General features: G+C 51.6%; 108 protein-coding genes and 1 tRNA gene (2 of these 109 running past the window's edge). 71 read left to right on the top strand and 38 right to left on the bottom strand.

Annotated elements, in window-relative coordinates:
- From TGAM_RS05030 to TGAM_RS04920, 23 genes are all read left to right on the top strand, one after another.
- A protein-coding gene (locus TGAM_RS05030) for a hypothetical protein (RefSeq protein ID WP_048811157.1) crosses the window boundary here: on the top strand, positions 1–392 show its 3' portion. It extends 124 nt beyond the left edge of the window; 392 of the gene's 516 nt are visible here — the last part of the coding sequence; the start codon falls outside the window, past its left edge; the stop codon is at positions 390–392.
- Between the two features lies 1 nt (position 393).
- Positions 394–2,220 (top strand): hypothetical protein, encoded by a 1,827-nt coding sequence (locus tag TGAM_RS05025; protein ID WP_048811156.1) that lies wholly within the window; start codon positions 394–396, stop codon positions 2,218–2,220.
- A gap of 10 nt (positions 2,221–2,230) precedes the next feature.
- Positions 2,231–2,653, top strand: coding sequence for a type VII toxin-antitoxin system HepT family RNase toxin (hepT, locus tag TGAM_RS05020; RefSeq protein WP_015858602.1), 423 nt, complete (start codon positions 2,231–2,233; stop codon positions 2,651–2,653).
- Positions 2,637–3,026 (top strand): type VII toxin-antitoxin system MntA family adenylyltransferase antitoxin, encoded by a 390-nt coding sequence (gene mntA, locus TGAM_RS05015; RefSeq protein WP_015858601.1) that lies wholly within the window; start codon positions 2,637–2,639, stop codon positions 3,024–3,026. The genes hepT and mntA overlap by 17 nt, the downstream gene beginning before the upstream one ends.
- A 42-nt stretch (positions 3,027–3,068) precedes the next feature.
- A complete protein-coding gene (locus TGAM_RS05010) occupies positions 3,069–3,665 on the top strand; it encodes a hypothetical protein (protein ID WP_048811155.1) in 597 nt (198 codons plus the stop codon).
- Positions 3,662–4,279, top strand: a complete 618-nt coding sequence (locus tag TGAM_RS05005) for a hypothetical protein (RefSeq protein ID WP_015858599.1) — start codon at positions 3,662–3,664, stop codon at positions 4,277–4,279. The genes TGAM_RS05010 and TGAM_RS05005 overlap by 4 nt, the downstream gene beginning before the upstream one ends.
- A 79-nt stretch (positions 4,280–4,358) precedes the next feature.
- Positions 4,359–8,456: a DUF2341 domain-containing protein gene (locus TGAM_RS05000; protein WP_015858598.1), complete on the top strand. Its 4,098-nt coding sequence runs from the start codon at positions 4,359–4,361 to the stop codon at positions 8,454–8,456.
- Between the two features lie 21 nt (positions 8,457–8,477).
- Entirely contained in the window at positions 8,478–10,445 is a 1,968-nt protein-coding gene (locus TGAM_RS04995) for a serine/threonine protein kinase (RefSeq protein WP_015858597.1), read from the top strand.
- A gap of 1 nt (position 10,446) precedes the next feature.
- Positions 10,447–13,041: a Stp1/IreP family PP2C-type Ser/Thr phosphatase gene (locus TGAM_RS04990; RefSeq protein WP_015858596.1), complete on the top strand. Its 2,595-nt coding sequence runs from the start codon at positions 10,447–10,449 to the stop codon at positions 13,039–13,041.
- A 66-nt stretch (positions 13,042–13,107) separates the two neighbouring features.
- Positions 13,108–14,733 carry a serine/threonine protein kinase gene (locus tag TGAM_RS04985; RefSeq protein ID WP_015858595.1) on the top strand — a complete coding sequence of 542 codons (1,626 nt, stop codon included), beginning with the start codon at positions 13,108–13,110 and terminating at the stop codon, positions 14,731–14,733.
- 54 nt (positions 14,734–14,787) lie between these two features.
- A complete protein-coding gene (locus tag TGAM_RS04980; RefSeq protein WP_048811154.1) occupies positions 14,788–16,272 on the top strand; it encodes an ATP-binding protein in 1,485 nt (494 codons plus the stop codon).
- A 44-nt stretch (positions 16,273–16,316) separates the two neighbouring features.
- Entirely contained in the window at positions 16,317–17,642 is a 1,326-nt protein-coding gene (locus TGAM_RS04975) for an ATP-binding protein (RefSeq protein ID WP_048811153.1), read from the top strand.
- A 4-nt stretch (positions 17,643–17,646) separates the two neighbouring features.
- Positions 17,647–18,426, top strand: a complete 780-nt coding sequence (locus TGAM_RS04970; RefSeq protein ID WP_015858592.1) for a toll/interleukin-1 receptor domain-containing protein — start codon at positions 17,647–17,649, stop codon at positions 18,424–18,426.
- Positions 18,423–19,919, top strand: a complete 1,497-nt coding sequence (locus TGAM_RS10970) for an ATP-binding protein (RefSeq protein ID WP_015858591.1) — start codon at positions 18,423–18,425, stop codon at positions 19,917–19,919. The genes TGAM_RS04970 and TGAM_RS10970 overlap by 4 nt, the downstream gene beginning before the upstream one ends.
- Positions 19,920–19,966: 47 nt before the next feature.
- Complete coding sequence (locus tag TGAM_RS10965; RefSeq protein ID WP_015858590.1) at positions 19,967–22,840, top strand: protein kinase domain-containing protein; 2,874 nt, start codon at positions 19,967–19,969, stop codon at positions 22,838–22,840.
- Between the two features lie 2 nt (positions 22,841–22,842).
- Positions 22,843–23,970 (top strand): pentapeptide repeat-containing protein, encoded by a 1,128-nt coding sequence (locus TGAM_RS04955; RefSeq protein ID WP_015858589.1) that lies wholly within the window; start codon positions 22,843–22,845, stop codon positions 23,968–23,970.
- Between the two features lie 12 nt (positions 23,971–23,982).
- A complete protein-coding gene (locus tag TGAM_RS04950; RefSeq protein WP_015858588.1) occupies positions 23,983–25,185 on the top strand; it encodes an ATP-binding protein in 1,203 nt (400 codons plus the stop codon).
- 26 nt (positions 25,186–25,211) lie between these two features.
- The gene (locus TGAM_RS04945) at positions 25,212–26,003 is read left to right on the top strand and encodes a hypothetical protein (protein ID WP_148206269.1); all 792 of its coding nucleotides are present in this window, start codon (positions 25,212–25,214) and stop codon (positions 26,001–26,003) included.
- Between the two features lie 172 nt (positions 26,004–26,175).
- Positions 26,176–35,289: a DUF2341 domain-containing protein gene (locus TGAM_RS10960; RefSeq protein ID WP_015858586.1), complete on the top strand. Its 9,114-nt coding sequence runs from the start codon at positions 26,176–26,178 to the stop codon at positions 35,287–35,289.
- Between the two features lie 55 nt (positions 35,290–35,344).
- A complete protein-coding gene (locus tag TGAM_RS04935; protein ID WP_015858585.1) occupies positions 35,345–36,901 on the top strand; it encodes a PEGA domain-containing protein in 1,557 nt (518 codons plus the stop codon).
- Positions 36,876–39,692 carry a PEGA domain-containing protein gene (locus tag TGAM_RS11030; protein WP_169302025.1) on the top strand — a complete coding sequence of 939 codons (2,817 nt, stop codon included), beginning with the start codon at positions 36,876–36,878 and terminating at the stop codon, positions 39,690–39,692. The genes TGAM_RS04935 and TGAM_RS11030 overlap by 26 nt, the downstream gene beginning before the upstream one ends.
- A gap of 4 nt (positions 39,693–39,696) precedes the next feature.
- Entirely contained in the window at positions 39,697–40,263 is a 567-nt protein-coding gene (locus TGAM_RS04925; RefSeq protein WP_015858583.1) for a hypothetical protein, read from the top strand.
- Position 40,264: 1 nt separating this feature from the next.
- Positions 40,265–41,416 carry an ATP-binding protein gene (locus TGAM_RS04920; RefSeq protein WP_015858582.1) on the top strand — a complete coding sequence of 384 codons (1,152 nt, stop codon included), beginning with the start codon at positions 40,265–40,267 and terminating at the stop codon, positions 41,414–41,416.
- Here TGAM_RS04920 and TGAM_RS04915 read toward each other — a convergent pair.
- The gene (locus tag TGAM_RS04915) at positions 41,413–41,895 is read right to left on the bottom strand and encodes a hypothetical protein (RefSeq protein ID WP_015858581.1); all 483 of its coding nucleotides are present in this window, start codon (positions 41,893–41,895) and stop codon (positions 41,413–41,415) included. The two genes, TGAM_RS04920 and TGAM_RS04915, sit on opposite strands and share 4 nt — an antisense overlap.
- Positions 41,896–42,044: 149 nt before the next feature.
- On the opposite strand from TGAM_RS04915, the gene TGAM_RS11245 reads away from it, so the two are divergent.
- The 5 genes from TGAM_RS11245 (at position 42,045) to TGAM_RS04895 (ending at position 47,372) form a co-directional block, all read left to right on the top strand.
- Positions 42,045–42,218: a hypothetical protein gene (locus TGAM_RS11245; RefSeq protein ID WP_015858580.1), complete on the top strand. Its 174-nt coding sequence runs from the start codon at positions 42,045–42,047 to the stop codon at positions 42,216–42,218.
- Positions 42,215–43,831, top strand: coding sequence for a sodium/proline symporter (locus tag TGAM_RS04910; RefSeq protein WP_015858579.1), 1,617 nt, complete (start codon positions 42,215–42,217; stop codon positions 43,829–43,831). Before TGAM_RS11245 ends, TGAM_RS04910 begins: the two co-directional genes overlap by 4 nt.
- 90 nt (positions 43,832–43,921) lie before the next feature.
- Entirely contained in the window at positions 43,922–45,400 is a 1,479-nt protein-coding gene (locus TGAM_RS04905; protein WP_015858578.1) for an FAD-dependent oxidoreductase, read from the top strand.
- A gap of 2 nt (positions 45,401–45,402) precedes the next feature.
- Positions 45,403–46,563 carry an NAD(P)/FAD-dependent oxidoreductase gene (locus TGAM_RS04900; protein ID WP_015858577.1) on the top strand — a complete coding sequence of 387 codons (1,161 nt, stop codon included), beginning with the start codon at positions 45,403–45,405 and terminating at the stop codon, positions 46,561–46,563.
- A 38-nt stretch (positions 46,564–46,601) separates the two neighbouring features.
- Positions 46,602–47,372, top strand: a complete 771-nt coding sequence (locus tag TGAM_RS04895) for a class I SAM-dependent methyltransferase (RefSeq protein ID WP_015858576.1) — start codon at positions 46,602–46,604, stop codon at positions 47,370–47,372.
- Here TGAM_RS04895 and TGAM_RS04890 read toward each other — a convergent pair.
- Positions 47,360–48,151: a nitrilase gene (locus TGAM_RS04890; RefSeq protein WP_015858575.1), complete on the bottom strand. Its 792-nt coding sequence runs from the start codon at positions 48,149–48,151 to the stop codon at positions 47,360–47,362. The genes TGAM_RS04895 and TGAM_RS04890 overlap by 13 nt on opposite strands.
- A gap of 326 nt (positions 48,152–48,477) precedes the next feature.
- On the opposite strand from TGAM_RS04890, the gene TGAM_RS11405 reads away from it, so the two are divergent.
- Together TGAM_RS11405 and TGAM_RS04880 are read left to right on the top strand one after the other, a co-directional pair.
- Complete coding sequence (locus tag TGAM_RS11405) at positions 48,478–48,600, top strand: hypothetical protein (protein ID WP_015858574.1); 123 nt, start codon at positions 48,478–48,480, stop codon at positions 48,598–48,600.
- Positions 48,601–48,623: 23 nt separating this feature from the next.
- Positions 48,624–49,280, top strand: a complete 657-nt coding sequence (locus TGAM_RS04880; RefSeq protein WP_015858573.1) for a metallophosphoesterase — start codon at positions 48,624–48,626, stop codon at positions 49,278–49,280.
- Between the two features lie 353 nt (positions 49,281–49,633).
- On the opposite strand, the gene pfdA is transcribed toward TGAM_RS04880, so the two are convergent.
- Positions 49,634–50,056, bottom strand: a complete 423-nt coding sequence (pfdA, locus tag TGAM_RS04875; RefSeq protein WP_048811151.1) for a prefoldin subunit alpha — start codon at positions 50,054–50,056, stop codon at positions 49,634–49,636.
- A 32-nt stretch (positions 50,057–50,088) separates the two neighbouring features.
- Positions 50,089–50,676: a CBS domain-containing protein gene (locus tag TGAM_RS04870; RefSeq protein ID WP_015858571.1), complete on the bottom strand. Its 588-nt coding sequence runs from the start codon at positions 50,674–50,676 to the stop codon at positions 50,089–50,091.
- Positions 50,677–50,780: 104 nt separating this feature from the next.
- On the opposite strand from TGAM_RS04870, the gene TGAM_RS04865 reads away from it, so the two are divergent.
- Entirely contained in the window at positions 50,781–52,190 is a 1,410-nt protein-coding gene (locus TGAM_RS04865; RefSeq protein ID WP_238516259.1) for a DUF2341 domain-containing protein, read from the top strand.
- A 3-nt stretch (positions 52,191–52,193) separates the two neighbouring features.
- Here the strand turns inward: TGAM_RS04865 and TGAM_RS04860 are convergent, their stop codons facing one another.
- Positions 52,194–53,126 carry an SDR family oxidoreductase gene (locus TGAM_RS04860; RefSeq protein ID WP_015858569.1) on the bottom strand — a complete coding sequence of 311 codons (933 nt, stop codon included), beginning with the start codon at positions 53,124–53,126 and terminating at the stop codon, positions 52,194–52,196.
- A gap of 133 nt (positions 53,127–53,259) precedes the next feature.
- Between TGAM_RS04860 and TGAM_RS04855 the strand changes: the two genes are divergently transcribed.
- Positions 53,260–54,279 carry an adenylosuccinate synthetase gene (locus tag TGAM_RS04855; protein WP_015858568.1) on the top strand — a complete coding sequence of 340 codons (1,020 nt, stop codon included), beginning with the start codon at positions 53,260–53,262 and terminating at the stop codon, positions 54,277–54,279.
- Here TGAM_RS04855 and TGAM_RS04850 read toward each other — a convergent pair.
- From TGAM_RS04850 to TGAM_RS04800, 11 genes are all read right to left on the bottom strand, one after another.
- Complete coding sequence (locus TGAM_RS04850; RefSeq protein WP_015858567.1) at positions 54,272–55,216, bottom strand: hypothetical protein; 945 nt, start codon at positions 55,214–55,216, stop codon at positions 54,272–54,274. The genes TGAM_RS04855 and TGAM_RS04850 overlap by 8 nt on opposite strands.
- Positions 55,217–55,228: 12 nt before the next feature.
- Positions 55,229–56,017 carry an alpha/beta hydrolase gene (locus tag TGAM_RS04845; protein WP_048811149.1) on the bottom strand — a complete coding sequence of 263 codons (789 nt, stop codon included), beginning with the start codon at positions 56,015–56,017 and terminating at the stop codon, positions 55,229–55,231.
- A gap of 1 nt (position 56,018) precedes the next feature.
- On the bottom strand, positions 56,019–56,426 hold the full coding sequence (locus tag TGAM_RS04840) for a type II toxin-antitoxin system VapC family toxin (RefSeq protein ID WP_015858565.1): 408 nt from the start codon (positions 56,424–56,426) through the stop codon (positions 56,019–56,021).
- Positions 56,423–56,710, bottom strand: a complete 288-nt coding sequence (locus TGAM_RS04835) for an AbrB/MazE/SpoVT family DNA-binding domain-containing protein (RefSeq protein ID WP_238516258.1) — start codon at positions 56,708–56,710, stop codon at positions 56,423–56,425. Before TGAM_RS04835 ends, TGAM_RS04840 begins: the two co-directional genes overlap by 4 nt.
- A gap of 52 nt (positions 56,711–56,762) precedes the next feature.
- On the bottom strand, positions 56,763–57,416 hold the full coding sequence (locus tag TGAM_RS04830) for a hypothetical protein (RefSeq protein ID WP_015858563.1): 654 nt from the start codon (positions 57,414–57,416) through the stop codon (positions 56,763–56,765).
- A gap of 18 nt (positions 57,417–57,434) precedes the next feature.
- Positions 57,435–57,737, bottom strand: coding sequence for an iron-sulfur cluster assembly protein (locus TGAM_RS04825; RefSeq protein ID WP_015858562.1), 303 nt, complete (start codon positions 57,735–57,737; stop codon positions 57,435–57,437).
- Positions 57,715–58,725 (bottom strand): ArsA family ATPase, encoded by a 1,011-nt coding sequence (locus TGAM_RS04820; RefSeq protein ID WP_015858561.1) that lies wholly within the window; start codon positions 58,723–58,725, stop codon positions 57,715–57,717. Before TGAM_RS04820 ends, TGAM_RS04825 begins: the two co-directional genes overlap by 23 nt.
- 10 nt (positions 58,726–58,735) lie before the next feature.
- Positions 58,736–59,017, bottom strand: coding sequence for a hypothetical protein (locus TGAM_RS04815; RefSeq protein WP_015858560.1), 282 nt, complete (start codon positions 59,015–59,017; stop codon positions 58,736–58,738).
- A 9-nt stretch (positions 59,018–59,026) separates the two neighbouring features.
- A complete protein-coding gene (locus TGAM_RS04810; protein ID WP_015858559.1) occupies positions 59,027–59,308 on the bottom strand; it encodes a hypothetical protein in 282 nt (93 codons plus the stop codon).
- A gap of 40 nt (positions 59,309–59,348) precedes the next feature.
- Complete coding sequence (locus TGAM_RS04805; RefSeq protein ID WP_015858558.1) at positions 59,349–61,082, bottom strand: carbon starvation CstA family protein; 1,734 nt, start codon at positions 61,080–61,082, stop codon at positions 59,349–59,351.
- Between the two features lie 208 nt (positions 61,083–61,290).
- Positions 61,291–61,737: a single- stranded DNA-binding family protein gene (locus tag TGAM_RS04800; protein WP_048811148.1), complete on the bottom strand. Its 447-nt coding sequence runs from the start codon at positions 61,735–61,737 to the stop codon at positions 61,291–61,293.
- 57 nt (positions 61,738–61,794) lie between these two features.
- Between TGAM_RS04800 and TGAM_RS04795 the strand changes: the two genes are divergently transcribed.
- The 3 genes from TGAM_RS04795 to TGAM_RS04785 are packed head-to-tail and all read left to right on the top strand — an operon-like array spanning position 61,795 to position 63,428.
- On the top strand, positions 61,795–62,469 hold the full coding sequence (locus TGAM_RS04795) for an adenylate kinase (protein WP_015858556.1): 675 nt from the start codon (positions 61,795–61,797) through the stop codon (positions 62,467–62,469).
- 5 nt (positions 62,470–62,474) lie between these two features.
- Positions 62,475–62,756 carry an MTH1187 family thiamine-binding protein gene (locus TGAM_RS04790; protein WP_015858555.1) on the top strand — a complete coding sequence of 94 codons (282 nt, stop codon included), beginning with the start codon at positions 62,475–62,477 and terminating at the stop codon, positions 62,754–62,756.
- The gene (locus tag TGAM_RS04785) at positions 62,757–63,428 is read left to right on the top strand and encodes a class I SAM-dependent methyltransferase (protein ID WP_015858554.1); all 672 of its coding nucleotides are present in this window, start codon (positions 62,757–62,759) and stop codon (positions 63,426–63,428) included.
- On the opposite strand, the gene TGAM_RS04780 is transcribed toward TGAM_RS04785, so the two are convergent.
- From TGAM_RS04780 to TGAM_RS04765, 4 genes are read right to left on the bottom strand one after another with little or no spacing between them, the layout of a single operon-like run.
- Entirely contained in the window at positions 63,425–66,388 is a 2,964-nt protein-coding gene (locus TGAM_RS04780) for an STT3 domain-containing protein (RefSeq protein ID WP_048811147.1), read from the bottom strand. The two genes, TGAM_RS04785 and TGAM_RS04780, sit on opposite strands and share 4 nt — an antisense overlap.
- A gap of 10 nt (positions 66,389–66,398) precedes the next feature.
- Positions 66,399–68,207 (bottom strand): glutamine--fructose-6-phosphate transaminase (isomerizing), encoded by a 1,809-nt coding sequence (glmS, locus tag TGAM_RS04775; RefSeq protein WP_015858552.1) that lies wholly within the window; start codon positions 68,205–68,207, stop codon positions 66,399–66,401.
- A 60-nt stretch (positions 68,208–68,267) separates the two neighbouring features.
- Positions 68,268–70,160, bottom strand: coding sequence for a PEGA domain-containing protein (locus TGAM_RS04770; protein ID WP_015858551.1), 1,893 nt, complete (start codon positions 70,158–70,160; stop codon positions 68,268–68,270).
- Between the two features lie 40 nt (positions 70,161–70,200).
- Positions 70,201–70,791 carry a molybdopterin-guanine dinucleotide biosynthesis protein A (mobA) gene (locus tag TGAM_RS04765; RefSeq protein WP_015858550.1) on the bottom strand — a complete coding sequence of 197 codons (591 nt, stop codon included), beginning with the start codon at positions 70,789–70,791 and terminating at the stop codon, positions 70,201–70,203.
- 102 nt (positions 70,792–70,893) lie between these two features.
- Between TGAM_RS04765 and TGAM_RS04760 the strand changes: the two genes are divergently transcribed.
- From TGAM_RS04760 to TGAM_RS04750, 3 genes are all read left to right on the top strand, one after another.
- Complete coding sequence (locus TGAM_RS04760; protein ID WP_015858549.1) at positions 70,894–71,355, top strand: DUF1931 family protein; 462 nt, start codon at positions 70,894–70,896, stop codon at positions 71,353–71,355.
- Positions 71,356–71,444: 89 nt separating this feature from the next.
- Positions 71,445–72,608 carry a hypothetical protein gene (locus TGAM_RS04755; protein ID WP_015858548.1) on the top strand — a complete coding sequence of 388 codons (1,164 nt, stop codon included), beginning with the start codon at positions 71,445–71,447 and terminating at the stop codon, positions 72,606–72,608.
- A gap of 11 nt (positions 72,609–72,619) precedes the next feature.
- Positions 72,620–73,720, top strand: a complete 1,101-nt coding sequence (locus TGAM_RS04750; protein WP_015858547.1) for a hypothetical protein — start codon at positions 72,620–72,622, stop codon at positions 73,718–73,720.
- Here TGAM_RS04750 and TGAM_RS11025 read toward each other — a convergent pair.
- The 4 genes from TGAM_RS11025 to TGAM_RS04735 form a co-directional block, all read right to left on the bottom strand.
- On the bottom strand, positions 73,717–73,866 hold the full coding sequence (locus tag TGAM_RS11025) for a hypothetical protein (RefSeq protein WP_193777129.1): 150 nt from the start codon (positions 73,864–73,866) through the stop codon (positions 73,717–73,719). The genes TGAM_RS04750 and TGAM_RS11025 overlap by 4 nt on opposite strands.
- A gap of 34 nt (positions 73,867–73,900) precedes the next feature.
- On the bottom strand, positions 73,901–74,035 hold the full coding sequence (locus TGAM_RS11400) for a hypothetical protein (RefSeq protein WP_015858546.1): 135 nt from the start codon (positions 74,033–74,035) through the stop codon (positions 73,901–73,903).
- Positions 74,036–74,109: 74 nt separating this feature from the next.
- A complete protein-coding gene (locus TGAM_RS04740; RefSeq protein WP_048811146.1) occupies positions 74,110–76,008 on the bottom strand; it encodes a dipeptidyl-peptidase 5 in 1,899 nt (632 codons plus the stop codon).
- Between the two features lie 162 nt (positions 76,009–76,170).
- Positions 76,171–76,824 carry a CGP-CTERM sorting domain-containing protein gene (locus tag TGAM_RS04735; protein WP_148206268.1) on the bottom strand — a complete coding sequence of 218 codons (654 nt, stop codon included), beginning with the start codon at positions 76,822–76,824 and terminating at the stop codon, positions 76,171–76,173.
- Positions 76,825–76,974: 150 nt separating this feature from the next.
- On the opposite strand from TGAM_RS04735, the gene TGAM_RS04730 reads away from it, so the two are divergent.
- Both TGAM_RS04730 and TGAM_RS04725 read left to right on the top strand, forming a co-directional pair.
- Positions 76,975–78,342 (top strand): TldD/PmbA family protein, encoded by a 1,368-nt coding sequence (locus tag TGAM_RS04730; protein ID WP_048811145.1) that lies wholly within the window; start codon positions 76,975–76,977, stop codon positions 78,340–78,342.
- A 10-nt stretch (positions 78,343–78,352) separates the two neighbouring features.
- Positions 78,353–79,678 (top strand): TldD/PmbA family protein, encoded by a 1,326-nt coding sequence (locus tag TGAM_RS04725; protein WP_048811144.1) that lies wholly within the window; start codon positions 78,353–78,355, stop codon positions 79,676–79,678.
- Positions 79,679–79,779: 101 nt separating this feature from the next.
- Here TGAM_RS04725 and trm5b read toward each other — a convergent pair whose 3' ends face one another.
- Positions 79,780–80,775, bottom strand: a complete 996-nt coding sequence (gene trm5b, locus TGAM_RS04720) for a tRNA (guanine(37)-N1)-methyltransferase Trm5b (RefSeq protein WP_015858541.1) — start codon at positions 80,773–80,775, stop codon at positions 79,780–79,782.
- An 85-nt stretch (positions 80,776–80,860) separates the two neighbouring features.
- Here trm5b and TGAM_RS04715 point away from each other — a divergent pair.
- The 3 genes from TGAM_RS04715 to TGAM_RS04705 all read left to right on the top strand — a co-directional run bounded on the left by TGAM_RS04715 (position 80,861) and on the right by TGAM_RS04705 (position 83,998).
- Positions 80,861–80,938: transfer RNA gene (locus TGAM_RS04715), tRNA-Val, on the top strand.
- A 141-nt stretch (positions 80,939–81,079) separates the two neighbouring features.
- Positions 81,080–83,467: a CGP-CTERM sorting domain-containing protein gene (locus TGAM_RS04710; RefSeq protein ID WP_238516267.1), complete on the top strand. Its 2,388-nt coding sequence runs from the start codon at positions 81,080–81,082 to the stop codon at positions 83,465–83,467.
- Between the two features lie 33 nt (positions 83,468–83,500).
- On the top strand, positions 83,501–83,998 hold the full coding sequence (locus TGAM_RS04705) for an HIT family protein (protein ID WP_015858539.1): 498 nt from the start codon (positions 83,501–83,503) through the stop codon (positions 83,996–83,998).
- Here the strand turns inward: TGAM_RS04705 and TGAM_RS04700 are convergent.
- The 6 genes from TGAM_RS04700 to gatD form a co-directional block, all read right to left on the bottom strand.
- The gene (locus tag TGAM_RS04700) at positions 83,995–84,672 is read right to left on the bottom strand and encodes a hypothetical protein (RefSeq protein ID WP_015858538.1); all 678 of its coding nucleotides are present in this window, start codon (positions 84,670–84,672) and stop codon (positions 83,995–83,997) included. The two genes, TGAM_RS04705 and TGAM_RS04700, sit on opposite strands and share 4 nt — an antisense overlap.
- Positions 84,673–84,747: 75 nt before the next feature.
- Complete coding sequence (locus TGAM_RS04695) at positions 84,748–85,812, bottom strand: glycosyltransferase (protein WP_015858537.1); 1,065 nt, start codon at positions 85,810–85,812, stop codon at positions 84,748–84,750.
- 235 nt (positions 85,813–86,047) lie between these two features.
- On the bottom strand, positions 86,048–87,934 hold the full coding sequence (gatE, locus tag TGAM_RS04690) for a Glu-tRNA(Gln) amidotransferase subunit GatE (protein ID WP_015858536.1): 1,887 nt from the start codon (positions 87,932–87,934) through the stop codon (positions 86,048–86,050).
- Positions 87,931–88,425, bottom strand: a complete 495-nt coding sequence (locus TGAM_RS04685; protein WP_238516257.1) for a type II toxin-antitoxin system VapC family toxin — start codon at positions 88,423–88,425, stop codon at positions 87,931–87,933. Before TGAM_RS04685 ends, gatE begins: the two co-directional genes overlap by 4 nt.
- Complete coding sequence (locus TGAM_RS04680) at positions 88,370–88,576, bottom strand: antitoxin family protein (RefSeq protein WP_048811142.1); 207 nt, start codon at positions 88,574–88,576, stop codon at positions 88,370–88,372. Before TGAM_RS04680 ends, TGAM_RS04685 begins: the two co-directional genes overlap by 56 nt.
- On the bottom strand, positions 88,576–89,895 hold the full coding sequence (gatD, locus tag TGAM_RS04675) for a Glu-tRNA(Gln) amidotransferase subunit GatD (RefSeq protein ID WP_015858533.1): 1,320 nt from the start codon (positions 89,893–89,895) through the stop codon (positions 88,576–88,578). Before gatD ends, TGAM_RS04680 begins: the two co-directional genes overlap by 1 nt.
- Positions 89,896–89,987: 92 nt before the next feature.
- On the opposite strand from gatD, the gene TGAM_RS04670 reads away from it, so the two are divergent.
- The 5 genes from TGAM_RS04670 to TGAM_RS04650 are packed head-to-tail and all read left to right on the top strand — an operon-like array spanning position 89,988 to position 92,565.
- Complete coding sequence (locus TGAM_RS04670) at positions 89,988–90,608, top strand: translin family protein (protein WP_015858532.1); 621 nt, start codon at positions 89,988–89,990, stop codon at positions 90,606–90,608.
- Positions 90,601–91,188, top strand: a complete 588-nt coding sequence (locus tag TGAM_RS04665) for an endonuclease V (RefSeq protein WP_048811141.1) — start codon at positions 90,601–90,603, stop codon at positions 91,186–91,188. The genes TGAM_RS04670 and TGAM_RS04665 overlap by 8 nt, the downstream gene beginning before the upstream one ends.
- Complete coding sequence (locus tag TGAM_RS04660) at positions 91,160–91,804, top strand: DUF120 domain-containing protein (RefSeq protein WP_015858530.1); 645 nt, start codon at positions 91,160–91,162, stop codon at positions 91,802–91,804. Before TGAM_RS04665 ends, TGAM_RS04660 begins: the two co-directional genes overlap by 29 nt.
- A complete protein-coding gene (locus tag TGAM_RS04655; RefSeq protein WP_015858529.1) occupies positions 91,801–92,319 on the top strand; it encodes a hypothetical protein in 519 nt (172 codons plus the stop codon). Before TGAM_RS04660 ends, TGAM_RS04655 begins: the two co-directional genes overlap by 4 nt.
- A gap of 36 nt (positions 92,320–92,355) precedes the next feature.
- Positions 92,356–92,565, top strand: a complete 210-nt coding sequence (locus TGAM_RS04650) for a PRC-barrel domain-containing protein (protein WP_014121397.1) — start codon at positions 92,356–92,358, stop codon at positions 92,563–92,565.
- 19 nt (positions 92,566–92,584) lie between these two features.
- Here the strand turns inward: TGAM_RS04650 and TGAM_RS04645 are convergent, their stop codons facing one another.
- Positions 92,585–93,934, bottom strand: coding sequence for a hypothetical protein (locus tag TGAM_RS04645; protein ID WP_015858528.1), 1,350 nt, complete (start codon positions 93,932–93,934; stop codon positions 92,585–92,587).
- Positions 93,935–93,989: 55 nt separating this feature from the next.
- Positions 93,990–94,289, bottom strand: a complete 300-nt coding sequence (locus TGAM_RS04640) for a transcriptional regulator (protein ID WP_048811140.1) — start codon at positions 94,287–94,289, stop codon at positions 93,990–93,992.
- A gap of 44 nt (positions 94,290–94,333) precedes the next feature.
- Here TGAM_RS04640 and TGAM_RS04635 point away from each other — a divergent pair, with 44 nt between their 5' ends.
- The 8 genes from TGAM_RS04635 to TGAM_RS04600 all read left to right on the top strand — a co-directional run bounded on the left by TGAM_RS04635 (position 94,334) and on the right by TGAM_RS04600 (position 100,287).
- Positions 94,334–95,494, top strand: coding sequence for a tRNA pseudouridine(54/55) synthase Pus10 (locus TGAM_RS04635; RefSeq protein WP_015858526.1), 1,161 nt, complete (start codon positions 94,334–94,336; stop codon positions 95,492–95,494).
- 59 nt (positions 95,495–95,553) lie between these two features.
- Positions 95,554–97,074, top strand: a complete 1,521-nt coding sequence (locus tag TGAM_RS04630; RefSeq protein ID WP_048811139.1) for a CGP-CTERM sorting domain-containing protein — start codon at positions 95,554–95,556, stop codon at positions 97,072–97,074.
- 183 nt (positions 97,075–97,257) lie between these two features.
- Positions 97,258–97,554, top strand: a complete 297-nt coding sequence (locus tag TGAM_RS04625; RefSeq protein ID WP_015858524.1) for a 50S ribosomal protein L21e — start codon at positions 97,258–97,260, stop codon at positions 97,552–97,554.
- Between the two features lie 2 nt (positions 97,555–97,556).
- Positions 97,557–97,925: an RNA polymerase Rpb4 family protein gene (locus TGAM_RS04620; RefSeq protein WP_015858523.1), complete on the top strand. Its 369-nt coding sequence runs from the start codon at positions 97,557–97,559 to the stop codon at positions 97,923–97,925.
- Positions 97,926–97,988: 63 nt separating this feature from the next.
- Positions 97,989–98,609 (top strand): DUF655 domain-containing protein, encoded by a 621-nt coding sequence (locus TGAM_RS04615; RefSeq protein WP_015858522.1) that lies wholly within the window; start codon positions 97,989–97,991, stop codon positions 98,607–98,609.
- Complete coding sequence (rsmA, locus tag TGAM_RS04610) at positions 98,606–99,442, top strand: 16S rRNA (adenine(1518)-N(6)/adenine(1519)-N(6))-dimethyltransferase RsmA (protein WP_015858521.1); 837 nt, start codon at positions 98,606–98,608, stop codon at positions 99,440–99,442. Before TGAM_RS04615 ends, rsmA begins: the two co-directional genes overlap by 4 nt.
- Before the next feature lie 28 nt (positions 99,443–99,470).
- Positions 99,471–99,875 (top strand): glycine cleavage system protein GcvH, encoded by a 405-nt coding sequence (gene gcvH / locus TGAM_RS04605; RefSeq protein WP_015858520.1) that lies wholly within the window; start codon positions 99,471–99,473, stop codon positions 99,873–99,875.
- A gap of 70 nt (positions 99,876–99,945) precedes the next feature.
- Positions 99,946–100,287: a DUF7132 family protein gene (locus TGAM_RS04600; protein ID WP_048811138.1), complete on the top strand. Its 342-nt coding sequence runs from the start codon at positions 99,946–99,948 to the stop codon at positions 100,285–100,287.
- A 185-nt stretch (positions 100,288–100,472) separates the two neighbouring features.
- On the opposite strand, the gene TGAM_RS04595 is transcribed toward TGAM_RS04600, so the two are convergent.
- Genes TGAM_RS04595 through TGAM_RS04585 form a run of 3 tightly spaced genes read right to left on the bottom strand, consistent with a single transcriptional unit; the run spans position 100,473 to position 103,344 of the window.
- Complete coding sequence (locus tag TGAM_RS04595; RefSeq protein ID WP_048811137.1) at positions 100,473–101,645, bottom strand: glycosyltransferase family 4 protein; 1,173 nt, start codon at positions 101,643–101,645, stop codon at positions 100,473–100,475.
- On the bottom strand, positions 101,642–102,538 hold the full coding sequence (locus tag TGAM_RS04590) for a lysylphosphatidylglycerol synthase transmembrane domain-containing protein (RefSeq protein ID WP_015858517.1): 897 nt from the start codon (positions 102,536–102,538) through the stop codon (positions 101,642–101,644). Before TGAM_RS04590 ends, TGAM_RS04595 begins: the two co-directional genes overlap by 4 nt.
- Positions 102,535–103,344 (bottom strand): UbiA prenyltransferase family protein, encoded by an 810-nt coding sequence (locus TGAM_RS04585; RefSeq protein ID WP_048811136.1) that lies wholly within the window; start codon positions 103,342–103,344, stop codon positions 102,535–102,537. The genes TGAM_RS04590 and TGAM_RS04585 overlap by 4 nt, the downstream gene beginning before the upstream one ends.
- Before the next feature lie 90 nt (positions 103,345–103,434).
- Between TGAM_RS04585 and TGAM_RS04580 the strand changes: the two genes are divergently transcribed.
- Positions 103,435–103,764, top strand: coding sequence for a helix-turn-helix domain-containing protein (locus TGAM_RS04580; RefSeq protein ID WP_015858515.1), 330 nt, complete (start codon positions 103,435–103,437; stop codon positions 103,762–103,764).
- 77 nt (positions 103,765–103,841) lie between these two features.
- Entirely contained in the window at positions 103,842–104,939 is a 1,098-nt protein-coding gene (locus tag TGAM_RS04575) for an AAA family ATPase (RefSeq protein ID WP_015858514.1), read from the top strand.
- Between the two features lie 27 nt (positions 104,940–104,966).
- Here the strand turns inward: TGAM_RS04575 and gltA are convergent, their stop codons facing one another.
- Positions 104,967–106,415 (bottom strand): NADPH-dependent glutamate synthase, encoded by a 1,449-nt coding sequence (gene gltA / locus TGAM_RS04570; RefSeq protein WP_015858513.1) that lies wholly within the window; start codon positions 106,413–106,415, stop codon positions 104,967–104,969.
- Position 106,416: 1 nt separating this feature from the next.
- The gene (locus tag TGAM_RS04565) at positions 106,417–107,277 is read right to left on the bottom strand and encodes a sulfide/dihydroorotate dehydrogenase-like FAD/NAD-binding protein (RefSeq protein ID WP_193777121.1); all 861 of its coding nucleotides are present in this window, start codon (positions 107,275–107,277) and stop codon (positions 106,417–106,419) included.
- A gap of 235 nt (positions 107,278–107,512) precedes the next feature.
- On the opposite strand from TGAM_RS04565, the gene TGAM_RS11340 reads away from it, so the two are divergent.
- The 13 genes from TGAM_RS11340 to TGAM_RS10955 form a co-directional block, all read left to right on the top strand.
- Complete coding sequence (locus TGAM_RS11340; RefSeq protein ID WP_238516255.1) at positions 107,513–108,217, top strand: hypothetical protein; 705 nt, start codon at positions 107,513–107,515, stop codon at positions 108,215–108,217.
- Positions 108,218–108,227: 10 nt separating this feature from the next.
- Entirely contained in the window at positions 108,228–108,845 is a 618-nt protein-coding gene (locus TGAM_RS04555; protein WP_048811135.1) for a hypothetical protein, read from the top strand.
- Entirely contained in the window at positions 108,772–109,176 is a 405-nt protein-coding gene (locus TGAM_RS04550; protein ID WP_015858509.1) for a hypothetical protein, read from the top strand. The genes TGAM_RS04555 and TGAM_RS04550 overlap by 74 nt, the downstream gene beginning before the upstream one ends.
- Before the next feature lie 5 nt (positions 109,177–109,181).
- The gene (locus TGAM_RS04545) at positions 109,182–109,787 is read left to right on the top strand and encodes a hypothetical protein (RefSeq protein ID WP_148206266.1); all 606 of its coding nucleotides are present in this window, start codon (positions 109,182–109,184) and stop codon (positions 109,785–109,787) included.
- 33 nt (positions 109,788–109,820) lie between these two features.
- Positions 109,821–110,057 carry a hypothetical protein gene (locus tag TGAM_RS04540; protein WP_048811134.1) on the top strand — a complete coding sequence of 79 codons (237 nt, stop codon included), beginning with the start codon at positions 109,821–109,823 and terminating at the stop codon, positions 110,055–110,057.
- Positions 110,058–110,172: 115 nt separating this feature from the next.
- Positions 110,173–110,814: a hypothetical protein gene (locus TGAM_RS04535; RefSeq protein ID WP_015858506.1), complete on the top strand. Its 642-nt coding sequence runs from the start codon at positions 110,173–110,175 to the stop codon at positions 110,812–110,814.
- A gap of 90 nt (positions 110,815–110,904) precedes the next feature.
- Positions 110,905–111,546 carry a hypothetical protein gene (locus TGAM_RS04530; RefSeq protein WP_015858505.1) on the top strand — a complete coding sequence of 214 codons (642 nt, stop codon included), beginning with the start codon at positions 110,905–110,907 and terminating at the stop codon, positions 111,544–111,546.
- The gene (locus TGAM_RS04525) at positions 111,500–111,838 is read left to right on the top strand and encodes a hypothetical protein (RefSeq protein WP_015858504.1); all 339 of its coding nucleotides are present in this window, start codon (positions 111,500–111,502) and stop codon (positions 111,836–111,838) included. The genes TGAM_RS04530 and TGAM_RS04525 overlap by 47 nt, the downstream gene beginning before the upstream one ends.
- A gap of 2 nt (positions 111,839–111,840) precedes the next feature.
- Positions 111,841–112,419: a hypothetical protein gene (locus tag TGAM_RS11320; protein ID WP_015858503.1), complete on the top strand. Its 579-nt coding sequence runs from the start codon at positions 111,841–111,843 to the stop codon at positions 112,417–112,419.
- 40 nt (positions 112,420–112,459) lie between these two features.
- Positions 112,460–113,119, top strand: coding sequence for a hypothetical protein (locus TGAM_RS04515; RefSeq protein ID WP_148206265.1), 660 nt, complete (start codon positions 112,460–112,462; stop codon positions 113,117–113,119).
- 76 nt (positions 113,120–113,195) lie between these two features.
- Positions 113,196–113,501 carry a hypothetical protein gene (locus TGAM_RS04510; RefSeq protein WP_169302017.1) on the top strand — a complete coding sequence of 102 codons (306 nt, stop codon included), beginning with the start codon at positions 113,196–113,198 and terminating at the stop codon, positions 113,499–113,501.
- 345 nt (positions 113,502–113,846) lie between these two features.
- Complete coding sequence (locus TGAM_RS04505; RefSeq protein WP_048811132.1) at positions 113,847–114,140, top strand: hypothetical protein; 294 nt, start codon at positions 113,847–113,849, stop codon at positions 114,138–114,140.
- A gap of 188 nt (positions 114,141–114,328) precedes the next feature.
- A protein-coding gene (locus tag TGAM_RS10955; RefSeq protein ID WP_015858499.1) for a hypothetical protein crosses the window boundary here: on the top strand, positions 114,329–114,835 show its 5' portion. 165 nt of this gene lie beyond the right edge of the window; only the first 507 of its 672 coding nucleotides appear in the window; the start codon lies at positions 114,329–114,331; its stop codon lies beyond the right edge, outside the window.

The raw sequence follows: 114,835 nt of genomic DNA, 5'->3' as shown, positions 1-114,835 counted from the left end.
AAACTGACGATGCCCAGGGGTTCCTTGAGGAGCTCTTCTCAAGGCTCGAAGGGAACGCCGAGGAGAAAGTCGAGGTCTACGAGGCGAGGGAGGTAAGAAAGACCGTGAAGGCGAGGAGAAGAAGGCTCGAATACACCATCGACGAGGAGGCAAAGGTCGTTGAGCGCTTCATAGACTACCTGCTCTCCAAGATGAACGCAACCCAGGTGGAATCGAGCGGGGAAGAGAAAACCTACAGCGTCTACACCAGAAAAGGAAGGGGGACAATACGGCTCAGGGTCAGAAATGGGGGGCGAACCTTTGTGTTTTTCGAAATCGAAGGTTATGGGGAGGTTGTTGATCTTCTGGCGGATAGGATAGATGAGGAGATGAAACTGTTCGCAGGTGGTTGAGATGGGGCTGTTCGACGAAGGAAGAACGGACTGCGTTAAGGAACTGCTCCGTCCGGCAGAGCGTGTCCTCAAGGAAGGCCTCGACGTGGCGGCGGAAGACTTTGAGAGGAGGGAAAGGCTCTGGAGGCAGATAAAGGAGAACTACGACCGCTACCTTGATGGGGAGTGCGGCGGGTTCCTAAGGGACCTGGACGCCCATTTCCGCGCCAAGTTCGAGGGGGCCCTGGCAATACTCGCCTGGAGCTTTAAACAGAACGGCGAGCTTTACCAGCCGGCCAGCAGGAGGTACAGCGATCGGGAACTTGAGGCCCTCGAGAGGGTCCTCAGCTACAACGTCTTCGAGATCTACACCAAGGACGACGTCATGAGGATGATAATGCACAGGGACACCAACATCCTGAACCTTCTGAGGGACTACTACCGGGGCGTGGATAAGTGGATAGATGACTTCCTCAAGGATCCGACGGTAAAGCTCGCCCTCAGGGGCTTCCTCAAGACAAAATGGGACTCCTACAAGGGCAAGGTGAACGCGGCCCTCAGTGAGGCGATCGCCCGCTTTGACTGGATGAGGGACTACCTTCTGATGGAAGACGAGAGGACGGAGGCCGTTGAAAAGGCCTACAGGCATCAGGTGGAGAACCTGAGGAAACAGATGGAAGAGATGCGGAGGAACTTCGAACGGGAGAGGGAGGAGCTTGAGAGAAGACTCAGAACGGCCAGAGACGAAGAGATCGAGAGGCTGAAGAGGGAGAAAGAAGAACTCAGAAGACAGTTCGAAGAGGAGAAGGCAAGGCTCATCGAGGAGATCAGCAGAATGAAGGACGAGGAAGCGAGGAGAATGCTGGAGGAAGAGCTCAGCAGGATGCAGGAGGAGATGACAGCAAGCGTAAGGGCGATGGAGGAGGAGATACACCGGAAGGAGCTCGAACTCAGACAGAAAGAGATGGAGCTCCGCAGGAAGGAGCTCGAACTGAAGGCGAAGGAAGACGAGATTTCGAGACGGATCAGAGAAGTAATGGAGCTAGCTGGAAAGGTCGAGAAGGGCTCGCGCTTTGTGAAGGTTGACGAGGCCAAGATGATGGAGATGAACTTCGCGGGCAGAATGCTTGCCAAGTTCAAGGACGAGGTTAAGCTCCTCGGGAGGACGTTCAAAGTCGAGGCCGTTGAGGAGAGGGCGACCTTCGACAAGGAGCGCTACGAAGGAAAGCTGAGCGAGAGGGACATCAAGAACCTCCCGGACAACACCGAAGTTGTTGTCAGGCTGAGGGAGAAGAAGCTCCTCGGCAAGAAGGAGGAAATAATCGTCAGGGCACGCTTTTACGGAAGGCCCGAGCGCTACGCCGATGTCGGCTTCGACACCGATCCGCTCGAGCTGGCCGATATCAACGCACTCCTCGTGGACGCGAAGAGAGAAGCGAAGAACGGCCGCATCGTCCTCCTCGTTGCATCCCCTACGGGCTTCGAGAGGAGGATAACGAACTACATCAACTCGAACGAGTTCCACAGGAACTTCATATCCGAGAACGTCTCCTTAGCTTTGCTCGACCTTGAGAGCGGGGAGCTGATCTACAACCCGCACGATGAGTACGCGAGGGCCTTTGAGCCGATGCTTCGCCTTGAGAGGGACGAAGAGCTTCTCGCCCGGGTTAAGGAGTTTCTCGAAGGCAGGATTCTGGAGAGGGGCTACGTAAGGCTCGAAGAAGCGGTTGAGCACTTCGCCGAGGATCTGGTAAAGAGGGCCTTTCATGAGCTCAGGAACGAGAAGGGCTACCTCACGAAGTTCATCGAGGGTGTCGGCTACGTCCTCGTGAAGGAGGGGTTCCTCTGAGGTGAAGGGCGTGGAGATAGACCGGGAACTCGTCGAAAGAAGGCTCGCCGAGATAAAAGGGGCCCTCGTGGAGCTCGGTGAGATAGTCCGTGCTGGAAAGGAAGAGTTCCTCTCAAACAGCCTGCTGAGGAACGCGGCCAAGTATCTGCTGATAACCGCCATAGAAGGTGCCTTCTCAGTCTGCAATCACATATCGGTCAGAATGGGCAGAGTTCCAAAGAGCTACGCGGATTGCTTCAAAACACTTGCGGAGCTTGGAGTCGTGGAAAAGGATCTCGCCGAAAGGCTCGCAAGGATGGCAAGGTTCAGGAACGTGCTTGTCCACAGGTACTGGCGGATAGACGATGAGCTCGTCTTCGAGATAATGAAAAAAGACACGAGAGACCTTGAGGAGTTCGTGAGGGCGGTGGGGGAATATGTTAAACGTCAGTGAAATTAAGGAGAAGCTCAAGAAGGCACTCGAAAAGCACCCGGAGGTGGTCTTTGCCTACCTCCACGGCAGCATCCTCGAAACTGAACATCCAAGGGACGTTGACGTGGCGGTTTACGTGGAGGGAGTTGGGAACCCGCTCGAATACGAGCTTTCCCTCTCCGTTGAGCTCGAAAGGTTAGTTGGAAAGGAAGTGGACGTCAGGATACTGAACGACGCGCCGCCCGCCTTCCGGTACAGGGTTGTGAGCAGAGGAGAGGTGATCCTGAGCAGGGACGAGGAGAGGAGGCTGAACTTCGTCGAGAGAACTGTTGAAGAGTACCTCGACTTCGAGCCCCTCGAAAGGGCCGCAAGGAGGGAACTCCTCGCCGGGTGAAGCTTTCGTTTTTCCGCCCTAACGCTCATGGAGGTGTTTGAAATGGGAATCCGGGACATATTCGGAAGGAAGAACACAGTTGAAAAGCTTTCCCTCAGGGAACTTCAGGCCGAGGAGATAAGACTGAAGAACAGGCTTGAGAGGCTTAAGAAGGACCTCAACCAGATCGAGAAGAAAAAGAAGCAGCTCTTTCAGGAGGGCATCGGGGCGGACAAGCTCAAGAAGAAGATGCTCGCCCAGGAGATAAAGAGCCTCGACATGGAGCAGAAGCTCAAGCTCAAGGACTTCACCATGGCCCAGAAGCAGTATACCCTCGTGAAGAACCTCATCATTGTCAAAAAGTACGAGAAGGAACTCAGGAAGGTCGGGCTATGGGAGAAGCTCAGCAAGGTGGAACCCGAGCAGCTTGAGCAGGCGCTGATAAAGATAAACCTCGACGGCAAGGAGTTCGACGAGATGGTGGAGGGACTCAACAGGGTCTTCGAGATGGAGATAGCGGAGTTCGAGGAGGGCGAAGACGAGACCGAGAGGGAGCTCATGAAGGCCTGGAGCCAGGTCGAGGCGGGAGAAGCCGACGTTGAGGAGGTCGCGGAAAAAGTTGTCTCGCTCGACAAAGATACCGAGGAGGAGGAGCTATGAGCTTCTTCTCAAGATTTTTCGGGAGAAAGAACCCCCTCGACATACCCCTCAACAAGCTCAACGAGAGCAGGATAAAGCTTGAAGTCCAGATACAGAAGATTGAGAACGAAATTGCAAGTATTGACAGGGAGATAGCCCGGCTTTTCGAACAGGCAAAGAAAGCCAGAACCAAGAGCGAGGAACTCACGATAGCGACGAAGATCAAGACCCTCAACAAACGCAAACAGAACCTCCAGAAGACGCACATGCAGCTCAACAAGCAGCTCATGCTGGTCAGCAACCTCGCGATAATCAAGGAGAACGAGGCCCTCCTTAAGGGAACGCCGACCTGGGATTTGCTCAGGAACATGTCGCCGGAGGAACTTGAAAGGCACCTCGCGGAGATGCAGCTCGATGCCCAGAACTTCAACGAGAACCTCAACCAAATGCTCGGCATGACAGACCAGACGATCGGAGCCGGAGTGGAATTCGAGGAGGACGAGGAGCTGGCCGAGATCATGAGGACCATCCATGCGGTCAAGGAAGGTGAACTTGAGCCCGAGATCGCGGCGGAGAAGGTAACGGGAGAGGAGCGCGAGAAGAAAAAAGAGGGGGAGTGGCTTGAGGAGCTTTGATCTTTATTTCTCTTGAAGGGGAGATTTGAAATAAGCCCTATTAAATCAGCTAAACATCTTCGGAGTTGGTGGTGGGAGCATGAGAAAAATTATCGTGGTAGTTTGGTTGTTGCTCCTGATTACCTCAATGCTCGGAATACAGACGGACTTTGTAAACGCTGGTAATTCAGAGAAAACAATCTTCTTTGACGACTTTGAAAGTTACTCTTTGGGAAGTTATCCTTCCTCAAACTGGATCCTGGACTACGATGGGGCGGGGGAAGAATACCAGAAAATAGTTTCAAATCCCGTGAAGTCAGGCTCTAAGGCGTTTCAAATGCTCTCGGCACAAGGTTGTTGGGCGGCAGTTTCAGAGCATAAGTTTAATTCCGACGCGGAGGTAATTGGTTTCGAAGCTGACGTATGGGCTGAGAGCTACGGAACTGAGGGCTGCGGTGGGGATAAGACCAGTGTTATCAGAGTTGCCTTCTGGAATGGTGGTTTGGACTCGTGGGGCAGATACTACGCGGATGTAATATTTAGACACAATGGAATCGCCTACGCATACTCAGAGGGAGAGGAACACCAACTAACCTCTTGGGAGCCTAAAAGGTGGTATCATGTAAAAGTCATTTTAAACAGAAAAACAAACACATACGATGTTTACATAGATGGGAAGCTCGTTGCTGATGATATACCCGTGGAGCACAGCGATACCGAGAATATTAACGCAATAGTCCTGACGGCGGGACATGCAAACACCAAGGTTGTCTTTGATAACATAAGAGTTTTTGAGGTAACATCCGAGCCTTCAGAACCTTCAAGCTCCGGAACCGTTGACCTCTCCCGCGGCTTGGTGGCTTACTACTCCTTTGACCACTGTGACGCTCGTGACGACAGTGGCAACGGGCACGATGGCGAGATTTACGGGAACCCAAAGTGCATCGATGGAGTTCTGGGGAAGGCGTTTGAGTTCGATGGAGGCTCGTATGTACGTATAACTCCATCAAATGAATTAGACGATCTAAGTGAGTTCACGATTTCTATGCTTATTCGCATCAATGAATGGTGGAATGACGTACATTTTGGACTCATTGATTTTTACAACAAGAACTACGATGGTGGATGGGGACTTGAGATATTTAGTTCAGGAGAGAGGATTCAAATCTATGACTATGTGCCATATCGGGGTTTTGTAAGAGTTCCGGAGGAATACACTTTCAAAACTGGGACATGGTACTTTGTCACAGCAACATATGACGGTCAAAACGTTACATTTTATGTTAATGGAAAGCAAATTGGCACAGCCAAGCTGACTGAAAAGCTAACAACACCCTCTGATATTTACATTGGATACAACCCATCAGGGGGAAACGAATATAATTATGGAGACTTTGATGAAGTCCGCATCTATAACCGTGCCCTGAGCGAGGAGGAGGTTAAGGCTCTGTACGAGCAGGGTGTTGGCAAGGTTGTTGAGTACCTCACTCCTGAGGACCTTTCCCTGTGGAAGTACTACCGTGAAGTTACTATAAAAGAGCAGTCAGGACAAACACTCGAAAACTTCCAGGTTTCGATTGAACTCAACTCCAGCAACTTTGACTTCTCCAAGGCTAAGCCAGACGGTAGTGACGTCAGAATCGTTGACGAGAGTGACAACTTTCTGCCCTACTGGATTGAAGAGTGGAATTTAACGGCGAAAAGAGCAAAGATCTGGACTATAATTCCAAAAATCCCAGCGAATGGAGAGGTTAAGCTGAGACTCTACTACGGGAATCCAAACGCCCAGAGCAGAAGCGATGGGGAGAAAGTGTTTGAGTTCTTTGACGACTTTACAGTGTGGTCAGGGTGGCTGGATTATGAAAATGGAAGTGTTAAGTGGGACATATCTAAATTTGGATTTTCTGTCTTAAAAAAGCAAAAAGAGGGATATTGTGGAATAAATGGTGGCTACAAAGACATTGGGAGAACCCTAAACTATCCCACAATATTGGTAGCAAAAATATACCGTGATTATATTGAATGTGGTGACGCAGATAGGATTGGACTCCTAAACGAAAATTATGAAGGTTATGGAATAGCATTCTCACATGCATGGGATGCTCTCCTATGGGACAAACTTTCCCTCAATTCGAAAGTTAAAACAGTGCAAGAGATACTTGCAGATTCGCCAGAACTTTGGAGTAAGTGGTACTTAGCAGAGATCTCTTGGAACTACGGCAAATTAAACTTTAAGATTCTTGATCCAGAGTCATACCAAGTAATTGCTTCAGGGACAGTTAATGATAATGAGTACTCCGGTTTTTCAAAGATATATGTATATGGCGGAGAACCATTCTACATAGACTGGATCTTCGTCCGCAAATACGCCCCCAAAGATCCCGTGGCTATAGTTGGAAATGAGAAGAGTACCACCAGCGAAACGTCAGCGAGCCTGACGGTGACTTCTAATCCTTCCGGCGCGAAGGTTTATGTTAACGGAACATATCGCGGCACCACACCTGTAGGCCTAGTACTACCACCCGGAAAGTATTCCATTCGTATATCGAAAGATGGGTACCGAGAATATACTACGACCGTAACCCTCTCCCCGGGTGAGCACAGAATGATCTCAGCAACATTGACCTCTGCACAGGGCTACCTCACGGTTCATACCTCCCCCTCAGGAGCTAAGGTCTACGTGGATGGCAAGTACATAGGAACAACACCCATAGAAAACTACCAGCTTTCAATCGGACATCACGTGGTGAAGCTGTCCAAGGACGGATACATTTCACAGGAAGTTGGCGTTCTGATAAACCCCGAGGAAACCACGAAGATTAATAGGGCACTTGTTCCCGAGCATGCAACTCTAACCATTGAGTCGGAACCTTCTGGAGCTAGGGTATACATAAACAGCGTAAACAGGGGAAAGACCCCGCTCTCCCTGAACTTGTCACCCGGGACTTACTCCGTGGAAGTGGCTCTGGAAGGGTATAAACCGTACAAAACAAGCGTTAGCCTGAATGGAGGTGACAAAAGGACGATCTCCGCAACGCTAACGCCCCTTCCTGCTTCTCTGACCATTGTATCCTCCCCCGCGGAGGCAAAGGTGTACATAGACGGTTCATACGTTGGGACTACCCCCATTGAGAATCACAACCTCTCCTCCGGAGAGCACAGCATCAAAGTTGAGAAAGAAAACTACGAGGGGTACAGCATCACAGTAACGCTTAAGCCCGGTCAAAAGAAAACCCTTAACGTGACTCTCATACCTGAGGAGGGGCTTCTGAACGTTAAATCTGATACTCCCAATGCGGATGTTTACGTAAACGGCTCATACATTGCCACGACTCCCCTGAGCCTCAGACTGGCACCGGGTAAGTACCTCGTTGAGGTGTCCAAGGAAGGTTACAGGAACTACTCCAAAGTCGTTGTACTAGGTCCCAATGGAGTTGTAAACCTGTCGGCCATACTGGTTCCAGAGTTCGGATACGTGACTATAAACTCGGATCCCTCCGGAGCAACCGTTATCATAGACGGCCAAAATGTTGGAAGAACTCCCCTTGAGAAGTACAGAATGCCAGTGGGAACTCACACGATAGTACTGAGGATGGATGGATACCAAGATAAGGAGTACAGCGTGTCCATTAAAGGGGGAGAGGAAACCACCCTCAAATTTAACTTGATCCCTGTTCAGAGAACCAAATCCGAGAGTACCAGTGAGAGCTTAACTCGGAGCATGGAAAGCTCCACTCCAACTCCCTCAAGTACGGACGAGCCCTCTGCCCGAGCATACGGCGGAATTATACCCTTCCACTCGGGGTTCCCATTGATAGCAATAGTACTGCTACTTCTCGGAATCGGTGGAATTGGGTTGAAGTTCAACCAGAGGCGAGCTTTAAAAGCCAGCTATCTCGAATCTATAAACCTCATTGAGGAGGCCGAAAAATCCTCCTTCATAGATGAAACTAGGGACATTCTAGTAAAACTGCAGGAACTCCGGGCTGAGCTCGACGATGCATACAAGAAAGGTAACAGAGAAAAACTATCCCGGATTCGGGAGGAAATTTCCCAATATGCCTCCACGGTAAAGGAGATATATTCCAAATACAGTACAACAAAGGAAGAGGTTATTAACCAGATCACCAACATACTCACCATGGGCTCCTCCCCTGGAGCGGGAGCATCGATGGGGGGTAAAGACCGTGAAGGGTGATTTTTGATGGAGGGGATGTGAATGGCAAGTTTGGGACAGCTTAAAGAGGTGGAGAAATACCTCCCCAGAATAGCCCGCTACATGCGGCTTGACCTTCCAGGTTCCGACCCGGAGACCTCGAAAAGATATTTAGAGGATATAAAAGCCGCCCTCCAGCTTGATGACACGGAACGCGCGCTTAAACTCGCCAAGGAGGCTTTCTACCACGTTGCTCCGGATCCGGAGTTCATACTCAGCAATGCCCTGAAGTTAAGGCACGATGGTGAAAAACTGCTCAGATCGAAGAAGTTCAAAGACGCGATCGCAAAATTTGATGAAGCAATAAATAGATACTCAGAAGCAATTGAAATTGTATACATTAGAGAAGAGGAAGACGGTGAAAGGGCCAGAAAACTCCGGAACACTCTTGAAACAACGAGAAATCTCCGTAACATAGCCAACTTCAGAATGATATTCAAAAAGATAAAGGATGCAAAGACGGAGAAGGAGCTCTGGGATGCCCTCAAAGAACTTGAAAAGGCAGAAGTCCCCATGGAGGACGACAGGTTTGATGCAATTCTAACGGCACACAAGAAGATAATCCGCCTCCAGCTTCAAGGTGTTGTTGACCTCATGACCGACGCCGCATCGAAGTTCAAGGAGGAAAACTGGTATTCAGCCAAGAAAGCCTTTGAAAAGGCCAAGCAGATACTTGAGAATCTACTCAACACCGCCAAAAAATACCAGCTTGAAGAAGAAGTCGGCATGATCGGTGAGCTCCTAAAGGCATGCAATGAGAACCTCCGTGGAATTGAGGAACTTCTGTACAGCGGTGAAGCTCCTAAAGGCTGGAAACTACGTATTCCAAGCAAAGAGAGCTTCAAGATAACGGAAGAAACCATCGAGGAGGAGTTCTTCGATCATTCCATAAACTTCGAGACCCGCCTGGAGCAGATCAAAGAGAAGTACGTGATCACCCGGCTCATCGGTGAGGGGGCGTTCTCCTACGTCTACGAAGCCAAGAACCCGAGAGGTCAGAAGATAGCCCTCAAGGTGTTGAAGTATCTCGACAAGGAATCAACTTCATCGTTTATGCGTGAGTTCGCGGCAGCACAGAAACTCAACCACGAGAACATTGTCAAGGTATACAGGGCCGACCCGAGACTGGGCTACCTTGAAATGGAACTCGCGAGTGGTAACATAGACGATGTGCGGAAGCCCTTGGAACCGATAGTCGCGGGTAAGGTAATATTCGAGGTCAGCAGGGCCCTGCACCATGCCCACTCTAACGGCATAATCCACAGGGATATAAAGCCAAGCAACATGCTGTTCTTTGGCTCCATTGAGCGGGTAAAGCTGGGTGACTGGGGACTCGCGAGACTTGCCTCCCGGGCCACGAGAAAGTCCTCTCTTGTCAGACACAAGACGATACTCTACTCATCCCCCGAGCAAATAGTCAATCCAGAAAATCTGGACGCAAGAAGCGATATTTTCCAGCTGGGCATAGTCTTCTACGAACTCCTGACCGGGATTCATCCGTTCAGCGCTGACTATGAAGGTACGATCATGCACAAGATACTCACCGAGAATCCTGCTCCCCCATCCCATCACAATCCCAAGGCACTTCCCTTTGATGATATTGTCATGAAAATGCTCGAAAAGGATCCAGAAAAACGCTATCAAACTGTTAAAGAGCTCCAGAATGACATAAAGGACGTTCTCATCCGGATGGGAGTGAGGATAAAAGCAAGTCTGGGGACGAGAGAGCGCGCCAGGATTATCGCCGAGAACGTTCTTCTCAGACTTACAACAGTGATTGAAGGGTCTGTAATGAACGTCACAGAGGAATTCGCCGAGATAGTGAGAGATCTGGAAGAGTTACACCTTGAGACGGGTGATCCCTCGATCAAAAACCTGATGGAGCAGTTGAAGACGATGGCAGAAATGGGGGCCAAGCCTTCAGAGGAGACCCTAAAGGAAGCTAAGCTGATACTCAAGAGGTGGGTATGAAATGGAGGTGTTGAGGGTGCTGAAAAAAGACCCGAAAGCGTTTAAACGGAATTGGGCACAGTTTTTCATCTTTTTGATTATCTCCAGTCTACTGCCCATCGCGCCGGCAACTGCAGTCCCCACCCCCCCTGGAAACGCTGTTCTGGACGTGAATCAAAGCATCTCGGAGGCAAACCAGAGCCTAATACTGCTCGGAAACTATTCATCTTTACTTGGATTCAACATGACCGAAATTGAAAAGCTTCAAAACGAAACTCGCCAGGCCAAGATATTCTTAGACGAGGGAAACCTTACCTGTGCCAATGAGACAATTTCCGCGGTTTGGCATAACATAACCAGCATCATAAATTCAAAAGTAGGAGAACTCAACGAAAGCCTCTCAGGCCTCAAAGAGAGGGCATCGAATTATTCCACGGAATGCTCAAGGGTTATAGATAAGATCAACAACGAGACAGAAAAACTTGAAAGTTTACCCGGAGAGTTCCACAATGCCACTGCGGTCAACGAGACACTGAAACAGCTCGCCTTGATCAAGTCAGAGATCCCGAAAATTAAAAATGAATTGGATTCCTGCATTCAAAGAGTCAACAAGATTAGAATTATAAAAACCAAGGAAACTTTCATAAGGAATGTATTAAACGCAAGTTCCTGGCTTCTGCCGGAGAACGAGAGTAAGGGGTTCAAGGATCTGCTAAATGAGGTTGATAAACGCATCAAGTCCGGAGATCCAGGAAACGTAACCAAAGCTTTCAATGAGGTATCCACAGGGCAGAGACGGTTACTCGAGTTTATCAATGAAAAGATAAAGGATGTCAACGCCGATGTACGCAAGGTACAGTCATTCTGTCCCTACATCAAGCTCATTCCCGGAATTGACATCAAAGAAGTCATGAAAAGCCACGACTGGAGCTCAGTAATCGACAGGATAAAGACGATTAACGAGACCAAGGATAAAATTGAGCAATGTGTCTCGCTAAAGAAAGATCTAGACTCAGCCAATACAACCATTTCAATTCTCAAAAAATACGAGAGCAATCTCACACTCGATCTGACCGCCTTGGAAGATACCATTACAAACGCCAGCCAGGGAATGAGGAATGGCAACTTAACCTTAAGCCAGCGGATGTTAGATAATTTCTGGGAGAGCTTGGAGGATTACTTACGCAACCTCGCCAATAAAACAGAGAACCAGACAATCAAGAACGAACTACAACGGCTATCACAGGCCATAACGGATAAAAACTACTCCTCCGTTACAGGAGGACTCGATAATGTGCTGAAAATTATCTTCTCAAGCCCCTCTGTACCGTCACCGGGAAGCACGACGACCACAACAACCACTACAACTACTACGGCTACAACCCCAAAACCGCCCACGAACTCAACGACAACGAACTCAACAACCGGGAACATGACGGGGTCGACAACATCCTCCAAGAGCTCGGGGGGAACCAACTGGGGATCAATCTTGAAGAAGGTACTTTTAGGCATACTGGGGATCCTTGCGCTCCTTGCGGCGATATGGTTTTTGCCGGGGATATACTACGATTACAAGCAAAAGAAACAAGAGAGAACCAGAATAAAGGCTGCGGAAGAAGCTGTAAAAATCATGAGAGAAATTCTAAGCGATTTAGAGAAAAAAGTAAAACGCCTAGGGATCTCGGACTCCCCAACAGTAAGGAACCTGCTAACTGAGATGCAACAGATTTATTCGAGGGCCGCAACCAGCCTTAAAAGGAAAAACTACGTGGATCCAGTTAGGTTACAGGACAAGTTCAGTACATTGGCCATCAAATTGAACTCGATTATCGAGCCCTATGAAACAACGTTCAATCTGAGAGACGACGAATTCAAGCGGCACGTAGCCACCAAGAGCTACATAGGGAGAAGGGACAACAACGAAGACTATTACACCGCCAAGAAAATTGGAGGCAACATCCTTCTTGCGGTAGCGGATGGGATGGGCGGTCACCTTGCCGGGGAGGTCGCCAGCAGAAAGGCCATTGAGATCTTGGAGAAAACTCTGGAGCGTGATAAGGCAGAGGATCCAGAAAAGATACTGAGAGAGGCAATCAAAAAGGCCAACGACGAGATTTATCTGATGGGCCACGACCCCGACCACCCGGAGAGGTACAACATGGGAACAACGCTAACTGCCGCGATCATCAGAGGAAACAACGCCACGATTGGAAATATCGGTGACAGCAGAACATACCTCATCAGAGATGGCATGATCAAAAGGTTGACCAAAGATCATTCCTTCGTCCAAGAGCTAGTGGATAGAGGAGAGATCACTGAAGCCGAGGCCAGGGTACACCCCCAGAAGAACATCTTAACGAAAGCCCTAGGAATATCCCCAGAAATAAAAATTGACCCAGAGGATATAAAAACGATCCAGCTGAAGGAGGGGGATTACCTTCTCCTGTGTTCAGATGGTCTCAGCGATGCATTAACAGACGAAGAGATAGCGAAGACCGTCCTAGCTTCCCCATCGCTGGAAGAGGCCGTTGACGCACTGATTGAAAAGGCTTACAGCTTCGGTAGCACGGACAACATCACAGTCGTGCTCTACAAGCATCCAAAACTCAAGAAATGAGGGTATAAACGGCTGATACCATCAATTTTCTTTTTTTGCATATTTGCCGTTGATGGAGGAAGTGCTATGCCACGAAAAAAAAGTCTCGGAGAGGACTTCCTCGGCCGCCTCATCGTCTCAGTTTTCCTCGTGTACCTCCTTGGAGGATTTGGTTTACTCATCTCGATCTTCATATTCATGCCGCTTATCCGCGAGGTCGTCCGGGAGCTTGAGAGATCCGGCTTTCCCCGAGTTGGGGACGTTCTCACTTCCATTGCCCTCCCGACCCTGCTAAGGAGGGGTCTGATATTCGAGGCCCGCGAGCTCAGGGCCGGAAACGAGGGGAAGCTCAAGGTGGGTTTTAGAAACAGCTCCTCTCGGCTGATGGAGGTTGAGATCAACCTCGAACGCTTCAACAGGTACGGCGAGGTTTCTCCGGCCAGGCTGAGGTTCTCGCTGGGGCCGGGAGAGATGGAGTACTCGTTCGTCAGGTTCACCCCAAGGAGCGGGGGAACGCTCACGGTGAATCTCGAGGTGAGATCCGGAAGCACGAGGGTTAAGGTTCCAGTTGTGATGGAGGTTAAGGGAAGAAAAAGCAGGGAGGAAAAAGCTTACGAAGTCCCGATAACCGAGGAGGACAAAGGAGAGGACTACGGTGTTCCAAACCTCCGACTCCTCTTCTCCCGCTACACGGAGGTTGAGCCCATAGGGGCGGGAGGCTTCGCGAGGGTTTACAGGGCCAAAAGAAAGGACGGCAAAATCGTGGCCCTCAAAATTCCCCATTACCTAACCGAGCAGGCAGGTCGGACGTTTCTGCGTGAGGTGGCCGTTTGGAGCGGACTTAAGCACAGGAACATCGTTGAACTCTACGACGCCAACATAGTCCCGGTTCCGTACCTTGAGATGGAATACTGCGAGGGCTCCCTCGCTGGGTTGAAGAAGCCCCTCCACTGGGAGAAGGTCGCGGAAATTGCCTTTGGTATCTGCGATGGTCTTAAGTATGCCCATTCAAGGGAGATAATCCACCGCGATTTGAAGCCCTCAAACATCCTTATCAAGAACGGGACCCCAAAAATCTCCGATTGGGGACTGAGCAAAGTTTTAACGGAGAGCGGTTCCACAACGACGTCCTTCACACCCCTTTACGCCGCTCCGGAGCAGATAAGCCCGTCCCGCTTTGGAAAAACCGACGAGAGAACCGATATCTGGCAGCTCGGCGTTCTCATGTACGAACTCGTCACGGGGAAGGTTCCCTTTGAGGGTGAGGACTTCGTCGAGATAGCCGGGAAGATAGTAATGGACGAACCGACGCCGCCGAGCGAGCTTAATCCCGATTCAAAGCCCCTCGAACCTGTGATAATGAAGTGCCTTGCAAAGAGGAAGGAGGAGCGCTACCAGTCGGTTAAGGAGCTTCAGAGGGATCTAGCCAATCTGCTCGGCGGCAGATACCGCGAGGAACTCAGGAAGAGCGTTGATTTCTCGCGTTCGGCCTACTACGCCGGTCAGCTTCTCATCCTCCACATGAAGCTCGGCGACACAAAGGAGGCCCTCAAATATGCCATCGATATGAAAAGGTACGCAAGAGGAGATGCGAGGAAAGAACTCGAAAGGCTCATTGAAGAGCTGGAAGTCCGGCTCAGGGAGGGACTGCCGGTTCCAGAGGAGCTCGTTGAGCGCGCGGAGGTGCTCGTGCATGAGATTGGTAGAGCATAAAACAGCAATGCATAAAAGTGTAATGCATAAAACAATAATGCAAAGGTGGTTGATATGTTCGTGGACAGGAGAAAGGAGCTGGGAGTACTGGAGGGTGTGCTGAAATCCCTAATGAGGGGGGAGAAGCTCAACATAGCGGTGATAGGGCCGAGAAGGATAGGCAAGACCGAACTGCTCCTGAAGTTCAAGGAAATCCACGAAGGCAAAACTGGATGTATAATCCCCTACCTCAACGTCCAGAGGACTGGAAGCGTTGAATCGTTTAAGTTTGCCTACCTACGGGAGTTGCTTTACGAAGCGGCGAAAAAGAAGGGAGTTAACGTCGAAAGGAGCAGGCTGGTGGACTGGGACGGCCTGCTCGTTCTCGGGGCGAAGCTCGGGGTTGAGGAGGAAGTGGCGGCGGTAAAGAGGGGTTCAGTCGGCGAGCTCTTCGAACTGCAGGAGGAAATCCTCAAAAAGCTCGATTTAAAAGCCATCTTTATCCTCGACGAGTTTCAGGATACCGTGAGGTTCTCAAACTTCCTTGAAATCATGCGCTCCACCGTCGAAAAGCAGAGGGCGATTGCCTACGTTATCTCGGGCTCCGCCGTGAGGATGATGGAGGAGATACTCTCGCCGGAGAAGCCCTTTTTCGGACAGTTCAGGCGGCTCTACCTTGGCGGTCTGCCGAAGGAGGATTCAATCGAACTGGCAAAGGCGATGCTGGGCGATGTTAAGGCGAGCAATGCCGCCCTTGAGCTGATACACCGGCTTACAGGTGGGAACCCCTTCTACATCTCGGCGGTCTGCAGGCGGCTCGCGGAGGAGGGGTTTGAGAGGGCTGGGAGCAGGAAGGTTTATACGGCATTCCTCACCGAGCTGCTGAGCGAGAGCGGCGACATCTACAGCCACCTCGACTACGTCTTCAACGAGTCGCTCTCCAGGGCATACAAGGGAGCCGTCCACAGGGAGATACTGCTCATACTCGCCAGGGAGGAAGGGCTCACCCTCTCGGAGATATCGAAGAGGCTTGGAAAGCCGAGCGGGGAGATTTCAAACTACATGAAGTTCCTCCTGAGAACGGACTTGATAACGAAGGAGAACAACCGCTACTACTTCACCGATAAGCTCATGCGCTTCTGGCTCGCAAAAACGTACCTCGGCATAACCGAGCTTGAGCTGAGGAGGGAGAAGCTGCTCAAGGAGCTGGTGGCGGAGCTTGAGGAGAAGTACCTCAAAGCCAAGACGGAACTCGGAAAGGCGGCCGAGTTCATGGTCAGGGAAGAGCTCGGGAAACGCTTTGGAGTGAAGTTCGAGCCCTACAGGAGGGGCGACGTTGAATTCGACGGCGTTGCCTTTGGCGGGAAGACCTACGTCCTCGAAATAAAGTGGAGGAACAGACCCGTTGGAGCGAAGGACGTGGAGAGGTTCGCCAGGAAGGCGAGGGCAGAGTTCAGGGAACCGGTTATGGTTATGTTCTCCCGCTCGGGCTTCACGGAAAAGGCCCAGAAGGTCGCAGAAAGACTGGGGGTGGTTCTGGTTGAGGATAAAATGCTGTAGGGAAAGTATTATACTTTGGCAACATCATTTTGTGTGGTGATACCGTGTTCGTGAACAGGAAGCGGGAGCTTGAGTTCCTCGAAAGGAAGTGGGGGGAAAATGGTGCACAGCTGATAATAATCTACGGGCGCAGAAGGGTAGGTAAGACGATGCTCCTCAAGGAGTTTCTGGAGGGTAAGAAGGGCGTTTACTTCCTCGCCACCGCCGATTCAATGGGCGAGAACGTTAAAGGACTTGCCGATAAGTTCGGGGAGCTGACCGGAAGAGGATACTTCAGGGAGGTTAAAGACTTTGGAAGGCTCTTCCTTTATCTTGGGGATGAAATAAAAAACCAGAGGATCGCCGTCGTTCTGGACGAGTTTCAATATTTGATGAGCCTTGAACCGGGAATTTTGAGCGTTCTCCAAAAGGTTTGGGATGAGCACCTTAAGGATACAGAGATATTTCTCGTGCTCTGTGGTTCTTCAATAGGATTGATGGAGCGGGTCATGGAGTACAAGAGTCCGCTCTACGGGAGAAGAACAGGGCAGTGGAAGGTTGAGCCCTTTGACATAAGAGGCATAGCTGAGATGCTTCCCGAGGGGAGCATGGAGGAGCTCGTAAAGGTCTATGCGGTCTTCGGCGGCGTTCCATTCTACCTCGACCTCGTGAAAGATTTGAGGGTTGAAGATGCCATAAGGGAGAAGGTTCTGAGGAAGGGCGAAGTCCTCTACGAGGAGCCCGAGTTTCTCCTGCGGGAGCAGCTGAGGGAGCCGAGGGTTTACAAGCTGATTCTCAAGGGACTTGCCCTCGGTTACGAAACGCTCGGGGAGCTCGTGAGCTTTACCGGTCTTGACAGGGGGAACCTTTCCAAATACCTTGACGTCCTTGAGAGGCTCGACATAGTTAGTTACGAGCTCCCATACGGGAAGAGGAAGAGGGGGCGCTACTACATCAAGGACAACTTCTTCAACTTCTGGTTCCGCTTCGTGTATCCCAACTTAGCTGATTTGGAGCTCGGCTTGCTTGATGAGGTCTGGGCGAAGATTGAGCGGGAGCTCAACGCCTACTACGGGAGGATGTTTGAGAGACTTATACGGGAGATGCTCCGCCAGAAAATAATTGACCTCGAGCAGAGAAGGGTCGCAAGATGGTGGCACAAGGGCAAAGAGGTGGATACTGTGGCGGAGCTTGATGATGGTCTGCTCTTCGCTGAGGTGAAGTGGAGTGAGCTGAAGAGGAAGGAGGCCAAGAGGATTCTTGAAGAGCTGAAGGAAAAGGCGGAGCGCTTTGAGGGCAAAAAGAGGTTTCTGCTCATCGCCAAGAGGATTGATGGCAAAACTGGAGAGATGATGGATTTGGATGATTTGGAAAGGCTGGTTAGGGGGTGAATGAATGGAGAAAGACTTCGAGATATTCCTCAGCTACTACACGAGAACGGGTTTAGATTATGCAGAAGAGCTCAAAAAGGCGTTGAGAGACAATGGATGGAAAGCATTCTTGGCACACCACAATATCCTTCCTGGGGAACACTGGAAGGACATAATTTTCAACTATGTTCTACCTCATATCAAATACTTCATCCTACTATACACTCCAGGTGCTGAAACAAGAAAATGGACCAGAGAAGAATACAAATACGCCAAGAGACTGGGAAAAACCATAATCGCATGTGTGTATATGCCAGTGGGGGAGAGTGTTGGGAATATCCTCACCCGTATTGAGCCAGCATTTCCCGGAATCTCTGAGAAACAGGTAATTGAATGGAGGGATAAATCTGAGTTGAACTCAAAAGTAATCTTGACGTTGGAGAGATATCAAAAAAGAAGACTAGTTATTGGACATTTGTCCCAAACTCGGGATGTAATACAACCAAAAGGCAATTCTCAAAATTACCATGTAGATCATCAAGATATAACCTTGCTCGTTGAGATGGCCATTCTTGAAGCCAAAGCGAACAAAAAAATGGAGCTTGTTAAAACCCTACAGAAACTACACCTTTACACAACAATCCATAGAACCAAGATGGAAGCTCTGATTGATTACCTGAAAATCTACATAAGAGAAGATCTCCAAATCAGTCCTGAATTCATTAGGGAGCTAGAGATTGTTCTTCACGAGGTAGTCTTAGAGCGGGAATCTTCTACCCAGAAACGTTCGGGGGTGAAAGAATGAAGCCCGTTACAATTTCGGAAACGTCTGATAAGAAGTACTGGATAAAAAGGTATGAGTTTAAAGGAATGGAAGCTGAAGCTAACGCTGTTGCCCTGATGCCGAATGGCGACATAGTAATTGCCGGGAGCATTGAGTCAAAGGGAAAGGACGCCAAATCAAGCGGGCTGGTTGCGAGGCTTGACAGGGAAGGGAACGTGAAGTGGGTTAGGATTCTTGGTGGGGGTAAAGGAGATCGGTTCAATGATGTGAAGGTTGCCCCGAATGGGGATATAGTTATTGTAGGAACTACTTGGAGTTTTGTATCTGGATGGAAGGACATCAAATCAAGAATCTGGGTTCTAAGATTAGACAGTAGTGGTAATATTAAGTGGCAGAAAACTTACGGAGGCTCTAAAGATGCCAAATTTGAGCGGGCTAATGCGGTTGCTTTAGCGTCAAACGGAGATATCATAGTAGCAGGCTACACTGAAAGCTTCAGTTCTGATGGTAAAGATGTTTGGATCCTCAAGCTAGATTCCAATGGCAATGTTATCTGGCAGAAGACTTACAGTGGAAGTGGCAGTGATTGGGCTTTCACGGTCGCTATAGCTCCGAACGGGGACATTATCGTGGCAGGCTGGACTAACAGCTTCGGAGTTAATGGCTGGAATGTTTGGATTCTAAAGGTTCTCAAAAAGCTCAGGCTGATTAGGAACGGAAAGGTTACGAGAGCCCTGATACTGCTCTTCGGCAAAGACCCTCAGGAGTTCTTCCCGCAGGCGAAGGTCAGGGTTGGGAGATTTAAGGGCAGTGAAATTCTTGATTCGGTTAACGTTGAAGGAAACCTCTTCGAGCAGGTCGAGGGAGCGGTGAATGCAATAAAGAAGCACATGAGCAGGAGGTACGTGATAAAGGGGCTGGTGAGGGAAGAGGTCTGGGACTACCCGCTTGAGGCCGTGAGGGAAGCGGTGGTAAACGCGGTGATGCACAAGGACTACAGGATGCCCGAGGAGGTGCAGATAAAGGTTCTCGACGACAGGATAATCTTCTGGAACCCGGGTGGTCTTCCGGTCGGTCTGACCGAGGAAGACCTCTACCGCGAGCACCCATCGAAGCCGAGGAACAGGCTTATCGCCGAGGTTTTCCACTTAGCGGGATACGTTGAGAAGTGGGGAAGCGGGACGCTGAGGATTCTGAGGGCATTTGAGGATGCCAAACTGCCGAGACCGGAATTTAAGGAGGCCTTCGGCGGCTTTCAGGTGGTTTTCTACAGGGACTGGCTGACCGAGGAGAGACTGAGGGAGCTCGGACTGAACGAGAGGCAGGTTAAAGCCGTTCTCTACGTCAAGGAGAAGGGAAGCATAACGAACAGGGAGTACAGGGAGATGTTTGGGGTTTCAAAGGAGACTGCCAAGCGGGATTTGAAAGAACTGGTTGATGCTGGGATATTTAAGAAAATAGGAGAAACTGGAAGGAGTGTTAGGTATATCCTAAAGGGGTCAAACGAGTCATAAAGGGGTCATAAACGGGCCAAAATGACCCCTTTATAGGAGGTGGTCTGATGCCGTACTGGGCCAAGACGTACGGGCCGGGCGTTGCTAAAGCCGTTGCGGTTGATAAGAACGGGGATATTATTGTGGCTGGGTATGTGGAGAAAGACGACAAGGACGACGGTTTCGTCGCCCGACTGGACAGGGACGGGAATGTGAAGTGGTTCAAAGTATACGATACTGGAAGTAAAAAAGAATATAAATGGGATAGATTCAAAGATGTTAAGATTGCGTCAAATGGGGACATTATTGTAGTGGGTGATACTGACAGCTTTGGTGCTGGAGGTGAAGATGTTTGGGTTCTCAGGCTTGATTCTAATGGCAAAGTGAAGTGGCAGAAAACTTATGGGGGTCCTGATCATGATTACGCCAATGCCGTTGCAATTGCAGAGAATGGAGATATTATCGTTGCAGGTGAAACCAGAAGCTTTGGAGTTGGAGAAATTAAACGGTGGGGATTTACTTCAAACGTTTGGGTTCTTCGGTTAGATAGCCAGGGTAATGTTAAGTGGCAGAAAATGTACGGTGGGAGCGACGACGATGAGGCTAACGCGGTTGCCGTTGCTCCAAACGGTGACATCATCGTGGCAGGCCACACTTCCAGCTTTGATGGAGCTTGGCTCTTGTGTCTTGATAAGCACGGCAACGTAAAATGGCAGAAGGTATACAAAGTGCCTCAAGAATGGGCAGGATTTTATTCCGTTAGCGTTCTACCGAATGGAGACATTGTAGTTGGGGGCCGAGTCACTTTGGAGGAAGAGAATGAAAAACTAGTACTGCCGTGGATTCTTAAATTGGATTCAAATGGAAACATTAAATGGCAGAAATCCTACAAAGGTGATAGTGAGGATCCAAGTGACAAAGTTAGCATTACCACTTTACCAGATGGAAGTATTGTTGTCGCTACTTGGACTTGGGAATTCAGTGCTGGCGTGCCTAATGTTTGGGTTCTGAGGCTTGATAAGAATGGAAACGTGAAATGGCAAAAAACATTCAGTAAAGGTGATGATGATAAGGCCAATGCGGTTGCAATAACTCCCAATGAGGACATTATCGTTGCAGGCAGGACTTACAGCACTGGCACTGGTGAGAATATTTGGCTTCTCCGCCTTCCACCAGACGGAAACCTGCCTGGCTGTGACTTCTGCAATGATTCAAACGCCCAAGTAATGGACACTAACGCTGAGGTTCATAACACTCACTGCGAAGTTCTGAGCGGTGTGAGAAAATACCAGGTTGAAGTGGAGGAAGGCTTAATCTTTAAGAAGAAACGAAAGGAGTGGCGCACAGAAAAAGCTCCCTTAGTGGTTATGAACTCAAAAGCGACAGTCAAATCACTAAAAATAACCCCAGAGGTTCAGTATTACTTTAATCCAGAAATAAAACAAAACATCCAGAACTCCATCTCCTTCAACATTCCCCAGCTCGTCGAAGGCGCCGACTCAATCATTAAGCTCACAGCCAAAAACGACTTCACGAACTCCCTCAAACTCTCCCTCGATTTAAGCTCCAACGACTTCCTTGACCTTGAAACCACAAACCTCGAATTCCCCGAGCTGAAGAAGGGCCAGAAGGTCTCAAAGAGCCTCGTGATAACACCGAAGTACGCCGGGAGCTTCGATTTCCGCGTCAAAATCAAAGCCATAGCCGACGGCATCGAGCTTGAGACCGAGAAGGTAATCCCGGTCGAAGTCGCCGAGAGGACGGCTCAGGCCTACGCCATGCCTCAAACTCCAGCAACACCACCAACACCCCAGCCAGTAACCCCAACTCCAACACCCTCCCCCGCTGGAGTTCAGCTCCCAGCAGATTTCCCGCCCCAGCTGGCATACAAATACGCCGACGTCGAGCTGATAGGCAAAGGTGGCTTCGCTCGCGTGTATAAGGCCAAACGCAAGGACGGCAAAGTTGTGGCAGTAAAAATCCCGCTCAGCCTCGACGAGAACACTGGCAAAGCCTTCCTCAGGGAAATAACCAACTGGCTCCACCTCAAGCATCCGAACATCGTCCGCCTGTACGATGCGAACATCCTCCCGATTCCCTTCCTTGAGATGGAGTACTGCGAATCCTCGCTCGAAAAGCTCCCCAAGCCTTTACCCGTTGAGGTTGCCTCATACATCGTCTTCAACATAGCGGAAGGCCTGAAGTACGCGCATTCAAAGGGCATAATCCACCGCGACCTGAAGCCCTCAAACATTCTCCTCAAAAATGGCACGCCAAAAATCTCCGACTGGGGACTGAGCAAGGTAATGACGGAAACCCATTCAACGACTTTAGCCAGCTTCACGCCCTTCTACGCCTCTCCCGAGCAGACTTCAAGGCGTTTCGGAAAGCCCGACCACAGGAGCGACATCTGGCAGCTCGGTGTCATCTTCTACCAGCTCGTCACTGGAAGGCTTCCCTTCGAAGGAGACGACCTGATTGAGGTCGTCTCAAGGATAGCCACCGACGAGCCGATTCCGCCGGGCGAGCTCAACCCCGAGGCAAAGGACGTCGAGCACATAATCCTCACCTGCCTGCGGAAGGACATGGAGGAGCGCTACCAGAGCGTTGCGGAGCTTCAGTTCGAGCTGGCTACCTATCTCGGCGTGCGCTATAAGAGAGAGCTGAAGCGCTCAATAACCGTAAACGACGCCCCGAGGGCGGCCTTCTACGCGGGCAAGCTGATGCTGATGTTCCTCAAGATGGGGGACCTCAAGGAGGCATACAAGTACGCAAGCGACCTGAAGTTCTACGCGCGCGGAGAGCTCACAAAGGACGTGGAAAGCTTGGCGGAGCAGATTAAGCTCAGACTTGAGGAAGGCCTGAGCTTCGCCGGTGAGGAGCTCTTAGCGAAGGCCGAGGTAATAGCACACAAGGTGAGCCTGGGGTTTGGGGAGGTGTAACGTTGAGGTGCGCCTATGAATACTCCCACTCGGTGAAGGAATGCCCGAGAGAGGCCGTGGGTGATCTGCCCTACTGCATCTTCCACCTCCCGGAGGGGGGAAAGGACTTCGAGGGAGCGATGCTGGAAGATGAAGACCTGGAGGAGGCCTACCTCAGCGAGGCGAACCTCAGGGGTGCCAGGCTCAGCGGTGCAAACCTTCGGTGGGCCGACCTGAGCGATGCGACACTCGACAACGCAGACCTCAGCTGGGCGTCCCTCGTTGGGGCGGATTTGAGCGGTGCGAGTGCCCGGGAAGCGGACTTCACCCGGGCGGATTTGAGGGACGCCGACCTCTCGGCGGCCGTTCTGGAGGGGGCCAACCTATCACTCGCGGATCTCAGGGGCACCAACCTGATCAGGGCGAACCTCAGGGGGGTTGACCTGTACGGGGCGATTCTCGACGAGACCAACGTTCTGGGTACGGACCTGAGGGGGGCGAGGCTCTATGGGGCTTCCCTGAAGAACGTCAGAAACCTCGAAAACGCCCTCATCGACGTTGAAGCCGTTGAGGAGAGGGAAGGTGACAGGCTGGTGGGGGAGGGCAACTTAGGGGAGGCCATTGCATCCTACAAAAAGGCCTTGTCGGTTTACCTTGTGCTGAAGGAGGCCTTCAGGCGGGGCGGACTCTACGACAAGGCGAGTGCATATTCCGTTGGGGAGTGGAGGGTTCGCGGAAAGCTCCAGAGGGTGGCCCATCTCTCCCCCGACCCGGAGGAGGTTCGGGATTTCGTTCCCCTCTCCTCCAGAACGGGAAAGAGGTGGCTGATTTTCATAGAGGGCAAGCTCAGATGGCTGGCAAACGTGCTCTACCGTCTCACGTCGAACTACGGGGAAAGTCCCTGGAGAATCTTCGTCTCCACGGTGTTCATCATCGCGCTCTACTCGTTCCTGTACTGGATAACCGGGGCGGTGGGGAGCTCATCGATGGTGGAGTGCCTTTACTTCAGCGTGGTGACCTTCACCACAGTCGGGTACGGAGACGTGACGCCGCTCCCCGGCTACAGACTGCTGGCCGGGAGCGAAGCCTTCATAGGAGCGTTCCTGATGGCGTTTTTCGTTGTTGTGATGAGCAGAAAGCTGATCCGTTAGGAGGTGTTTGAGATGCCCGTCGATCTGTCCGGACCCCTGATGTCGGCCTTTAGGAAGGCCAAGAAGGAGTTTGAGGAGGCAATAAAGAAGGGCGATAAGGAGACCGCCAAAAAGAAGGCCCTTGAGTGCGCAAGGATACTGAAGCAGCTCTCAAAGTACGACGAGTTCAACCGCGAGAGCTACCTGAAGAAGGCGAAGAAGTGGGAGGCCATAGCGAAGGAAGTCGAGGAGGGTCACTACGGCGTCAAAAGGAAGCAGAAACCGATAAAGGAGGGTGGAAAGAGTGGCAGGGGAGGAAGCGAAGCGGGCGCAGACGAGGGAGACCAGTTCAAGCGCTACGTGGAGAACCTCATTGCCAAGTCGAAGGTGAAGTGGAGCGACATCGGTGGGCTGGAGGAGGTGAAGAGGCTCATAATGGAGACAGTCGTCATCTCGGCCCTGCAGAGGCCCCAGTCCATCCAGCCCTGGAAGGGTATTCTGCTCTTCGGCCCGCCGGGAACTGGTAAGACTCTTCTTGCGAGCGCCGCCGCAGGAAGTTTGAACGCGACCTTCTTCAGCGTCAAGGCCAGCAACGTGCTGAGCAAGTACTTCGGTGAGTCCACCAAGATAATAACAGCCCTCTACGAGGTCGCCCGCGAGAGGGCCCCGAGCATAGTCTTCATGGATGAGATAGACGCCCTAACGACCAAGCGCTCCGGTGAGCAGAGCGAGGCGAGCAGGAGGATGCTCTCTACCCTTCTCACCGAACTCGACGGCTTTCAGGACAAGAAGAGCGATATTCTTGTCCTAACCTTAGCCGCCACGAATACTCCCTGGGACCTGGACGAGGCCGTCCTGTCGAGGTTCCCGAGGAGGATCTACGTGCCTTTACCCGACAAGAAGGCCACGAAGGAGATCATCAAAATCAACACGCGCGGGCTGGACATAAGCAGGCTCGACCTCGATGCAATAGCGGAGGAGAGCGTCAGAAGGCTTTACTCGGGCAGGGACATCAAGAACCTCTGCCAGGAGGCGGTGTGGAACATGATTCGCGAGGAGAACCCGGACCTCCACAAGCTGGCGGAACTGCCCTACGAGAAGCTCAGGAGGCGCTCGCTGCGGACGAGACCGCTTGAGATGAGGGACTTTGAGGAGGCGTTCAAGAAGATCAAGAGCCCGCTGACGCGGAAGGACATTGAAAGATATGAGAAGTGGGCGGAGGAGTTTGGGGGGTGATTTTATCTTTTTAACAAATTAGGGTGATGCTTGTGAGGGGTAAGGATATGATCTCTATTATGGTAGTTCTGTTAGTCATACTCTCTGCGAGTGGATGCTTGGGTAACACCAAGAGTGATCATGGATGGACACCAAGTACACCAAGCGATACCCCTATTCTAAAAACTCTCTTTGAATCCGTAGGACAAACTCACAAGGAATTTTATCTTGATTCGGATTCCACTATAATTATAACAATCAAGTCCAGTTTCAACATTGAGAACACTTCTTTCAGGTATATAGGCATAATACCCTCCAAGGAACTAATGAACTGGGAAAAACATGTCTTCAATCCAAGTCTTGTCAACTTTTCGTGGATCATTTGGAACGCAAAGGATGGAAGTTATAGAGTTCACCTCCAAAAGGGGGAATATTACTTTGTGTTCGGGGGAGTACTGCCCAAACAGAAGTATCTACTGGGGGATACCGTGGTAGTAAAGTCCTACAAATACCTCGCCAGCAAGATTCCCATGGAATGGCCGGATGATACCAACGTTAATCTTCATCTGAGCATACGGGAGGCAGGAACAGTTGAGGTATACTTCTTCAGCGAGTACGAGTTCAAAGTTTGGAAGGAAGGAGGCACTGCAAGGGCTTATTTCATCGAGAAAAGGGCCACCAGCGGTGTTTACCACATATCAAACTTTCTCAACCCGGGAACGTACTACCTAATCTTTGGAAATTCTAACAGCGGCGTCAAAACCATTGACTATGCAATATACGTTGATCATTATCCAAATTTTGCCGTAAGTCTGGAAATCAGGAGGGAACGACAATGAGGCAACATCCGGAAATATCAAATGTCCAAAACAGAGCCGTAAAGTCAACTGAACGATTCCCGTATGTATTGAGATATCCTAAAACACGAACGAAAGGTTTTTGGAATCCTATGTTCTCATTATTTTCAATCGGTTATATTGATGAGCATAACCAACACCTGAATGGGAGGAGATGAACATGAGGAAGTACCTTGTGGTGATATGGGTTGTGTTACTGATCTCAAGCTTGATCCCTCCAACCCAGAACCAGAGTGGACTCGTCTCCGCAGGGACGGTTGACTACAAGTACAAGTACGTGTTTCCTCTGGTTCATCTGAAATCGCTGTGGGGACCGAGCTGGTATGGGAGTGGGATCGTTGTATACGCCACTGATCCAGATACTGTTATTATAATTGACGGAAATTTCAATGGTCTAGATGACTCTGATACCGAAGTTCAGCTCACGGCTGGAGAGAGGGTTTACATAGGGGACTTTCCGGATGTTTCATCGGATTTCAAGAAGATATACTGGGATAGGGATCCCATTGCTCTGTATTCAAACAAGCCGATCCAGGTGGAATTCTATTACCTCTCTGCAGACTTTGGAGACTATGAAGATGGCGGCCTCGAATACTCTGTACCAATGCCAGGAACCAGACTGCTCGGAGCTAATGTAAGATGGCTGTACATCACTCCATTTTCTCAGGATGCTACTGTCTACATAAACGGAGAGTATGCGGGTAATGTAAAGTTCGGTGATGTCATGATTAGAAACTTCACAACGCCCCAGACCGTCGTGATAACCTCCGATGAACCTGTGGTCGCGGTAGCGGCCTATGGAGACGCGGACGACCGCAGCAGAACGTACGCATTTCCGCTGATGCCCCCGATGACCGGAAAGTTCCTGATACCCTGTTCCGAGAAGGAGTACGCAACTGATGCAAACGCCGTAGAAGTCAACGAGTACTACGTGGTGGTTAACTCGAACGGTCAGATCGTCAAGAACGAGAGCCTCCCAACTGATCCGGAGGTGCTCTCCCTCTCGGACTCCGCGGTTTTTGTGTTCAGGACATACTACTACAAAGACCCCTGGGGAAACGATGCACCGAGGTACGCAATGAGCGCAACGGCGGTGAAGCCAGCCGAGAACTCAACGCTCTTCGGCTTCATTTACCCCGTGGGAACTCATACTGTAAATCACGAGCTCGTATTCTACGCCGAGAGCGACGTAAAAATATACAAAGACTATGGAATAAACGGAACTATCGACTACGTGGGGACGTTACCGGGAGGCCACATATACCGTTTCTCCGACAGGGCCGACAACCCCAGCGAAGCAACCGCTATATACATCGTCGGCAACATTTCGGGAGACTACATCCGCATTGGCGGATGGGCGGGACAGATAGAGGGAGCCAGCGAGATAGGGAGTTCCCCCCTCCTAACACCGAGCTCTTTCCAGCAGGATCAGATTGATCTCAATCGTGGCCTGGTTGCGTACTACTCCTTTGACCACTGTGACGCTCGGGACGATAGCGGTAACGGGCACGATGGGACTATCTACGGGAATCCAGAGTGCATTGATGGAGTTATCGGGAAGGCGTTTGAGTTTCAAGAATACGGGGACAGGATTAAACTCCCACACGCAGATCTGGACGGATTAAAATATGTAACCGTAAACTTCTGGATCAAAACAACAAATGGGGTTCAAGGCATTCTCACAGGAGCAAATTATGACTGGGATAATGAATTTCTAATATTCATGGGCACTGTCCCCTCTGATCCCATGTACGAAGAATACATGGGTAGAATCAAATTCCATATCCATGGCAAATCCATAATGTACTCTCCACCCATTAACGATGACAATTGGAAGATGGTGACTGTTGTAGTAACTCCAACATCCTCCAAAATTTACATTAATGGAAACCTCGTAAACCAGAGCGACGAGGGTTCCGGAGACGGGATTAAAATAGCCGAGGATGGACTGTGGATAGGAAATGATCAAGACTGCGTTGGAGGATGCTGGGACTCCAGCCAACAACTCAAAGGTTTACTTGACGAAGTCCGCATCTACAACCGTGCTTTAAGTGAGGGGGAAGTTAAGGCTCTGTACGAGCAGGGTGTTGGCAAGGTTGTTGAGTACCTCACTCCTGAGGACCTTTCCCTGTGGAAGTACTACCGTGAAGTTACTATAAAAGAGCAGTCGGGCGAGACTTTAGAGAACTTCCAGGTTTTAATCGAACTCGATTCCACTAACTTCGACTTTTCTAAAGCCAAACCAGACGGTAGCGACATCAGAATCGTTGACGAGAACGGCAACTTTTTGCCTTATTGGATTGAGGAGTGGAACTTGACGGCAAAGAGGGCAAAGATCTGGACGATAATCCCAAGGATTCCCGCTAATGGAGAAGTTAAGCTGAGGCTCTACTACGGGAATCCAAACGCCCAGAGCAGAAGTGATGGGGACAAGGTGTTTGAGTTCTTTGACGACTTCATTACCCTAACCAAGAACAAGTGGAAAACTAGTTATGCAAAAGCAACTGTGACAACGTATGACGGAGACTCAGTCGTGAAAATTTCAGAAACTGACAATACAAAAAACAATATATTATACGCCCCAGTAGACCTCACAGTTCCATTTATAATAGAGATGAGAGGGATACAACCTCTACAGTATTACAGGAATGACCAAGAGGGTTTGGGAGTGTTCAGTGATGGTTTTGATGATGGAGGTCATCCATTCAATGGATATTTAGGAGAGAGTTCTCCATATCCAGATGGAACATGGACAATAACAAAATTCAAAGGTGACGGAAGTTATGTTAATCTAAAAGAGGGGGAAGGCTCACCAAATTTGGAAAATTGGAGAATTCTAAAACTAGCAATTAATAAGGAAGGCATTATCAAATACTGTGTAGATAACTGGTGCCAGAGTGCTCAAGATGGAGAATTCACGACATTCAAGTACATTATGATATGGACAGACAACGAAGACCCAAATAAGCCATTCTACGCAGACTGGATCTTCGTCCGCAAATACGCCCCCAAAGACCCCATCGCAACAGTCGGAGAGGAACTCAAGGTCAAAAAGCCTCCGTACTGGGTTAGGAGCTACGGTGGGAGTAATGAAGATGTCATAAACGATGTTAAGACCCTGCCAGACGGAAGCATTATTGCCGTGGGATACACAAAGTCAAGTGGAGCTGGAGGAAATGACGTCCTCGTAATGAGGCTTTCGTCTGATGGTAAAATAATATGGGCAAAGACCTATGGAAGCAGCGGATCCGAAGAGGCATACGCGGTTGCCGTTGCTCCAAACGGTGACATTATAGTGGCAGGCTACACCAACAGTTCCGGGGCTGGAGGTAAAGACATCTGGCTCCTACGCTTGGATGAGAACGGGGGCATAAGATGGCAGAAGACCTATGGGGGAAGCAATGATGAAGTTGCTAAGGACGTCTATGTATTGTCGTCAGGAGATATCTTGGTTGCAGGAGTAACAAACAGCTATGGTGCCGGGGACAACGACCTATGGATGCTAAAATTGAACTCGGATGGTGATATCCTTTGGCAGAAAAGCTATGGTGGAAGCAGTTCCGACAGCTCTACTAATGGGTTAGATTATGGCAGAGTTATAGTAGCCGGTTCCCCAGATGGATACACATACCTTATTGGAGATACTACCAGCTTTGGCGCTGGAGGGGGAGATGTCTGGGTTCTCAAGCTGGACAGCTCCGGGAATGTGTTGTGGCAGAAGACTTATGGGGGAAGTCAATGGGAGAGACCTCAGGATGTGGCAGTCACAGACACGGGAGATTTGATCATCGCCGCATGGAGTTATAGCTTCGGCGTTGGTAAAGATGATCTCTGGGTTCTCTACTTGGATGAAAACGGCAGTATAAAATGGCAAAAAACCTATGGCGGAAGCAACTATGACTACGCAAACGGTATCCACCTGACTTCCACAGGAGATATCATTGTTACGGGCGGAACTACCAGCTTTGGTAACGGGTATACCGACTTTTGGGCCCTTAATATTGACAAAAATGGAAACGTAAAATGGCAAAAAACATACGGGGGAAGTGACTGGGATGAGGCTACCGCGGTTGCCATTGCGGACAACGGGGACGTTATAGTGGCAGGCAGGACTGACAGCTTCGGCGCTGGTAGTTATGACGTTTGGGTTCTTCGCCTTCCACCAGACGGAAACCTACTCTACTGTGACCTCTGTAGTAACTCAAACGCAAGCATCAGCACCCCAAACGTTCAGGTGAGCGACTCCAGCGCGACTGTCCAGGACACCAACGCGAACGTGCAAACTACTTATGCCAGTCCCGGATCAGTGGATCTCACCGTGGAGACCCAGTACATCTCCATCGGAACCCTTAGCGTCACTACAAACCCCTCTGGAGCAGAGGTTTACATCAACGGAACCTACGCCGGAACAACTCCCCTCACCACAAACCTGTCAGTGGGAACCTACGAGGTAACGCTCAAAAAAGAAAACTACACGGATTATAAAACAACTGTAACGATAAAACCCGGAGGGAAAACGGCACTCAGCGTGAATTTAACACCCACAATATCGCACTTAACCATTAAATCCGATCCCTCGGGGGCAAGCGTTTACATCAATGGAACTTACAAGGGTGAAACACCTTTGACTCTTGATTTAATGGCCGGAACATACACGATAAAGCTCTCCAAGGAGGATTACAAGGATTACACGACGACGATAACCCTCTCACCCGGGGAAAACAAAACCTTAAACATCAAACTAACCCCCCTCCCGGCACATTTAACGATTAACTCAAATCCCTCCGGGGCGGGGGTCTACATTAACGGCACTTACCGGGGCGTAACCCCCCTGACGCTAACCCTCCAGCCCGGAACTTACAGTTTGAGGGTCAGCAAGGAAGGTTACGATGACTACACCACAACGATTACCCTCCAGCCAAACGAGACCAGGACGATCTCCGTTGACCTGACCGTAGCCCACGGTTACCTGACGGTAAAAACCGATCCGTCAGGAGCAGAGGTTTATATAAACGGAACCTACGCCGGTTTAACACCCATCGAGAACCTTGAACTCTCAATAGGCAAGTACCAGCTCCTCCTCAGGAAAGACGGCTACGAGGACTACTCCACAACCGTAACCATCGAGGCGGACAAAACCACGGTCGTATCGGCAACGTTAACGCCCTTACCGGGCACTCTGGACGTTTACTCCACTCCCTCAGGGGCCGATGTCTACATTAACGGGACGTGGGTCGGGCAGACACCCCTCCAGAACTACAAAATAAACGCGGGAGTGTACACGGTAAAGCTCACCAAATTCGGGTATGAAGAGTATACTCAAACCGTGGAAGTGTCACCCGGGGGAAAAGTTACAGTTAACGCCGTCCTCCAGCCCTTACCGGTGAGTTTGACGGTAAACTCCAATCCCTCCGGAGCAAAAGTCTACATCAACGGCTCATACAGGGGTGAAACCCCCCTAACCCTTAGCCTCTTCCCGGGCAAATACTCAATCCGGGTCAGCAAGGAGGGTTACACCGAGTACAGCACAACAATAACGCTGAATCCCGGAGAGAACAGAACCCTTAACGTCGATCTAACGCTAAAACCGGGCTACCTTGCTGTCCACACAACCCCCTCCGGGGCGGCGGTTTACCTCAACGGAACTTACATCGGGGACACGCCGATAGATGGATACCCTGTTTCACCGGGTGTGTACTCGCTCGGGATCGCAAAGAGAGGCTACGTAACCTACATAACCAAGATAACTGTGGAAGCCGATAAAACGACCGAGGTAACGGTTACGCTCACCCCATCCTCCGCGATCCATGAAGGTAGCGGAAACGTATCCTGGCAGTGGCCGAGTCCCTCATCAGTTTCGACCGTCGACACTACCCCTGACGGAAAGTACGTCGTGGTGGGCTCGGGAAACGATGTTTACCTTCTCGAGGGCAACGGATCGGCTCTGTGGAGCTTTAGGGCCGAGGACACAATAAGTGATGTCGCCATCACGCCCGACGGGTCGATGGTCGTCGCCGGTTCGGTGGATCACAACGTCTACGCCTTCAACAGGAACGGGGAGCTCCTCTGGATGGGCACCACCAAGTGGGAAGTGTGGAGCGTTGCGGTGTCGGACGATGGAAGGTACGTAGTCGTGGGCTCCCGTGATGCTTCGGTATACGTGTTTGACGGTAGAACGGGAGAGCTACTGTGGAGGTATCCGTCGAGCGGTGGTATCCCCTCGAATGCGGGCGTTCTCGACGTGGAGATATCAGGTAACTACATAGCTGCTGGAACGCAGGACGGAAAGCTCTACCTCTTGGGGACAGACGGAACCCTCCTGTGGTCACGTGTGCTACCGGGCGAGGTCAGGGACATCGCCCTCTCGGCCAATGCAGAGTACATAGCCGTGGGCTCGTATTCGGACTACGTGTATCTGTTCACGAAGTCTGGAGGCCTTCTCTGGACATACTATACCGGGAACGACGTTGGAACGGTGGCGATAACCTCTAACGGAAACGAGGTTTTTGCGGGGAACTGGAACGGACATGTTTATAAGTTAAGCAAGGGTGGAAAGCTGCTGTGGGAGAAAAATCTCAATAATGGCGGCGTTACCAAGGTGCTGCTGACTCCGGATGGAAAATATGCCATCGCCGGAACGCAGCGTGGACTCGTTGTCCTTTTTGATTCAGAAGGAAACGTAATCTGGGCCAATTCTCTCGGTTCAAGAGTATGGGACATGACCCTCGCCAGGGAAACCGGAAACGTCGTCATAGGTGCGGACAAAGTGTATTACATGAACCCGATCGAAGAGATCCAGATGAAAGCAGACGCCGAAAATGCAATCCAGCAGGCGGAGAACCTCATAAACTACGCCGTAAATCACGGAATAAACGTGAGTGACGCCGAGAATATGCTGAACATCGCAAAAAGTGAGTATTCTTCAGGACTGTACTCTGCCGCGAAGGAACACGCAGACCAGGCCTATAACTTAACCCAGGAAGCCATCTCCCAAGCGAAAGAGGACGCGTGGAGCGCAATTGAAGACGCCAACGAAACTATAAACCAAGCCAGAACCCTCGGTCTTAACACGTCGATGGCAGAGTCACTTCTATCAAAGGCCCTTGAGAACTATACAGGAGGATATTATCCGACGGCTGAGGAGATCGCGAGAAACGCAGAGAATGCGGCAATGAACCTCCTTAAGAGATACAACGCCTCAGTCGCCATAGAGAATGCAACAGAAATAATAAAAATGGCCAAGGACGCGGGGGCGAACACAACCTATGCCGAGGACCTCCTGAACCAGGCGAGGGAAGCCCTCAACAGCGGAGACTATACAAAGGCCCAAGAACTGGCTGAACAAGCCAAACTCGCGGCTATGAAGGCGGAGGCTGAGGCTGTAATTAAGGACGCTGAGACCACAATAAACGAAACCGTTGAGAAGGGGATAGATGTCTCCGAGGCCCAGTCGCTCCTGAACCAAGCGAAGGAGGCCCTTAACAACGGCGAATACAAGCAGGCAAAGGAGTACGCCCAGAAAGCCAAGGAAAGCTGTTTGAACACACTCGCCCAAGTCCGGACTCAGGCCACAGAGTCAATAAACGCTGCGAACCAGTCAATCGTCAAAGCTGAAGGCCTGATTACCTCAGCTGAGGACGCCGGCATTGATACCAAAACGTACGAGGACAAGCTCAATAAGGCCAGAGAAATGCTCAGCACGGCCGTGGATCTCTACAACGCTGGCAGGTACACCGACGCCATAACAAAGGCCGAAAGCGCGAGGACGAAGGCCGAGGCTGTGGTCTCATCACTCAACGATAAGCTCCAGTCGTACAGGGAAGAAGCCCTTAACAGAATAGCTGAGGCAAATGAGACCATAACCTGGGCGGTGAAGCACGGACTCGACGTTGGAAACGCAAAGAACGTCCTAAACGAGGCCGTCGAGAAGCTTAGGGGTGGCCTGTACCTGGAGGCCTCTACCCTGGCCACGCAGGCGCTGAGCATGGCCAATAAGACGGTAGAGAACTACAGAATCGAGGCTGAAAATGAAATCAAACTTGCCAATGAGACCATAGAAAACGTGTCAAAAACCCTGTCAACGCTCGAGAAGCTCGGCTTCCCCGTGGACGAGGAGAAAAACAAACTTCAGCTGGCGATGTCAGTGCTAGATTCAGCAAGAACCCTGTACAGCGAAGGGAAGTATCCCCATGCCACAACCAACGCACTAAAGGCAAGGAACTCCGCACTCTCGATACTGGGAGACCTCAAAGAAGTCGAGAAAACTTACTCGGAGAATGTCATCAACAAGGTTACCGCAAACCTCACATCCCTCCAGAACGAGGGGATCGGATGTCCATATGGAAACTCCACGTTAAGACTGGCGAGGGAGCGCTTCAATAAGGATGAGTACAGGGAGGCTCTCAACCTTGCGGTGGAGGCCCTTGGTGCGATCGATCAGTGCAGAGAGGAAGGCACCTCTCTAAAGAAAGACATAGAAAGCGTCCTCTCCGAGACAGAAGACATGAAGAAGAAGGGCTGTCCCGTTTCAGACATCGAGGAGAGCCTTAACAAGGCCCTTGAGTATCTCAAAGCGGGGAACTTCACCGCGTCAAGAGGAGAGCTCCAGAACGCTGGGAACACCCTCAACGAGAGAGAAAACAAGTGCAATGAGGTACTGGCTGACATTGACCAGGCAAGGAAGGCCATCGACTCCGCAAAATCCTTAGGGCTTGATCCCTCCGAAGCGGAAAATCTCCTGAATGAGGCAGTTGAAAAACTGAGGAACGGGGACTTTGAGAGCGCAAAGTCGTTCGCACTTAACGCGGCAGAGAAAGCCAGAGACGTTGACGGGGACGGTATTCTAAATGAGGAGGATCCGTTCCCATCGATTAACAACTACATCCTCTACGGTGCGGCTGGGATTGTTCTGCTGTTGCTGATAACCCTCGTGGCACTCCTCGTGAGGAGACAGCGCCTCAGGAGGCTATATGGAAGCATTGTGACAACTGTGAACGCAGCCCTCAACGGCCTCATTCCCGAGGAAGCCGAGGAGAACAGGAAAGCGCTTGAATCCCTCCTGGAGTCGGCAAACAGGGAGTACAGAAAGAAGAACAGAAGTGAACTTCAGCGCATTAAGGAAGAAGTCCTGACTCATATTCACGCCATCGAAGAGAAACGGAGAGAATATAGTGAACTCAAGGAGGCGATTATCAGAGAGATAGACTCCCTCTTAAACCCCGGGCAGACTACTGCCGAGACCGCAAATCCGGAAAATTCGGAGGAATGAGCATTTTCGTTTTTGCTTTATTATCCTCTATGACAGTAGTCAGTGGGGTGGTAGTATGAGGAAACTCCCAGTTGCGCTGATCCTGCTGATCGCGGTTGCCCTGTTGGGGGTCAGTGCCCCCGGGATTGAGGCCGATGGGAGTCAGGTTTACTGGGTTAAGAGCTATGGCGGTAGCGGTGATGAGGTTATCAATGACGTTAAGGTTCTGCCGGATGGAAGCATTATCGCTGTGGGTTCCACAGATTCAACCGGAGCTGGAGGTAAAGATGTCCTCGTCATGAAGTTTTCGCCAGAAGGAGAAGTAGAATGGGCAAAAACTTACGGAGGGAATAAAGATGATTATGGTAACGCGGTTGCAATAGCTGACAACGGGGATATCATAGTGGCTGGAGGAACTTCCAGCTTCGGCGCTGGAAAAAGTGACGTTTGGGTTCTCAGGCTTGATGCTAATGGGAACGTGAAATGGCAGAAGACCTACGGCGGAGGCTCCAATGATGTGGCTAATGCGGTTGCCGTTGCAGAGAACGGGGACGTTATTGTCGCAGGTTATACGGAAAGCTTCGGCGCTGACTGGAAAGACGTTTGGGTTCTCAGGCTTGATGGCCAGGGAAACGTGAAGTGGCAGAAGACTTACGGCGGGAGCTATTGGGAGAAGGCTTTCGCGGTTGCCGTTGCAGATAACGGGGACGTAATAGTGGCAGGCTACACTGATAGCTTCGGCGCTGGCTATTATGACTTTTGGGTTCTTCGCTTGGACGAGAATGGGAACGTGAAATGGCAAAAAACCTACGGCGGGAGCGGTCGGGATGAGGCTCACGCGGTTGCTCTCGCGCCAAACGGAGACATCATCATCACAGGCTCCTTCACAGTGCGACTTGATGCAAACGGAAACGTGATCTGGGCAAAAAACGTTGGCAGTAACGCTGTTGCTCTCGTACCAAACGGAGACATTATTGTAGCAGGCTACACTGAAAGCTTCGGCGCTTATGATGACGTTTGGATCCTCAGTCTTGATGAGAATGGTAATGTTAAATGGCAAAAAACATACGGCGGGAGTGACGAGGAGGAGGCTTATGCAGTTGCCGTTGCAGATAACGGGGACGTAATAGTGGCAGGCTACACTGATAGCTTCGGCGCTGGTGGCAAAGACGTTTGGGTTCTCAAGCTTCCGTCCAGTGGCGGAGTACCGGGGTGTGAAGTTTGTAAAGCGTCTAACGTTGAGACAGCGTTCCTCGGGATTACAATAGGCACAAGTGAAGCAACAATTTCACAACCATCGATTAAGGTAACGGAAAACATCTATGTTTACCCAACTCCATGGAATCCTCATATAGAAACACAATGCGCAGGACTCAGAGCGACCTTGAATGTTTATTCCACTCCTCCTGAATCAAATGTCTATATCAACGGGACTTACAAAGGAAAAACCCCACTAACTTTGAATTTAGATCCCGGTAGATACCTTGTGAAAATAGTTAAAGATGGATATCGGGAATATTTGGTCAACGTGACCCTAAGCAGGGGAGACGTGAAAAATATCTCGGTGACATTACAACAATTAAAAATAGAGAATGTCTGGCTCCATGTTGGGGGAAAAACGTCTAATAGTTAAGAACAATTCAGGTCTGTACTTAATAACGCTTCTGAATGTTGACATGGATATGGATAAAGTTACAGCACTGGTAGAAGTTTACAATATCGCAGAAAAGACTAACGAACATATCTTACTTCATGAAGGAGAGCGCGCCTACAACAGTACTCTTAAAGGATTTGACATGAGATTAGATTCAGTATTTGTGGGCATTGACGACAGTACAATTGCAAGGATTACATTCTATCTTGTCGACGATATGAACTTAACAACTCTTGGCACATTGACTTTTAAGTCCACTCCATCAGGAGCAAGTGTGTATTTAAACGGAGATTACAAAGGGACAACACCCTTAACATTGTCCCTTCTCCCCGGAAATTATTCGGTAAGGTTTTCAAAAAATGGCTATTATGACTATACAACAAAGGTAGCCATCTCCGCGGGTGAGAAGAAGACGATAACAGCAGTACTCACGCCAGAATTCGGATATCTAAAAATTACAACAGAACCTCCAGGGGCGAATGTATACATTAATGATGAATACATTGGTAGAACACCAATTAGCCATTATAAACTCTCAACCGGAGCCCATACGGTAATCCTCAGGATGAAAAATTATGAAAGTTACGTGACAAATGTAACAATACATCCCGGTGAAGAGACAAACTTAGCAATTACATTAACGCCTCTTCCATCACACTTGATAATAAACTCAGTTCCGTCTGGATCAGAAGTCTATGTCAATGGAACGTATAGAGGTAAAACCCCACTCCATCTGACTATTAAGCCTGGAACCTACAATCTAAGGGTATCGAAGGAAGATCACGGTGAGTACACCACGACTTTCATGCTCCAACCAAATGAAACTAAAACTCTTAACATTACTCTGACTCCAAACTACGCGCATTTGACTATTAAGTCTGATCCACCGGGAGCAAGCATTTATATAAACGAAACATACAAAGGGAAGACCCCATTGACTGTTGATCTAATGATGGGAACTTACTCAATAAAACTCTCCAAGGAGGGTTATCAGGATTACACGCTCAAGGTAACCCTCTCGCCCGGGGAGAGTAAGACACTTTCTCCGAGTCTGACACCAGCTTATGGATTCTTGAGCGTTACCTCAGAACCCGCTGGGGCTGATGTTTACATTGATGGTAATTACGTCGGAACAACCCCTCTAACGAATTACAAGCTTTCTCCGGGCGAGCATGAAGTGAAGATCAAAAAGGATGGTTACAAGGAGTACACGAAAACCGTGACCATCACAGCGGGAGAAAAGAAAACGTTGAGTACTTCCCTCGTACTCCTACTCCCACCAACCTCAAGCACCACAACAGCCTCAGGAATCACAACCACATCAACCACTACAACAACTACTACCACAACTCCTCCCGCCTTCACTTCAGAAACTCCTGCTCCAGCTCAAACCTCAGGCGGTTCAAACTTTAACCCAATCTACATCGCAGGAGCACTAATCGGACTCCTCTTGGTAGGTGGTGTTATGGCGAAAGCTAGAGGCGGAAAATCCAGAGAGAAGCCGAAGCCAGAGCCGGCACCGATAGAGGATAAAAGACCTGAAGAACTGGCGGTGCCAGCGAGGAAGCACGCCCACCAAGAAATCCCAGTCCCGGGCTTCCCGCCCGAGCTCTTGGATAAATACGAGCCCCTCGAATTCCTAGGCGAAGGTGGCTTCGCCAAAGTATTCAAGGCCAGGAGAAAGAAAGACGGAAAGATCGTCGCCCTGAAAATCCCGCGCATTGATGAGAGGACGAGCAAAACATTCCTCAAAGAAATCACGGCATGGTTGCAACTCGACCATCCGAACATCGTTCGCTTGTATGACGTTGACATCCTGCCAGTTCCCTACCTTGAGATGGAGTTCGTTGAGGGTGTTAACGTCGATGGAAAAACGGTCAGGGATCTGGGAGGATATCCGAAGCCCGTTGACGAGAAGACTGCTTTGAAACTCATCAAAGGCATCGCTGAGGGCCTCAAACACGCACATTCAAAAGGCATCTACCACCGCGATTTGAAACCGCTCAACATCCTCTTGAAGAGTGACTTAACGCCAAAGATTACCGACTGGGGACTGGCGAAGCTCGGGACGATGAGCTCTGGCAGGAGCGTCCTTGGATACACCCCTCTCTACGCTTCCCCCGAACACCTGATGCCGGGCAAGTACGGGCATACCGATTGGAGAACCGACATCTGGCAGTTAGGCGTTACCTTCTACGAGCTGTTAACCGGCAAACTACCTTTTGAAGGCTACACTTACGAAGAAGTCTTCGGCAAAATAACAGATGAGAGCTACCGCTTCACGCCACCCTCAAAGATTAATCCAGCGCTTGCCAAGTACGACGGCATCTTCGAGAAGCTCCTCGCGAAGAGGAAGGAGGAGCGGTACCAGAGTGTTGAGGAGTTTCTTAAAGACTTGGAGAAGCTTGATGAAGTGGAAAAAAAGAGGGCCGAGCTGGAAAAGGAAGTCGAAGAGCTCAAGAAGACCCTCTCAAAGAGCGTTCAGGCTCTCAAGAGGAGCACCACAGTTGAGGAGACCCTGAGGAACAGAAGGCTCGTGGTTGAGACGCTCGGCAGGCTGGCTCTGGCTTATGCCGAGCTCAACAGGAAGGCGGAGCTTTTGAACACCCTCAACGACCTCAAGTTCTACACGGTTCAGAACCTTGTCGATCTCACCAATGCGATAAACACGGTGGAGCTTCTCATCAAGGAGAACCTTCCGGTGAGTGACGACTTCATAGAAAGACTTAAGGTGTTGATTCACAACATAAAGAGGGAAAACGGGGCGTGATAGCGTGGTTCGGTTCTGGAAGTCCAAGGAGGAGAGGGATATCGAGCGCAAGGTCAGAATGAGGAAGGCGAAGATGGCCCTTAAGCAGTACATCAACAACCTCGAAAACCTGAAGAGAAAGGTCTTCCTCCAGGGAAAGGAGGCCGCAAAGCTCGGCGACGAGGCTCTCCTAAAACGGAGTGCCATGAAATACCTCGCCCTGGAAGAGAGGATAAAGCAGGCAAAGAGGCTTCTCCTCCTCATGGAGGAGGCCGAGATCCAGAGGGAACTCGTGAAAGTGTCGGCCAACTTCATCCAGTTCAGCAGGGACATCGTTGAGAGCATAGCCGAGGGGCCCGGGGCGGAGGATGTGGCCAAGATGCAGGTTGAGTTCGAGAAGGCAATGACAAAGGTCGAGGGGCTCGATGATGCTCTGAGCACGATGCTCGACCTGACGAGCGAGAGCATACTGACCGGAGACTTCGACGCCGAGACCATAGAGGAGGCAACTTCGCTGTTTGAGGCCTCAGCATCCTCAGACCTGGAACCGAAGAGCAGGTTGAAACAGATTGAAGACGCGATGAGGGGTTGATATGCAGTCCCTCCACCTCTCACTTTTTGAGGAATTCAAGAGGAAGTACGAGAGGGCCCTCGGCAGGGGTGATCCTGAAGCCGCGAGGGACTATGCTCTTAAATGCGCTCGAATCCTTAAGGCTCTCGCCGAGAAAGTCCCGGGGAAGAGGGAGTTCTACCTGGAAAAGGCGGAGAGCTGGGAGAAAGCTGCGCGGGAGCTTGAGGCAAGGCCTCCGAGCCCGGTGCCCCAAGGCAACACTCGGGGAGCGGGTTCAGAAGATGAGTACCGCACCTACGTGGAAGGGCTCATATCCACCTCAACAGTCACGTGGAATGACATAGGTGGGCTTCACGAGGTCAAAAAACTTCTGGCTCAGAACGTCGCACTAGCTTTCGCAAAGAAGCCCGAGGCAATAAAACCTTGGAGAGGAATCCTTCTTTTTGGGCCACCGGGGACAGGCAAAACGCTACTCGCAAGCGCCGCCGCTGGAAGCCTGAAGGCAACCTTCTTCAACGTCAAAGCCAGCGACGTTCTGAGTAAATACTATGGGGAGTCATCGAAACTGATAAGCGTCCTCTATGGAGTCGCAAAAGAAAAAGCACCGAGCATAATTTTCATCGATGAGGTTGATGCATTGAGCCTGAAAAGGGAGAATGTCCACGAGGCAACGAGAAGAACTCTCGCCACCCTTCTGGCTGAGATAGATGGTTTCAAAGGCGATGGAGAGAAATTCGTGCTCACACTGGTGGCAACTAACACCCCCTGGGACCTCGACGAGGCTCTGCTCAGCAGGTTCCCCGTAAGGATTTACGTGCCGTTACCGGACAAGGAAGCGGCCAGGGAAATAGTGAGGATACACACCCGGGGGCTGGACACGAGCAGGCTCGACCTTGAGGCAATAGCAGAAGAAAGCGTTAGACGGCTGTACTCAGGAAGGGAGATAGCCAACCTCTGCAGTATGGCCATTCATCACATGCTGGAGGACGTCAATCCAGAGCTGGCCGATTTAGAGAGACTCTCCAGTGCTGGAATCAAAGACCTTCAGCTGAAGGTCAGGCCGCTTGAGATGGAAGATTTTGAGATCGCGTTCAAGAAGATCAAGAGCCCGCTGACGAAGAAGGACATTGAACGCTATGAAAAGTGGGCGGAGGAATTTGGAGGACGAAATTAGCGGCAGAACGGCCCCTCGCAGGTTCTTCTTCCCTTCCCGGTCAGTACATCAAGGCTGTACTCACTTCCGTCGAGGCTGTCGAGGATTAACCTCTCACCATTCTTCTCATAGAGCCAGAAGACCTTGTAGGCGAGTTCTTCTCGAACAACCTCAATCCTTGGGAGCCACCACGAGATTACGCGCGAGTTTCCCCAGGTTATGGCGCTCTCAAAGGCCTTCATTCTGGCTTCCTCATCTCCAACGAGCGGGTTCATAACGACCTTTTCATCCACCTCCCACTCATAGAGTTCTATGAACCTGTCCCCTCTCTCCGCGCCGAGTCGGTAGAGGTCAACGTAGGCGAAGTAATCGAAGACCTTATCCCTCATTCCCAACCTCTTGTAGTAGAGCCTGAGGTGGTATATCCTGTATGGATACAAAACGAAGCCTGATTCTATCTCAGGACGGAATATAGGGCGCATGACTTTTACCCGGTTCATGCTCAACACCGTAACGGTTTGTACTAATTCAGCTTCCCAAATTTTCCCAAACTATTCAACATATAGTTTTGAACGGTAGGTTTATAACTTTTTGGCAATAATATACAGTGCTGGCCATTGGCCAGCATATATATGCAGGAGGGTTCAATATGGGGCTCAGTGCCGGTGGATGGGCATTGCTACTGGTTCCAACCCTTTTGGGAATAGCAACGATGCTCCTCTATGGTTTTTGGGACAGAATAACCGGCGAGGAGTACTACGTTGACGACGACATTTTAGCATACGACGAAGACCTAATTAAACAGCAGGAGGGAGCGGCATGAACACAGGGATACTGATCGGCTTCTTATTCTACCTCGCGTTGCTGGCCTACATCGGCTGGTGGGCCAACAAGTACACCAAGACCGAGGACCAGTACTTCGTGGGCGGAAGAAAGGTTCATGTCCTGGCCGCTACACTCTCCGATAAGGCGAGCGACTTCAGTGGCTGGCTGATGCTCGGTTATCCTGGAAGCGCCTTCAAAGCCGGTCTCGGTGCCTTTTGGGCTGCGGTGGGCTGTCTCTTTGGAACGCTCGCGGACTACGTTCTAATCGGCCCGAGGCTGAGAATCTACGCCGGTAAGTTCAGGGCGATAACAGTTCCGGACTACCTTGAGGCAAGGCTCAAAGACAACACCAAGCTGATAAGAATTCTCAGCGCGCTGATAATCCTCATATTCATGACCGCCTACGTTGCCGCCCAGTTCACGGCCGGTGGAAAGACGTTCGCTGAGGGTTTTGGGATCAGTGACAACGCGGGAATAATCCTCACAGTGATAATCCTAACGGCATACGTCATAACCGGCGGCTTCTTCGCGGTTGTCTGGACCGACGTCGTTCAGGCAATGTTCATGCTCCTGACTCTGATAATCGTCCCATTCCTTGCGCTTGCCAAAATAGGTGGTTTCGACAAGGCTACCCAGATAATAGCCCAAGCAGACCCGACCAAGCTCGACCCCTTCGGAGGGGCAACCGGCTGGGCCGCGATAATATTCGCCATCGGCTACGCCTCTTGGATAGTCGGTTACCTCGGCCAGCCACACATAGTTACGCGCTACATGAGCGTTGAGGATCCAAGGAAGCTCAGAAGGCCCGGAATCTTCATCAGCGGAACCTGGACAATAATCGTCCTCTGGGGTGCATTCTTCGCCGGATTCCTCGGTTTCGCGATGTACCAGGCTGGAATCCTCAATGTCAGCGACCCGGAGAAGGTAATCCCCGCGATGGCCGTTGAGCTCATGCCCGGCTGGTTAGCTGGCTTCGTCATAGCAGGTATAATTTCGGCAGTGATGAGCACCGCCGACTCACAGCTTCTCGTCGCTTCCTCCGCCATAGCGAGGGACTTCTACCACAAGGTTCTCGGCAAAGAGGTCGGCAAGAAACAGATGGTCAACATATCGAGGGTTGTCGTTGCAGTTGTCGCCCTCGTTGGCCTCTGGTTCGCGTTGACTGGGCCTAAGGTCATCTACCAGATGGTCGCAACCGCTTGGGGCGGTCTCGCAGTCGGCTTCGGCCCGATTCTCGTGCTGAGCCTCTGGTGGAAGCGCGTCACCAAAGAAGGCGCAATCGTCGGCATGGCCTACGGCCTTGTCAGCGAAGTCATTCTTGAGGCCAAGGTCTACGGCTGGGCCTTCAACCCGGATGCCCCAGGAATTTTCGGAACAATCGGCTCATGGTTCAACGGCGTTCCGGTGTTCTTCATCAACTTCTTCATTACCCTGTTCATCATAATCGTCGTCAGCCTCTTCACGAAGCCGCCGGAAGACATCGTCAAGCTCCACGAGGAGCTCTTCAGGAAGGTTCCCATCGAGACCGGAAAGAAAAGCATCACCGAGACCAGGGCCAAGAGCCAGGTCGAGAACGTCGCCGACTTCCTCATCGAGCGCGGTCTCGCCTGATTCCTTTTTTAACCATTTTTGGACAACCTAACGTTTATAAGCATTGGTGTATAAGGTCGAACGCGACCGGAAAATTTTCGGGGTGGGAGCATGAGACCGCTCGACCTAACTGAAAAGGACCCTTCTAAGAGAGTCACGATTTACTTTGAGGGGCAACCCCTTGAGGCATACGAGGGAGAGAAAGTTACCGTTGCCCTGCTCGCGAACGGCATATACTGGCTCACGACGAGCACGGGGGGAAGAAGGAGAGGTGCCTTCACCTTTGGCCCCGTCCCGATGGTCGTCAACGGCGTCAAGAACGTCAACGCGAGGAAAACCGCTGTAAAGGACGGTATGAGGCTCGAAAGGCAAGGCTACGACGATTTCCAGGAGAACGTGGAAATTGATGAAGGTAAGCCCGTTCTTCAGTACGTGGTTGACGTGGCCGTTATCGGCGCCGGTCCGGCTGGTCTCGGCGTCGTCAAGGAAATCGGCGGAAGGCTTACGACAGCGATAATCGAGGAGAGGGGCTGGCTCGGTGGGGACTTAAAGCTCAAGGGCGTCGAGCAGGAGGGCTTTGGAGACCCCAAAGAGGCCCTGAATGAGCTCTCTGATTTGCCTGAGAACACCCGCGTCTTCCTGAAGAGCGTCGCCATTGGAGTTTTTGACAAGGGTGAATACTTCCTCGTGCCGATAGTGAGGGGTGACCAGCTGATTGAAATTCTCGCCAAGCGCGTGGTTTTAGCTACCGGAGCGGTTGACAACATCATGCTCTTCGAGAACAACGACTACCCCGGCGTCTTCAGGAGGAGCGACGCGCTCGAGGTTATGAACGTCTGGGGAGTGGCTCCTGGAAGGAAGGTTGCCGTCGTTGGAGCGTTTCCCGAGGAGATAACGGCCGAGCTCGACCGCTGGGGGATTGAGTACGTCGTCGTGCCCAACCCGAAGCGCGTTGAAGGGAACGAGAAGGTCGAGAGGCTCATAGATGCAAACGGTATCGTTTACGACGTTGATGCCGTCATCATGTCCGACGGCAGGAGGCCCGATATAAACCCCATAACCCAGGCGGGGGGAAGGCTTTACTTCAAGCGCGGTTACTACAGGCCCGTAATTGACTCGAACCACAGAATCCGCGAGGGAATCTACGTTGCAGGCAGTGCGGTTTCAATAAAGCCCCACTACGCGAACTACCTCGAGGGAAGACTCGTCGGCGCTTACATCCTCAGGGAGTTCGGCTTTGAGGCCGAGCCGTGCGTCTACGAGGAGAGGCTCAAGAACTACGAGCCGATAGCCGTTCCAGTCCACAGGCTTCCATTGGATGAGTTTAACAGCCAAGACGTTCACATCTGCGGCTGCGACGTGACGCTGAGAAAGGTCGACGACGTGGTGAAGTCCGGCATCACCGACCTCCAGATAATCAAAAGGCTGACACACCTTGCGATGGGCTTCTGTCAGGGACGCTTCTGCCTCTTCAACGGTGCAGTGGTGGTCTCCCAGAGAACCGGAACGCCGATGGATAAACTTGACATTCCCGTCGCGAGACCGCCAATTAAGAACGTCAAGATGAAGGTTCCCGCGAGGAGGGATTGAAGATGCCGACGAAGGAACTCCCTGAGAGGAGCGAGATAACGATTATCGGTGGCGGAATAGTCGGCGTTACGATAGCGCACGAATTGGCCAAGCGCGGTGAGGAGGTTACGGTCATAGAGAAGCGTTTCATAGGTTCGGGCTCTACCTTCCGCTGCGGAACGGGCATAAGACAGCAGTTCAACGACGAGGCCAACGTCCAGGTTATGAAGCGCTCGGTCGAGCTGTGGAAGCGCTATAGTGAGGAGTACGACTTCCCCTTCGAGCAGACGGGCTACCTCTTCCTGCTCTACGACGATGAGGAAGTGGAAACCTTCAAGCGCAACATCGCGATACAGAACCGCTTCGGCGTTCCGACGAGGCTCATAACGCCCGAGGAAGCCAAGGAGATAGTCCCGCTCCTCGACATCAGCGAGGTTATTGCCGCGTCCTGGAACCCCACGGACGGAAAGGCGAGCCCCTTCACGTCAACGGCAAAGTTCGCCATAAAGGCCGAGGAGTTTGGGGCAAAGCTCGTCGAGTATACCGAGGTCAAGGACTTCATAATCGAGAACGGCGAGATTAAGGGGCTGAAGACGAGTAGAGGGGTCATAAAAACGGGGATAGTGGTCAACGCGACCAACGCCTGGGCCAAGCTCATCAATGCGATGGCAGGGATAAGCGTGAGGATTCCAATAGAGCCCTACAAGCACCAGGCGGTAATAACTCAACCAATAAAGAAGGGAACCATCAGGCCGATGGTCATCTCCTTCAAGTACGGGCATGCATACCTCACCCAGACCTCACACGGTGGCGTCGTCGGTGGGGTCGGCTACGAGCTCGGGCCAACCTACGACCTCAATCCAACCTACGAGTTCCTCCGCGAGGTGAGCTACTACTTCACCAAGATTATCCCCGCTTTGAGGGAGCTCCTAATATTGAGGACGTGGGCCGGCTACTACGCCAAAACTCCCGACAGCAACCCCGCGATAGGGAAAATTGAGGAGCTGAGCGACTACTACATTGCCGCCGGCTTCAGCGGGCACGGCTTCATGATGGCCCCAGCAGTGGCAGAGATGGTAGCGGACCTGATTACCAAGGGCAAGACCGACCTGCCGGTCGAGTGGTACGACCCGTACCGCTTCGAGCGCGGTGAACTCCGCGGGCAGGCTCTTCAGATGGGTTGAGTTTTTAACCCTTCTTTCCAAATTTACCCGGTGGTTTTATGGCTTCCCTCTACGATTACATGAGATTGCCTATGGATCCGTCCAGCGAGATTGCCCAGAAGAGGTACGTGGCGATAAGGAGTTTCTTTAACTGGGCCCTCAAAGAGAAACTCGTACCCAGAAAGAGGGAGCTCAGAGTTCTTGACCTGTGCGCTGGAACCGGGATAGCCGGGGCCGCTCTCTTGGAGACCCTCACCGAGTGGGGCATAGAGGCCTCGCTGACCCTTATTGAAAAAAGAAAGGAGGACCTCCTCCTGGTTGAGGAATGGCTGTCGGGTGAGAGGGAAGTCATTGGAATCGTCGGGGACTGCCTCACAGAGCTCCCAAAGCTGAGGGACTTCGATGTTGCCCTGCTTTGGGGGCACAGTATGGCTCACTTCAACCCGTTTCAGGCGGCGGAACTCTTTCGGAGGGTCGCGAAAGCTCTGGGCCATGATGGGGTGTTCCTGATAGAGGAAACAGACAACTTCGAGAGGCTATTCTACAGGGGAAGGTATCGCAGTCCCCACGTCGAGGCACGGGGCGATGACTGGACGCTGGTCTCCCTCGACGAAGGATACTCACGAAAGAACGGCACTATGCTCGTTGGATTTTACAAACTTCCCGGCTGGGAGCCCGTTGAGAGGGCCGAGATCAGACTCTGGGACCTAGCAGGAATTGCGGGAATGGTCTCGATGGCCTTTGAGAGGGTTGGTATCGTTTCAAAGAATGAACACGGAATCGTTGGGGTGGACGATGTTGTCTACGGTGCCTTCCCTCACCGGGCGTAATATTCGGGCCTCCTGTCCCTGAAAACGTCGTTGTAGTCGTTGAGCCTCTTGTTCCGGGCAAGACTCAGGTCTATCTCCGCTATTCCAACCTCCTCCCCGTCCTCGCTCCCCTCCACCAGGGTCTCGGCCAGAGGCGAATTTATCTGACTTCTACCGATGAACCTGAGGCCCCTTTCCTCACCCACACGATCCGCGGTTATCGTGTAGACCCTGTTCTCAAGGGCCCTTATCGGCATGGCCCTAGGAGCGTAGGGCATAACCAAGTTGGCTGGATGGGCTATTATCTCGGCCCCCTTTAGGGCAAGGGTTCTGGCACTCTCCGGGAAGAACCAGTCAAAGCATATCATAACCCCCACTCGGACAAAGCCGAGGTTAAAGACCTCAAACCCGAGGTTTCCCGGCTCGAAGAACTCCTTCTCCCGGGCAAAGAGGTGAACTTTTCGGTACCTTCCGATGTAGCCGGTCGGACCGACTATGACTGCGGAGTTGTAAAGCCTGCCGAAGCGATCTTTTTCTGCCGTTCCAGCAATTATGAATATCCTGTACCGCCTCGCAAGGCGTACGAGAAAGCGGGTCGTTTTACCATCAGGTATGGGGGAGGCAACTTCCTCAACCTCAGCCCTGTTTTTGAAATTATAGCCAGTATCAAAGAGCTCAGGAAGAACAATGAGCCGGACTTCGTTCTCGGCGGCTTCAGCTACCAGTCTCTCCGCCCTGGAGTAGTTGGCCTCTGGATCGAGCAGCACGGGTCTCATCTGGCCAAAAGCGACCTTTACCATTTCTCCCACCTTGAGCACCTATGTGATTGGAGTAAATAAAGTTGTCGTGGACAAGATGAGGTTTAGAAAATGGTTTTAATCTGGCAAATCACATTTTTAGATAATATCTCGGTCTTAAATCACCAATGCGTTTTGAATTCCAACGCACTAATGATTATCGATGGTTTTTATTCCCTAAATCTAGAGTAGAGCCTTTAAATAGGCGTTTATGCGAGAATTCATGAAAGGACAGATGAGCGGCTTTTTTCAGTTTAGAGACCAGTAAGGAAGCGGAAGAGGGAGTCAAAGGGAAAAAGCTTAAAAACCCTCCCGGGAACCCGGAGCTGGTGACGATCATGAAGAGGCGTCCAAGGAAGTGGAAGAAGAAGGGCAGGATGAGGTGGAAGTGGATCAAGAAGAGAATACGCAGGCTCAAGAGACAGAGGAAGAAAGAGCGCGGTCTCATCTGACCCCTCTTCCCTTCGGTGGTTATATGGGGGTTTCTCCCTTTTCTTTCAATGACCTTTCACTTGAACTCCAGACCTCCAGGGGAAGAACCCTCGTTCTCGCGGATCTCCACATCGGATTCGAGCTCTCCAGGGGATTAAGGATCAGAACGAGGTTTGAGCATGCCCTCGCCCGGTTCATCGCGGAAGAAGATCCCGACCTTCTAATAATTCTCGGGGACGTGAAGGAACCATTAGGTCTCCCTTTTGGACTCAAAAAGATTCTCATGGAGTTCTTTTCGGAGCTCAAGGGGATCCCAACGGTCATCACAAAGGGAAATCATGATGGCCGGATAGAAGAGGCCGTTAAACCCTTCAGGAATGTCGAGGTTGTTCAATATTTTGTCCTAGACGATATGCTGTTCCTCCACGGCCACACTCAACTTCCGAAGGGCAAATTCGCTGAAATTTACCTCGGGCACATCCATCCTGCGTACGTGTTCAAGGCCGGTGGGGCCAAAAGAAAAGTAAAGGTCTTCGCGCGAACGGGGAGTTACCTCATACTCCCAACTGTGAACCCTTACATAGATGGATTTCCCCTTGAGGAGGGTCTAAAAATGGTCCCATTCCTGAGGGACGTTGAATATATTGACATTTTTCTACCCGAGGGGGTTTACCTCGGAAAAATACGAATGAAAGGATAGACAAAAGCAAACAAAAAGCCGCACTTAAGCTTTCGTTATTCTAACAGATCGTGAGTTTTAGCCCCCTTATTTGATCCACCAAGACCATACCACCCCGGTAAGGGTGGGATCGCCGCCAATTTTATCGATATCTTGATTTTAAGGATTACTCAATCGCAAAACGGTAGAAAAAGCCATATATAAGCTTTTTTGTTCAAGATATCCAGGGTCAGAAAAACCTCTTTGGAAATTCACCATGCACCTACATAAATGCCTACATATCTGGTCAGTCCGTTAGGAGAAATCCAACGTTGTTGATTCACTTGCGGGAAACTATTAAAATTTTTACAAAGGTTTGAAAATAGAACGGAAAATCATCTCTCAAGTGACTGAGCGCGCTTTGCCAGCTCCTGGAGCTGCCCGTCGAGCCTCCTGAGCGCCTCCTGAGTTTTCTGAATCGCAGTGTCGTACTCATTGATCCTCCTATTGATCAGTTCTATGGCGTTCTCAAGGGGCATCTCCGCGGAATACCCTGCCCCTATGCTAACAACGGCCCGCTCCTTGTCCAATATGGTGCCCTTGAGAAAGGAACCTCCACCAATCGGCACGAGGATCTCGGGATTCTCCGAGTCTATGTTCTTCAGTCCTTCAAGGGTCTCCTTAAGGGCACTAAGCTCGTTCCTCGCAATGGTCAGGAGCTCAAGGTTCTGGGCCAGCAGCTGAGCCTGAGCCTGAAGGAGCTGATACTCGTACGCGAGCTTCTCAAGCTCTTCCCTTTTCTTTACGTTCTCTCCCATTCGAATCACCTGGGAGAATTGGGAGGGGTGGTTTAAAGGCTTTCCGCAGCGGTTCTGCCCTTGAAGATATCAACCCTTGTTATTATCCCCACGATTCTGCCCGTCCTGTCCTGAACGAGAACCGCCGGGTGTTCCTCAAGGAGGTATTTAACAACCTCCAGATCCTCCTCCTCGTTCACGATTGGGAAGGGTTCGTCCATTACCTCCAGAACCTTCCTGTCGTAGATGTCCTCGTACTCGAGGCTTCGGCGAACGAGTGAGCGCTCGGTGACCGAACCAACGACCTTGCTCCCACTTATAACGGGGATCTGGGAAATGTTGTGGGAGTTCATGAGCTTTATCACGGTCTCAACTTTCTCATAGGGTTTAACTGATATGACGGGCGAGGACATAACATCCTTGGCCTTTGGAAGTGCCCTCTTGCACTCCAAAAGGGCCTGGAGAATACGGTTAAAGGTTGATAACCTTGGATCGACTTTGCCGCTCTCAAGCTTCGCTATATAAGCCTGAGTAACCCCAGCTTTTCTGGCGAGCTCTTCCTGAGTTATGCCGAGCTCTTTTCTGATCTTCCTGATGATGGAGGGGTCGATGGGCCGGGGTATGATCACCGTAATGACCACCAGTTATATCTTGGGTTTTTAGTTAATAAACCTTGGGGAACCGTTTTAAGACCCTCAAGCCATATCCGTAATTAATGAGGGTCCTAAAATCCGCAACAGTGCTGATGCTCATTCTCACAGCCCTTGCCGTTCTCGGGTTAGCCGTGCCTAACATTAGCGTTCAGGTTCAGGGGGTTGGAAGCTCAACAACCCCCGTGTACAGCCCTACGGGTTCGGGAGGCTTCTACTTCTGGATCTCAACGGCAACGTATAACATTCTGAACGTTACACTGATGTTCGCCGACAACCTGAGTGCTGGAACGACGATATACGTCAAGCTTTACAACTCGAGTGGGGCCTTAATAGCAGTCTGGAGCAGAACTTTGACACGGGTTCTCCCCGCCTTGGAGGAGATCAACGTCTCCCCATCCACTCAAGTCAGCATCTACGACGTTTCAGACATTCACATCGTTCTCGATTCACCAGACTACGTTTCCGGTGCCGGCAGTTTCCAGCTTCTGGTGAAGAAAATAGGAGTGGGACTGTTTGCCGGGGATATCTGCAATCCAATAGCTGTAAACAACCCGGGTATAGCCCCTCTCTACAACTACACCATAAAGGTTGCCCTCAACTCAACCTCTGACGTTCTCTGGGGGTATATCAACTCAACAAACGTATATTTTACCACATCCACTGGGAGTCCCCTCTATTATTGGGTGCAACAGCTGGACTCCACAAATGAGCACGCCGTTCTCTGGGTGAAAGTTCCCTACATACCAGCGGGTGAAAGCGTCGTGGTGTGCATGCACTACGGTGGCACCAATCCATACTCATCCTACAATGACCCGCACAGGACGTTCCTGCTCTTCGATGACTTCGATGGAACCAGCGTAAACACAACTAGATGGAACGTTCATGGAACCCCATCAGTGAGTGGCGGGATCCTTTACATGAGCGGTGTCTATCAAATAGGATGGTTCTATCCCCGGATATATGGGAATTCCACGTGGATCTGGACAAAAATAAACCTGCCCTCCTCCTATGAGGTCATAATGAACGCGAGTCTCTCTTATCCTGACTGGGGGATTGCCTTTGGGAGTAATAGCTTTACCCCCGGTCCTTTTTACGCGATTTACATAAATGCAACCTCCGGGATAGGATATGGTGAAACCATAGAGTACGACAATAACCTGAACGAATACGATGCCCTGACCAAGAGGAGCATAATAAATGGAAGCGGAACAGTTTTAGATTATATAAACAATCCCTACACCCTCAACACCTGGAGCATCTTCGAAATTTACGTAAACTCAAACAGTACAGTATATACGTATCAAGATGGAACTCTTGTAGTCTGGTACACCCTGAATCCCTCGTACGTCACAAGTGGGCCCTTCGGCTTCGGTCAGATAACGGGAAGAACCCCCAGCGAGTATGATTGGATAGCCATAAGGAAGCATGCCTCCCCCGAACCGACTGTCACAGTTGGTCACTGGTATGGGGCCCTAGTATACTATCCCTCACCACCAGGATAAACCTCACTCAGCACCTTCCCCCGTTTTCCGGAAGAATTCAACGGTCCTCTTAAGCCCCTCCTCAAGCGAAAACTCCGGCTCGAAGCCGAGCTTTCTAATCTCGCCTATGTCTGCGAGGCTGTGTCTAATATCCCCTGGTCTGGGCTTATCAAAGATTATCGAGCTCGTCGTTCCTGTTATCTCAACGATCTTCATTGCGAGTTCTAGGATGCTCGTTTGCCTTCCGGTTGCGACATTGAAGACCCTACCGTTGGCACGCCTGCTCTCAGCAACGAGGAGGTTAGCTTTAACCACGTCCTTCACGTAGATGAAGTCGCGCGTCTGTTTGCCGTCGCCGAAGATTACGAGAGGCTCTCCGGCTAAAGCCCTTTTTATGAAGATGCTTATAACGCCAGCGTACTGGTTGGCGCTTTGCCTCGGACCGAAGACGTTGAAGTAGCGGAGCGCGACGACGGGCAAACCGTAGAGCTCGTGATAAACGCGAAGGTACTCCTCGGCCGTTGCCTTCGTCACGCCATATGGTGAAAGCGGTCTCGGCCGTTCGGTCTCCTTCAGCGGGAGGTTGGGGTTATCGCCGTAAACAGCCGCTGATGATGCAAATATGAGCTTTCCGTGTCCTTCGAGAAGGGCCCTGAGGATGTTGAGCGTTCCGAGGACGTTCACCTCCTCTGTAAAGACCGGATCGCGTATGCTCTCGACGACGCTCACCTGTGCCGCCTCGTGGAAGACGTAGTCAGCATGACTTATCAGCTCGGCTATCGCGTCGTAGTCCCTTATGTCGGCCTTGACGAGCTTCGCCCCCGGCGGGACGTTCTCGGCCCTACCAGTGTAGAGGTTGTCGATCACGATGACCTCGTTGTCCTTGACGAGTTCCCAGGCTATGTGTGAGCCTATGAAGCCGGCCCCGCCAGTGATAACTACCAGCCTGTTTCTCATTCCAATCCCCAACCGTTGGTGTTAATCAAGAGTTTTAATCTTTTTCAGACATTTCCCGTCTTCCATTAACATTGAAATGTCCAATTCGAAACCATTATAAGGGCCCTCTTGACTTAAACGTTGGTAAGGAGCCATGCCGAGCTACATCGTCGTTGGCGGTCAATGGGGAGATGAAGGTAAGGGTTCTATCATAGCCTACCTCGCCCTAAAAGACGAACCCGAGGTCATAGCGCGTGGCGGTGTTGGAACGAACGCGGGACACAGCGTTTTTATCAACGGGAAGAGATACGCGGTGAGACAGCTCCCGACCGGCTTTATACAGACCAAAGCGAGGCTCCTCATCGGAGCAGGCGTTCTTGTCGATCCTGAGGTGTTCTTCCACGAGCTTGAGCACCTCAAGGACTTCAACGTCGCCGGGAGGGTGGGGATAGACCACCGCTGTGCGATAATCGAGGAGAAGCATAAACAGCTTGATCGCTCCAACAGCCACCTCCACGACAAGATAGGGACGACGGGAAGCGGTTGCGGACCTGCTAATGCGGACAGGGTCATGCGAAAGGCAAAGCTCGCAAAGGAGGTTCCCGAGCTCGAACCTTATCTAACCGACGTGGCCCAGGAAATCAACGACGCGCTCGACGAGGGAAAGCTCGTCCTCATCGAGGGAACCCAGGGCTTCGGGCTGAGCCTCTACTACGGCACCTACCCCTACGTGACCTCCAAGGACACCACAGCCTCCGCCATAGCAAGCGACGTCGGAATAGGCCCGACGAGGGTTGACGACGTTATAGTCGTCTTCAAGAGCTTTCCAACGAGGGTCGGCGCTGGACCTTTCCCGACGGAGATGAGCCAGGAGGAAGCTGAAAAACTTGGCCTCGTCGAGTACGGGACGGTGACTGGAAGGAGGAGACGCGTCGGCTGGTTCGACTTTGATTTCGCCCGCTATTCGGCGAGAATCAATGGAGCAACCATGATAGCGCTCACGATGCTCGACAAGTACGATAAGAACGCCTTCGGTGTAACCGACTACGATAGGCTTCCAAAAAAGGCCAGGGAGTTCGTGGAAGAAATAGAAGGGCGCGTAGGTGTGCCCGTCGGGCTCATAAAAACGGGGCCCGAACTGGAGCACATCATCGACAGGAGGGAGGTCATTTAGTTTCACTTTTCCTTAACACCACCTCAAATTTGCCTTCCTCGCCGATGTCCAGTCTGAGGGGAACGTCGAGTGCGAGCCGTATCCCATACCTCCCGTGACCGGCTATGCACTCAAAGCCGTCCTCCCCAAAGGGATCCTCCCTCACGAGCAGGCGGAGGAGTTCCCTTGGGGAGATGGTGCGATGGGCTATGATCAGAACGTCGTCCTCAGGGAGGAGTCTCTTCGAAAAGGAAAAGTTGATGCCCTCCCCAATCCTGAAAACGTTTGATTCAAGGGCCGAGTGAAAGATCTCGACCTTGGCCTTCCGCGCCTTGAGCAGGTTCCCGTAGACGCTGCCCTCTATCGTTTTACCCCTGCCCTCGAATACAAGCTCAGCCTCATCGTTTTCCCATGTGGCAACTATCCTGCCCGAACCGGTGACTTCACCTTCGCGCGTCGCCACGAGCATGAGCAAACCCTCACCGGGCCCGGAGACAATCCTCAGAGCCGGAAACTCAATGAAGCCGTCCCCGTTCCTCTTCACTGTAATTAGGAAGGGCCCTTCCGGGAGTTCCACTTCCGACCCCATTCCCCTCGAACGGACATCGAACGAATGAGACCATACATAGTTTCCCCTTCCTCCCCTCCTCCATTCTCCCCTGCTCCTGTAAACCCCGACCTCGTACTCTATCTGGGCGGGGAAGACTATCTTCCAACCCATCACTTGATCTGGGAGTGCTCCAAGCGCGTTATCTTCAGCGCGATAGTTCCTGAACGCGAACAAGACAATCGCAATGGAAACAGCTGTAACCACTGCCGCGAGAGCATGGAAGGAGGGTGCAACTTGGGAGGGGGCGATGAGAGCGACTTTGAGCATAACCGCAGTGATTAGCACGAAGAGTACGATAATAAAAATCACGTACCTCTTCGAATACCTTCTGTAAACAAGCACCCTCATGAACTCACCCTTTTATCTTGGTTTATTTCGAACACGCTCAACAAGCCATTCAACGATTGCCCTATGGAACTCATCCGCCCACTCGGGATCTTCAAATATCTCATGGTAGGCACCTTCAAACTCCCTGAGCGTTTTGTCCTCAACCTTAAGCCTTTTGAAAAGCTTTCTCGCGCCTTCCGGTGGAGTTATGATATCCGCAGTACCAACGAGCAGGAGAACGGGAACTCTGATCCTTTCCGCCTCTCTGTGAGCAAGCTCCATGTTCACGAAGATGCTCCTTCCGAGTTTGGCAGAAATCCTGTCGTGGACAAGCGGGTCTTCAACGTACTTCCTTACGGCGTCTCTGCTCCTTGAGAGGAGCTCCGGCCTTATGCCGTTGGAGAGAACAAGGCCAGGGGCGACCCTTCCGAGGAACTTTGCGAGGGCAACCATGAAGCCAGGCGTCTCGGGGCTCTTGGCGAGTGCAGGTGATGAAGCGATTACACCCCTAATTTTGTCAGGCCTCGTCTCGGCGTATCTGACAACCGTTAAACCGCCGAGGCTATGGCCGAAGAGGAAAGGCTTCTCACCTAATTCCTCAATTATGGAATCAATTATTTCCATGGCCTCTTCGACGCTGGTGTGTCCCCTCTTACCGGGGCTTTTACCGTGGCCGGGCCAGTCGAAGGCGTAAATGGCAAAGCCAGCTTCGTTGAGCTCCCTAATCAGTCTCCCATACCTCCCGCTGTGCTCCCCAAGACCGTGAACGAGGACAACCCAACCGAGCTCTGGTTCGCCGAACTTGACCTTGTAAACCCCCATCTCAACCACCCAGCCAAACCCGTTTGAGCGGAAGAACGTCAAAATCCTCATCCTCGCTTACTATCACCTGCAGGCCGTTGTTCTCGATAACCGCAACGTGAAGGGCATCCGAAGGGCGGAGGCCGTATTGGAGGATAATTCCCTTGGCTGTTAAATAGTCCTGAAATGTCAGGGGAAGGACTCTAACCGCGGGCAGAACAATGTCGTCTATGAATTCGAGAGTATCCTTGTAAGCTATTCCATACTTGCGCTTTGAGACGTGGATTAGCTCATCGAGAACCAGCACATCCGTGTAGAGCTCATGCTTCTGAGTAAGGTCCGCGTAGAATTCATCGAGCTCGTTGGCGATATCCTCTGGAATTCTCGAGTTAAGGTAAACGAAAAGGTTGGTATCAAGGAAGAGCTTCATTCCTCAATCCCCCAGACCTCGTCGAACTCGTCTTCGAGGCTTATCCCTTTGAGCTCTCCCAGTTTTGCCGGCTTAGTGCCTTTTCGCTTCTCGTGATACTCCTTGAGCTTTCTTAGGAGTTCCTCTTTGCTCGGCGGCTTTTTAATAACGAGACCCTCCTCCGTAGGCTCGACTATCACTTCCCCGCCCTCCTTTATACCGTAGGCCTCGCGGAAAACCTTGGGGATTACTATCTGTCCCTTGGGCCCAACCTTGAGGCGTATGCTAACCAAAGGTATCACCATGTATAACTTGCGGTTCAACGAAATAAAGCTTTCGAAGAAAGGGCAAAAGAACTCAGGAGAACGGGCTTTCCTTGAGCCTCTCGTTGGTGAAGCGAACGAGCTTTTTGACGTCCTCCTCTATAGTGTCGGGCTCGGGTTTCATGAAAACGTAGAAGACGTTGGTTTTCGGCGTCAGGGAGACGTGCTTGACGTTGTGGGGCTTTGAAAGGTTCTCGACGAGCTCCTTGAGCTTTTCAACGTCCCTCCTCTTTTCGAAGAGGGCCTCGTACTCCTTGCCCGCTATCTCAATCGTCTCCCTCTGGAGAAAGTCCTCGTTTTCGATTTTCGGTTTTAGCCTGTAGTAGCCCTTCTGGATGAGGTGTGCCTCGCGCCTAATCTCGGCGAAGGGCCTGATTACGAAGTAAATCTTGTCGTGTCTGCTCGTAAGGAGCGCTATCGGGAAGTAAAGGATGCTGTGCCTCGGGAGGAGCGTTAGCGTGTATTCGAACTTCCTTAGGTTGTCGCGGTTCACCTTATAGCTCGCCCTGAAGCCGATGTAGCCGCCGAGCCACACGTAGTCCTTGTCCTCGGGCTTCACAACTTCCTCAATCGAGCGGAGGTAGTGCTGCATCAGCTGTAGATTCAGTTTTCTCCCCTTGTAGAACTGGATCGATGAGACTGCAGCGAGCACCATTATCGCCAGCAACAAACCGGATGTAAGCTCCATGCTTCAACCCCCATTTTATCATTCCTCGTCGTTCAGAGGGTAGTACCTCTGAAGGGTTGTGTCATCGAGTATTTCAAGGTATCCCACCTTGTCCTCTAAAACCTTTACCATGTCCCTAACTATCTTCGCCTGAAGGGGCCAGTTCACGGCCATTACGAACGGATGCGGTGGGGTGTGCCTCGCGAAGGCAACGTATATCCTGACCTTGTTTTCAACTTCGTCCACCTCAACCTTCGTTACCAGCCCCTCACTGACAATGTCCATGTCCGTGAAAGGGTTCTTGACGCTTTTCAGGAGTTCAAGTATCTCCCTCCTTCCCACCTTCAAGTATCATACCTCCGAGTTTCTCAAGCTCCTCCAGGCCCCTCGGCTCCCTCGGGAACATGGGGATTTTTATTATCTCAACGTTCGGGAACTTCTTTGGAATTTCCTCGAGCACCTTCCTCTGCGCCTCAAGCTTTACTCTTATCTCGGGAATCTCCCGCCCTACGGTTATGACCTTGTTGACAATAACCATGTTGAAGGGGACCTTGAACTTCCTAAGGCTTTCATAGGCCCTCTCGGTCTCGTAAAGAGGGAGCATTTCGGGGTTCATGACCGCTACAACAGACGTCCTGTCTGGGTCCGTTATGACGTCCTCAACGAACTTTATCTCCTCGCGATAGCTCTTTAACTCCCTCATAACGGGGTCCTCTTCCTCCTCCTTCGGAAGGACGAACTCCTGTCCCTCAATCTGGAACTTTTGCTCGCCCTGGATCTTGGCTATCATGCGTCTCCGTTCGAGGATTTTCCGCCTTATCTCTATCAGCTTGTCCGCCCAGATGAGCGAAATCCTCGGCAGGGCCAAAACGCGAAGGGTCAGGCCAGTGGGCGGCGTATCGAAGACTATTATGTCCCACTCCTCACCCCTGCCGAGGATGTTCCTTATGGCCTCGAGGGTGGCGTACTCTTCTATACCTGGGGAGAACCTCAGGACTTCGAAGTACTTCTCAAGGTTTATCACCGTCAAGTACTTGTACATGTTCTTGAGGTTCGTTTCGAGGTGCTTCAGATAGCTCTGTATCAGTTTCTCCATGTCGAGTTCACTTGCGTAGAGGTTCTCCGCGAGCTTTATCGGTTCGTCCTTCAGCTCCGCCAGGAAGACGTCTCCAAGGTTGTGGGCCGGGTCGAGGGAAACTATCAGCGTCTTGTATCCCATCTTCGCGAATGCCGTTGCGAGGGCGGCGCTTGTTGTTGTTTTCCCGACACCACCCTTTCCTATGACGAAAATCGTCCTGAACCCCTTCTTTGGAAGGAGGAAGTCCCTCATTTTCACCACCTCAGTCGATGTCAAACATCCCCGCTATTTCCCCGAAGATATCATCGAGGTTAACGGCCCTCTGTTGCATCACGTATATCTCCCTGACCATGTGGGGCATGAGCCTCACCACGAGCGTGGTTGGTGGACTTGGAATCCCTATGAACGACCCCATTAGGATCAGCGCGAAGACGTTCTCAAGCTCCCTCTCCTCGAACTCTATGTATTCGGTTGACTGATGCTTAAATGCCTCTCCAAAACCCCTGAGAAAGGCTTTTACGTCCTCGATAACCTTCTTTACCATACTCCCACCTCATACACCTATCCAGCCGGTCTTAAGGGAAATATCCTTTGTGCTCTTCTCCTGCATCACGTACAGCTCCCTCACGACGTAGGGCAACAGGCGGTAGGTTAAATCGGTTGGAGGGTGTGGAAGGCCTATGTAGTCACCAAAGAGTATGAGCGCAAAGATGTTCTCCAGCTCCTCTTCCTCCCATTTAATCCCCTGAAGGTAATACAGCTGAAAACCCTTGTGAAACTCCCACAGGACTCTAACTGGGGTTGAAATCCAGTAGAGAAGTTTTCTTACATCCATTCCTTTTTCCTCCGGTAAAGAAATAAAGGGAGAAAGCTCTTCAGGCCTTCGCCGCCTCGTACTCCTCTGCAGGCTTCTGCCAGGCAACGTAGAAGTCCCAGGCCAGCAGGAGGTTCAGGAGCAGGCCGATTAGGGTTATCAGTCCGACGGAGTACTTGGTGAAGGCATCGCTTATTCCTGGAACCACCACCACGAGGAACCATGCAAGGGCGAGGGTCACTGTAATCCACAGGAACAGCGCTGGAATGAGGACGGCCCAGCTCCACTTGCCGGCCCTCTGAACCTTGGTGACCCAGAGGGCAGCGGTCATCATTGCAATGCTCGCGAGCATCTGGTTCATGCCGCTGAAGGCCGGCCAGAGGATGAGCCACTGGTTGCCCCACGCGAGTATCACGCCGAGAACCGCGATTACGGCAGAAGCTACCCACTTGTTGGTGATTGTCTTCCAGATTCCCTCGCTGGTGTCAACGACCATTCCAAAGACTTCCTGCCAGGCGAAGCGGCCGAGCCTCGTGGCTGTATCGAGGGACGTCAGGGCAAAGGCTGACACCCAGAGGCTGGCGAAGACAGTTCCCGTCTTAAGGGATACTCCAAAGGCGTCGTTGAGACCGTAAGCGTAGCTCTTGGCGAAGATGCCTACCTTTCCAACAACCTTGGCAACCTTGGGGGCATAGATGGCCGCCCAGTTGGACGCGTTTATGTCGATTCCAGCGTCGGCGAAGACCTTGATTCCGTAGACTGCTATCGAGGTAATGACTATAGTTGACAGGAAGCCCTCGGTGAACATTCCACCGTATCCAACGAGCAGACCGTGGAGCTCGTTGTCAAGCTGCTTTGACGAAGTTCCCGAACCGACGATTGAGTGGAATCCGCTCAAAGCCCCACACGCGATGACCAGCGGTATAGTGGGCCAGAACGGCGAGGGCTTTCCGCCGACGACGTGGGCGCTCCAGCTGGTGTAGGCCGGGGCCGTGAAGGTTCCCTTACCCCCTATCAGGATGAACGCGAGGCCGCCAAGGATGAGGCCGAACCACAGAATGTACGCGTTGAGGTAGTCCCTAGGCTGCAGTAGTACCCACACTGGAAGTGATGCGGCAATGATAATGTACACCAGGAGGAACAGGGCCCACTGGTGGTATGTGGCTTGAATCGGGAACTTGAAGCCGAGCCACACTGAGAGGGCCACGAGGATAAGTCCTATTGCCGTAGCCCCTGCGAAGTGAAGGCTTGTCTTGTACATCAGGTATCCAACGATTACCGCTGATACAAGGAAGAGCAGTGCTGCAGTCGCTGCCTCCGGGGTCTTGGTGAAGATGCCCGCTATGACCGAAGTGAATGCCGCCACGACGAGGAGCAGGGCGAACCAGATGTAAAGCTCGAACGCAATTCCCGTCCTCTTGCTCATGAGCTTTCCTGCAATCCACTGGACTGATCTTCCATCGTAGCGAACCGATGACATCAGTGCCAGATAGTCGTGAACCGCACCAATGAAGACGTTTCCAAACCAGACCCACAGCAGTCCCGGAAGCCATCCCCAGGCCATTGCCACCGCCGGACCGACTATTGGTCCAGCTCCTGCTATTGAAGCGAAGTGGTGTCCATAGAGAACAAGCGGGTGCGCCGGAACGTAGTCAACGCCGTCGTAGAGCCTGTGGGCCGGCGTTGGCCTGTTGGGATCGGCCTTGACGACCTTGTTTTGCAGGCTTTTACCGTAGGTGTAGTACATGCTGACGTATATGGCGGCGGCTATCAGGATTACAACAGCCGAGTTCATCTCTGCACCTCCATTAAAGTTTTGCACTACAGTGTACATTTTTTGAATATAAATGCTTTTCGGCGAAAAACCGAAAATACCTCGGCTTTAAACTTGGAGTTGAATTTTAAAGAACATCACGGCGTATTTGGGGATAGGCCTCCCTATGAGGACTCTAGTTTAAAAATTGAACTCTAAAAGAGTAAGAAAGCCGAAAGTTTGAAGAAAGTCACTCCTCCGCCTTCAGCTTAAGCGACGTGTGTTCCTCCTTTAGGCGTTCTATCTTCTCGAGGAGCTCCTCAACAAGGTTCTTAATCCTCGTTGCGGTTTCCTCAATCTCACTGATACGCTCTTCAAGCTCTTTTTCCCTCTCCTCAACTTCCTCAAGGGCCTTCGCAAGTTTCTCCTCCTCACTCCTCCGGTAGATCTCGATGTTTAGACTCCCGTAGTCCCAGACGATCTTTCCGTCCTGGATCTCAAAGGGAACGGTTATCCGGACGACGTCGGCCTTGTCCACTCCAAGCTCTTGAAACCTCTCAAAGATGTACTGGTTCAGCTCCCCCGCAGCCCTTACAACTTCCTTCGGATCGACCTTTCCCCTCGTGAGAGCAAAGAGAACCCTCCTGACCTTGTGGGCGTAGCCAGAGGCCCGGACATAACCCGTGCTGAGCTTCATGGCCATCACCAAAAGATTATTCAACTTTCGTGCATAAATGCTTATTGGTGGCTACCCATGAACATCCTGATCTTTGGACCACCGGGATCGGGAAAGAGCACCCACTCCCGAAGGATCGTGGAAGAGTACGGCCTCACGTACATCTCCTCGGGAGACCTCATAAGAGGAGAGATAGAGAGGAAAAGCTCCCTCGGTCTCGAGATGGCGGCCTATTTGAGCAGGGGTGACCTGATCCCCGACACGATAGTAAACACCCTGATAATCTCCCGCCTGAGGCGTCAGAGGGAAAACTTCATACTGGACGGGTATCCGAGAACGCCCGAGCAGGTTATAGCCCTTGAGAACTACCTCTACGACCACGGGATAAGGCTCGATCTGGCACTGGAGATATTCATCGATGAGGATACCAGCGTTGAGAGAATCTCCGGCAGGAGGATATGTCCGAACTGTGGGGCAGTTTACCACATCACCTACAACCCGCCAAAGGTTCCGGGGATCTGCGACGTCTGTGGAACAAAGCTCATACAGAGAACCGATGATAGGGAGGAAGTCGTAAGAAAGCGCTACCGGATCTACATCAAAAACATGGAACCGATAATAAAGTTTTACAGGGCAAAAGGCATCTACGTCCGCGTTGACGGGGATGGCCTCATCCCGGACGTATGGAAAAGGATAAAACCCCTCCTCGACTACATCCACGAGAGGGAAAAGAAAAGAAAGGAGCACGAGTGATGCCTATGGCCGTCGCCGAACTGTGCCTCTTTCCCCTCGGAACCGAAAGCCCGAGCGTTGGGAGGTACCTCGAACCTGTCATCGAAGTCATAGAAAAGAGCGGCCTCAAGTACATGGTCTGTCCTATGGGGACGGTTGTCGAGGGATCCGTTGATGAGATTCTCGAGCTCGTCAAAAAATGCCACGAGGCTATCCTAAAGGCCGGGGCGAAGCGCGTCGTCATCAGCCTGAAGATAGACGACAGGATTGATAAACCCCTCAGCATAGAGGGTAAGCTGGGGGTCTGAATGGCCGAGTACTTCGACAGGATCGCGGACAGGTACGACGACTGGTACAGGACGAGAACTGGAAGGTACGTGGACAGGATCGAGAAGTGGCTTGTTTTCTCGATGCTCCGGACGAAATCAGGAGAGGCCCTCGACCTTGGCTGTGGGACGGGCAACTACACCCTCGAACTCAAGAGGAGAGGCTTCGACGTAATAGGCCTGGACGCTAGCGAGGGAATGCTCAGGATAGCCCGCTCAAAGGGCCTGAACTGCATCAAGGGCAACGCCTACAGCCTGCCATTCCCAGACGAAAGCTTTGACCTCGTGCTGAGCGTCACGATGTTTGAGTTTATCCACGAACCCGAGAAAGTTCTTGCCGAGATCTACCGGGTTTTAAAGCCCGGGGGAGAAGTGCTCATCGGCACAATGAACGGTAGAAGCCTCTGGTTCCTTTTCAAACGTCTTAAAAGCCTCTTCATGGAGACTGCCTACCGCTATGCGCGCTTTTACACGCCCAGGGAGCTCGAAGCCCTTCTGAGAGGAGCCGGTTTCAAGAACGTTGAGAGTGCAGGGGTGATATTCTTCCCCTCATTCTGGCCGTTTCTCGATCTCGCGGAGAAGGTGGACAAAAAATGTTACAAAAAGTGCAAAGGAATCGCGGCCTTCATAGCGGTTAGGGGGGAGAAAGCTTAACTCCCCTCCCAAACCACGTACTCCTTCTCGGTGATGAAGACCGGTTCGAGCCTCTTCCTGTAAACCACAACGTTGTCGCCGTACTTCTGCTTCAGCTTCTCCACGTAGGTGCTGAAAATGTCGCTCGGAACGCTAACGTGGGCGCTTATCCTGTTATCGCCGGCTTTGACGCTCAGCTCTTTGATTGGGACGTAGGTTATGATGTCCTGGTGTGGTTCAAGGTAGAAGTCCTTCTTGTAGATGTCCCTCCCGTTGGGAGTGACGTAGTAAGTGACCATCGCCCTAAGGGCAAATGTGACGTTGTAGTCCTTTCTGAAGGCCGCCGTTAGCTCCATGTCACCGCTTTTGCCCGGAGCTATCGGGAAGCTCGGGTTAACTTCTTTTCCATTGACCTTAACGGGACCGTCGAGCACTCCAACGGGCCCCTTCTGGACGAGCACCATGCGGTAGCTGGTGGCGTTGGGAACGTCTATGCTCACTGTAATCGGGGTCTCGTTGAGGTGGTCTATGTGAAGGTTCTCGGCGAGGGTTTCCCTCTTCACGAGGGTTCCGTTCCGATAGGCTTCGAAGATCAGGGTGGCGTTCTTAACGTCCCTTCCGAAGGCTGAGAGGTGTATCCGGAAGGTATGGTTGCCGATGGGCAGTTTCATGGCCAGGAATGGAGAGTATACCTGTCTCCACGTTCCATTGGAGGGGGTGCCGTTCACGAGGAGATCGATCTTGTAAACCGCGAAGGGCCTGAAGCGATAAGTGTTGACACCACTTTCCATCTTTATCGGGACGAAGTTGGAGCGGAGCTTCATTGACTCTGTTATGTTCATGGGATTGAGGTAGTTGAAGGCCAGCTGGACGAAGTTGCTGAAGGCTATCTTGTCATAGGCCAAGACACCCCAGTTACCGGGATATACGTAGAGCACGTATGGGACGTTGGGCTGCTTGTTCTGGTAAACGGAGCCGGTTCCCATGTCTATTATCGTGTCGGGGATGTACTGGTAAACCCTTCCGCCGTAGGAAACCTGCACGTAGTAGATCTTCGTCTTGTTATCGTAGACTATCGTCGAGCCATACTGCGGACCGACGGGCATGAACATCGGGTTTCCGCGGTATTCGCCGTAGGTTATCGCGCCGCCGAGGTAACTTATGGCGTTGAACTTGAAGATGTCGCTCTGCCAGGCTATGAGGTAGTTGAGGCCCCACGCCTCAAAGTCCACCTCGCCCGCGTTCCCGCTGTGGGAGAAGAACTTGGCCAGAACGTACCTCCTGTCGTACGCGTGTCCACCGTCCGTTGAGGCTCTTCTGTTGCTCAGGAGGCTTGACTCTATCCAGTAGCCGTAGTCCCACCAGCTCGTCGCGCTGTCGAGGGGGTTGCTGTTGTTCTTCAACCAGAGCAGTGTGTCCTGCCATGACTTTGGAACGGCCTCATTGGCGGCCTGAGCCTTTGCGAGGGTGCCCATGTCCCTCGCCGCTATCACAGGCAGGGGAATGAAGAGCAGGATGAGCACAACTGCGAACATCGCCTTGGTTCCGAGGTTTTCTTCCATCCTCTCGATGGCCACTATTACCTCCCCGAGGAGAACACCAGCGAGGAGGATAACAGCCCCGGAAGCTTGGAAGCTGAACCTAACCGCCGTCCAGAGGAAGTATGTGGCCGTAGCATAGTAGACCGCCAGGAAAACCTCTTTGTAGCCCGTCACATCTCCCCTGTAGAGCTTCCAGGAAATCCTGCTGAGGAGTATCATGAAGCCAACGATCGAGAACACGTAGAGCATCCCATCCTGACCCGCCCCTCTGACGTAGTGTATGCTGAAGACGTTCTTTATGTACGCCCAGTCAGGCTTGGCCAGCTCAGCGACGGTCTGGTATAGGGGGTTTGACTGGTAGGCCCCAGCGAGGAACTTCCAGAGGTCAGGGCCGAAGTAGAGGTACGCGCCAGCGAAGCCCAAAACACCAACGGCCAGAACAGTTCCGAACCTGTGCTTTTTGTCGGAGTAGTTGAGACCGATCTTTTCCCCGAATAGCATTATGGCGGTGAGTGCTGCTATCGCAAGATAAACTTCAAGCGCGAACACGAGGAAGGACCTGTATCCTATGAGGGGAATTCCGGTCAGCGGAAGTGCACCTAAGAGAACAATCAGCATCACCGGATAGAAATCGTAGACAAAGCGCTTGAGCTCCTGCATCTTTCCGAAGACGAAGAGGAGTACTGGATACAGAGCCATGAAGAGCAGCAGTACACCGATTCCGAACTCGCTTCCCTGCCAGCTCATCATGAAGAGCCAGCTGAGGATCACGAATAGGGCTCCCCAGAGGATCTTCCTCCAGGACTTCGAGAGGTCCTTCCACTCGGCCTTCTCGTCGAGGTAGTAGGCCATCGCGACCAGGGCGAAGACGAAGAACATGAGGAACGGTGCCTCACCCCTGGCGTTTCCGGAGTAGGTCTTGGAGTAGTTGGCGTAGGAGAATGCCAGGAAAGCCGCCGCCCAAAATCCTGCCCAGTCCGAGTGGAGTTTTCTGCCCAAGAGATAAACCCCGACTATCGTTACAGCCCCAACGAGCGGTGTCCACATCTTAAAGAACTCAAGCTCGGTGTAGCCGAGGTGGCTGAAGATTAAGCTGTAAACCTTGGCGGGGATGACGTAGAGGCCGAGCGATCCGCCCAGCTTTATGCCAGTCGGGGGATTCGCACGGGAGAAGTAGCTCGGTATACCGTGCTTAACGGCCTCTCTAAAGATCTCGAAGTGGTAGAACGTATCGGGATCTATGAAGTACTTGAGCTTCGCCGTCTTCATCCTGATGAGATAGCCGTAGTAAGCGATTATCAGCGTGATTATCGCCAGACCGTAGGTTTTCAGCTTGGGATAAACAGAGGCCATCTTCTTGAGGCTCTCTGGCTCTTTGCGAGTCCCCGTCGACTTCTTGACTTTCTCCTTTCCCTTTTTCTTTACCTTGCTCTTAACCATCTCGATCACCTCATTCAACGGTAACGGATTTGGCAAGATTTCTCGGTTTATCGGGGTCGTTACCCCTCAGGACTGCCAGGTGGTACGCGAGGAGCTGGAGGGGAACAACATAGGTTATCGGCGTGAGCAGTTCGTCAAGGGGGGGCATCTCGATCAAAACGTCCGAGAACTTCTCCGCCTCCTTCCTGTCGGAAAGCGTTATTATAAGGGCACCCCTAGCCTTGGCCTCCTCGATGTTGCTAACCATCTTGGAGAAGGTCTTTCCGCTCGGTGCTATCGCGACGACGGGAACGCCCTCCTCGAGGAGTGCCAGAGGGCCGTGTTTTAACTCTCCAGCGGAGAGACCCTCGGCGTGGATGTAGCTGATTTCCTTGAGCTTTAGGGCACCCTCCAGAGCAGTTGGAAAGCCTATGCCCCTGCCTATGTAGAAGAAATCCCTCTTCCCCACGAGGGATTCGGCCAGCTCCCTCAGGCTTTCATCGTGGGATAAAACCCTCTCAACGAGCTCCGGAACCCTCTGAAGGTCTTCCTCAAGCCTGTTGAGGTAATCCCTTTCAATGGTTCCGAGCTTTCTGGCGAGCTCCATTGCGAGCATCGTTAAAACCGTGAGCTGGGTGGTATAGGTTTTCGTTGCCGCGACCCCTATCTCCGGCCCGGCATGGGTGTAGAGGGTCAGATCCGCTATCCTCGTGGCCATACTTCCAACGACGTTCACTATCGCCAGCACCTTTGCCCCCTTCCTCTTGGCAAGCCTCATCGCCGCGAGCGTGTCGGCCGTTTCTCCGCTCTGGGTTATCGCTATCAGGAGGGTATTCTCATCCACCAGATCCTCGAACTCGTAGCGGAACTCGCTCGCCTCCTCGACTATTGGAACCCTCTTGACGAGCCTCTGGAACAGGTACTTGCCAACGAGGGCCGCGTGATAAGACGTCCCCATTGCAACGAAGATTATCCTCTCGTAGTTCGCTATCTCCTCGGCAACCGTACCTATTACCTCCCTGTTGCCGTGTATCGCGTCCCTAATGGCCCTCGGCTGCTCGTAGATCTCCTTGAGCATGAAGTGGGGATAGCCTGCCTTTTCAGCCATTTCCAGCGTCCATTCTATCTCGTGGACCGGCTTTTCAACGATCTCACCTGTGTCAAGTCTCTTAACCACGTACGAATCCTTCTTGAGGATCGCGTACTCGCCGTCGTCGAGGAAAACCACTCTGTTAGTGTACTCGAGAAAAGCCGGAACGTCGCTTGCCGCGAAGTTCTCCCCGTTCCCGACTCCGATCACGAGGGGGCTCTCGTTCCTGACGACGTATATCCTGTCCGGTTCGTCCGCGTAAATTATACCCAGGGCAAAAGAACCCCTGAGCCGCTTAAGGGCCCTCCGAAGGGCTTCCTCAAAATTCTCGGCCGATTTCAGCTCCTCCTCTATAAGATGGGCGATGACCTCCGTGTCGGTGTCGCTCGTGAAGACGTGCCCCTTTTTCAGGAGCTCTTCCTTCAGCTCGGCGAAGTTCTCGATGATGCCGTTGTGGACGAGCGCTATCTTGCCGCTGCAGTCCGTGTGGGGGTGAGCGTTGATGTCGTTCGGAACACCGTGGGTCGCCCAGCGGGTGTGGCCGACTCCCCTGTTGCCCTCCATCTCAAGAAAGCCGAGCCTTTGGGCCAGCTCGTCTATCCTGCCGGCGCCTTTCCTGACTTCTATCTCATTCCCCTGGGCGGTAACGACACCGGCCGAATCGTAGCCCCTGTACTCGAGCCTCTTCAGCCCCCTGACTATGACCTCACAGGCCTTTCTATCACCTATGTAGCCAATGATCCCACACATGGTCTCACCTTTGCCCTCTTACGCTTGGGTTACATAAACTGCCCCTCGTTAAAAGAGTTTCTACCGGGTTCCCCTCCTAAATCCCCTCATCAGCACGAGTGGGAAAACCGAGAGAACAACGACTGCAGCCGGCCCGCAGAGGCCCCCTTTCTTCCTGGTCGTTGAGGATCTTGGCTCCGCTGATGAGCCGGTTGTTGTGGTCGTAATTGCTGAACTAGAAGTCGTCGAGAAACTCGTTGATATCGTGGTTGTTGTGGTCGTGCTCGTTGTTGAGGTCGTCGAAACTTGAATCCTTTCAAGCTCCGCCGAGAGGACTTTCCTCTCACCGGGGATTACCTTCACCTTCATCCTGTACGTCCTGTACCCGTCCTTCGTTACTTCCACCATGTACTCCCCCGGGCTCAGGTTCAGCGCTAAGGGGGTCCACCCAACGAGAGTGCCGTTGAGGTAAACGGCCGCGTGGGAGGGGCTTGAATTGACGAGTAGGATGCCGTGCTCCGCCTTTCTCTTGAGTTCGGCCTTGAGAACAGTCTCCATTCCATCCCATATCGAAACCGTCGCCTCGTAGTCCCAATAACCATCGGCGGTTAGCTTGACCACGTGTGTCCCCGGAGTGAGAACCAAAACGCCCTCCCGGCCCAAGAGGGCCCTGAACTCGCCGTCAATGTAGAGCTTAACAGGCTCGTCTATCCCAACTTCAATCCTCAGGAATCCAACGGGTTTGATGTCTCCGACCCTGACTTCAAGCGTGAAAACCTTCGGCAGGAGCGTTCTAGACGAGATATCTACCCCCTCAACCCTGGAACTCCCGGTGAAAATTGATGGATCCGCATCCTTCGATCCGTAACTTCCAATGGCGCCGTTGAGCGGCAGCTTGGCGACGAAGCCCTCTGTTTTAACGGCCCGGGAGAAGCGTTCGCTTGAACCGACTATGAGCAGGGAATCCTGGGAAACCTCCATCCCTCTTGGAATGTCGAGATCGCTCAGCCGATAGGCCCTGCTCACTTTGATGGATTCCCCCCTGAGGCCCAGAACGTAGAAGTTGATCCCGGGCCAAGGCTTCGCAACGCTCAGGGCGTAGAGGGTCCCATCATCTGAGTAGCCCGCCCCGACAACGTCAACGCCTCCGAAGCCGGGGTTGTAGCAGCTCCATTCCCCCGAGGGCAGGAGAACAGCCAAACAAGTCCCGTTACCGTTCAGTATTGAGGAGTGATTCCCCCCAACCGCAAGAACGGGCGACGAAACAGGGAAGTTTGAGCACCCTGTGGCCTCTATCACCCCCCCGCTGAGGGGGTTAAGCCTCATCAAAACGGGACTTCCCGATCCGAGCAGGCCTAGGGCCAAAAGTGCACTTCCGTTGAGGGCGAGGAACGGCTTGAAAGTTGGGTAAACTGCAGGATAAACTTTCCCCCAGACGACATCACCGTAGGGGTTCAAGCGGAGAACCCAGACCTCCGGGCTTTCGGGCGTTGCGTAGCCACCCACAAAGATGGCGTTGCCGTCAATCACAATCGAACTGGCAACTTCAAGCGATCCTGCATCGTAATCCCTCGCCCAAAGGACGTTTCCGTCTCCGTCGAGCTTCATGACGAGAAGGTCAGAGGTCAGCGTTTCACCTGCTTTCCTCCTGACGGATCCAACCGCTATGATGTTACCGTTGTTATCGATGGCAAGAGCCCTCACATCGGCCTCCACGCCCGGGATCGTGTAGTACTTCGACCACAGAACCCTCCCGTAACGGTCGAGCCGTATCACCCAGGGAGCGGTTGTACCGTTAAAAGAAGCCTTTCCAGCGGCCACGATGTCCCCGTTCGGCATTATGGAAACGGCCCTGAGCTCATCGTAGCCGGTCGTGCCGTAGAAGCCCACCCAGTAGTCGGAGGCACCGGCTAAGGTAGAGAAGAGCAGCATGAGCGTTATCGCCGCGAGGTACGCACCCTTCAACTCAACCACCGGGGAAACTCCAGCGGAGGGCCCTTAAACGTTATGGTTGCTAAACTCCAGACCTAAGCGATTCATCTGCAAACTTCGCGTCGAAGCCACTCCTCACCCTGAAGAAGCTCAGCGTTACCTTGGGGTTCCTCCTTGCCAGCTCTTCAATCGAAACTGACTCGTAATCAAGGAACTCTGTAATCCTTGAAAAGCTCCTGTATCCCTCTGCCATTGCCGATTCTATTGCCTCTCTCAGCGCATCTGCCTCGTAAACCGCGTGGAATACCTCAGCACTTCCATCGCTCCAGACGGGGATTAGCGCCTCGGGCTCGTCCTCGTAGAAGAGACCGACGAGATAGTTCACGAAGAAGGGCATTATAAGGGGCATGTTGCCTTCGACAAGGAAAAAAGGCTCGTCAGGAAGTGCCCTGAGGAGCGCCTCCATCTTGTTTCTTGCAGTCACGGGGACAGGGTTTGAAACGTGGAGCGAGTAAGTCTTCAGCTTGTCCTTTCTGACGATTGTAAGCGTTTTGTTTATTCTTTTGGCGGTTAAGAGCCTCCTCTCCGTGAGCCTGACGATGGGCTCTCCTTTCACGGGCAGGGTGTAGTTTTCCCACCGCTTTTCGGGAAACGCGAGGATTAAGCCGAGCATAGTGCGAACTAAAGGATTCTCTTTAAAAATCTCCCGCCCCCGAAAGTTTTATATACTCTGGGTTACTAAAATTCATCGGCAAGAACACGGAGGTGATGAGAGATGGCCGAGATGATAATACCCTACCCGCAGCTCCAGAAGATCCTGGAGAGGACCTGCGAGCTCGCGGTCATCAAGCCGAGGGCCGAGGAGATGATGGAGATAGTCGAAAAGAAGCTGGCAGATCTCTTCGAGGTCGCCTACGAGAACGCCAAAGCCGAGCGCTCGGATACGATAAAGATGCGTCACATACCGATTACCAAGGGCTTCAAGAACAGCCTGAACCTCTTCAGGGCGGTCATCGAGGACGAGAAAGTCCAGATCGAGCCAATCAGGAAGTTCCTGCTGAAGAAGATACCCGGAGACATCCCGCTCGAGGAGGACGTCGTCAACGAGCTCCCGATTATCGCAGGAACCCTCTTCGTGCTCATAGGAAGGGTCATCAAGGCGCTCCACCCGGAGATTAAGAACGTCTACCCGGAGCATATCGAGGAGGCAAAGAAGGTTCTGGACTACACGCTCTGATGCCTTTCTTCTGTTCTAAAGTTACTTTTCTTTACACCCTCAAGGAGAAACACTTATAAGCCCCGTGTCTTATTCTGAGCGGTGGTTGGGTGAGACGAAGCCCCTTCGTAGTGGTAATCCTGCTCCTCATGCTCATTCCGCTCGTTGCAGGTGCAACACTGGAATGTCCCTCCAAAGCCCCCGCAGATAAAGTCATTTGCAGGCTGGAGGGCAATGGAACGGGAAAGCTCTACCTGAAGAGCGTTGACGGAGTTCCCGCTGAAGACTACACAATCATTATAGAGCATAATAGCAGAGACGTTGTATCCTCAAGCAACTTTCATGATACATTTGAGTTCCCGGCCGAGGTTTTCCTCTGGGCCAATAACGCATTAGAGAATATTGTAGGTTTTTACGTTGGTTCAATTCCCAGTTGGCTTCTCATGAACAAGGAGCATACTTTTGTATTTGAGCTGGTCATGGAAAATGGCAGTAGGGAGACTTTTGAGAAGAAAATTTTCTTAGTGACTAACCCCAACTGGGGTGGCCTGAAAGAAGATTTAGTTGACTCACTTCGAGGGGCTTTTATCCTCTGGATTATACTGTCCGTGTTCTGGGGAATTGCAGAGTGGTGGCGCAGCAGAGACTTCATGCGTTTTATAGAGATTACACGACTTTCATTATCATCCACCGCATTGCTTATAGTGGCGATGTTTAGTCTGTTCAACTTTCGACCAGTTACCTTTGGGATACCTTACTATTATTTTGGGCATGAGGACAAACTATGGGGAGACATTGTAGTCTGGTGGGGCATATGGGCACTCACCACGCTGGTACCACTGTATATCTTTACCTATCTTAGGGTGGCGCCAGACCTGAGACGTATGACCCATCAAGAGCTCCTTTCGGAACTGAGGAAACAAAAATTAACAGACTGTTCCGGGCTCGCGTGGTTTATCGCCCCTCTCGCACTGGTCTCCGGAGCAATTGACTCTAAGATTGAAATTCTCCCTCTGATATCTCTTGTGGTAGTCCTCGCGATGTTCACCCATTACATCCTCGAAACATTATTAAAACCAGAGGGCGTTCTTTTCATCAACCTCGTCATCGCGGGCTTTCTCGCACTCAAATACCGTCCGGATTTCGCGTTCGTGGCCCTCCTCGTCATCCTCCTCTTCGCGGTGTACGTTATTCAGAAAAAGTGTCTCAAGCGCTTCACGACGGAAAAAGAACGCCTGATTGCGGAAATTGAGGAGAGGGTTGCAAAAATCTAGGGGGCAGGAATATGAGGATAAGCGTGTTGGTAGGAATCACGCTTGCACTGCTCCTCATTCATGGGGTTTCAGCCCTCTCGATATCATGCGATGATGTCGCAGCTTACTCTCATGGAGTTGCAAAGTTTTCGTGCGGAGTGAGCGGCATTCAAAATGACTCAATTGTGAGAGTTTACGGGTACTCATCCAACGTTCAGCTCTTCTACAGGGACTTTTATGTACCTCTTGGTGGGAAAATAGAATTCAACGCAAGCTTCCAGATCAAAGATATTGCGCCCGAGGAGTTCAGGGTCTTTCCATCCTATACATTCGCGAACGTCAGAGTCCCCATTTACATTAATGCCGAAGAAATAAGAAAAAACACCACTACCACCAAGGACTACAAAGCTGTTTTAAGGCTCAAACCAAGCCTGAAGAGTTATCTCCCACTGCTCTGGGCTCTGCTCGTTATTTTGGTCTTTTTCTCCGGCCCAACGATGGACTACAAAAGCGGCTGGGACTTCGCAATCGACGTTCTCGGACTCCAGCTGATTTTCAGGGCTGGTGGCTTCTGGGACGTCTCCGCCCCGTTCGTCTACGTTTCAGTGAGCTCCAAGGCTTTGACCGATCTCAAAATAGGACACTCCCTTCTCGCCCTGAGCGGTCTCTCGGCCCTCTTCCTCCTTCAGAGTGCTTACGCCCTCGGATTCCACAAGGCAAAGTATCCAAAGGTAAGCTTTTACACAGGCTTTGAATGGATCATCGGCCTACCGATTGCTCTCTACTTTGTATGGCCGGAGCACTACGTAACTCCATTATTCCTTGGCTTTTTGATCGGAATTCCACTATTCATAATCCTCTGGAAATATGCCGAACTGCCGTATTCAAAGTGTCACAAAGCCCTCTCACTCTTCAAAACTTACTCCGTACCCCTGAGTGCTGGCGTTGCGCTCGTCCTCGCGCTTCAGTACACAACCGAGGAAACGATTTCACTGCTACTGCTCGCGGTGTTCCTCGTTTCTCTGTTTGTCTACACTCTCACCTCAAAACTCGCCTTTGACAAGCTGGAGTGGGCGAAGAAAAAGTTCGACGAAGACATTGAGAGAATACGGGGAGAAAGTAAAACAATTTAACGCTCTAAAAGCTTTAGCCCTTCAAACTCTTCTTTTATCCACTCGAAGTGTTTGCCCCTCGTAAAGAGCGTCAGCTCCCGGTTCATTGCAACCGCAACAATTACCGCATCAACCACCGGCCCGGGTGCCCCTTTCTTGACTATCACATCCTCGCCAAGGAGTGATAACAGTTCATCCGAGCTAAAGCTTTTCTGCCTCGATTTTGGCCAAATACTCCGCTATGGCTTTCCTTACCACTTCGCTCCACTTTATTTCAGGGTGCTTCTTCATTCTCCTGTAGAGGTCGGGCGGGACTGAGAGGGTTATGTTTGGCATGCCATCGCCGCACAGAAATACGTGGATTCACATATTTGAGGGTTATGAAAGGTTATGAAAGGAAAAAGACAGACTCACCCCTTTAGCCACCTCTCCATCCATCCTGCTATCAGCTCAAGCCTCTTAACGCGATGCTTCGGCTTTCCGCCCCTGCTCAGGTCGTGGTTCTCGCCCGGAAAGAGCGCCAGCTCAACGGTCTTGCCGAGGTATTTGAGCGCCGTGTAGAACTGCAACGCCTCCGGGAGCCAGCAGCGGTAGTCTTCCATCGAGTGGATTATGAGGAGCGGAGTTTCCACGTTCGGCGCGTACTTCAGCGGGCTCTTCTCCCAGTAGCCTTCGGTGTTACTCCAGGGATCGCCCCCTATCTGGTCTGGAGCAAAGAAGTAGCCGATGTCCGTCGTTCCGAAGAAGCTCACCCAGTTTGAGATTGAGCGCTGGGTCACGGCCGCTTTGAACCTGTTCGTGTGGCCGACTATCCAGTTCGTCATGAAGCCGCCGTAGGAACCGCCGGTGACGCCTATTCTCTCCTCGTCAATGAAGTCGAAGCGCTTCAGTGCTTCATCAACGACCTCCATGAGGTCCTGGTAATCCCTCTCCCCATAGTGACCCCTTATGTCGGCGAACTCCTCACCGTAGCCGTCGCTGCCGCGCGGGTTGGAGAATATTACCACGAAGCCTTTAGCCGTCAAAACGTGGAACTCGTGCATGAATGAGTAACCGTAAGCCGTCTTAGGCCCACCGTGAATCTCCAGAACGGCTGGATATTTCCTGCCCGGCTCAAAATCAACGGGCTTCATAATCCACGCGTCAATCTCGGCGCCGTCGCTGGCCTTGACCTTGAAGTGCTCCGGTCTGGAGAGCTTGTAGCCCTTAATCCAGCCGTTGAAGTCGGTGAGCTTTTTCTCCTTCCCGTCTCTGAGAACGTAGAGCTCCGTCGGAGTGACCGCGTCCTGGGCGGTGAAGGCTATGTAGTCCCCGATTGCGAAGCTCTCGACGCTCCTATTTCCACCAACGACGCGCTCTATCTTCCCCTCAAGGTTCACGCGGAAGAGGTTCGCCCTCGGGCCGTCGGTCGCGACGTAGTAAACCCAGCCATCCTTGAAAACCAGTTCTGCCCTCTGGCTTCCGCGGACGTCGCTGTTGAGGGAGTTGTATGCAGAACGGTCCAAGCCAGCGGTGAGTTTCCTCAGCTCGCCCGTCTCTGGGTTGTAGTGGTAGATGTGAGTGTTCGTCGGAATCCCGCGCTCGCGCGTGTTAGCCTTGAGGATGAAAGTGCCGTCGTCGAGCGGAATGAAGTCGCTCACGCTCCACTTCCCCGGAGTCAGCTTTCTTGCCTTCCTGCCCTCAAGGATGTAGAGGTCGCTGACCATCGGCTTTTTCTCGCGGTCTTCCTGGGCAACGAAGTACAGCCTGCCGTTGTGGAAGCGAACCTGCGAGACGTCGAGGCTCTTCGGCGTTACGCGCCTCTTCTTTCCGCTCTCCACGTCCACCAGATGGACAACGCTCCTCTTTCCATAGACCCAGCCCACACCGTTGAACCAGAAGGGGATCTCCCTGATGACGTGCACGTCGTCCTTCGGCTTCTTCTCAACCTTTACCGGCGTAACGACCGCTACGCTCTTCCCGTCCTCAGTGAAGCGGAGGTTCTTAATCCCGTACTTGAACTTCGTTAAAAGCCTCGCCTCGCCGCCGTCGGTCGGAATAACATACAGCTCGGCCTCCTTGCTCTCCTTATCGCGCTTGGAGGTGAAGGCTATCAGCTTTCCGTCCGGGGAGAAGCGCGGGTTTCCGTCCTTCTTTCCGGAGGTGAAGGGCTTAACTTTCCTGCCGTCGTAGAGGTAAAGCTTTGAGAAGTAGTCGTCCTTCTCGACGCTTATTTCCGTGACCTGGAAAACAAGCCTTCTCCCGAAGGCGTCGATGTTCCCAACGAGCTTGAACTTTCCGATGTCTTTAATACCCAGCCCTTTGGCCATAGAAACCACCAAGATAAATCGGCTCTTTTCGTATAAAAGCTTAGCGTTTCGACTAATATCTAAATAAAGAGGCAAATCAATCAAAGTCAAAGAACACGAAAAGACGTCCTTTCAATGAAAGAGGTCATTATTTTGAAGGCAAAGATTAAAGGAAAGAACCCCTTAACGCCTCCGTAAGAGAAGCGGCACTATTGCCAGACCCACGAGGAAAGCCGGACCGCAGAGACCCTTCTTCTCCTCAACCTTTGCCTTGGCGTAGATCGGACGCTTTGAGGCCACGTAAAGGTTCCAGTGCCACTCGGCCTTGTTCCCGTTAACCACCTGAGCGTTGGAATCAACGATCTCTCCCGGCATTTCAAGGTAGTAGTCTATCGTGAAAAGGCTTGCGATCTCTTTATCCCAGTCGGTTTCATTTTTCTCCTCTTTTTTGCCCTCTTCGTACCAGGTGTAGTCCCAGAACTCAATGTAATCGCCCTGCTTCTCCACTTTCATTTTAGTGTCTCCCGTGAGCTTGGATGGGTCTATGTCCTTTCCGGTTATGACGATCGTCGCGGTCTCCCCAGAAACCTTTTCCTCGCAGGTAAAGTGCTCCTTCTCGTAATCCGTCAGGTTCTCCCTGAAGTCCGCGCAGAAGGAGCCCTCGCTGGTGTTGGAGAGCGCGAGAGAGTACACATCCCTGCTCATGTTGATGGCCATCTTGAGGAGCGCTATTTTCCCGTCGGAACTTACCTTCACGTGCTCCTCAACGGACACACAGCCGGCAGCAACGAGGGAAAGGGCAACGACTAAGATAACCAATGGTACGACTTTTTTCATCATAGCATCCCCAGTGTTCTAGGTTCTTACTTCATTAAAAACTTTATTCCCCAATGTCCTGACTATGCTTAGATGCTCATCGAAAGGCTCAAAAGGCTTTTATAGTTGCCCCTCTCACAAGAGATTGGACAAAGGTCAACGGTGGTGGACATGGAGGCACTTGAAAGGGCCCTTAAGTGGGCTGAAGAAAACCTGAAGGCCGAGTACATCGAGCTGCGCTACGAGGACTTAAGGAAGACCACGCTCGGCCTCAAGGACGGCGTCTTTACGAGTTTCACGGGGAAGCTCCACAGGGGCGTTGCCATAAGGGTTCTGGCGGACGGTGCCTGGGGCTTTGCCTCGACGAGCGAGCTTGAGAACCTTGAGAAGAAGATTGAAGAGGCCTACAAGCTCGCCAGGGCGGCCGCGCAGACGAAGAAGGAGAAAATCCAGCTCGCAGAGATAGACCCAGTCGAAGACTTCGTGAAGAGCAAGATGCGCGTCAAGCCAAGGGAAGTGGACATTGAGGAGAAAGTTTCCCATCTCAGAGAGCTTGAGAAGCTCCTCAAGGAAGACGAGGCCGTCAAGAGCGTTCAGATTCGCTACGAGGACGGCGGAGGGAAGAAGATACTCCTCACCAACGAGGGGACGAGGATAGAGTGGGACTACAACTACCTCTACCAAGGAACATACGTCACCGGTAAGGCCGACGGAAAGCTCGCGATGGCGAGGGACAGCATTGGAGCCGTTGACTACGGCTGGGAGCTTATGACCGAGATAGAGCCGAACGAGAAGGTGAAGGAGAGGCTTCTCAGGAAGATGCACAGCCAGCTGAAAGGAGTGGCTCCGAAGCGCGGTGAGTGGCCGATTGTGGCTGGCCCGATAGTCGTTGGAATCATCGCCCACGAGGCTTTAGGCCACCTCGCCGAGGCAGACCTCACGATAAACTCGCCCTTCAAGGACCTCATCGGCAAGCAGATTGCCCCCGAGTACGTCACGATGAGCGAGCGCATCGTTGAAGGCGGCTTCGGAAACGACAAGTACGACGACGAGGGGGTTCCGGTCAAGGACATCCACATCATCGAGAACGGAATCCTGAAGGAGATAATGCTCAACCGCGAGTACGCCCACAAGTGGGGAATGGAGCCGAACGGCCATGCCAGAGCTGAAAGCTACCGCTACCCGCCGATCATCAGAATGAGGAACACGGTCTTCGAGGCAGGCGACCACTCCTTCGAAGAGCTCATCGAGGACATCAAATTCGGCTATTACGTCGTTGACTTCCGCGGCGGTCAGGCCCAGCTCAACAGCGCCTTCCAAGTCGGAATCCAGGAGGGTTACGTCATCAGGAACGGCGAGATAGCGGAACCGATAAGGGACACTTCGATTACCGGCGTTGCGATAGAGGCCCTCAAAAAGATAAGCGCCGTCGGCAAGGACTTCGGCCTCGAGGTCGGCTTCTGCGGAAAGGGACAGACCGCCTTCGTGAGCTCAGGTGGCCCGCACATGAGGTTTGACGGGGGAATACTGATTGGCTGAGGTGGTGACGATGGAGAACCTCATACGCTACGCTGAGAAGCTCTTCGATGAGGTTGAGATTGCAGTTTACCGCTCGAGGGAGGTCAGCGCGAGCGTCGAGCTTAACGAGATTTCGATGGCCTCTACGAGGAGCGGGGCCGTAACGATAATCCGCGGTATAAAGGACAAGCGCCTCGGTTTAGCTATAGTGGACAGCGACGAGGAGAAGCGCGTTAAGGAAGCGATAGAGCAGGCCGCGAAGATGGCGAGGCTCAACAGCAGGGACGAGAAGTGGCTCTCACTGCCGGAGCCGGGGAAATACAGGGAGGCGCCGAAGCCCAACTACGAGCTGAAGGAGGCCTCGCCGGACGTTCTCGTCGAGATGCTCGTCAGGGCTATAAAGCTCGCCCGCGAGAAAGAGCCGAACGCCGTCGTCGCCGGCGGAGAAGGTGGCGTCAGCTGGGAGGAAAGGCACGTCGTCAACTCCCATGGAATAGACGTCTTCCAGGAGGGAGGCGCGGCGTTCTTCTTCGTTGAGCTCGTAGGCAGGAAGGAAGGCGTTGTGACGCCTGGAATTTTCGACTTCGACGCGAAGCGTGACCTAAACCTCGACGTTGAGGGGGTTGTCGAGAAGGCCGTCCAGAAGGTCAAGTGGGCCTACAGCGTCAAGCCGAGCAGGAACGAGGAGGTTCCGATAATCCTCGGCCCCTGGGCGATTGCAGGCCTCTTCAGCTACGCGCTCCTCCCTGCTTTCAGCGGTGAGCGCCTGGTCAAGGAAACCACGCCCTTAGCTGGCAAGGTAGGCGAGAAGATTGCGAGCGACGTCCTCACGATGTACGACGACCCGTTCCACGAGCTGTCGCTTGAGCCCGTCATAGCGGACGGCGAGGGTGTTCCGACGAGGAAGAACGTCCTCATTGAAAACGGAACATTCAGGGGATTCGTCTGGGACAACTACTGGGCGAAGGTTTACGGAACCGAGAGCACCGGAAACGGGAAGCGCGACCTGAGAAGTGGCGGAATTAACATCGGCTTCCACAACGTGGTTATTGAGAAGGGCAAGCGCTCCCTTGAGGATATGATAGCCGAAATCGACAGGGGCTACTTCGTGGACGGCTTCCAGGGCGCACACTCCAGCAACCCCGACAACGGAAACTTCGCCGTAACTGCCAACCCTGCCTTCCTCATCGAGGACGGGGAAGTCGTCGGCTCGAGCGTCTTCCTCATCGCTGGCAACGTCTACGAGCTCCTCAGGCAGGCGAGCGAGGTGAGCAGGGAGCAGACCGTGATGCCCTTTATGAACACCATGACGACGCCCTTCATAAGGTTCGAGAACGTCAGGATAGCGGGGAAGTGAACCGACTCCTCTGTCATCTTCAATCTTTCCGTTTTTATAACCTTAAGGGTGTTTTATCGGGAAAACACCTGCTTTTAAAGTCCCGTTTTCCATACGAAACATCACTTCAGAACCCTAAAGTCAATCGCGATGTTGAACTGCCTCGGCGCGTAGGGGCGGACTTTCCTCCGCTCAAGGAACTCGACCGAGAAGCCCAGCTCCCGCGCGACGGCCTTAATCCTCGCCTCGTGCTCCGAGTAGAGGTCTTCCTCCGGGGAAAAGCCATAGTAGTGGATTATCCCGCCGGACCTGACGCTAAGCATGGCCTCTCTCAAAAACCTATCTGCGAACTTGGGGAGGTTCATTATGACGCGGTCAGCCTTGAGCTTTCCGGCAACTTTCCTGACGTCCCCAAGGATTGGGACGAGGTTGTGAGCTTTGTTCAGCCTGATGTTCTCCTCAAGGTAGCGGATTGCCCAAGGATTCAGGTCACAGGCGAAGACGAGCTTCGCCTTCCTCGCGAGGAGGATTGAGTACGGCCCGACGCCGGCGAACATGTCGAAGACGACCTCTCCAGACCTTGTCTTCTTAAAAATTCTCATCCTCTCTGTGGCAAGGCGGGGGGAGAAGTAGACCTTGGCAACGTCGAGCTTGAGCCTTATCCCGTTCTCGCGGTGGAGGGTTTCGGTTCTTTTCTCCCCAGCAAGGTAGATTAACTCTCTAACGCGGTATTCTCCCTCGACTTTACTTCCCTTGGCGAAGACTGCTTTGATGTGCTTGTGGACTTTGAGAATTGCCTCGCCGATTGCCTTCCCGTAGGGCATCAGCTCGTCGGGGAGCTCGATTATCGCGATGTCCCCGATTACGTCGAAGGAACTTGGAAGGAGCGGTTTAACACTATCCGGGACTTCAACGACCTCGCGGTAGCTGTGGGGTCTCCTCTCAAGCCTCTCGAACTCGGCCTCGACCAGCTCGAAGCCCTCTACTTCTTCAGTCACGGGGAACAGAACGAACTCACCCTCCCGCCTGACGGCGTATCCCTTCGCCAGAACGCCGAGTTCGATGAGCTTCCTCCGCGCTTTTTCTGCCTCTCTCTTGGGGACTCTAACGGCGAGCATCGGATGAAGTTGTGGAGGAATGTTTAAAAAGTTGAGGCCCTGCGACGAAAAATTTATAACCCGGCCTTTCCTCCAATAACCGGGCGGGCCCGTGGTCTAGTCTGGTTATGACGCCGCCCTCACGAGGCGGAGGTCCGGGGTTCGAAGCCCCGCGGGCCCACCAGCTTTATTGGGCAGCAATTCACAGTTTTCTGGTCAACTGTAATCCGTGGGACATTCTGATTATGTTTAAAAGTTGAGGCCTAACATTCTGATTTTGGAAAGTTTTTTAAGGTCATCCATAGTACTAACAACGGTGGGAATTATGAGAAGACAGAGAGTAACGGCTATTGCGTGGGTTCTGATTGTATTTGTGACACTTATTCCAAGTGTTAATGCACGCTCCCTGCATCCGATTGAGAACCCCGCTAAATATGAACACCAGATAATATGGGTGGGCGAACTCGGGGATAATCTTGCAGTTCTTACCTCCGGCCAAGGAACGCTTCTTTTGCTGGTTTCTGATGATGGAACTCTCCAAAAGGCCATTGGATACGAGGATTTCATTGCAGAGGACGCGGTTTCTCTTGGGAGCAACCTCTACGTGCTCACAGTTGACGGAGAGGTTGTCGAGATAAACGAGACCGGCGGAATTCTCAAGGCGGCCAAGCCCGAGACTATAAATCTGGCCGTTAAGGGCATAAGGATGGCCAAATCTGGGAAATTTATATACGTCCTCTGGTCTGGAAACGGCCTGTACCTCAGCCAGTTGCTACCGGATTTGAGTGTAGAATGGACTGTGGAACTTGAAACGGAAAATAGTGTTCTAACAGTGAATCAACTGGGTTCAAACTTTGACGTGATCCCAACCCCATTTGGAATATACGTCCTAAAAAGTATCCCAGGCGTTTTCACTAGAATAATTTTTGTTGCTCCTAACGGAAAATTGAACTGGAGCGCTCAGATTGAAGGGATGACCGGCATTTATGGAGCGGGAAACGGGGATCTCATTTACCTAATCGGCACGGTTCCCACCAGTGATGGATGCACCCTCGGAATTGTGGACCTTCGGCCAGGGAGATTGGGGCCGATAATAGCGGGAACCTCCAGTAGGGAACTCCAGACAGAGTTCAGCATTGAGTACTCCGTTAAGACCAAGAACGAAAAATCCGCCATTCTGACCCCTGAGTCAATCACTTTCTCTAATGAGAACCTCGCAGTGCTTCTGAGAAGCGAGAAAGGGGACACCTATGTCATGGAGTTCTCAAAGTGGGGGAAGTTCCTAAGAGGCATTTACCTCGGTGAGAGGAACCCCGGAAAGTTAGGCGGGTACAAGGGAAACATTGCAATCGCTTCAACATCCCGGGACGGAATAAACATCTACATGCTCTCCAAAGACATGAAACTGAAATGGGCAAAAACGTTCCTGAAAGGGTTCACCATAGAAAGGATCGTTCTCAACGATGGATACTGTGTGCACATAAAGACGAGCTCCTGGCCGTGGGGATATATCCTCCACTATTCATCCAACGGAACCCTTGAGAACGCCTTCAGGATACCGAGCGAACACGTGGTTGAAGGAATGGTCCCTTATGGGGGCAGCGTCTACGTTATGCTGTCCCATAACGGGAGCGAAAGTCTTGAGGATTTAATGGGCGAGAGATCATATAAGCCACCAAGAAAGCGGGAGGCCGTTGATCCGTATCCCACTGGAGGAAGCTTTCTCAGTGGTACAAGAAATGGGCTACTCGTGAAATTCCACACCTCCTACTGGCCGTATTCTATGGAATCTCCGGGCGAGTTCAAAGAGTTGGTGATGCCTTTGAAGGCACTTTTCAGGGGGCCCATAACAGGAGGAATTAGAGAAGACAATCAGACGATACTGTGGAGCAACGGGTATCTAATAGTCATCGAGGACAAGAAGTTTGAGACCGCCCGGAGATATTCTATATCAGGGGGCAGGATTCTAAAGGCCTTCCACTTCAACGGGACGGTAATCACAATCGTGAAAAGTGGTGGGATGCTCTGCCTTATAACCCTAGAAAACGGCGGCTCGTACACGGTCAAAACGTTGGGATTCAGCGAGGGAGAGAACGTCTCTATCTCGAAAGCCCCCGGACTGTTGGTAATCCTCACGAAAGAGTACGACCAGTTTTTAGGCATAAACCAGACGAAGATCATTCTGATTGGCAAAAACGGCAATATGAAGGAGGCAACAGTTTATAGGCCCCTCCTGGGAATTCTCAAAGCTACTAACTCCACGGTTCTCGCATACGACAGAAACGGAATTATTGAGGTGGAGATTCAGAATAAACCGCCAGCCCTCTCCGAATGTAACTGGGTGGAGGTATCCAAAGACGCCATTGGAGTGAAGATCGAAAACGGCAAGTTACAGGAGTCCAAGATGACCCTCAGCAGGATTTCCCCTGAGAAGTTCTACGAAGAAGCCTACTATCAGGAACTCGACCACATCACGACGAAGGCCATTATGGTGAAGGAGCGCACTTTCACACCACACTATAAAATTCTTCCTGCAAACGGCACGAAAGTCATTGTTAAGTTCACCCGAGTTTCTCCTGAAAATGGAATAGTACTCTACCGGACCAAAGCTCACAGAAAGAGCACTCACGGAATCTGCGGACCAGCAACCTTCCTTCTCTTTGCAGTTGTTCCCCTCCTCCGCAGGATTCACGGATCCCAGGAAACTTTTTAACCCCTCTATTTATTCCCTTCCGGAGGTGAGAGGTTGAAGATCCTGTGGGCCCCTTGGAGGATAGAATACATACGCTCCCCCAAGCATAAGGGCTGCATATTCTGCGACTTTCCAAGAGAAAACCGCGACAGGGAAAGGCTCATTCTTTACAGGGGAGAACACAGCTTCGTTATAATGAACAACTATCCCTACAACCCAGGGCACGTTATGATAGCCCCCTACCGGCACATCGGAAGATGGGAGGATTTGAGGGACGAGGAGTTGCTTGAGATAATGAAACTCTCACAGCTGATGATCAGGGCAATAAAAAAGGCTATGAACCCGGATGGCTTCAATATGGGCGTTAACCTCGGTAGAGTCGCCGGCGCAGGAATTGACGACCACGTTCACCTGCACATAGTGCCGCGCTGGAATGGTGACACGAACTTCATGCCCGTCATAGCGGACACCAAGGTTATCCCAGAGTCGCTGCAAGAGGCCTACGACGAGCTAAAAAAAGCAATAGGGGAAGTACTAAAAGAGGGCATCTAGTTCCTCTTTACCCTTATTCTGAACCTTTTCTCAAGGGGTAGATCCTTGAATAGATCCTCATCAACTTCAAGAACCGGTATCTCTGTCCGAACCGTTGTCTTCCTGCCCGAAGGCTCAATAACCTCAACTTCGACGAGGTTTCCCTCGTGTACTCTGCCCTTCAAAACCGTACCGTCCTCTGAAGTGCACTCAACCAAGAAATCACCGCCCATCTCCATAGCGGTTTTCTTAAAGAGGGAGCACACGGTTTTAAAATCTAAATACCCCTCATCACCGGTTAGAGTGAGCGGACACATCTCTGCGGAACAGAACTCCTTCACAGCGTTGGCAATTCCATTCACGAACTTCTGGAGAGGCTTCCCCATGATGAGCTCCGCAAAGCCTGACCAGCTGGCGATGACCTTCAAATGCTTCCCCTCCATCTCAAAGACTACTGTCAGTATGCCCCTGTCCCCTGTGAAAGTATAGACCGCGCGGTTCTCTTGGACGGCAACGCTAAGCTTGAACTCGTAGCCTATCTTCGCCATAAAACGGGGAACATTAAACCTGACGGTGTCTCCCTCGATGCTCTCGAAGTAGGGGAAGAAAGGAAGCGTTTTCTCGGGTTTACTGATTACTCTAACGACCACGTCCCAGTTATAGGGAAGATCAACTTCACATGTCTTTGTTTTCATTTAGACTCACCATAAAAATTCCAGCAAACCCATAAAAAGAGTTTCCTAAACTAAGGGTTTTTAACCCCCATTCTGCTAATTCCACTCCGATGGTGTCTTCTTTCCGAAGGCATATAGGATTAAGCCGTAGATGTGCAGACTGAGATAAAAGGCCGCCCAGAACCACAGAATAACCGGGAAGAGAGCAACCTCTACGAGCATACCACCCTCAACCCTGACTATCAAATACATCATGAGCCATTCAAGAACCAGAAATATCAATAGCAAGGACCACTTTCCAGCCATAAGCGCGGCCAAGGGGAAGAGAACGTCCAAGAGAGCAACGAGATCACTCATAATGAAAACCAGTTTTTCTTTGAATGGCTTTGAGGAGAGTTTCGGCAGGTCACCGAGGAACCACCTCCTCCGTTGCCTCCACAGAGCCCCTAACCCGGAGGGCATTCGAACCCACACCCTCGCCCCCGGGGCGTAAACCACCCGCCCGATTTTCTTCAGGGCCAGCGTGGTTGCATAGTCCTCAACGAGATCATTGACGAAGCCCCCAATCTTAAGCAGAGACCTTTTCCTGAAGGCCGAGATAGGCCCGGGGGCAAGGCTGAGGTTCTCAAGCTCCTTAGCCCTTCGGAAAGTCGCTATCCTCAGGTGCTCAATATCCTGGGCGAGCTCAAGGAAAGTCTCTCCCCGAACTCTCACCTGGCCGCCAACCGCGGCAATGTCATCGGAATAAAACCTCTCAACAAGCCGTGAAACGGCGTTTTTCTCAAGGAGACCATCTGCGTCGATTGTAACGATGATTTCTCCAGCGGAGAATTCAAGCCCCACGTTTAAAGCCCTAGTTTTTCCTCCATGATTAATTCTAATGACCCTGAGCCTCTCATCCTTGATCGAGAGGGCTTTTTCGTAGGTTCCATCGGTGCTACCGTCGTCCACTACGATTACCTCAAAGTTTGGGTAATCCTGGGAGAGGGCAGCCTTAACCGCATCCTCGATGTTCTCCTCCTCGTTGTATGCGGGAATAACGACGCTAACCATTGGGCTCCACTCCCGCGTGGGATAGGCTCTTCTGAGACTGAGCAGGTAGCGGAGGAAGAAGTAGCCGTCCCAGAGCAGGATGAGGGAGAGGAGGATCTCAGCCAACATCTTTCACGGGTAGGAGGAGATTTTTAAAAGCCTAACCCCAAACCACCTCGGGGATGATGAGCAATTTCCCTCACTCTGAGTCGTGATGAGGAGCCGATGCTCTGACCATTCCAGTTCTCTTTAATTTGCCTGAGAAACCTAAAACCTAATAGGGCAAACATGAAAGCATTCCAGAAGAACCCTGAAGGACTCATCTTAACCATTGAGAGAAAAGTAAGAAAAGAAACTTAAAACTTTAGCTCAGCTCCTGAATCTTCCTTCTCACCAGGGTGCTCACGAGCTTGCCGTCGGCCCTTCCACGAAGCTTCGCCATTGCCCTTCCCATTATCATGCCCATCGCTCCCATGCCCTTCGCCTTGATGACCTCGATGTTCTGCTGGACGACCTCGTCTATGATGCGCTCAACTTCCTCTTCGCTGAGCAGGGTTAGTCCCTTCTCCTCTGCCACCTGGGCGGCGCTCTTCTCCGGGTGGAGTGCGAGCTCCTTGAATATCTCCTCGAAGGCCTCTTTGGCTATCTTGCCCTCGGTGTAGAGCTGGAAGGCCTCTCTGATGTGGTCGTCCGTGATGTTTTCAATTGGAACTTCCTTCTTGAGGCCCTTGAGGACGACCACGAGGATTGAAGCGGCCAGCGAGGGTTTTACGCCCTTCTTCACGAGCTCCTCGAAGAGCTCGTCGCGCTCGTCGTTAACGAGGGTCTCGGCCAAGCTCTTGTCAATCCTGTACTCCTTCACGTAGCGCTCGACCCTCTCCTGCGGGAGCTCTGGGAGGTTTGCCTTAATCCTCTCTTTCTCCTCAGGCGGGATGAAAATCGAGGGTATGTCAGTCTCGGGGTACATCCTCGCCTTTCCGGGGAGCGGGCGCATGTACTGGGTGTTTCCGTCCGGCAGGGCCCTCCTCGTCTCCTCTGGGACGCCCTCGATAGCTTCCCTTGCGCGCTTGATGACCTCGCGGAGGGCTTTCTTCGCAGTCTCCTCATCGGCGGCAACCAGCACGAAGGCGTCGAGCTCTCCGAGGCCGAGTTTTTCAATAACTGCATTAACCTCTTTTTCTGTAATTCCATAATTCGGTAATTCATCGATGTGGAAGATGCCCTTCACGTACTTCTTCGCCCTGTCGGCCATCTCGGTGCCAAGCCTCCTGCCGGGCTGGATTTCTCTGCCGATTAAACCCCTGAACTTCGGCAGTTTGACGGCCAAAACATTCCCGCCCTTCTTTATCGTCCGCGCGATTATCTTAGACTCAGTGTTCTCGAAGACGTCGGTAACGTCGTAGAACTCCTCCTTAATGTCCTCGGGCCTAACGCCCCTCTCGCGGAGCTCGTCGCGGATTTTGAGTAAGTTGAGCTGTCTCTCCACTTCCCTCTCGATGATGAGCGGAATCATGTCGAGCTCCTGCACACCTTTAATCTCAACGCGGGCGCCACCTTTAATCGAGACGTTCAAATCCTGCCTTATCGTTCCAAGACCGCGCTTGACCTTCCGAGTTGCCCTCAGGGCATCGCCGATGTATTTAGCGACCACCTTGGCCTGCTCCGGGTGGTGTATGTCTGGGGTCGTGCTTATCTCAACGAGCGGAATACCGAGGCGGTCAAGGCGGTAGATTACCTCCTTCTCCTTCCTCTCGACGATTCTGCAGGCGTCCTCCTCAAGGCATATCGTCGGGATCCCAACGCTTCCCCAAGGCGTGTCAACTTTCCCATCGAGCGCTATTATCGCCGTCCTCTGGAAGCCGGAGACGTTCGAGCCGTCGATGACGATTTTACGCATGAAGTGAACCTCGTCAACGGGCTTGGCGTTCAGCAGGTAGGCAATCTGGAGGGTAACCTCAAGGGCTTCCCTGTCAGGCCCCCTCGGCGGTTCCTCGTCCATGTAAACGAGGTCGCTCAGCTCGTAGTTGCCCTCGTAGATGTACTTCCTTCCCTTCTTGAACTCCTCAAGTGCCGCGGGGTCTATCTCGCCGAGCTCGCTCATCGTGGGTCTGAGGCGCCTTTCAAAGGTGAAGTCAACCTTCTCAGTCAGCTCACTCGGGACGGGCGAGAACAGCTTTTTGGTATCGAGCTGTCTGTGAATCTCAAGGCCGACCTTAAGGCCGAGCTCTTTGTAATCGAACTTCTCGGTCATCTTAACACCTCCAGATTGGTTCTCAAAAAGTCATCGTCGAAGGTGACCAATTTTGAAATTCCATATACTTCACAAGTTGCAAGTATTAAGGCATCATTGGGCAGGAGACCATATTTTTTCCGTAAGTCCCTGCTCTTCCTGACAACTTCCTCAGTTTCTTCCAAGAACTCGAGCAATCCAGCAATGTGGAGCTCATCGAGTAGGCTGTCGAAGGTATCAACAATCTCATAAAGTGAGGGGTCTCTTTTCAGTTCTTTCTTGAGTGCATAGGTTCCTTTTTTTCCTGTTTTGGAGGTGAAATGATGGCCAAGAATGACAAAGGAAACCTCCGAATAGATGGTGGGAGTTATACACAGCTTGCACTCTCTGCTGACTCTGTCAAGGAGTTCAACTGCCCTCTGGTTTCCACTGAGGACTTCAACCCACACGTTGCTGTCAACTACCGCCAGCTCTTTCCTCGATGTACTCATAGTACTCTGCCTCCCAATCATGCTCGCTCTTCTTCAACATGCCCGCGTATTTCCTCAGGATTGGACCGGCGCTCTTCACTATGACCTCAACCTCTGTTCCCTCGGGTAGTTTGACGCTTTCTAAAGGCCTGAAGACCCCATTTTTATAAACTGCTTTAATGCCCACACTCATCACCTCAGGAACGTGTCGTACCTCGTGTAGGGCGTGATTTCGCCGGCGTAGTTCGTCAGCATTATCTTCCTTACCTCGCCTAGGTCATCGGTGTGGCCGAGGACCCACATGAGCTTGACGTAGGCCGTCTCTGGAAGCATGTCCTCACAGGGTATGGCTCCAGCCTTCAGGAGCTTTCTGCCGTTGGAGTAGACGTTGAGGTTGACCCTGCCGTAGAGGCACTGGCTGGTCACACAGACGGCAACGCCCTCCTCGACCGCGCGCTGGACGTGGGGGATGAAATCCTGCGGAACGTGGCCGAGACCGGTTCCCTCTATGACAACGCCCCTGTAGCCCTTATCAACGAGGAAGTCGAGGAGCTCACCACTGATTCCGGGGTAGATTTTCATGATTGCAACTTTCTCCTCCATCTTCGTGTCCGCTATAACTTCTCCCTCGCTCTTTCTCCTGTAGTCGTTCCTGAGGAACTCTATTCCCCCTTTCGGCCATATCTTTGCTATCGGGACGTCGTTGATGCTCCTGAAGGCGTCTCTCCTGCTGGTGTGCATCTTCCTGACCTTGGTTCCCCTATGAGCTAAACAGTAGGTGTCGCTCGTCTCGCCATGCATCACCACCATGACCTCGGCGACGTCGCTCGTCGCCATCTTAACGGCACAGGTGAGGTTCATGGCCGCGTCGCTACTCGGCCTGTCGGAGCTCCTCTGGGCCCCAACGAGGACAACCGGCTTCGTGAGGTTCCTCAGCATGAAGCTTAAAGCAGCGGAAGTGTAGGCCATCGTGTCCGTCCCGTGCGCTATTACAACGCCGTCTTCTCCACTGTTAAGGGCTTTTGCAACTTCCTCCGCTATCTTCGCCCAGTAGGCAGGCTTCATGTCCTCACTGAGGATGTTCATTATGAGCTTTGGCGTAACGTTGGCCATCTCGAATATCTCTGGGACGGCCTTCGCGAGCTCTTCGGCTGTGAAGGCAGGATGAACGGCACCTGTCTTGTAGTCAATCCTGCTCGCTATCGTTCCTCCGGTTCCAAGAATCCTGACGTTTGGGAGGCCCTTCTTCCTCGGAAGGACCTCCTTGAACTCCATCTTCGGCTTCTCAGCGGCCTTCTCAAGGATTTCAACGCTTTCGATTGCATCAATGAGAACGCCGACGTTGTAGCCGTTGTCGAGCTTTATCGTCAGCGTTTCGCCGGGCGAAAGCTCGTAGGGTGGCATCACGAGGCCCTCAAAGGTAATTTTCTCGTCCCCTTCCCTCTTGACAAGCCTCACGAGATCGCCCACTTCAAGGTTATGCCTTTTCATGAACTCCTCAACCTTTCTCATCTTCCTTCCCCCGGCACTTGCTCTCACACAACCACTATAAAACAATGCCGGGGCCCTTATAAGTTCTTTTTCCAAAATGAGTCGGTGGGAACATGAAGATCGAGGAGATAATAGAAGGCATAAGGAAAAGGCTCGATGAAGTGGATGGGGCCAGGGAGGAGGCCCTAAGGATGACGCGAGAAATCGTAAGGCTGAGCGGCGACGCCGTCAAGGCCCTCCACAGAGGAGAGATTGAGAAAGCCCGGAAAAGGCTTAAACTGGCGGGAAATCTCGTTGACGAGCTTAAAGATCTCTTATCTCCCTACCCAATGCTCTACTACTCTGGCTACGTCCAGAGCGCCCACCAGGAGTTCGTCGAGGCCAATCTTTTACTGGCGTATCTGACGGAGGAGGAGCTGCCCTCTCCCTGGGATCTTGGAGTCCCCGAGGCCGATTACCTCCTCGGTCTCGGCGACTTCATAGGGGAACTGAGGAGACACTTCCTTCATCTGCTCCTCCGGGGGGAGATAGAGAGAGCCGAGAGCGTGTACGAGTTTATGGAGAAGCTGTACGGTGAACTTATGACGCTGGAGTACCCCAAAGGCGTTGTGAACGTCAGGGCAAAGCAGGATCAGGCCAGGTACGCACTAGAAAGAACCCTCGAAGACCTCACGAGGGCAAAACTCAACAGGAGTCTTGAGGAAAAGCTGAGAGCGGCGATTGGAGATGGATAAACTCCTTAAGAGAATCGCGGAGGTTCAACTTGAACTGGCCAGGAAGATAGTAGAGAGGCCACTGCCTCTCGATGACGTCTCAACAGTCGGGGCGGTGGACGTTTCGTACAAGGGAGAGAAAGCCAGGAGCGCCTTCGTCCTCTGCAGTTTTCCTGAGTGCAGGCTTTTAAAAGCTCGAACAATTGAAACGACTGTGAGATTCCCTTACATCCCGACTTTCTTCTTTCTCCGCGAAACTAAACCTGCACTCATGGCCATCGGAAAAGAGAGGCCTGACGTTCTACTAGTTGAGGGACACGGACGGGCACATCCAAGGGGATACGGTCTGGCCTCTCACATCGGTCTGATTCTAAACGTGCCCACCATAGGGATAGCAAAGAGACTCCTCAGGAATACTCCTGAGGGCTCCTGGGCAAAGGTTGGCAAAGCCTATGTAAGCGTTGGACACCTTATAGACCTCCCCTCCGCCGTGAAGATAGTTAAGGCTTTAAGCCGAGGAGGCTACCCACTACCGCTGAAGCTGGCGGACGAACTCTCCAAGGGGAAGCGAAATGAGCGAGAGAATCGAGCTTCTGATTGAACTGGCTGAATTAGGTGCGATCGGACGGAAGAGGGAAGTAACCCTCAGGGAACTTGCCTCCCGGCTCAACACCTCACCCCAGAGCATCCTCAGGCTCCTCAGGGAAATGGAAAGGGAGGGCCTGATCTCCAGGGAAACTTCCGGCAGAAAGACACGTCTTGGCCTGACAGAAAAGGGGCTGGAAATCCTCGAAGAGCTCCACGAAAGGCTTGAAAAGGCCCTCTACTGCGGCCTCATCATCGGAGAGGTTGTCTCGGGCCTCGGAGAGGGCTCATACTACGTCCGGCTTTACAGGGACAGGATAAGGGAGTACCTCGGCTTCGATCCATTTCCGGGGACGTTGAACGTGAAAGTGCTCTTTCCCCGGACAATATTCGACGCCCTAATTGATGTTAGACCAATCCTCATCCCCGGCTTCGTTCGGGACGGCAGAACCTTCGGAGACGTTAAGGCTTATCCAGTGAGAGTAGAGGATGTAGAGGGGGCTATCGTGGTTCCCTCCCGGAGCGTTCATCCACCAAAGATAGCTGAGATAATAGCCCCTGTAAACCTCAGGGAAACCCTCAACCTGAGGGACGGTAGTAGGATCAGGATAAAGGCTGTGGGAGGTAGATGAAGTTGGAGAAACTCTTTAAAGCCGTAGCGGGGGCCGGAGTTGGTGCACTCCTCGCCTTCATCTTTGTGGTCGTGGGAATCCCCGACCTGACAGACGTCAAAACTGTACTCTGGATCTATTTACTCTTCATGATTCCACTAGGGTGGATCTTCTCGAGAAGCCGTTTTAACTTCAGAACCTCCGCCCTGAGCTATCTATCCGGGCTCGGGACGGTCTTTGCACTTGTCCTCCTTTCCCCAGTCGTCAGCTTTGGCAAGGGGGCAATTTTCATTGCTATACTGATTTCCCTGCTGATAGTCCTTTACCCCGACCCCTGCGGTGTCTTGGATGTCCTTCTCTCCGGTCCCCTCTACTTCGCTGGAACAATAACGGTAATGGCCATAGCTGGCGCCCTAGATCTCCCAGGGAACAGCATAGGCCTTTTTATGGTAACCGTCTTCATAGGTTTCCTCGGGATGATAGGTGTGGTTACCGGTGCCGCCGCGAGGCTGCTCTTCGCAAAACCGAAACCTTAAATACGATTGAAAAGCAGAATTCAGGGGGTGGTTTAAATGGTCATGAGACTGTCGAGGATATACGGAAAGCAGATCTACAACACAAAGGGGAACTACGTTGGTTACGTTGACGAGGTTTTGATAGAGATAGACACGGGCTACGGAAGGGTTCTCGCCCTCGCACTTCCGGGAGAAAAGGTTGGAATACCCTACGAGCGTGTTATTGCAATAGGCGACATAATCCTCGTCAAGGCTAAGGAGGACTGAACTGCCTCTCTTTATTCCGCTACATTTCTAGGTACTCTCTGTAATGCTCAACGCTAAAGACCCGATATGGCTCCAAAGGTTCATCTGAGGGAGTATCCGAGGATTCTACGGAAGATTGAACTTTCTGGAGGGATTTGTCATCAAACTCCATGCTTTTTATTACCCTATCAAATCGAACCACGAGTTCTTTAACAGTTGGAGGTTCGGTCTTCAGTGGTCTCGTCTTCTTGGGATCATCTATCAAAAGAGCCTCATTTTCAACCGGTATACTCTCAGTGACCACGTTGGAAGTAGTGTAAACCCTTATGATGCCATTCTCCTCCACGAACTCCTCGTCCTCCGTTGGGACGATAACGTGAACCAAGTAAGGGTAGAGCAGGGATAAAAACAGTAGGAGACCCAAAAACACCGCCTCCCCTCCAACATATCCGTAAAGGAGAAACGCCCACAGTGGCGAAGCCAGGAGAGAAACCCTTCTCATACCCTCGGCAAGAGGCCTTACCCTAACCAGCGCCAGATAAACCATCAGGAAAAGAAAGCTGAGGAGGCTCATTTTAATGCTCATCATGTATAATGAAACCGGGATCCACTCCATACCGGTCAGCCACATTTGCTTTCTGTTTTCAGGGCTCATTCGTGCTATATCAAGAGTTACTAAAATCAGCACACCAAGTATCACCGATGACCAGCTCAGAACAAGATCGGCAAGAACCTCAGACGCGGCTCTGCCGAGGTAGTAAACGAGACCAGCGGCGAAGACCTTGAATATTTTGGTCGAACCGAGCACAAGGAAGAAATAACTCACCTTGGTTATAGCCTCGGTGGCCCTTTCAGTCCTCTTAGTCCTGCCTCTGAGCAGGGAAACCAGGTAGAGGACAAGAAGGACGAGCCCCACAAAGAGTCCGAGGTAAATGAAATATTGAACTTCCTTCCAGGGGCTCCCTTTCACGTACACCGGGACATTCACGATCTCGCTTCCGTTCTTATCTGAGATTAAAAACCCAACGTGGTTAACCTTGTTGTAGTATACCCAATAAAGGCCCTCGGCTGTTTGGGGACTTGAGTCCTTGATCAACCACCCCATAAACACCCTGAGCTCTAGGGGCAAACTCCCAGATTCTCCCCTATTCAGGAAATCGCCTCTTGAATCGTACGCGTAAAGATAGGAGGATCCCGAACGTGACAGGTTTACCCCGTTTATGGAGATTACCCTCACGGAGGCGTTACCTTTGCCATAGACGTGGCAGATAAGTTCAGAGGTTTTCCCCATGTCGATCTCCTTTGGACACACGACCTTCGCCGCACTGACCCCTGGGGCGATGAAAATAAGGACAATGGTAAACACGAGCAGGTACCTAACCGCGAACATTAGTACCCCTCAGTGGGAGGTGCTTTTTACTCACAAGGTAGAAAACACGTCGGAATTATAAGCTTTTCGACTCGATCCTGAACCTCGGCTCCTCAATCCACTCGGACTTACAGCGCGGACAGCGGGAGGGGATGTTGATTTCAGGCTTGAAACGGAAGCCACACTTTCTGCACTCGGCGGGTTTGACGAGCAGAACTTTCCCTTCTCGCTTCAGGGTCTTCTGAATCGCCTTAAGGTCCTCTAAGATGAGTTTTTTACTGCCCTTTCCCCTGATACCGAGAACTTGGGCTAGCTCGCTTACGGAATAGTCGCGCTCCTCCAAAAGGCTTATTATCCGTTCCCTCCGAGTGGCCATCGGAAAAAGTAGGATGGAGAAATAAAAAGCTTTAGGGTGGGAAGATGATACTCGAGAAGGCCGAAAGGATCCTTGAGAAGCACGAACTCTGCGACCACTGCCTTGGAAGACTGTTCGCAATGCTCGGCAAGGGGACAAACGAAGAGCGTGGAAAGGCTATAAGGTTCGTCCTCAACATGGAGCGCTCCGCAAGAGGGTTACAACCGATAGAAGAGCCCGAGGAGTGTGAGCTCTGCCACAGTGCCTTTGACAGGGTTCCTGAGCTCGTCGAGACCATGAAAAAGGCGAGCGAAGGGATTGAATTTGAAACTTTCCTCGTGGGTTCCCGCTTTCCGGAGGAAATCAAGGAGAAAGAGAAAGCAATCTGGGAGGCGTTTGATATCGAGACCGCCGAGCCGATAAACAGAGAATTTAACCGCGAGCTCGGCAAGGCCTTTGGAAAAGCAACCGGGAAGGAAACCTCGAAGAACCCCGATGTGGTTTTCATAGTAGAGCCGTTTTCGGGCAAGGTTGAAATTCAAATCAACCCGGTTTACGTTTACGGGCGCTACAGAAAGCTGATCAGGGGGATTCCCCAGACCCCTTTGCCGGACTTCAAGGACAGCGTAGCCTCTATAATCTGCAGGGCGTTTTCAAAGGCATTTGAAGGCAAGTGCGTCTTCAAGGGTGCCGGAAGGGAGGACGTGGACGTAAGAATGCTCGGCAACGGGAGGCCCTTCATCGTCGAAATTAAGAGACCGAAGAGGAGAAGGGTTGACCTTGGAAAGGTAGCGGAAGAGATAAATGCGAGCGGGAAGGTGGAGGTTCTCGATCTGCGCTTCGTCTCGGCGAAGGAGGCCGAGGAAGTTCTCACGAAGAATCACCGAAAGGAATACCTCGCGCTCGTTCTCGTTGAGGAGGGGGTAACCCCTGAGGAGGCTGAGGAAGTGGCGAGGAGGCTAAGTGGCCTTGAGATACACCAGAGAACGCCCTGGCGCGTCAGGAAGGCGAGGGCCGACAAAGTGAGGGTGAAAAGGGTCCACGAGGCCGAGGCGAGGTGGGTTGACGAAAAGCACTTTGAGCTTCGCCTCGTCACCGACGGCGGGCTCTACATCAAGGAACTTGTTTCCGGCGATAAGGGAAGGACGAGGCCGAGCGTTAGCGAGTTGCTCGGGAAGAAGGCGTGGTGCGAGAGGCTCGACGTGCTAAACATACTTGACGAGTAGGGTCATTCCTCTGGGAAATCTTTATATATTTTCTTTGCGGAGTTGACTTGGTGGTAAAAATGCTTCGGAATTGGAAGTTCCTCCCGGCAGTGTTTGTGGCATTGCTCACGACCGCTCTCGTCAGCGGTTCTGCTGTTATAGTTGCTCCGCCAAGAGGGACTGTAACGTATCCGGAGGTTATAGCTGGTGTCGGAAGCGATGGAGCTGGAGGCTTCATTGTCGTTGTTCCCTTCAACATGACCGCCAGTGGAACACCTGTGGTTCCCGGGGCTTGGATTGGTGATTTTTACCCGAACGGCTCGCTTAAGTGGGGTGAATACGTGAAAGGCTTTCCGTTCCGACCCTCACCAAGAGTGCTCCGGGCAACCGCCAACGGCTCAATCCTGCTCGTCGGGCAGAGCGACGCGGGAAACCACACGGACATCTGGGTGATTAAACTCGAGGGGGATGGAAGGCTCCGGTGGTCCAAGGACTACCTGCTCAATGTAAGCCCCGGCTGGATAATGTTCATTGATAATGTTGTGCAGATGGAGGATGAGATACTCATTGCGACTCACGTTGATAGCTTCGGAGGGGATGGGAGAGTCACGGCTCCGGTTGTACTGGCACTTGACGGAAGCGGAAACCCCCTCTGGGCAGGGGCGTACCAAATACCTCATGGTCCAAGGGAACTTTACAGCACGGCGATTGGAAAGGTTAAGGATGGATACTATCTGATACTGCACGATGAGGAAACCTGGTACTACGTGATTCTCGATAAAAACGGAAATCCCCTCGGAACATGGAAAATCATAAGCCCTCTTGAAGGGTTCTTCATAAAGTCGGCTCTTTCAGTGGGCGATACCGTTTATTTCCTCGGGGGCTCCTCCAACGGAACCGTCCTCGGGGCAATAACTGGAAACTCAACCGCATGGGCCAGGCTGTACACCCTGAGTCCTGAGAAAACCTGCACTGAAAAAAGCGGAAACGTCACCCTCTTGAGCTCAGAGACCTCTTCAACCGAGCCCGCACCCGTGTTGACCGTTTCAGAGGGGCATCTCATTTTCCAGCCAGCGATTGTCAAGGCATTCAGGCTGACTTGCAGTGATGGTCTCAATACAACCTATGCACTCATCAAAACTGATAGGATGGGAACAGTTGTAGATAGCTTTACTGTGGTCACAGAAGGAAAAGAGGAGGATACGATACTCCTTGGGAACTTTGGAGAGCCGGAGGGGATAAGCGCAAACGGGGATTCATTCATAGCACTCTGGAGGGAAACGATTTCTTCCGGGCCCATGCTACAGTTCCGGAGCTTTGCCATAGTGTCCAACCTAAAAGCGAAACCCAAAGGCCCGGCCATTGAGGCCTACAGCTTCCAAGTCAAGACAACACCTACTGATGTCAAATTAATACCTGGATCTCCTACTACAAAGAAGAAGCTTATCATAAAAGTTGTTGAGGGTCAGGTAACCGTCAAGAGGGCGAATGGAATACCGGTTAGGGTTATCTCAGTGAAGGATTCCTCCGAGAAAAGCATCTGCGGGCCTGGGATCAGCATTCTCCTTCTGCTTCTCGTCGCACTTTGGAAGCGCAGATGAGTTCTCTTTTCTTTTTCTCCAACTGAAAGATTTATAAAGGGGCCTCTGTAGGTTTTAGTGATTCCCAGGGGGTTAGTCCTAAGTCTAAACGGAGCGAAAAGGTTTCCCCCTCTGAAAAATTGGATCTCTAAGTTGTCCCGCTGGATGATACCTGTATATTGAAGTCGTTAAGAGGTGGTTGGAATGGTTAAGAAGGCGCACAGCTTCAGGAGGAAGACCCGCGGAAAGCTCAGCAAGCACCCGCGGAGAAGGGGCCTTCCCCCTCTCACGAGGTTCCTCCAGGAGTTTGAGGTCGGGCAGAAGGTCCACATTGTCATAGAGCCGAGTTACCACAGGGGAATGCCCGACCCGAGGTTCCACGGAAGGACCGGGACCGTCGTCGGCAAGCGCGGCGACGCCTACATCGTCGAGATAAAGGACGGCGGCAAGGTTAAGACATTCTTCATACACCCGGTCCACCTCAGGCCCCAGAAGGGATGAGCATGATCGGGAGAAAAAAGCTGGAGGAACACTACGTCACGCTGGCAGAAGCCAAAGAACTCCTCGAAAAGCGCAGAGCAGAGGGGATGGAGGAGAATCCCGAGGAGCCCATGTTCTACGAGGCCAGGATCAGCCTTGAACACGCGGAACGCTTTGCCAAACTGAAGCCAGAGCAGGCTAGGGAGCTCAAGGAGAAGCTGATGAACCTCTTCGACTGGATCGACGAGAGAATCGCGGCCAAGCTTGTCGACCTCCTCCCAGAGGACTACTTTGACATCAGGGTTATCTTCGCCAAGGAGGAGCACATGCCCACCAAGGAAGAGGCCGAGGAGATTATCAACCTGATAGACGAGTACAGACCCCTCGAGTAACTCTTCTATTTTTCTTCACAAAGTATAAAAACTTCTGGAGAGTAAATTTCTGGGGGAGAGAAGATGGACTACACAAGACGTCATCCCTATAGGGAAAGCCTCCAGAAAAAGAGGCACAACAAGGAGTATGAGGAGTACGCATACGTGCTCGATTACCTTCCCGAGGGCTACACTGATCTGAAGACAGGCAGGCGAACAGGCAAGCCCGTTGCACAGGTTATAGGGGAGAAAGCTTTCACGCTCCTGGAGGTTACCCCCAAGGTAGATTTAATGCTCTATGAGAGGGTCTTCATAGGCAAAGGAAACCGCGACAAGGTTCTCATGATAAACAGGAAGATAAGCTACGACGATCTGACCGCGACGGCCAAGGCCGAGCTTCCGTACGTCGTTAAGGAGATCGTCAAAAACAATGAGAACAGATTTGTAAAGTTCTTCAACATCGCCCCCCCAATAACCAACAGACTCCACAGCCTTGAACTACTGCCAGGCATAGGAAAAAAGCTGATGTGGGAGATCCTCGAAGAGAGAAGAAAAGAACCGTTCAAGAGCTTTGAGGACCTCAAATCGAGGGTTAAGGGCCTTCACGACCCCTGCGAGATGATCGCCAAGAGAGTGATTGACGAACTCCAGGGGAAGGACAGGTACAGGCTCTTCGTGGGATCAAGGAGGCTCTTCAGAGAATGAGGGATCGTCTCTTCTCCATTATTTATAAATACAACCTTCGCCCGAACAGAACCCTCGGCCAAAACTTTCTGATAGTGCCCGATATCATTGAAAGAAACGTTAAACGGGCGGAACTTAGCGAAAAAGATACAGTTCTCGAAATAGGGCCCGGTCTGGGTGTTCTAACGGACGAGCTCTCCAAAAAGGCCGGAAAGGTGTACGCGATAGAAGCCGACAGCAGAATGATCGAAATCCTCCAGAGGGAGTACTCCTGGCCGAATGTGGAACTCATCAAGGGCGACGCCGTCAAAGTCGAGTGGCCCGAATTCAACAAGATGGTCTCCAACCTCCCATACCAGATTTCCTCACCCGTTACGTTCAAGCTTCTGAAGCACGAGTTCGAGCGGGCCGTCCTGATTTATCAGCTGGAGTTTGCCGAGAGGATGATTGCGAAACCGGGCGACCGAAACTACTCCCGCCTCTCTCTGATGGTTCAGGCGAAGGCCAACGTCGAGCTCGTTGAAAGGATCGGCAGAGGTGCGTTCTGGCCCAGACCAAAGGTCGATTCCGCGGTTGTTGTTCTCGAGCCCAAACCGGAGAAGGAGAGGATAGAACTGAACGAAAACCTCGTTAAGGCCCTCTTTCAGCACAGGAGAAGCACCGTTGCATCCGCCCTCAAAAAGTCCGCCCATATGCTCGGGACCGACAAAAAATCTATCAAGGACTACCTCTCCTCGCTCCCCCACGCGGAAAAGCGTGTCTTCCAGCTCTCTCCAGAGGAGGTCCTTGACATTGAGGTTTACCTTCGAGACAACGGCCTGCTTTCTCAAAAACCGGAGAAAGGTTTAAATTGAATTCATTGAAGAACTTCCGGTGATGTTCATGATCGAAGTCGGCGAATACAAGGTTAAGGAAGGCCTCTACTACACGAAAGACCACGAGTGGGCCAAGGTTCTTGACGACGGAACCGTTCTGGTTGGTATAACGGACTACGCCCAGAAGGAACTCGGCGACCTCGCCTACGTCGAGCTTCCCGAGGTCGGTAAGGAGGTCAACAAGGGCGACGTCCTCTGTGAGATAGAGAGCGTCAAAGCTGTCAGCGAGGTCTACGCCCCGGTCAGCGGAGAGGTCATTGAGGTTAACGAGGCCCTTGAAGACAGCCCCGAGCTCCTCAACGAGGACCCCTACGAGAACTGGATTGCCAAGCTCAAGCCGAGCAACCTCGATGAGGAGCTCAAGGAGCTCATGGACGCTGAGGCCTACGCGAAGTACCTGGAGAGCCTCTGAGCTTCCAACTTTTCTTCCTCCTTTCGGAATCCTTAAGTATCTAAAGAGCCCACAAACTTTGGTGGTTTCCATGAAGGTTCTGAAGGAATGGGACGTTAAGGTGAAGCTTGTAAGGACAAAGAGGGGAGCGATTCTCCACATGATTGAGCTTGAACCCGGGCATTTCTACCTCGAACAGAACCCCCTCAAGGACTCCAAGTACGGCGTCGCCTACAGGAAGATAAAGGAGCACTTCCCCGAGTTCTACATGTTCTGGGAGATTAAGAACAACCGCTACACCGGAAAGCTCCTCGCCGGGGCGTTTTTAGAAAAGCAGGAGATAGATGACTTCATAACGCTGTTAGCACAAAGCGAGGACTTCAAGAAGTTCGAGGAAATCCTTGAGGAAATTGAGGAGCTTGAAGAGGAGTGAGCTCAGCCCTTGGTTCTCATCATTTTTGCCGTGTAAGTCACGGACTCAGATACCCTAGAGGTCGTCATCGCTCGCTTCTCTTCAAGAAAGGGAAGATAAAAGCCTAACGGCTCAGTCAGTATACCCCTCATCACGTTTCAGCTACCGTGAGGCTCGTCATCGCCGTCTCTCCCTGGAAACGTCCCTTAAAAAAGGTAGCTCAGCCGAGGGGGGAGTAGGACTTCCTCGTAAGCCTTCTCAATCTTGCCAGCCACGACCTTCCAGGAGTATTCTGCCTCGACAGCCCTTCTCCCCGCTTCCCCGAGCTCCCTTGCAAAATCCTCGTCCGCCAAAATTCTGCCTATGGCCCGCCCGAGTGCGAGTTCATCCCCTGGGGGCACTAAAAGACCGCTTCCGCTCCTCTCAACCACCTCGGGAATCCCACCAACAGTCGTCGCCACCACTGGAACGCCCGAGGCCATCGCCTCAAGGACCACTATTCCAAAGGCTTCAGCCGTTATGGAGGGGAGCACGAAGACATCAGCCGACGCGTACACCTTCGGCAGGAGCTCGTTGGGGACGTAGCCCATAAAACGAACCCTCTCACTTATTCCAAGGAACTTCGCCTGGGCCTTGAGCAGGGGGAGCATCTCACCCGAGCCGACCATCACGAGACCGACGTCATCGAACTCCCTCGCAATCCTCTGAAAGGCGTTTAGGAGAACGTGAGGCCCCTTCCTCGGTGACATCCTGCTGACGTAGAGGACAACGCGCCCCTCAATGCCGAGCTCCTCCTTGACTTTTTCCTTCTCCCCCTCGCTAATGGGTCTGAAGAGCTCGTCGTCAACGCCGTTCGGGATTATCTCGACGGGAGAGTCCGTGAAGTGCTCTATGAACGCTTTTGCCGCCTTGCTGACGGCTATTATCCTGTGGGGAAAGCCCAGGTAGTGGCTGAAGAGGGGGAACGTCAGCCCGAGGGCCTTCCAGAGCGAGGACTCGTGGGAGAGCGATATGCTGTGCGTCGTCAGGAGCGTGGCCTTCCCGAGGTTTCTGCCAGCTTTTACGGCTTTGAGGGACAGTGGCGTGAAGGCGTGGTGGGAGTGAATCACGTCGAAATCTTTCAGGTACTCGCCGAGCTCCCTGTTGGATTTGAGGCTGTAGGTGAGGTTTATGCCCAGGATTGGGCTCACCGTCCCTGGAATCTTTCTCAGCTCGATGCCCAGCTTCTCAAGCTCTTCCTCCTTCCCGGTTTCGAGGTCGTTCGTCACGATTGCGACCTCGTGGCCCCTCTCCCTCAGGTGTATCGCAAGGTGGTGCATGTGGCTCGCAACGCCACCGACCTTCGGGTAGTACCAGTCGCTCACGAGGGCTATCCTCATGACCGACCCCCCACTACCCTGTAGAACTCGACCGCTCCGACAAGCGACCAGAGGTACTGGTAGATGAACTTGTAGGTGAAGGCCACAACCGTGCTCTTCGTTGACGAGCCGAGGGCGAGGGTTATACCGAGCTCGTTTGCCCCGATTCCCGAGGGGATACCGCTCAGGCTCGCGAAAAGGGTGCTGAGTATGAAGGCCTTGAAGGCATCCAGCAGGCCAACAGGAAGTCCGAAGGCCCTTCCAACGGCGATTATTCCAGCAACCTGCAGGAGCACCGCGAGCACAGAGAGGAGAAGCGACAGCGTGAAGGTTGTTGGGTCCTTTCTGGAGGACCTCCACCCCGAATACGTCCTCTCAAGGTAGTTTCCGAGCCTTTCGGCGAGCTTGGGACTGAGCCTTTGGATTACGGCAATCCCCCCGTTGAGGAGTGCATAGGCTCCTTTATCGTAGAACAGGATTAGGGAGAGAATCCCAAGCAGAAAGATACCCCACTTGGTGGCGCCGAATACGAGGAGGGAGATACCGGCGATGATTAGAACCTCCAGGAAAATCCCGAAGGCGAGGGCGGACAATGCTTTGAAGTAGTCCCCTCCGACGAGCTTCACCTTGGCAACGTGCCCCACACTCGGGGGGAGGAAGGCCATCATGTAGAAACCGCTCAGAATTGCGGTAAAGGTTTTCCTGAAGCTCGTCTTCTGGAGCTTTCTGAGGACGATGTACCACCTCAGAGTTGAGACAAGTATAGCCGAAAACGCCATCCCAAAAGCCAGGAGGAGAAACCTCGGGTCGGCCGTCGAGATTGCCTCCCCCAGTTCCTCCACCTCTATTGTATGGGCAATGTAGCCTACCGAGAACAGGAGGGCGAGGACTGAAAGGAGGGTTCTTTTCTTCATAATGCCGTCCCTCCAGCCGCTAAAACTGCCCCAACCATTGCCACGTCGAACATGCGGTAGACCGTTCTCTGATCAACCCTCAGCCCGCGCCCCGCGAACATCAGGGAGGAGGCGATTATCAGGTGGGGCTTGAGGGTGTACAGAGTTACCGCGAGGGCGAGGACTGAGAAAACCTCCACTAAGAGCTCGCTCCTTCCTTTTCCAATGACTATCGGGGTTGTCCTGAGTCCAGCCCTTAGGTCGCTCTCGTAGTCCGAGAGGTGATTCCTCAGCTCGAGGGCGAAAGAGTAGAGGGTTATCCCCGTAGCCATCAGGATTTCCGCCTCTGAAAGGTTCCCATCGATGAGCGCCCCGTAGATGAAGGGCAGACCCCCGAAGAACAGCCCGTGGGACAGCACATCCACTACGGGCCTCGCTTTAAGCCTCGGTGGGGCCGAATAGAGTGTGGCGAGGATTAGCATTGCAACGTAAACCGCAAACGCGGTTCCATTTGTGGTTAGTGCAAGCCCGAGCCCCGTCACCGCGAGCAGAGCAGATATCGCCAGCCCTTCACTAAACGACAGCTCTCCAGAGGCTATGGGGTTCTTCTTAACCTTCACTGGATTTTTAGAATCCGTATCAACGTCGAAGCAGTTGTTTATCGAGAACGCATACCACACGAAGAGGACTCCCGCCAGGAACGCTGTAACGAGCTCATATACCTCGGCACTCCTCCAGTTCATCAGAAGGGCGAACCCAATCAGTGCTATGTATGCCCTCCCCTCCAGTGGCCGGAGGTTTCTGACAACGGCTGAAATCGATGCCATCGCTACCACCGCTCACCCTTTGAAGAAAGTGTTATAAACCTTTTCACAAAGTTGTAGACAGGTATGAAGAAAAATCTTCAGGGGATTGGAATGGAGGAGATACTCCGAGCCCTGTCCAAAACCCTCAGGGTCTTTGAGCTCGGGGAGTCCGAGATAAAAATCTACTCCCTCCTCCAGCGGGAGGCGCTTACGCCGAGGCAGATTGCAAAGACGCTCGGCCTATCTGAAAGGATTGTAAGGGAAAAGCTTAAGCACCTCCTCGAGCTGGGCCTCGTCGAGAGAACCCTCGTGAACAGGGGCTGGCTGGGCTACGTTTACTACGCCAAGGCCCCCAGGGAGGCTCTCCAAGCGCTCTTCAGCAGGCTGGAGTCCACGCTAAAGGCCATAGAGAAGGAAGGTGAGCTGAAGCTGAAGGGTTAAACCTCATGCAACTTCCTTCTCCAAGCTTTGGAACGTCAAAACCCTTATAACTTCTGCCCCAGTAGTTAACTACTGGGGTGGTAGTTACGTACTTCGATACCAGACCCAAGAGAAAGCGTGAGGATTTGTATGACCGTGAGAAGGAGCTGAGCGATTTTGAAAACTCCCTCCGCTCGAACAACCCCCTCACGGTCATCACGGGAATCAGAAGGTTGGGGAAGACTTCCCTCCTCCTCGTGGGGCTGAACGAACTCGGCCTTCCCTACGTCCTCGTGGACTTCAGGGGGGTGAATCCAAACTCCAGAATGGACGTTTACAAGCGGATAGAGAGCTCCCTAAACCTTTTCTTCCGCGAGAACCGCAACCTCTGGGAGGAACTCAAGGAAAACCTAAGGGCCATAACGGGCCTTCGAGTTCTGAGCTTCGGCGTCAACCTCTCCTGGCGCGAGGAGAAGACGGACTTTATAGCCCTGTTCCGGGATCTCGAAAAGCACGACGTCGTTCTGGCCTTCGACGAGGTGCAGTATTTGAGGGGCCCCGTCGGGAGCGAGTTCGCGGGCCTAATCGCTCACCTCTACGACTACTCGAACCTGAGAATAGTCATGACGGGCTCTGAAGTTGGCCTGCTCCACGACTACCTCGGCGTTGACGACCCCCGGGCGCCCCTCTACGGCAGGTACTTCCACGAGGTTACACTCCCAAAGTTCACGCGGGAGCAGAGCAGGGACTTTCTGATTAAGGGGTTCGAGCAGGTTGGACTTTCCCCTCCAGAAGAGCTAATCGAGACCGCGGTGGAGAGGCTCGACGGCATCGTAGGCTGGCTCGTTCTCTTTGGCAGGAGGGTTCTTGAGAAGGGCCCCTCTGAAGAAGTCATTGAGGAGGTCTTTGAAGAGGCCAGGAGACTCGCGCTGGAGGAGTTCGAGAACTTCCTCTCAAAGAGGCCCTCTGCGAGGAAACGCTACGTGGAGATAATGCGCGCAGTTGCGAGCGGAAGGAACACGTGGGAAGGGATAAAGGAGCACCTCGAACGGAAGGAAGGCAAAAGCATAGCCGACAGCGTGCTGGCGAGACTTTTGAAGGCGCTCGTAGATTCCTCCTTCCTCCAGAAGGTCAGGGACGGTCGGAACGTCCATTATAGAATTCCCGACCCGGTGCTTGAGGCGGTGTTCAAGTAACAAGAAAAACAGGGAGAGAAGAAACGCTCACGCGTTCTCCTTTCCTTCCCTCTTCTTCGTGAGGTATTCGTGGATGGCCTTCGCGGCCCTCCTTCCGTCGCCCATAGCCAGGATAACCGTTGCCTCGCCCCTTATCGCGTCTCCACCGGCGAAGACTCCCGGGATGCTCGTCATCATGTTCTCATCAACGACGATCCTTCCGCGCTCGACCTTCAGACCGGGCGTGTTGATGATGAGCCTGTTGGGGTGCTTGCCGATTGCGATGATGACGGTGTCGGCCTCGATTGTCACGTACTCTCCAGTCCCGACTATCTTCCTCTTTCCGCGCTTGTCCCTCTCGTCGAGGGGTTTCATCTTCTCGAACTTGACCGCTTTCACGTTGCCGTTCTCGTCGCCGATGAACTCCACAGGGTTGATGAAGTACTCGAACTTTATGCCCTCCTCCTTGGCGTGCTCGACCTCCTCAATCCTCGCGCTGACGTCCTCTTCACCGCGCCTGTACGCGATGATGACCTCCGCTCCAAAGCGCCTCGCGCTCCTCGCGGCGTCCATTGCCGTGTTTCCGGCTCCGATGACTATGACGCGCTTGCCGACCTTGACTGGAGTGTCGTACTCCGGGAACAGGTAGGCCTTCATGAGGTTAACTCTGGTTAGGAACTCGTTCGCCGTGTAAATTCCGTTGAGGTTTATGCCTGGGGCGTTGATGAGCCTCGGGGTTCCGGCGCCTGAACCTATGAAGACGGCGTCGTACTCTTCAAGGAGCTCCTCTATGGTCACGGTCTTTCCGACGATGTGGTCGGTCAGGATTTTGACGCCGAGCTTTCTGAGCTTGTCAATCTCGCTCTCTACGATGCTCTTCGGTAACCTGAACTCGGGAATACCGTACATCAGGACTCCTCCGGGCTCGTGCAGGGCCTCGTAGATTGTAACGTCGTAGCCGAGCTTTGCCAGCTCTCCAGCGGCGGTAAGTCCAGCGGGTCCAGCTCCGATGATAGCTACCTTCTGGCCCTTCTTCTCTATCTTCGGCACCATCTCAAAGAGGAGCTCCTCGTCTATGCCCTTCTCGCGTGCGTAGTCTGCAACAAACCTTTCGAGCTTGCCGATGTTTATCTTGTCGCCGACCTTGCCCATGACACAGTTCATCTCACACTGGTCCTCCTGCGGGCAGACGCGACCGGTGGTTGCGGGCAGGGAGTTGCAGGCCCAGATGACCTTGAGGGCCTCCTTCACGGCCTTATCCGGGTCGTCGCGGTACTCAACGAGCTTTCCGATGAAGCCGGGGATGTTGATGTGGACTGGACAGCCCTTTATACAGGGGGCGTAGTTGGCGGGACACTGCAAACAGCGCTCGGCCTCCTTAACGGCAAGCTCGAAGGTGTAACCGAGGTTAACTTCCTTAAAGTCGTGAATCCTCTCCTCAGCGGGCCTCTCGGGCGTGGGAACGCGTTCCTTGATGAGCTTTCTCCTAACGGCCATTTCACTCACCCCTCAGGGACTTGAGGTACTCCTCCAGGGCCCTCTTCTCCAAATCGGTGTAGAAGCCGACCCTGTGAATCAGCTCGTCCCAGTCGACCTTGTAGGCGTCGAAGCCCGGCCCGTCAATGCAGGCGAACTTGACCTCTCCGCCAACGGTGACACGGCAGGAGCCGCACATACCTGTTCCGTCAACCATAATCGGGTGCAGGTCCGCGTGCATCGGGATTCCGAACTCCTTCACGACGTTGAAGACCGCTTTCTGGGCACCTGCAGGGCCAACTGTAAGCACGAAGTCAAAGTTCTCCTCTGAGAGGAGCTCCTTTACCTTTTCGGCTCCCCTCCTCGCTATTTCCGCAACTATCTCCTTCGTTCCCCAGCCTTCCTGGATTTCAAAGCCTTCAAATATGTGCCTTGAAACGCTCTCCGTGAACTCATCCTTGAGGATTGCCATCGGTGCGGGGGCCACGTGAAGGGTTGTAACGTCGTTTCCAGCTTCCTGAAGCGCTTTAGCTATTGGGAAAACTTCCACTATTCCGGCGCTGAGACCAACGGCCAGAACCCTGCCGAACTTCTCTATTGGCGCGGGGTTCCCGAGGGGGCCGGCAACGTTGAGGATTGAATCTCCCGGCTTGAGCTCGTTGGCCATCCTCATCGTGGTCTTTCCGCGGACGAAGGTTATCAGGACTATCCATCCCTCCTCGCGGTCCCACATCACGGGAGTGAGAGGAATCCTTTCACCGTTCGGAAAGGCCCTTACGATGACGAACTGACCCGGCTGAACCTTTCTGGCCACGTGTGGAGCCTCTATCCTGTACATGATGTGCTTCGGAGCCAGCTCTTTCTTCTCAAGTATCCGGTACACGATGAACACCTCCGTGCATGAGCCCAAAGTTGGACATCTAAAGGTTTAGAACCTTTGGTGTTTATAAATATGTCCTCAACTAAAGGTTCAAGATTGTGAGGGCCCTTCGGCGAAGTGTCTGGGAAAGTAAAGATGATTCACCAAAGACCCGTTTGAACTAAGGCACTCTATGGGCTAGGACTCACAAAGTTGCGAGAACTGTCAAGAATTGCGAAGTACCTCCTTGGCACGGGGGATGAAGGAGGAAAGCGTTGGAACCGTCGTGAAGTACGAGGCCGAGCACGGGATCACGATAAAGGCCCTGAGGCGCTACGCGGACGACCTCGTCGAGATGGGCGTTTCCAGGAATCAGGTCGGGCACGTCATCGAGGAGACTGCAAAGCACGGAACCCCGGCGAGCAGCCTGGTTCAGGGGCTTGGGATGTTCCTTGAGAGTGCAGAAAATCTGAAGAAAGAGATCACCCTAACGGTCAACGTCAACGGGGAACTCAAAACAATAAGAGTCATAATGCAAGGGGGTAACGAAAGGAGTGGGCTGATCCACGCCTATCTCAGGCACGTGAGGGGGTACGAGATGGAGGACGCAGGAATAACGACCTTCTGGCCGTTGGGTCAGAAGATCATAGTGAACGGCCGGGCTAAGCAGTTGCCGAAGGTATTCAGGAACGAGGAGGAGCTGGTGGAGTTTTTGAAGGAAGTCGTTGAAAGAGTAAGCAAGAATCCTGAGTACGTGTCTGAGAAGTTCTTTAAAAATGGGGTTCCCAAAACAACGGTAGAATTAGAATTCCCCTTAGAGAAGTTTGGGATCAAAATAGACGGAATAGACCAAATACATTTAAGCTTTAGTTTTGAGGATGGGGAGTTTGTGCTTAAGACAGCGTATCCAACGAAGGGCTGGGCGGTTGAGACGTTTATTCCTGGCAGGGGTGGCTGGCAGTGAGGTGGTTAGAATGTGGGTTACACTGAAGGGGAAGCACTTAACCGTTAAGATAGACGTGAGCAGGTACGTTTCCTCCCCCCACCCATTCTTTTTGATTTTTACTGTTGATGAGCACTTACTCCTAGGAGCATGCTGGAAAGGAAAAATAGACGGAGCCAACGCAAACATCCATGGATTCTTACAAGAGCTCCTTATAGCGTGCATTCAGATTCTTAATCCAAAGGAAAGCACTTCCAATTTTGCAAGAAAAGAAGCCATGTGGATGGGATTTGCTCTTAAAGAAGGCAATCCTGCCTATGAAATCATCACATCATCCAATCCATCCAGCATTTATTACCTTGAAGCAGAGGGAAGCACTTTAAAAATTCATTATTATAACGACTTTCTCTCGTATACTGACTGTCCGGAATTCAAGGGTAAGCATAGGGGTGTCGTTGAAGTTCCTCTCAAAGAGTTCATTGAGGATGTTTTGAAAATCAGCAGGGAGTATCTGGAAAAGTACGCTTCAGTCATCGAGAAAATCAGGCTTGAGCACGGGGAAGAGCTGGACGATTATGACTTCCTCTGGGGGCTTTACCGGGAAGTTAAAGACCTGTACGAGAAGAAGTTCAGGCCAGAAAATCGTTGACCTCAAAACCGGGAGGGTTGTCCAGATCCCTAAGGTCTTCAGGGACGAGCACGAGCTCAGAGAGTTCCTTGATGAAGTACTGGAGAGGGCCCTTCAGAAGGAAGAGTACTACACAGAATTTAGGGGACAGAGCTTTGTGAAGCTAAGGGTAAACTTGGATAAGCTTGGCATGCACATAGATGGAATAGATGCGGTGGAGTTCCAGTTCTCATACAACCAAGCTAAGGGTGCCTACGAGATCATTACGGCGTATCCCTCAAAAGGCAGGAAAGTTTTAGGGTACGTGTGGGACAGAGAAAAACAATCTGGTAGATGGATATACATGGGGTGACTTCAATGAGGTGCAGACTTCGTGGAAAATTCATTGAGATTGAAATAGATATGGAATCCTTTGAGCCAGAACCATTTCCCGGCCGTTTTCCTATTCTTTTTTTGGTGGCTGGGCATGAAGTAGGGGGATACCCCGATGAGGGATGGCTTGGCGACTTATATGCTCTCTTTCAGGATCTACTTCTCTGTACTAGAGATCTCCTGAAGTACCCTGAAAGTTGTTTTAACAAAAGGAAAAACGCTGAGAATGACGGTTTTGATTTATTGCCTGATAGCTATGTCTGCGGGCCAATACTTGACCTTGATTTTAACACGTATTATCTCGAAAGAAAAGGGGAATTGTTGCGTTTTCATTTCATAAATGAGGCTCCCAGATACATTTCCTCAAAGAACCCTCTTCAGGGCACCATTGAATTACTGTTTGAGGCCTTCGTCGCCGATATTCTCAAAATAAGCGAGGAGTACCTTGAAAAATGCTTCCCAATAGAAATGGAGATTAAAGCCACGCAATATGACGGATTTGCAGAGGAAATTTCTCGGCTTAGGCGATACCTAGAAAACCTCATACAAGAAATTAAAACAGAGCTGGATTTAAGCATTGCATTATATTGAAAAACGACCTTCTGGCCATTGGGTCAGAAAATCATGGTGAACGGTGAGGTTAAGCAACTTCCTAAGGTCTTTAATAGTGAGGAGGAGTTAGTGGAGTTTTTGAAGGAAGTTGTGAACAAGGCGCTCAAGGATCCAGATTATGCGAGTAAGTTCAATGGTGGAGGGAAGGTTGTACTGACAGTTGATCTTAATTGGAATAAATGTAGAAGGAATCGAAGAGGTCGAATTAGTGTTCCCAAAAGCAAAAGGCTCCTCCAACTACTACCTTAAGACAGCATATCCCACAAGAGGCAACAAAGTTCTCGAATATCGGAAATGGAGCAGAGAATGGGTAGTAACTGGATAGACTACCTATTTCATTTTCCATCGGTATGGAGGTGATAATATGGACACACTTAAACTATCAAGCAAACACATCTATATAGAAGCGGATTTAAGGAAGTTTTACGGGGGAGCATATCCGTTTCCTGTTGTTATGTTGGTGGACGGCCACGTTATTGTAGGCATGTGTTGGGAAAAATGGAGTTCTGGAAAGCTGACTGGAGCACCCGGGGATCCTTACGGGATTGTGCAGGACTTGCTTGACAGCATCAGGTTCTTTATGAGAGCAAAACCAGGAGAGCTTGTGGGTGTAAAGAGGGACACAGTTAGGGAATACGGCTTTCATGTGGAAGAAGACTCTCTAATTTACTCTGCAACATCCATAGCGGACTCTGTCTACATTTTCCTCGAAAGAACGAAGGATATCGTGAATGTGCATTACTACAACAGACTCCTTGACGAAACTGACTGTCCGGAATTCAAGGAGAAGCAAAAAGGCACCATCGAACTACTATTTGCGGAATTTGTCGAAGATGTGCTCAGAATTTCAGGGGAATATCTCAAAAACTATGCAAGTATAATAGAACAGATCATGATGGAGCGAGGGGAGGAACCATATGATCACGATGTCCTCTGGAAATGGTACCAAGAAATCAAAGAGTCGCACAAAAAAGAATTGAAATTTTTGAAGGCAAATGTGATTTAATTAGAAGATGGGGCGTTTGTCTTAAGGACTGCTTATCCTAAGGAGGGTAGTGCGGTGTGGGAGTACAATAGGTACAGGGTGAAAAAATGATTGAGTATTGAGTATTTTGATTTAAAGGAGAGGCACGTGTTCGTAAGGGCCTGGACAGAGTACGTACCCTCCCCAGACCCCTTCACTTTAGTTTTTATCATCGACAACACAATACTCCTTGGAACCTGCTGGAACAACAAACTAGAAGGAGCCGAGGCTGACGTTTACGGGTTTTTTGAGAGTTTGTTAACTGCCTGTTATTACTTTTTACAGCCAGAACACCCACACGTTCAAAAAATAACTAAATTCGACAGAGAGAATGCGGAGAAAGATGGGTTTGAGTTGAAGGATGAGGTTGTTGTGTACCAAGTGTCTGAGAGGTCGGGCATGTACTACTTCTGCTCCAACGGAAAAACAGCGAGAATCTACTATCACAATGAACTCCTTGAATTTACTGACTGTCCGGAATTCAAGGGCAGGCACAGGGGTGTTGTTGAGCTTCCTCTCAAAGAGTTCATTGAGGATGTTTTGAAAATCAGCAGGGAATACTTAGAAAAATACGCTCCGGTCATCGAGGAAGTCCTGCATGAGCACGGGATATGGTCCGATGATTATGACTTCCTCCAAAAGTTCTATCGCGAAGTAAAAGAGTTGTATGAGAAGAGGTTTGGCTCAGAAACCCATAGGGAACAGTCGGGCTAAGCAGTTGCCGAAGGTCTTTAACAGTGAGGAGGAGCTGGTAGAGTTTTTGAAGGAAGTGGTGAACAAGGCTCTCAAGGATCCAGATTATGCAAGTAAGTTCAACGGTAACGATAAAGTTATACTAACAGTCGATCTTAAAAAACTCGGCATAAGAAAAGATGGAATTGATGTTGTGGAGTTCGTATTCCTGAAAGAGAAAGGAGGAAACAGTTACTATCTGAAAACAGCCTATCCCAAAGCAGGTTCAGCAGTTGCAAAGTACGTCTCAACAATTGGTAGGTGGGTGAGCTAAACATGAAAAATCTAGCCAATTCCATAACTCTCAAGGGAACCCATATTGAGATAACCATAGACATCTCAACCTTTAACACAGCAGAGCCTGCCTTTCCCTTTCCAATTATTTTGATCGTAAACAGACAAATTTTGGCCGGGACATGCTGGAGCAGGGAAGGTGGGAAACTAACCGGACAGCCGGGGGACCCCTACGGGTTACTCCAAGAACTCCTAAACGTATTGAAGTCAGTGCTACAAAAACAAGCCGAATATAGAACAACGTTGTTCATATACTTCAGTGATTATCTATTTAAATGTGAGGATGAGAGCAGTTTGCTGATATATTACAATAACGAGCTTCTATCTTACACCGACTGTCCGGAATTCAAGGGTAAGCATAGGGGTGTTGTTGAAGTTCCTCTTAAAGAGTTCGTTGAGGATGTCTTGAAAGTCAGCAAGGAGTACTTGGAGAAGTACGTTCCTGTTATTGAGAAAATCAGGCTTGCGCATGGAGAAGAGCCTGATAATTACGATAGCCTTTGGGGGCTCTACAGTGAAGTGAAAGAGTTGTATGAGAAGAGGTTTAAGTCAGAGTCTTGAGCTTTGAAGATGGGGTGTTTGTCTTGAGTGGAGAAGGGTGATGCCCGTGGAGAAGATTGTAATTAAGGGTAAGCATATTTACTTTGAGGTTGCGCTAGGCTGGTTTAAGGAGGCCGAAGTTTACGATCCTTTCCCAGTTATTTTACTTTTTGATGAGCACGTCCTGGTTGGACAGTGCTGGACTCCAAAAGGCGGAAAACTCCAAGGAACATGCACGGATCCTTTAATTGTCCTCGATGGGCTGGTTTGGGGGCTTGATGGAGCTTTACTAGAACCTGATGAACAGGGAGGCTGCAACAGACATCGAGAAATGGCTAGAGAGTATGGTTTCAACGTTGCCAATGACACTCCCATATACCGTTCAGTACTGGCGATGCAATCTTATGTTTTCTTTGAGAGGATTGGGGATAGTGTGAAAATCCATTATTATAATGGTCTTCTTGAGGGGACTGATTGTCCGGAGTATAAGGGTAAGCATAAGGGTACTATTGAGGTTCCATTAATCGAGTTTGGGGAGGATGTTTTGAGGGTTTTTGGCGAGTACTTGGAGAGGCACTACAAGCGCGTTGAAAAAGTCAGACAAGAAGCCTACGGATACAACAGAATGGATGAGTATAAGCTTTATCTAAAGCAATACTTAGAGGATTTAGAGGACTGGAAGACACTGAAAGAGAAATTAAAGGTCAGCAAAAACAAATGAAAATCTTAAAAAGTGTGATCTTCTCAGATAATTACCTAATTTTTTAGTGCTTGGTTTATTGGGGCAGAAAATCATAGTGAACGGTGAGGTTAAGCAACTTCCTAAGGTCTTTAATAGTGAGGAGGAGCTGGCAGAGTTCCTTGATGAAGTACTGGAGAGGGCACTCAAAAATCCGGACTATGCGAGTAAGTTCAAGGAGGGTAGTGTTACCTTAACTGTTGAACTTTCGGACGTTGGCATTTACAAGGAGGGCATAACATCAGTAGAGTTTGCATTCGAATACAAAAACGGTATCCACTACCTAAAGACGACATATTCGAAAACAGGATACAATGTTTGGGCTTACAAACCATGGAAAAGAGTTATAGAGCCTGTGGGGTGAAGGACATGAAAGAGGTAGTCCTCCGAGGAAAGCACATTTCACTGAAGATATACCTTAAAAAGGCCCTTGATTTAGTCTTTCCTTTTCCAATTCTTCTTTTTAATCGATGATAATCTAATCGCCGGAACCTGCTGGATTGGAAAGGATGGAAATAAAGAGCTGTATCCAATTCAGGGGGATCCTGCAGGAATTATTCAGGAGTTTCTCTACTGCTGTGATTTCCTTATTAACAGTGAAAAACTTGAAGGAGGAGGTTTTATCGGTAACCTCAGGGAGTATGCGCGAAAACTAGACTTTCCTATAAAGAGAAATACAAAGCTGTACTTTACAAGCCTAGTGATATACTTGGGCGAGTACATCTTCGAACTTGATGGGAATATCATAAATGTCCATTACAACAACATTCCTCTAAAGGATACGAACTGCCCAGAATTTATAGGAAACTGGAAGGGGACAGTGTCTGTCCCCCTGAATGATTTCGTGCAAGATGTACTAAGTCTCTCCAAAAAGTACATCGAGGAAATAGCTCCGGTAGAGGCTAAAATATTGGTAGAGCTGGGAGAAAAAGAAGAGGTCATTGCTGCCAAATTGGCTCTCCTCAGGAGGTTAAGAAGAAGAGTAGAATTCAGCGAGGTATAATGGGTTTTAGGAGAGACAATATTTTCATGAAAAAACGGACAGTGGGCTTGGAATACATGTTGAGGGGATAGAAAAAATTACACTGGAGTTCAGCCGTGAAGGAGATTATTATGTCCTTAAAACGGCTTACCCAACGCGAGATGGGGCTATCTATCAGTATGAAAGCTGGAGTAGGAGGTGGGTAATCAATGGATGAAAACCCACAAAAAATAATCCTTAAAGGAAGACACCTCCGCATTGAGATTAGCTTAGACAAGTTCAATGAAACAGAACCAATTCTCTCCTTTTATACCCTTATACTTTTTGGTGAACAGATAATAGCTGGAATGTGCTGGAGAATTCTGGGAAATAACTTAATGGGAACCTACGGAAATCCAGATGGGATTATTCAGGAACTTTTATTCTGCTGTTTATCCTTGCTTGATCCGCGTTTTAGAGAGAACGGAAACTTGGGAGGTAATGTAAGAAAGTATGCCAGAGAACTTGGATTCAACGTTGGAGACTCCACTCCCCTTTATGGGACGGACCTCCTAACTTACTCGGCCAATGTTTTTTTCGAATTAGTCGGGAACACATTAAGGATACACTATTACGAAGACTTATTAGCCAACACAGATTGCCCGGAATTCAAGGGCAAGCACAAGGGTGTTGTTGAGCTTCCCCTCAAGGAGTTTGTTGAGGACGTTTTGAAGATC

The organism is Thermococcus gammatolerans EJ3, assembly GCF_000022365.1.
GTDB classification, from domain to species: Archaea; Methanobacteriota_B; Thermococci; order Thermococcales; family Thermococcaceae; genus Thermococcus; species Thermococcus gammatolerans.
Note: the sequence above shows the minus strand (reverse complement) of the source record. Positions and strands in the feature narration are given on the sequence as shown.

What these genes read in the sequence shown, in the direction of transcription:
- TGAM_RS05025 (WP_048811156.1), top strand. Translation starts at nt 394, where the DNA reads ATGGGGCTGTTCGACGAAGGAAGAACGGACTGCGTTAAGGAACTGCTC.
- mntA (WP_015858601.1), top strand. Translation starts at nt 2,637, where the DNA reads ATGTTAAACGTCAGTGAAATTAAGGAGAAGCTCAAGAAGGCACTCGAA.
- TGAM_RS05010 (WP_048811155.1), top strand. Translation starts at nt 3,069, where the DNA reads ATGGGAATCCGGGACATATTCGGAAGGAAGAACACAGTTGAAAAGCTT.
- TGAM_RS05005 (WP_015858599.1), top strand. Translation starts at nt 3,662, where the DNA reads ATGAGCTTCTTCTCAAGATTTTTCGGGAGAAAGAACCCCCTCGACATA.
- TGAM_RS05000 (WP_015858598.1), top strand. Translation starts at nt 4,359, where the DNA reads ATGAGAAAAATTATCGTGGTAGTTTGGTTGTTGCTCCTGATTACCTCA.
- TGAM_RS04995 (WP_015858597.1), top strand. Translation starts at nt 8,478, where the DNA reads ATGGCAAGTTTGGGACAGCTTAAAGAGGTGGAGAAATACCTCCCCAGA.
- TGAM_RS04990 (WP_015858596.1), top strand. Translation starts at nt 10,447, where the DNA reads ATGGAGGTGTTGAGGGTGCTGAAAAAAGACCCGAAAGCGTTTAAACGG.
- TGAM_RS04985 (WP_015858595.1), top strand. Translation starts at nt 13,108, where the DNA reads ATGCCACGAAAAAAAAGTCTCGGAGAGGACTTCCTCGGCCGCCTCATC.
- TGAM_RS04980 (WP_048811154.1), top strand. Translation starts at nt 14,788, where the DNA reads ATGTTCGTGGACAGGAGAAAGGAGCTGGGAGTACTGGAGGGTGTGCTG.
- TGAM_RS04970 (WP_015858592.1), top strand. Translation starts at nt 17,647, where the DNA reads ATGGAGAAAGACTTCGAGATATTCCTCAGCTACTACACGAGAACGGGT.
- TGAM_RS10970 (WP_015858591.1), top strand. Translation starts at nt 18,423, where the DNA reads ATGAAGCCCGTTACAATTTCGGAAACGTCTGATAAGAAGTACTGGATA.
- TGAM_RS10965 (WP_015858590.1), top strand. Translation starts at nt 19,967, where the DNA reads ATGCCGTACTGGGCCAAGACGTACGGGCCGGGCGTTGCTAAAGCCGTT.
- TGAM_RS04950 (WP_015858588.1), top strand. Translation starts at nt 23,983, where the DNA reads ATGCCCGTCGATCTGTCCGGACCCCTGATGTCGGCCTTTAGGAAGGCC.
- TGAM_RS04945 (WP_148206269.1), top strand. Translation starts at nt 25,212, where the DNA reads ATGCTTGTGAGGGGTAAGGATATGATCTCTATTATGGTAGTTCTGTTA.
- TGAM_RS10960 (WP_015858586.1), top strand. Translation starts at nt 26,176, where the DNA reads ATGAACATGAGGAAGTACCTTGTGGTGATATGGGTTGTGTTACTGATC.
- TGAM_RS04935 (WP_015858585.1), top strand. Translation starts at nt 35,345, where the DNA reads ATGAGGAAACTCCCAGTTGCGCTGATCCTGCTGATCGCGGTTGCCCTG.
- TGAM_RS04920 (WP_015858582.1), top strand. Translation starts at nt 40,265, where the DNA reads ATGCAGTCCCTCCACCTCTCACTTTTTGAGGAATTCAAGAGGAAGTAC.
- TGAM_RS04915 (WP_015858581.1), bottom strand. Translation starts at nt 41,895, where the DNA reads ATGAACCGGGTAAAAGTCATGCGCCCTATATTCCGTCCTGAGATAGAA.
- TGAM_RS11245 (WP_015858580.1), top strand. Translation starts at nt 42,045, where the DNA reads ATGGGGCTCAGTGCCGGTGGATGGGCATTGCTACTGGTTCCAACCCTT.
- TGAM_RS04910 (WP_015858579.1), top strand. Translation starts at nt 42,215, where the DNA reads ATGAACACAGGGATACTGATCGGCTTCTTATTCTACCTCGCGTTGCTG.
- TGAM_RS04905 (WP_015858578.1), top strand. Translation starts at nt 43,922, where the DNA reads ATGAGACCGCTCGACCTAACTGAAAAGGACCCTTCTAAGAGAGTCACG.
- TGAM_RS04900 (WP_015858577.1), top strand. Translation starts at nt 45,403, where the DNA reads ATGCCGACGAAGGAACTCCCTGAGAGGAGCGAGATAACGATTATCGGT.
- TGAM_RS04895 (WP_015858576.1), top strand. Translation starts at nt 46,602, where the DNA reads ATGGCTTCCCTCTACGATTACATGAGATTGCCTATGGATCCGTCCAGC.
- TGAM_RS04890 (WP_015858575.1), bottom strand. Translation starts at nt 48,151, where the DNA reads ATGGTAAAGGTCGCTTTTGGCCAGATGAGACCCGTGCTGCTCGATCCA.
- TGAM_RS04880 (WP_015858573.1), top strand. Translation starts at nt 48,624, where the DNA reads ATGGGGGTTTCTCCCTTTTCTTTCAATGACCTTTCACTTGAACTCCAG.
- pfdA (WP_048811151.1), bottom strand. Translation starts at nt 50,056, where the DNA reads ATGGGAGAGAACGTAAAGAAAAGGGAAGAGCTTGAGAAGCTCGCGTAC.
- TGAM_RS04865 (WP_238516259.1), top strand. Translation starts at nt 50,781, where the DNA reads ATGCTCATTCTCACAGCCCTTGCCGTTCTCGGGTTAGCCGTGCCTAAC.
- TGAM_RS04860 (WP_015858569.1), bottom strand. Translation starts at nt 53,126, where the DNA reads ATGAGAAACAGGCTGGTAGTTATCACTGGCGGGGCCGGCTTCATAGGC.
- TGAM_RS04855 (WP_015858568.1), top strand. Translation starts at nt 53,260, where the DNA reads ATGCCGAGCTACATCGTCGTTGGCGGTCAATGGGGAGATGAAGGTAAG.
- TGAM_RS04850 (WP_015858567.1), bottom strand. Translation starts at nt 55,216, where the DNA reads ATGAGGGTGCTTGTTTACAGAAGGTATTCGAAGAGGTACGTGATTTTT.
- TGAM_RS04845 (WP_048811149.1), bottom strand. Translation starts at nt 56,017, where the DNA reads ATGGGGGTTTACAAGGTCAAGTTCGGCGAACCAGAGCTCGGTTGGGTT.
- TGAM_RS04840 (WP_015858565.1), bottom strand. Translation starts at nt 56,426, where the DNA reads ATGAAGCTCTTCCTTGATACCAACCTTTTCGTTTACCTTAACTCGAGA.
- TGAM_RS04835 (WP_238516258.1), bottom strand. Translation starts at nt 56,710, where the DNA reads ATGGTGATACCTTTGGTTAGCATACGCCTCAAGGTTGGGCCCAAGGGA.
- TGAM_RS04830 (WP_015858563.1), bottom strand. Translation starts at nt 57,416, where the DNA reads ATGGAGCTTACATCCGGTTTGTTGCTGGCGATAATGGTGCTCGCTGCA.
- TGAM_RS04820 (WP_015858561.1), bottom strand. Translation starts at nt 58,725, where the DNA reads ATGAGGGACTTCCTCCTTCCAAAGAAGGGGTTCAGGACGATTTTCGTC.
- TGAM_RS04815 (WP_015858560.1), bottom strand. Translation starts at nt 59,017, where the DNA reads ATGGTAAAGAAGGTTATCGAGGACGTAAAAGCCTTTCTCAGGGGTTTT.
- TGAM_RS04810 (WP_015858559.1), bottom strand. Translation starts at nt 59,308, where the DNA reads ATGGATGTAAGAAAACTTCTCTACTGGATTTCAACCCCAGTTAGAGTC.
- TGAM_RS04805 (WP_015858558.1), bottom strand. Translation starts at nt 61,082, where the DNA reads ATGAACTCGGCTGTTGTAATCCTGATAGCCGCCGCCATATACGTCAGC.
- TGAM_RS04800 (WP_048811148.1), bottom strand. Translation starts at nt 61,737, where the DNA reads ATGAAGCTCAGCACGGGTTATGTCCGGGCCTCTGGCTACGCCCACAAG.
- TGAM_RS04795 (WP_015858556.1), top strand. Translation starts at nt 61,795, where the DNA reads ATGAACATCCTGATCTTTGGACCACCGGGATCGGGAAAGAGCACCCAC.
- TGAM_RS04790 (WP_015858555.1), top strand. Translation starts at nt 62,475, where the DNA reads ATGGCCGTCGCCGAACTGTGCCTCTTTCCCCTCGGAACCGAAAGCCCG.
- TGAM_RS04785 (WP_015858554.1), top strand. Translation starts at nt 62,757, where the DNA reads ATGGCCGAGTACTTCGACAGGATCGCGGACAGGTACGACGACTGGTAC.
- TGAM_RS04780 (WP_048811147.1), bottom strand. Translation starts at nt 66,388, where the DNA reads ATGGTTAAGAGCAAGGTAAAGAAAAAGGGAAAGGAGAAAGTCAAGAAG.
- glmS (WP_015858552.1), bottom strand. Translation starts at nt 68,207, where the DNA reads ATGTGTGGGATCATTGGCTACATAGGTGATAGAAAGGCCTGTGAGGTC.
- TGAM_RS04765 (WP_015858550.1), bottom strand. Translation starts at nt 70,791, where the DNA reads ATGCTCGGCTTAATCCTCGCGTTTCCCGAAAAGCGGTGGGAAAACTAC.
- TGAM_RS04760 (WP_015858549.1), top strand. Translation starts at nt 70,894, where the DNA reads ATGGCCGAGATGATAATACCCTACCCGCAGCTCCAGAAGATCCTGGAG.
- TGAM_RS04750 (WP_015858547.1), top strand. Translation starts at nt 72,620, where the DNA reads ATGAGGATAAGCGTGTTGGTAGGAATCACGCTTGCACTGCTCCTCATT.
- TGAM_RS11400 (WP_015858546.1), bottom strand. Translation starts at nt 74,035, where the DNA reads ATGCCAAACATAACCCTCTCAGTCCCGCCCGACCTCTACAGGAGAATG.
- TGAM_RS04740 (WP_048811146.1), bottom strand. Translation starts at nt 76,008, where the DNA reads ATGGCCAAAGGGCTGGGTATTAAAGACATCGGAAAGTTCAAGCTCGTT.
- TGAM_RS04735 (WP_148206268.1), bottom strand. Translation starts at nt 76,824, where the DNA reads ATGAAAAAAGTCGTACCATTGGTTATCTTAGTCGTTGCCCTTTCCCTC.
- TGAM_RS04730 (WP_048811145.1), top strand. Translation starts at nt 76,975, where the DNA reads ATGGAGGCACTTGAAAGGGCCCTTAAGTGGGCTGAAGAAAACCTGAAG.
- TGAM_RS04725 (WP_048811144.1), top strand. Translation starts at nt 78,353, where the DNA reads ATGGAGAACCTCATACGCTACGCTGAGAAGCTCTTCGATGAGGTTGAG.
- trm5b (WP_015858541.1), bottom strand. Translation starts at nt 80,775, where the DNA reads ATGCTCGCCGTTAGAGTCCCCAAGAGAGAGGCAGAAAAAGCGCGGAGG.
- TGAM_RS04710 (WP_238516267.1), top strand. Translation starts at nt 81,080, where the DNA reads ATGAGAAGACAGAGAGTAACGGCTATTGCGTGGGTTCTGATTGTATTT.
- TGAM_RS04700 (WP_015858538.1), bottom strand. Translation starts at nt 84,672, where the DNA reads ATGAAAACAAAGACATGTGAAGTTGATCTTCCCTATAACTGGGACGTG.
- TGAM_RS04695 (WP_015858537.1), bottom strand. Translation starts at nt 85,812, where the DNA reads ATGTTGGCTGAGATCCTCCTCTCCCTCATCCTGCTCTGGGACGGCTAC.
- gatE (WP_015858536.1), bottom strand. Translation starts at nt 87,934, where the DNA reads ATGACCGAGAAGTTCGATTACAAAGAGCTCGGCCTTAAGGTCGGCCTT.
- TGAM_RS04685 (WP_238516257.1), bottom strand. Translation starts at nt 88,425, where the DNA reads ATGATTGGGAGGCAGAGTACTATGAGTACATCGAGGAAAGAGCTGGCG.
- TGAM_RS04680 (WP_048811142.1), bottom strand. Translation starts at nt 88,576, where the DNA reads ATGAGTGTGGGCATTAAAGCAGTTTATAAAAATGGGGTCTTCAGGCCT.
- gatD (WP_015858533.1), bottom strand. Translation starts at nt 89,895, where the DNA reads ATGAGAAAGGTTGAGGAGTTCATGAAAAGGCATAACCTTGAAGTGGGC.
- TGAM_RS04670 (WP_015858532.1), top strand. Translation starts at nt 89,988, where the DNA reads ATGAAGATCGAGGAGATAATAGAAGGCATAAGGAAAAGGCTCGATGAA.
- TGAM_RS04665 (WP_048811141.1), top strand. Translation starts at nt 90,601, where the DNA reads ATGGATAAACTCCTTAAGAGAATCGCGGAGGTTCAACTTGAACTGGCC.
- TGAM_RS04660 (WP_015858530.1), top strand. Translation starts at nt 91,160, where the DNA reads ATGAGCGAGAGAATCGAGCTTCTGATTGAACTGGCTGAATTAGGTGCG.
- TGAM_RS04655 (WP_015858529.1), top strand. Translation starts at nt 91,801, where the DNA reads ATGAAGTTGGAGAAACTCTTTAAAGCCGTAGCGGGGGCCGGAGTTGGT.
- TGAM_RS04650 (WP_014121397.1), top strand. Translation starts at nt 92,356, where the DNA reads ATGGTCATGAGACTGTCGAGGATATACGGAAAGCAGATCTACAACACA.
- TGAM_RS04645 (WP_015858528.1), bottom strand. Translation starts at nt 93,934, where the DNA reads ATGTTCGCGGTTAGGTACCTGCTCGTGTTTACCATTGTCCTTATTTTC.
- TGAM_RS04640 (WP_048811140.1), bottom strand. Translation starts at nt 94,289, where the DNA reads ATGGCCACTCGGAGGGAACGGATAATAAGCCTTTTGGAGGAGCGCGAC.
- TGAM_RS04635 (WP_015858526.1), top strand. Translation starts at nt 94,334, where the DNA reads ATGATACTCGAGAAGGCCGAAAGGATCCTTGAGAAGCACGAACTCTGC.
- TGAM_RS04630 (WP_048811139.1), top strand. Translation starts at nt 95,554, where the DNA reads ATGCTTCGGAATTGGAAGTTCCTCCCGGCAGTGTTTGTGGCATTGCTC.
- TGAM_RS04625 (WP_015858524.1), top strand. Translation starts at nt 97,258, where the DNA reads ATGGTTAAGAAGGCGCACAGCTTCAGGAGGAAGACCCGCGGAAAGCTC.
- TGAM_RS04620 (WP_015858523.1), top strand. Translation starts at nt 97,557, where the DNA reads ATGATCGGGAGAAAAAAGCTGGAGGAACACTACGTCACGCTGGCAGAA.
- TGAM_RS04615 (WP_015858522.1), top strand. Translation starts at nt 97,989, where the DNA reads ATGGACTACACAAGACGTCATCCCTATAGGGAAAGCCTCCAGAAAAAG.
- rsmA (WP_015858521.1), top strand. Translation starts at nt 98,606, where the DNA reads ATGAGGGATCGTCTCTTCTCCATTATTTATAAATACAACCTTCGCCCG.
- gcvH (WP_015858520.1), top strand. Translation starts at nt 99,471, where the DNA reads ATGATCGAAGTCGGCGAATACAAGGTTAAGGAAGGCCTCTACTACACG.
- TGAM_RS04600 (WP_048811138.1), top strand. Translation starts at nt 99,946, where the DNA reads ATGAAGGTTCTGAAGGAATGGGACGTTAAGGTGAAGCTTGTAAGGACA.
- TGAM_RS04595 (WP_048811137.1), bottom strand. Translation starts at nt 101,645, where the DNA reads ATGAGGATAGCCCTCGTGAGCGACTGGTACTACCCGAAGGTCGGTGGC.
- TGAM_RS04590 (WP_015858517.1), bottom strand. Translation starts at nt 102,538, where the DNA reads ATGAAGAAAAGAACCCTCCTTTCAGTCCTCGCCCTCCTGTTCTCGGTA.
- TGAM_RS04585 (WP_048811136.1), bottom strand. Translation starts at nt 103,344, where the DNA reads ATGGCATCGATTTCAGCCGTTGTCAGAAACCTCCGGCCACTGGAGGGG.
- TGAM_RS04580 (WP_015858515.1), top strand. Translation starts at nt 103,435, where the DNA reads ATGGAGGAGATACTCCGAGCCCTGTCCAAAACCCTCAGGGTCTTTGAG.
- gltA (WP_015858513.1), bottom strand. Translation starts at nt 106,415, where the DNA reads ATGGCCGTTAGGAGAAAGCTCATCAAGGAACGCGTTCCCACGCCCGAG.
- TGAM_RS11340 (WP_238516255.1), top strand. Translation starts at nt 107,513, where the DNA reads ATGAAGGAGGAAAGCGTTGGAACCGTCGTGAAGTACGAGGCCGAGCAC.
- TGAM_RS04555 (WP_048811135.1), top strand. Translation starts at nt 108,228, where the DNA reads ATGTGGGTTACACTGAAGGGGAAGCACTTAACCGTTAAGATAGACGTG.
- TGAM_RS04550 (WP_015858509.1), top strand. Translation starts at nt 108,772, where the DNA reads ATGACTTCCTCTGGGGGCTTTACCGGGAAGTTAAAGACCTGTACGAGA.
- TGAM_RS04545 (WP_148206266.1), top strand. Translation starts at nt 109,182, where the DNA reads ATGAGGTGCAGACTTCGTGGAAAATTCATTGAGATTGAAATAGATATG.
- TGAM_RS04540 (WP_048811134.1), top strand. Translation starts at nt 109,821, where the DNA reads ATGGTGAACGGTGAGGTTAAGCAACTTCCTAAGGTCTTTAATAGTGAG.
- TGAM_RS04535 (WP_015858506.1), top strand. Translation starts at nt 110,173, where the DNA reads ATGGACACACTTAAACTATCAAGCAAACACATCTATATAGAAGCGGAT.
- TGAM_RS04525 (WP_015858504.1), top strand. Translation starts at nt 111,500, where the DNA reads ATGAGAAGAGGTTTGGCTCAGAAACCCATAGGGAACAGTCGGGCTAAG.
- TGAM_RS11320 (WP_015858503.1), top strand. Translation starts at nt 111,841, where the DNA reads ATGAAAAATCTAGCCAATTCCATAACTCTCAAGGGAACCCATATTGAG.
- TGAM_RS04515 (WP_148206265.1), top strand. Translation starts at nt 112,460, where the DNA reads ATGCCCGTGGAGAAGATTGTAATTAAGGGTAAGCATATTTACTTTGAG.